The 109,907-nt window shown below is 65.7% G+C and carries 96 protein-coding genes (1 of these 96 cut by a window edge); 57 read left to right on the forward strand and 39 right to left on the reverse strand.

Annotation, left to right across the window (positions count from 1 at the left end):
- The 4 genes from FDY95_RS21540 to FDY95_RS21555 all read right to left on the reverse strand — a co-directional run.
- Positions 1 to 569 carry the 5' portion of a LytR/AlgR family response regulator transcription factor gene (locus FDY95_RS21540; RefSeq protein WP_138080882.1) on the reverse strand. The gene continues 220 nt to the left of window position 1, outside the view, so 569 of the gene's 789 nt are visible here — the first part of the coding sequence; its start codon is at positions 567 to 569; the stop codon falls past the left edge of the window.
- A gap of 109 nt (positions 570 to 678) precedes the next feature.
- Positions 679 to 1,749 (reverse strand): sensor histidine kinase, encoded by a 1,071-nt coding sequence (locus FDY95_RS21545; RefSeq protein WP_171025783.1) that lies wholly within the window; start codon positions 1,747 to 1,749, stop codon positions 679 to 681.
- A gap of 128 nt (positions 1,750 to 1,877) precedes the next feature.
- On the reverse strand, positions 1,878 to 2,588 hold the full coding sequence (locus FDY95_RS21550; protein WP_138080885.1) for a hypothetical protein: 711 nt from the start codon (positions 2,586 to 2,588) through the stop codon (positions 1,878 to 1,880).
- 388 nt (positions 2,589 to 2,976) lie between these two features.
- Positions 2,977 to 5,190, reverse strand: a complete 2,214-nt coding sequence (locus tag FDY95_RS21555; RefSeq protein WP_138080887.1) for a TonB-dependent receptor — start codon at positions 5,188 to 5,190, stop codon at positions 2,977 to 2,979.
- Positions 5,191 to 5,368: 178 nt separating this feature from the next.
- Here FDY95_RS21555 and FDY95_RS21560 point away from each other — a divergent pair, with 178 nt between their 5' ends.
- Positions 5,369 to 7,078 carry an RHS repeat domain-containing protein gene (locus FDY95_RS21560; protein ID WP_138080889.1) on the forward strand — a complete coding sequence of 570 codons (1,710 nt, stop codon included), beginning with the start codon at positions 5,369 to 5,371 and terminating at the stop codon, positions 7,076 to 7,078.
- 10 nt (positions 7,079 to 7,088) lie between these two features.
- Here the strand turns inward: FDY95_RS21560 and FDY95_RS21565 are convergent, their stop codons facing one another.
- Complete coding sequence (locus FDY95_RS21565) at positions 7,089 to 9,059, reverse strand: ATP-binding protein (RefSeq protein WP_138080891.1); 1,971 nt, start codon at positions 9,057 to 9,059, stop codon at positions 7,089 to 7,091.
- Positions 9,060 to 9,320: 261 nt separating this feature from the next.
- Between FDY95_RS21565 and FDY95_RS21570 the strand changes: the two genes are divergently transcribed.
- Both FDY95_RS21570 and FDY95_RS21575 read left to right on the forward strand, forming a co-directional pair.
- Positions 9,321 to 9,776: a hypothetical protein gene (locus tag FDY95_RS21570; RefSeq protein WP_138080893.1), complete on the forward strand. Its 456-nt coding sequence runs from the start codon at positions 9,321 to 9,323 to the stop codon at positions 9,774 to 9,776.
- Positions 9,773 to 10,120, forward strand: a complete 348-nt coding sequence (locus FDY95_RS21575) for a hypothetical protein (protein ID WP_138080895.1) — start codon at positions 9,773 to 9,775, stop codon at positions 10,118 to 10,120. The genes FDY95_RS21570 and FDY95_RS21575 overlap by 4 nt, the downstream gene beginning before the upstream one ends.
- Here FDY95_RS21575 and FDY95_RS21580 read toward each other — a convergent pair.
- The gene (locus FDY95_RS21580) at positions 10,117 to 10,665 is read right to left on the reverse strand and encodes a DUF4136 domain-containing protein (RefSeq protein WP_138080897.1); all 549 of its coding nucleotides are present in this window, start codon (positions 10,663 to 10,665) and stop codon (positions 10,117 to 10,119) included. The genes FDY95_RS21575 and FDY95_RS21580 overlap by 4 nt on opposite strands.
- A 107-nt stretch (positions 10,666 to 10,772) precedes the next feature.
- Here FDY95_RS21580 and FDY95_RS21585 point away from each other — a divergent pair, with 107 nt between their 5' ends.
- The 3 genes from FDY95_RS21585 to FDY95_RS21595 all read left to right on the forward strand — a co-directional run bounded on the left by FDY95_RS21585 (position 10,773) and on the right by FDY95_RS21595 (position 14,239).
- On the forward strand, positions 10,773 to 11,045 hold the full coding sequence (locus FDY95_RS21585; RefSeq protein WP_138080899.1) for a hypothetical protein: 273 nt from the start codon (positions 10,773 to 10,775) through the stop codon (positions 11,043 to 11,045).
- A gap of 129 nt (positions 11,046 to 11,174) precedes the next feature.
- Positions 11,175 to 12,485: a WG repeat-containing protein gene (locus tag FDY95_RS21590; RefSeq protein ID WP_138080901.1), complete on the forward strand. Its 1,311-nt coding sequence runs from the start codon at positions 11,175 to 11,177 to the stop codon at positions 12,483 to 12,485.
- A gap of 5 nt (positions 12,486 to 12,490) precedes the next feature.
- The gene (locus FDY95_RS21595; protein ID WP_138080903.1) at positions 12,491 to 14,239 is read left to right on the forward strand and encodes a tetratricopeptide repeat protein; all 1,749 of its coding nucleotides are present in this window, start codon (positions 12,491 to 12,493) and stop codon (positions 14,237 to 14,239) included.
- A gap of 77 nt (positions 14,240 to 14,316) precedes the next feature.
- Here FDY95_RS21595 and FDY95_RS21600 read toward each other — a convergent pair whose 3' ends face one another.
- Entirely contained in the window at positions 14,317 to 14,748 is a 432-nt protein-coding gene (locus tag FDY95_RS21600; protein WP_138080905.1) for an EamA family transporter, read from the reverse strand.
- A 222-nt stretch (positions 14,749 to 14,970) separates the two neighbouring features.
- Between FDY95_RS21600 and FDY95_RS21605 the strand changes: the two genes are divergently transcribed.
- Positions 14,971 to 15,921 (forward strand): 3-oxoacyl-ACP synthase III family protein, encoded by a 951-nt coding sequence (locus FDY95_RS21605; protein ID WP_138080907.1) that lies wholly within the window; start codon positions 14,971 to 14,973, stop codon positions 15,919 to 15,921.
- Between the two features lie 122 nt (positions 15,922 to 16,043).
- Here FDY95_RS21605 and FDY95_RS21610 read toward each other — a convergent pair whose 3' ends face one another.
- A complete protein-coding gene (locus tag FDY95_RS21610) occupies positions 16,044 to 16,580 on the reverse strand; it encodes a hypothetical protein (RefSeq protein WP_138080909.1) in 537 nt (178 codons plus the stop codon).
- A 150-nt stretch (positions 16,581 to 16,730) separates the two neighbouring features.
- On the opposite strand from FDY95_RS21610, the gene FDY95_RS21615 reads away from it, so the two are divergent.
- The 10 genes from FDY95_RS21615 to FDY95_RS21660 all read left to right on the forward strand — a co-directional run bounded on the left by FDY95_RS21615 (position 16,731) and on the right by FDY95_RS21660 (position 25,466).
- Complete coding sequence (locus FDY95_RS21615) at positions 16,731 to 17,180, forward strand: GNAT family N-acetyltransferase (protein WP_138080911.1); 450 nt, start codon at positions 16,731 to 16,733, stop codon at positions 17,178 to 17,180.
- Positions 17,181 to 17,314: 134 nt separating this feature from the next.
- The gene (locus FDY95_RS21620; RefSeq protein WP_138080913.1) at positions 17,315 to 17,830 is read left to right on the forward strand and encodes a hypothetical protein; all 516 of its coding nucleotides are present in this window, start codon (positions 17,315 to 17,317) and stop codon (positions 17,828 to 17,830) included.
- A 15-nt stretch (positions 17,831 to 17,845) separates the two neighbouring features.
- Positions 17,846 to 18,817 (forward strand): D-2-hydroxyacid dehydrogenase family protein, encoded by a 972-nt coding sequence (locus FDY95_RS21625; RefSeq protein WP_138080915.1) that lies wholly within the window; start codon positions 17,846 to 17,848, stop codon positions 18,815 to 18,817.
- A 130-nt stretch (positions 18,818 to 18,947) separates the two neighbouring features.
- Positions 18,948 to 19,226 carry a hypothetical protein gene (locus FDY95_RS21630; RefSeq protein WP_138080917.1) on the forward strand — a complete coding sequence of 93 codons (279 nt, stop codon included), beginning with the start codon at positions 18,948 to 18,950 and terminating at the stop codon, positions 19,224 to 19,226.
- Between the two features lie 377 nt (positions 19,227 to 19,603).
- On the forward strand, positions 19,604 to 20,506 hold the full coding sequence (locus FDY95_RS21635) for a fatty acid desaturase (protein WP_138080919.1): 903 nt from the start codon (positions 19,604 to 19,606) through the stop codon (positions 20,504 to 20,506).
- A gap of 111 nt (positions 20,507 to 20,617) precedes the next feature.
- Positions 20,618 to 21,064, forward strand: a complete 447-nt coding sequence (locus FDY95_RS21640; protein WP_138080921.1) for an SPOR domain-containing protein — start codon at positions 20,618 to 20,620, stop codon at positions 21,062 to 21,064.
- Between the two features lie 187 nt (positions 21,065 to 21,251).
- A complete protein-coding gene (locus tag FDY95_RS21645; RefSeq protein ID WP_171025784.1) occupies positions 21,252 to 22,559 on the forward strand; it encodes a PAS domain-containing protein in 1,308 nt (435 codons plus the stop codon).
- A 25-nt stretch (positions 22,560 to 22,584) separates the two neighbouring features.
- On the forward strand, positions 22,585 to 22,944 hold the full coding sequence (locus tag FDY95_RS21650; protein WP_138080925.1) for a hypothetical protein: 360 nt from the start codon (positions 22,585 to 22,587) through the stop codon (positions 22,942 to 22,944).
- Positions 22,945 to 23,065: 121 nt separating this feature from the next.
- Positions 23,066 to 23,680: a hypothetical protein gene (locus tag FDY95_RS21655; protein ID WP_138080927.1), complete on the forward strand. Its 615-nt coding sequence runs from the start codon at positions 23,066 to 23,068 to the stop codon at positions 23,678 to 23,680.
- A 124-nt stretch (positions 23,681 to 23,804) separates the two neighbouring features.
- Positions 23,805 to 25,466 (forward strand): M28 family peptidase, encoded by a 1,662-nt coding sequence (locus FDY95_RS21660; RefSeq protein ID WP_246074098.1) that lies wholly within the window; start codon positions 23,805 to 23,807, stop codon positions 25,464 to 25,466.
- Positions 25,467 to 25,537: 71 nt separating this feature from the next.
- Here the strand turns inward: FDY95_RS21660 and FDY95_RS21665 are convergent, their stop codons facing one another.
- The gene (locus FDY95_RS21665; RefSeq protein WP_138080929.1) at positions 25,538 to 26,275 is read right to left on the reverse strand and encodes a MarR family winged helix-turn-helix transcriptional regulator; all 738 of its coding nucleotides are present in this window, start codon (positions 26,273 to 26,275) and stop codon (positions 25,538 to 25,540) included.
- Positions 26,276 to 26,420: 145 nt separating this feature from the next.
- Here FDY95_RS21665 and FDY95_RS21670 point away from each other — a divergent pair, with 145 nt between their 5' ends.
- The 5 genes from FDY95_RS21670 to FDY95_RS21690 all read left to right on the forward strand — a co-directional run bounded on the left by FDY95_RS21670 (position 26,421) and on the right by FDY95_RS21690 (position 33,279).
- On the forward strand, positions 26,421 to 28,886 hold the full coding sequence (locus tag FDY95_RS21670; protein WP_138080931.1) for a TonB-dependent receptor: 2,466 nt from the start codon (positions 26,421 to 26,423) through the stop codon (positions 28,884 to 28,886).
- Between the two features lie 11 nt (positions 28,887 to 28,897).
- Positions 28,898 to 29,182, forward strand: coding sequence for a hypothetical protein (locus tag FDY95_RS21675; protein WP_138080933.1), 285 nt, complete (start codon positions 28,898 to 28,900; stop codon positions 29,180 to 29,182).
- A gap of 312 nt (positions 29,183 to 29,494) precedes the next feature.
- The gene (locus FDY95_RS21680) at positions 29,495 to 30,940 is read left to right on the forward strand and encodes an AMP-binding protein (protein WP_138080935.1); all 1,446 of its coding nucleotides are present in this window, start codon (positions 29,495 to 29,497) and stop codon (positions 30,938 to 30,940) included.
- 16 nt (positions 30,941 to 30,956) lie between these two features.
- A complete protein-coding gene (locus FDY95_RS21685; protein ID WP_246074107.1) occupies positions 30,957 to 32,087 on the forward strand; it encodes a DUF3419 family protein in 1,131 nt (376 codons plus the stop codon).
- A complete protein-coding gene (locus FDY95_RS21690) occupies positions 32,080 to 33,279 on the forward strand; it encodes an aminoglycoside phosphotransferase family protein (protein WP_138080939.1) in 1,200 nt (399 codons plus the stop codon). Before FDY95_RS21685 ends, FDY95_RS21690 begins: the two co-directional genes overlap by 8 nt.
- Positions 33,280 to 33,402: 123 nt before the next feature.
- Here the strand turns inward: FDY95_RS21690 and FDY95_RS21695 are convergent, their stop codons facing one another.
- Positions 33,403 to 34,305 carry a LysR family transcriptional regulator gene (locus tag FDY95_RS21695; RefSeq protein ID WP_171025785.1) on the reverse strand — a complete coding sequence of 301 codons (903 nt, stop codon included), beginning with the start codon at positions 34,303 to 34,305 and terminating at the stop codon, positions 33,403 to 33,405.
- 149 nt (positions 34,306 to 34,454) lie between these two features.
- Between FDY95_RS21695 and FDY95_RS21700 the strand changes: the two genes are divergently transcribed.
- Positions 34,455 to 34,904: a GNAT family N-acetyltransferase gene (locus FDY95_RS21700; protein WP_138080943.1), complete on the forward strand. Its 450-nt coding sequence runs from the start codon at positions 34,455 to 34,457 to the stop codon at positions 34,902 to 34,904.
- Between the two features lie 60 nt (positions 34,905 to 34,964).
- Here the strand turns inward: FDY95_RS21700 and FDY95_RS21705 are convergent, their stop codons facing one another.
- From FDY95_RS21705 to FDY95_RS21715, 3 genes are all read right to left on the reverse strand, one after another.
- Entirely contained in the window at positions 34,965 to 36,080 is a 1,116-nt protein-coding gene (locus FDY95_RS21705; RefSeq protein WP_138080945.1) for a hypothetical protein, read from the reverse strand.
- 141 nt (positions 36,081 to 36,221) lie between these two features.
- A complete protein-coding gene (locus FDY95_RS21710; RefSeq protein WP_138080947.1) occupies positions 36,222 to 38,816 on the reverse strand; it encodes a PEP/pyruvate-binding domain-containing protein in 2,595 nt (864 codons plus the stop codon).
- 4 nt (positions 38,817 to 38,820) lie between these two features.
- A complete protein-coding gene (locus tag FDY95_RS21715; RefSeq protein WP_138080949.1) occupies positions 38,821 to 39,672 on the reverse strand; it encodes a UbiA prenyltransferase family protein in 852 nt (283 codons plus the stop codon).
- A gap of 264 nt (positions 39,673 to 39,936) precedes the next feature.
- On the opposite strand from FDY95_RS21715, the gene FDY95_RS21720 reads away from it, so the two are divergent.
- Positions 39,937 to 42,177: an efflux RND transporter permease subunit gene (locus tag FDY95_RS21720; RefSeq protein ID WP_138080951.1), complete on the forward strand. Its 2,241-nt coding sequence runs from the start codon at positions 39,937 to 39,939 to the stop codon at positions 42,175 to 42,177.
- Between the two features lie 106 nt (positions 42,178 to 42,283).
- On the opposite strand, the gene FDY95_RS21725 is transcribed toward FDY95_RS21720, so the two are convergent.
- Positions 42,284 to 42,529 (reverse strand): hypothetical protein, encoded by a 246-nt coding sequence (locus FDY95_RS21725; RefSeq protein ID WP_138080953.1) that lies wholly within the window; start codon positions 42,527 to 42,529, stop codon positions 42,284 to 42,286.
- A 176-nt stretch (positions 42,530 to 42,705) separates the two neighbouring features.
- Here FDY95_RS21725 and FDY95_RS21730 point away from each other — a divergent pair, with 176 nt between their 5' ends.
- Entirely contained in the window at positions 42,706 to 44,067 is a 1,362-nt protein-coding gene (locus tag FDY95_RS21730) for a YfcC family protein (RefSeq protein WP_138080955.1), read from the forward strand.
- A gap of 106 nt (positions 44,068 to 44,173) precedes the next feature.
- Positions 44,174 to 44,599 carry a nucleoside deaminase gene (locus FDY95_RS21735; protein ID WP_138080957.1) on the forward strand — a complete coding sequence of 142 codons (426 nt, stop codon included), beginning with the start codon at positions 44,174 to 44,176 and terminating at the stop codon, positions 44,597 to 44,599.
- Positions 44,600 to 44,660: 61 nt separating this feature from the next.
- Here FDY95_RS21735 and FDY95_RS21740 read toward each other — a convergent pair whose 3' ends face one another.
- The 3 genes from FDY95_RS21740 to FDY95_RS21750 all read right to left on the reverse strand — a co-directional run bounded on the left by FDY95_RS21740 (position 44,661) and on the right by FDY95_RS21750 (position 48,230).
- Positions 44,661 to 45,458, reverse strand: coding sequence for a peptidoglycan recognition protein family protein (locus tag FDY95_RS21740; protein WP_138080959.1), 798 nt, complete (start codon positions 45,456 to 45,458; stop codon positions 44,661 to 44,663).
- Between the two features lie 72 nt (positions 45,459 to 45,530).
- Positions 45,531 to 47,177 carry a hypothetical protein gene (locus FDY95_RS21745; RefSeq protein ID WP_138080961.1) on the reverse strand — a complete coding sequence of 549 codons (1,647 nt, stop codon included), beginning with the start codon at positions 47,175 to 47,177 and terminating at the stop codon, positions 45,531 to 45,533.
- Positions 47,178 to 47,492: 315 nt separating this feature from the next.
- Positions 47,493 to 48,230 carry a hypothetical protein gene (locus FDY95_RS21750; protein WP_138080963.1) on the reverse strand — a complete coding sequence of 246 codons (738 nt, stop codon included), beginning with the start codon at positions 48,228 to 48,230 and terminating at the stop codon, positions 47,493 to 47,495.
- A 272-nt stretch (positions 48,231 to 48,502) separates the two neighbouring features.
- On the opposite strand from FDY95_RS21750, the gene FDY95_RS21755 reads away from it, so the two are divergent.
- On the forward strand, positions 48,503 to 49,198 hold the full coding sequence (locus tag FDY95_RS21755; RefSeq protein ID WP_138080965.1) for a glycoside hydrolase family 108 protein: 696 nt from the start codon (positions 48,503 to 48,505) through the stop codon (positions 49,196 to 49,198).
- Positions 49,199 to 49,348: 150 nt separating this feature from the next.
- On the opposite strand, the gene FDY95_RS21760 is transcribed toward FDY95_RS21755, so the two are convergent.
- The 5 genes from FDY95_RS21760 to FDY95_RS21780 all read right to left on the reverse strand — a co-directional run bounded on the left by FDY95_RS21760 (position 49,349) and on the right by FDY95_RS21780 (position 52,926).
- Positions 49,349 to 49,747, reverse strand: coding sequence for a DUF6960 family protein (locus FDY95_RS21760; RefSeq protein WP_138080967.1), 399 nt, complete (start codon positions 49,745 to 49,747; stop codon positions 49,349 to 49,351).
- A 123-nt stretch (positions 49,748 to 49,870) separates the two neighbouring features.
- The gene (locus FDY95_RS21765) at positions 49,871 to 50,359 is read right to left on the reverse strand and encodes a DUF6691 family protein (protein WP_138080969.1); all 489 of its coding nucleotides are present in this window, start codon (positions 50,357 to 50,359) and stop codon (positions 49,871 to 49,873) included.
- Complete coding sequence (locus FDY95_RS21770) at positions 50,356 to 50,922, reverse strand: YeeE/YedE family protein (RefSeq protein ID WP_138080971.1); 567 nt, start codon at positions 50,920 to 50,922, stop codon at positions 50,356 to 50,358. The genes FDY95_RS21765 and FDY95_RS21770 overlap by 4 nt, the downstream gene beginning before the upstream one ends.
- 67 nt (positions 50,923 to 50,989) lie before the next feature.
- Positions 50,990 to 51,670 carry a hypothetical protein gene (locus FDY95_RS21775; RefSeq protein WP_138080973.1) on the reverse strand — a complete coding sequence of 227 codons (681 nt, stop codon included), beginning with the start codon at positions 51,668 to 51,670 and terminating at the stop codon, positions 50,990 to 50,992.
- Between the two features lie 146 nt (positions 51,671 to 51,816).
- Positions 51,817 to 52,926: a class I SAM-dependent methyltransferase gene (locus FDY95_RS21780; protein ID WP_138080975.1), complete on the reverse strand. Its 1,110-nt coding sequence runs from the start codon at positions 52,924 to 52,926 to the stop codon at positions 51,817 to 51,819.
- A gap of 186 nt (positions 52,927 to 53,112) precedes the next feature.
- Here FDY95_RS21780 and FDY95_RS21785 point away from each other — a divergent pair, with 186 nt between their 5' ends.
- The 8 genes from FDY95_RS21785 (at position 53,113) to trpS (ending at position 61,891) form a co-directional block, all read left to right on the forward strand.
- Complete coding sequence (locus FDY95_RS21785; protein ID WP_246074099.1) at positions 53,113 to 54,966, forward strand: alpha-amylase family glycosyl hydrolase; 1,854 nt, start codon at positions 53,113 to 53,115, stop codon at positions 54,964 to 54,966.
- Between the two features lie 138 nt (positions 54,967 to 55,104).
- Entirely contained in the window at positions 55,105 to 56,949 is a 1,845-nt protein-coding gene (locus FDY95_RS21790; RefSeq protein WP_138080977.1) for a glycosyltransferase, read from the forward strand.
- 6 nt (positions 56,950 to 56,955) lie between these two features.
- Positions 56,956 to 57,783, forward strand: a complete 828-nt coding sequence (locus FDY95_RS21795; protein ID WP_138080979.1) for a DUF4198 domain-containing protein — start codon at positions 56,956 to 56,958, stop codon at positions 57,781 to 57,783.
- Positions 57,784 to 57,891: 108 nt separating this feature from the next.
- On the forward strand, positions 57,892 to 58,266 hold the full coding sequence (locus tag FDY95_RS21800; protein WP_078012567.1) for an STAS domain-containing protein: 375 nt from the start codon (positions 57,892 to 57,894) through the stop codon (positions 58,264 to 58,266).
- 121 nt (positions 58,267 to 58,387) lie between these two features.
- Positions 58,388 to 59,299: a ribonuclease Z gene (locus FDY95_RS21805; protein WP_138080980.1), complete on the forward strand. Its 912-nt coding sequence runs from the start codon at positions 58,388 to 58,390 to the stop codon at positions 59,297 to 59,299.
- A gap of 177 nt (positions 59,300 to 59,476) precedes the next feature.
- On the forward strand, positions 59,477 to 60,250 hold the full coding sequence (locus FDY95_RS21810) for a queuosine precursor transporter (protein ID WP_138080982.1): 774 nt from the start codon (positions 59,477 to 59,479) through the stop codon (positions 60,248 to 60,250).
- 34 nt (positions 60,251 to 60,284) lie between these two features.
- Complete coding sequence (locus FDY95_RS21815; RefSeq protein ID WP_138080984.1) at positions 60,285 to 60,905, forward strand: hypothetical protein; 621 nt, start codon at positions 60,285 to 60,287, stop codon at positions 60,903 to 60,905.
- 8 nt (positions 60,906 to 60,913) lie between these two features.
- Positions 60,914 to 61,891, forward strand: coding sequence for a tryptophan--tRNA ligase (gene trpS / locus FDY95_RS21820; RefSeq protein ID WP_138080986.1), 978 nt, complete (start codon positions 60,914 to 60,916; stop codon positions 61,889 to 61,891).
- A gap of 246 nt (positions 61,892 to 62,137) precedes the next feature.
- Here trpS and FDY95_RS21825 read toward each other — a convergent pair whose 3' ends face one another.
- Together FDY95_RS21825 and FDY95_RS21830 are read right to left on the reverse strand one after the other, a co-directional pair.
- Complete coding sequence (locus FDY95_RS21825; protein ID WP_246074100.1) at positions 62,138 to 63,058, reverse strand: hypothetical protein; 921 nt, start codon at positions 63,056 to 63,058, stop codon at positions 62,138 to 62,140.
- Positions 63,059 to 63,147: 89 nt separating this feature from the next.
- The gene (locus FDY95_RS21830; RefSeq protein ID WP_171025786.1) at positions 63,148 to 64,335 is read right to left on the reverse strand and encodes a CaiB/BaiF CoA transferase family protein; all 1,188 of its coding nucleotides are present in this window, start codon (positions 64,333 to 64,335) and stop codon (positions 63,148 to 63,150) included.
- Positions 64,336 to 64,582: 247 nt separating this feature from the next.
- Here FDY95_RS21830 and FDY95_RS21835 point away from each other — a divergent pair, with 247 nt between their 5' ends.
- Together FDY95_RS21835 and FDY95_RS21840 are read left to right on the forward strand one after the other, a co-directional pair.
- On the forward strand, positions 64,583 to 65,632 hold the full coding sequence (locus tag FDY95_RS21835; RefSeq protein WP_138080988.1) for a Gfo/Idh/MocA family oxidoreductase: 1,050 nt from the start codon (positions 64,583 to 64,585) through the stop codon (positions 65,630 to 65,632).
- Positions 65,633 to 65,671: 39 nt separating this feature from the next.
- Entirely contained in the window at positions 65,672 to 66,475 is an 804-nt protein-coding gene (locus FDY95_RS21840) for a hypothetical protein (protein ID WP_138080990.1), read from the forward strand.
- A 1-nt stretch (position 66,476) separates the two neighbouring features.
- Here the strand turns inward: FDY95_RS21840 and FDY95_RS21845 are convergent, their stop codons facing one another.
- Positions 66,477 to 67,142 (reverse strand): NAD-dependent epimerase/dehydratase family protein, encoded by a 666-nt coding sequence (locus FDY95_RS21845; RefSeq protein WP_138080993.1) that lies wholly within the window; start codon positions 67,140 to 67,142, stop codon positions 66,477 to 66,479.
- A gap of 300 nt (positions 67,143 to 67,442) precedes the next feature.
- On the opposite strand from FDY95_RS21845, the gene FDY95_RS21850 reads away from it, so the two are divergent.
- The 5 genes from FDY95_RS21850 to FDY95_RS21870 all read left to right on the forward strand — a co-directional run bounded on the left by FDY95_RS21850 (position 67,443) and on the right by FDY95_RS21870 (position 73,771).
- Entirely contained in the window at positions 67,443 to 68,975 is a 1,533-nt protein-coding gene (locus FDY95_RS21850; RefSeq protein ID WP_138081060.1) for a DEAD/DEAH box helicase, read from the forward strand.
- A gap of 345 nt (positions 68,976 to 69,320) precedes the next feature.
- Positions 69,321 to 69,884 (forward strand): biliverdin-producing heme oxygenase, encoded by a 564-nt coding sequence (locus tag FDY95_RS21855; protein WP_138080995.1) that lies wholly within the window; start codon positions 69,321 to 69,323, stop codon positions 69,882 to 69,884.
- Positions 69,866 to 72,181 carry an ATP-binding protein gene (locus FDY95_RS21860; RefSeq protein ID WP_171025787.1) on the forward strand — a complete coding sequence of 772 codons (2,316 nt, stop codon included), beginning with the start codon at positions 69,866 to 69,868 and terminating at the stop codon, positions 72,179 to 72,181. Before FDY95_RS21855 ends, FDY95_RS21860 begins: the two co-directional genes overlap by 19 nt.
- On the forward strand, positions 72,182 to 72,628 hold the full coding sequence (locus tag FDY95_RS21865; protein WP_138080999.1) for a response regulator: 447 nt from the start codon (positions 72,182 to 72,184) through the stop codon (positions 72,626 to 72,628).
- A gap of 15 nt (positions 72,629 to 72,643) precedes the next feature.
- Positions 72,644 to 73,771, forward strand: coding sequence for an ATP-binding response regulator (locus tag FDY95_RS21870; protein ID WP_138081001.1), 1,128 nt, complete (start codon positions 72,644 to 72,646; stop codon positions 73,769 to 73,771).
- 3 nt (positions 73,772 to 73,774) lie between these two features.
- Here the strand turns inward: FDY95_RS21870 and FDY95_RS21875 are convergent, their stop codons facing one another.
- From FDY95_RS21875 to argS, 5 genes are all read right to left on the reverse strand, one after another.
- Entirely contained in the window at positions 73,775 to 75,916 is a 2,142-nt protein-coding gene (locus FDY95_RS21875; protein ID WP_212744941.1) for a DUF2075 domain-containing protein, read from the reverse strand.
- A complete protein-coding gene (locus tag FDY95_RS21880; RefSeq protein WP_138081004.1) occupies positions 75,814 to 76,770 on the reverse strand; it encodes a 1,4-dihydroxy-2-naphthoate polyprenyltransferase in 957 nt (318 codons plus the stop codon). The genes FDY95_RS21875 and FDY95_RS21880 overlap by 103 nt, the downstream gene beginning before the upstream one ends.
- Before the next feature lie 202 nt (positions 76,771 to 76,972).
- Entirely contained in the window at positions 76,973 to 77,566 is a 594-nt protein-coding gene (locus FDY95_RS21885) for a glutathione peroxidase (RefSeq protein ID WP_138081006.1), read from the reverse strand.
- 82 nt (positions 77,567 to 77,648) lie between these two features.
- Entirely contained in the window at positions 77,649 to 78,230 is a 582-nt protein-coding gene (locus FDY95_RS21890; RefSeq protein WP_138081008.1) for an LOG family protein, read from the reverse strand.
- A gap of 133 nt (positions 78,231 to 78,363) precedes the next feature.
- Positions 78,364 to 80,154, reverse strand: coding sequence for an arginine--tRNA ligase (gene argS / locus FDY95_RS21895; RefSeq protein ID WP_138081010.1), 1,791 nt, complete (start codon positions 80,152 to 80,154; stop codon positions 78,364 to 78,366).
- 6 nt (positions 80,155 to 80,160) lie between these two features.
- Here argS and FDY95_RS21900 point away from each other — a divergent pair, with 6 nt between their 5' ends.
- Complete coding sequence (locus tag FDY95_RS21900) at positions 80,161 to 80,463, forward strand: hypothetical protein (protein WP_138081012.1); 303 nt, start codon at positions 80,161 to 80,163, stop codon at positions 80,461 to 80,463.
- Positions 80,464 to 80,594: 131 nt separating this feature from the next.
- Here FDY95_RS21900 and FDY95_RS21905 read toward each other — a convergent pair whose 3' ends face one another.
- Both FDY95_RS21905 and FDY95_RS21910 read right to left on the reverse strand, forming a co-directional pair.
- On the reverse strand, positions 80,595 to 81,008 hold the full coding sequence (locus FDY95_RS21905) for a YbaY family lipoprotein (protein ID WP_171025788.1): 414 nt from the start codon (positions 81,006 to 81,008) through the stop codon (positions 80,595 to 80,597).
- A gap of 149 nt (positions 81,009 to 81,157) precedes the next feature.
- Positions 81,158 to 82,132 (reverse strand): arginase, encoded by a 975-nt coding sequence (locus FDY95_RS21910; protein WP_138081016.1) that lies wholly within the window; start codon positions 82,130 to 82,132, stop codon positions 81,158 to 81,160.
- 294 nt (positions 82,133 to 82,426) lie between these two features.
- On the opposite strand from FDY95_RS21910, the gene FDY95_RS21915 reads away from it, so the two are divergent.
- From FDY95_RS21915 to FDY95_RS26445, 3 genes are all read left to right on the forward strand, one after another.
- The gene (locus tag FDY95_RS21915; RefSeq protein WP_138081018.1) at positions 82,427 to 83,827 is read left to right on the forward strand and encodes a type III PLP-dependent enzyme domain-containing protein; all 1,401 of its coding nucleotides are present in this window, start codon (positions 82,427 to 82,429) and stop codon (positions 83,825 to 83,827) included.
- A 274-nt stretch (positions 83,828 to 84,101) separates the two neighbouring features.
- Complete coding sequence (locus FDY95_RS26440; protein ID WP_171025789.1) at positions 84,102 to 84,248, forward strand: hypothetical protein; 147 nt, start codon at positions 84,102 to 84,104, stop codon at positions 84,246 to 84,248.
- Positions 84,249 to 84,471: 223 nt separating this feature from the next.
- Complete coding sequence (locus FDY95_RS26445) at positions 84,472 to 84,624, forward strand: hypothetical protein (protein ID WP_171025790.1); 153 nt, start codon at positions 84,472 to 84,474, stop codon at positions 84,622 to 84,624.
- A 133-nt stretch (positions 84,625 to 84,757) separates the two neighbouring features.
- On the opposite strand, the gene FDY95_RS21920 is transcribed toward FDY95_RS26445, so the two are convergent.
- Positions 84,758 to 85,291, reverse strand: a complete 534-nt coding sequence (locus FDY95_RS21920) for a D-glycero-alpha-D-manno-heptose-1,7-bisphosphate 7-phosphatase (RefSeq protein WP_138081020.1) — start codon at positions 85,289 to 85,291, stop codon at positions 84,758 to 84,760.
- Between the two features lie 229 nt (positions 85,292 to 85,520).
- Between FDY95_RS21920 and hemG the strand changes: the two genes are divergently transcribed.
- From hemG to FDY95_RS21945, 5 genes are all read left to right on the forward strand, one after another.
- Positions 85,521 to 86,852 (forward strand): protoporphyrinogen oxidase, encoded by a 1,332-nt coding sequence (hemG, locus tag FDY95_RS21925; protein WP_138081022.1) that lies wholly within the window; start codon positions 85,521 to 85,523, stop codon positions 86,850 to 86,852.
- A 97-nt stretch (positions 86,853 to 86,949) separates the two neighbouring features.
- A complete protein-coding gene (locus FDY95_RS21930) occupies positions 86,950 to 87,747 on the forward strand; it encodes a polyprenol monophosphomannose synthase (RefSeq protein WP_138081024.1) in 798 nt (265 codons plus the stop codon).
- Positions 87,748 to 87,793: 46 nt separating this feature from the next.
- The gene (locus FDY95_RS21935) at positions 87,794 to 88,738 is read left to right on the forward strand and encodes a TerC family protein (protein ID WP_138081026.1); all 945 of its coding nucleotides are present in this window, start codon (positions 87,794 to 87,796) and stop codon (positions 88,736 to 88,738) included.
- 166 nt (positions 88,739 to 88,904) lie between these two features.
- Entirely contained in the window at positions 88,905 to 89,663 is a 759-nt protein-coding gene (locus tag FDY95_RS21940) for a helix-turn-helix domain-containing protein (RefSeq protein WP_138081028.1), read from the forward strand.
- Positions 89,664 to 89,696: 33 nt separating this feature from the next.
- Positions 89,697 to 90,854: an FAD-dependent oxidoreductase gene (locus FDY95_RS21945; protein ID WP_138081030.1), complete on the forward strand. Its 1,158-nt coding sequence runs from the start codon at positions 89,697 to 89,699 to the stop codon at positions 90,852 to 90,854.
- 91 nt (positions 90,855 to 90,945) lie between these two features.
- Here FDY95_RS21945 and FDY95_RS21950 read toward each other — a convergent pair whose 3' ends face one another.
- Positions 90,946 to 93,126 (reverse strand): biosynthetic peptidoglycan transglycosylase, encoded by a 2,181-nt coding sequence (locus tag FDY95_RS21950; RefSeq protein ID WP_138081032.1) that lies wholly within the window; start codon positions 93,124 to 93,126, stop codon positions 90,946 to 90,948.
- Positions 93,127 to 93,363: 237 nt separating this feature from the next.
- On the opposite strand from FDY95_RS21950, the gene purB reads away from it, so the two are divergent.
- From purB to FDY95_RS21980, 6 genes are all read left to right on the forward strand, one after another.
- Positions 93,364 to 94,716: an adenylosuccinate lyase gene (gene purB, locus FDY95_RS21955; RefSeq protein WP_138081034.1), complete on the forward strand. Its 1,353-nt coding sequence runs from the start codon at positions 93,364 to 93,366 to the stop codon at positions 94,714 to 94,716.
- A gap of 301 nt (positions 94,717 to 95,017) precedes the next feature.
- On the forward strand, positions 95,018 to 95,689 hold the full coding sequence (locus tag FDY95_RS27085; RefSeq protein WP_317129508.1) for a LuxR C-terminal-related transcriptional regulator: 672 nt from the start codon (positions 95,018 to 95,020) through the stop codon (positions 95,687 to 95,689).
- A 54-nt stretch (positions 95,690 to 95,743) separates the two neighbouring features.
- Positions 95,744 to 96,478 (forward strand): helix-turn-helix transcriptional regulator, encoded by a 735-nt coding sequence (locus tag FDY95_RS21965; RefSeq protein WP_246074101.1) that lies wholly within the window; start codon positions 95,744 to 95,746, stop codon positions 96,476 to 96,478.
- Between the two features lie 577 nt (positions 96,479 to 97,055).
- Positions 97,056 to 101,951, forward strand: a complete 4,896-nt coding sequence (locus FDY95_RS21970) for an IPT/TIG domain-containing protein (protein WP_138081036.1) — start codon at positions 97,056 to 97,058, stop codon at positions 101,949 to 101,951.
- On the forward strand, positions 101,951 to 102,232 hold the full coding sequence (locus tag FDY95_RS21975; RefSeq protein WP_246074102.1) for a PID-CTERM protein-sorting domain-containing protein: 282 nt from the start codon (positions 101,951 to 101,953) through the stop codon (positions 102,230 to 102,232). The genes FDY95_RS21970 and FDY95_RS21975 overlap by 1 nt, the downstream gene beginning before the upstream one ends.
- Positions 102,233 to 102,738: 506 nt before the next feature.
- Entirely contained in the window at positions 102,739 to 103,839 is a 1,101-nt protein-coding gene (locus tag FDY95_RS21980; RefSeq protein ID WP_171025791.1) for a glycosyltransferase family 9 protein, read from the forward strand.
- 315 nt (positions 103,840 to 104,154) lie between these two features.
- On the opposite strand, the gene FDY95_RS21985 is transcribed toward FDY95_RS21980, so the two are convergent.
- The 5 genes from FDY95_RS21985 to FDY95_RS22005 all read right to left on the reverse strand — a co-directional run bounded on the left by FDY95_RS21985 (position 104,155) and on the right by FDY95_RS22005 (position 109,617).
- Positions 104,155 to 105,297 carry a glycosyltransferase gene (locus FDY95_RS21985; RefSeq protein WP_138081040.1) on the reverse strand — a complete coding sequence of 381 codons (1,143 nt, stop codon included), beginning with the start codon at positions 105,295 to 105,297 and terminating at the stop codon, positions 104,155 to 104,157.
- Between the two features lie 156 nt (positions 105,298 to 105,453).
- On the reverse strand, positions 105,454 to 106,398 hold the full coding sequence (locus FDY95_RS21990) for a glycosyltransferase family 2 protein (protein ID WP_246074103.1): 945 nt from the start codon (positions 106,396 to 106,398) through the stop codon (positions 105,454 to 105,456).
- A gap of 28 nt (positions 106,399 to 106,426) precedes the next feature.
- A complete protein-coding gene (locus FDY95_RS21995; RefSeq protein WP_138081044.1) occupies positions 106,427 to 106,960 on the reverse strand; it encodes a DUF4199 domain-containing protein in 534 nt (177 codons plus the stop codon).
- Positions 106,961 to 106,995: 35 nt separating this feature from the next.
- A complete protein-coding gene (locus FDY95_RS22000) occupies positions 106,996 to 107,463 on the reverse strand; it encodes a DUF4199 domain-containing protein (protein ID WP_171025792.1) in 468 nt (155 codons plus the stop codon).
- A 111-nt stretch (positions 107,464 to 107,574) separates the two neighbouring features.
- Positions 107,575 to 109,617: a BatA domain-containing protein gene (locus FDY95_RS22005; RefSeq protein ID WP_246074104.1), complete on the reverse strand. Its 2,043-nt coding sequence runs from the start codon at positions 109,615 to 109,617 to the stop codon at positions 107,575 to 107,577.
- Positions 109,618 to 109,907 lie beyond the last annotated feature (290 nt).

Consider the following 109,907-nt stretch of genomic DNA (forward strand, 5'->3'; position numbering starts at 1 on the left):
AAGCGGCGGTTTTCGCGGGTCTGCACGAAGGTGGCTTTTTCGAGGCTGAAGAAGTAGCTCACCTGCTCCACTGGCACCACTTTCAGGTGCTCCCCCACCTTCACCACAAACTGCTTTTTGTACTGGTGCTGCTGGGGCTGCAGCTGCTGCAGCATCTGGGCCAGCATGGCGGCATCGAAAGCGGGCGCCGGCGCGGGAGCCGGCGCCGCGGCGCGCACGGCCCGCAGCTTGTGCAGGGCCGCCGTCAGCTCGTCCTCGTCGATGGGCTTGAGCAGGTAGTCGATGCTGTTGACCTTAAAGGCGCGCAGGGCGTACTGGTCGTAGGCCGTGGTGAAGATGACCGGGCAGCGTACCGGCACGCGCTCGAACAGCTCGAAGCTCAGCCCGTCGGCCAGGTGAATGTCGAGGAAGAGCACGTCGGGCGGCGGGGCGGCGGCCTGCAGCAGGGCCACGGCCGCTTCCACCGAATCGGCAGTGGCCAGCACCTGCACGGGCGGCTGCTGGCGGCGCAGCAGGTCGGTGAGGCGGCGGGCAGCCAGCGGCTCGTCTTCGACTACAAAGGCGGTCATTTATCTAATGTGCTTATGTGGGGTGAATGTGCTGATGTGCTAATATGGGGTGAATGTGCTGATGGTGGTTCTGGGATTAGCACATCAGCACATTCTTCACATTAGCACATTAGCACATTAGCTCCAGCACGGGCAGCGTCACGCTGAATTCCGATTCGCCGCGCTCCACCTGCACCGGTTCCTGGGTGAGGTGACGGTAGCGCCCCTGCAGGTTGGGCAGCCCGATGCCGGCCGACTCGCCCGGGGCCACCCGGCGCGGGCGCAGCGTGTTCACCACGCGCAGCTGGCGGCCGTCCGGCGTCAGCTCGATGCGCAGCTGCAGGGGCTGAGCGGCGGTGGCTACGTTGTGCTTCAGCACGTTTTCGATGAGCAGCTGCAGGCTGAGCGGGGGCACCACGGCCTGGGGCGGCACCTCGGCGGCGGCGGGCATGGTCACCTGCAGGGCCTCGCCGTAGCGGATGCGCTGCAGAAACAGGTAGGACTCGGCAAAGGCCAGCTCGTCGTGCAGGGGCACTACCTCGCGGCCGCGGGCGTCGAGCACGTAGCGGTAGACCAGCGAGAGTTGGCGGATGAAGCGCACGGCCACTTTGGGCTCCTCCTCCACCAGCGAAGTCAGCGCGTTCAGGGCGTTGAACATGAAGTGCGGGTCGAGCTGCTGGCGCAGGGTTTCGGCCTCGGCCTGGGCCATTTCCTTCTGCAGCCGCTCGTTGCGCACCAGCGCCTCGCGCCAGCCCAGCAGGAAGGAGCGGCTGTGGAGCACCAGCGAAATGATGGAGGTGCAGATCAGCGGAAACAGGTAGCGGCCCGTCGACCCCGCGTCCCAGAGCGTGGCCACGGGGCGGCCCAGGTAGAGCACAATGAACGCGTAGTTGATGAGCACGATGACCAGCAGCGACCCGCCCAGCGACACCACGACGGTCAGCAGCAGGCGCCTGACGGGCTCGGTGCGCCAGCGGGCTACGCCGTCGAGCCAGTCGACGGAGTAGCCGTTGACCAGCCAGAGGCTCACGGTGTAGGCCAGGGTCAGCGTGAGGTTGATGCCCAGTTGCCGCGGGTCGGTCCAGCAGCTTGGGCAGGAAGCCAGGGCAATGCCCAGCGCCACTACCACAATGGTCAGGCCCGTGCGTAGCCAGCGTCGGCCTTGGCGCAGCGGGGGCATGGTCCGGTGGGAGCTGGGCATGGCAGGGCAATCGGAAACAGTGGGGGCATTCATCAGCGGGCGGGGCAAGATACGGCGGTAAGCCGGGCAACGGCGCGGCGGACTGGCGGGCGGCAGCTGGAGCAGTCCGCCCAGACCTCAGCAGGCACTTACTTGGTGGCGGCCTGCGGCTGCCCGGCCGGCTGCTGGTAGGCGGCCAGGCGGCCCAGCAGCTGCCGCTCGCCCCAGCTCGGGGCGTTGGGCGTGGCGGGCTTGAAGGCGGCGTAGCGGGCTTTGGCTTCGTCGTACACGGGCTTGGCCGCCTCGGTCCCGCCCCCGAACATCTTGGGCGTGAAGTAGAGGTTGTTGCCCTGCACCAGGTAGATGCGCGGGTTAGCCGGGTTCAGCTTTTTAGCTTCGGCCAGGGCCTCATCTACCTTACCCGAGTAGGTCATGGAGCGCGTCATGGGGGCCACGCCCAGGCGGGCCTGGTAGATGTAGGCCTGCAGCACCAGCAGCTCCGAGGCGTCGCCGCCGAGCTGGCGGGCCTGCTGCAGGGCGGCTTCGGCCTGGTCGAGCTGCTTGTCCTTCACGTCGCCGCTTTCCTTGCTCTGGAAGGTGGCGATGAGCAGGGCGTAGCTCTGGTAGTAGCGCGGCAGCCAGTCCTGCGGGGCCACGGTGGCGGCGCGCTCCAGCTTGCCGGCCAGCTCCTTCAGCAAGGCCGCGTCGCCGGTGCTCATGACTTCCTGAATGGTGGCGCCGAGCATTTCCTGGTAGCCGGCGGGCGCGGTTTGGGCTGCGGCCGGGGCCGGCTTGGTTTGGGCAGCGGCGGTAGTCAGCGAGGCAGCGGCCAGGGCGAGGATGAGCAGGGGCGTTTTCATGGTGATTGGGGGAGAAAGGTTGGTTTCGGATGAGGGTAGCGGGCTTTTGCCGCTCTGGTGATTCAAAGGTGGAGTGCCGGGCGTCGGGCTAAAACTTTCCGTTACCGAAGCGTCGAATCAGGCGGATGAGCTGCGACCGGGCGACGATAGGCGGATGGGCAGTTCCGGTAGAAGTACCATTATCAGAACCGGGGCAGCAGGAGGCTGAAGCGAGGAAAGTCTAGAGGCAGTATAGAGGCAGTATAGAAGCAGTGTAGAGGGAGGGCAGACGCACTATCTATGCGGAGTACAATCGGCAGGCCGGCTGTTCGGGACGGTTTAGCCCGCAGAGGGCGCGGAAGCTTGCGCAGAGGGCGCAGAGTCGTTCCGGTAAGCCGATAATAGCCGCTTACTCCGGCGCGGTTTCGGTGTCGGCGGGGCGCTTTTTGTTGATGGAGATGAGCAGGCCCACGAAGAGCATGCGCGGGGCCGAGGGCGTGACGGCCACGCCCTGGTAGCTGCCGGTGGCGTCGGGGGTGGCGGCGTAGCGGTAGCCGAACACGTTGTTGCGGCCCAGCACGTTAGAACAGGACAGGTGCACGATGGTGAGGTTTTTCCGGATGCTGGTGAGGTAGCTCAGGTTCAGGCTCAGGTCCTGAAAGCTGGGCGTGCGGCCCTGGTTGTAGCCGGCCCGGTTCGGGTCGTAGTAGCGGCGGGGCGAGCCGTAGCTGAAGGTGCCGCCGAGCAGCGTGTGCAGCCGGCTCACCCAGTATTTGCCTACCACCGCCAGGTTGTGGCGCGAGGCAAAGGTGGGCACGGCCGGCACCGGGTCCTGGCGCTGCTGCCGGCGCGTGTCCACCAGGCCGTAGCTCACCCAGTAGTCGAGGCCCTTCACCGTTTTTTTGTCGCGCCAGAACAGGTCCACCCCGCGGGCGTAGCCGCGGCCGGTGCTCTGGTAGCTGGCCGGGGCCAGGGGGAGCAGCACGTTGCCGGTCAGACCCAGCGGCACGTAGCGGGTGAGGTGGGCGTAGTCCTTGTAGTAGGCCTCCAGGCGCAGCGTCCGGTCGTTTTTGATGCGCTGGTAGCTGACGAGGTAGTGGGTGGCCCGCTCGAAGCGCAGGGCGGGGTTGTACTGCCCGAAGCGTAGCAAATCGTTGGCCGGCGTCTGGTAGAAATAGCCCCAGGCGCCCGAAAGCTGGGTGCCTTCGCCCAGCTGGTAGGCCAGGGCTAGGCGCGGGGCAACGTTCCAGCGGCCCAGCACCCGCGAGTACTCGGCGCGCCCTCCGGCCCGGGCCACCAGCTGGTTGGTGAAGGCCATATCCGACTCGGCAAAGGCGGCCACCCGGGTTTCGTCGAAGCCCGAGCGCAGCGTCAGCGCCTCCGCGGCATCGGGCTGGTACTGCTGCTGGTAGCGCTGCAGCAGCCCTTCGGCGCCCAGCTTGAGGTTCCAGTAGGTGCCGGCCGAGTCGTTGGTGAGCACCGCGCGGCCCACCAGGCTCTGCTCCAGCTCATGCACGCGCTGCACGTCGGGGCGGATGTCCTGCTCGTCGCGGGTGCCGGCCAGGCCGCTCTGCAGGCTCCAGCCCCGGCGCAGCGGGGTGCGGAAGGTGGCATTTAGGTACTCGTTGTTGTTGCGCAGGGCCACCGGCCGGCCGCCGTCGAAGGCCGGGTCGGGCTGGCGCAGGGCCAGGGCCGAGCGCGTGGCCGCGCCGTAGACCTTCACCATGCCCAGCGCCCCCACCTGCTGGCGCAGGGCCACCGAGCCGCCCGCCGCCTGCGGGGCCGCAGTCCAGCCAAAGCGCTGGGGCACCACGCCGTAGTAGGGCTGCAGGTTGGTGTAGTCACCCGTCAGGGCCACCGAGCTGCGCTCGAAGCGCTGCTGGTGCGAGAGGCTCAGCCCCACCGACAGCAGCGAAATGCCGGTCTGCGTTTCGGGCGCCAGGTCGTAGGAGTTCAGCCCCACCACCGCCGACAGCGCCTGCCCGTACTCGGCCGAATAGCCGCCGGTGCTGAAGACGGTGCCCTTGAAGAGGTTGGGCGAGAAGCGCCCGCGCGAGGGCACGCCGGCCACCGAGGCGTTGTAGGGGCTTTGCAGGGGCAGGCCGTCGAGGTACTGTTTGGTTTCGCCAGCCGCTCCGCCGCGCACGAACAGCTTGCCCTCCTCCCCCACCCGCGAGGTGCCCGGCAGCGTGTTCAGCGCCCCGTTGATGTCGGCCAGGGCCCCGGCGGTGGTTTGCACGTCGCGGGTGGTGAGCACGGTGCTGCGCTTCTCGTCGCTGGCCTCGAAGGCGCCGGCGGTGATGGTCACGTCGCCGAGCTGGTTGCGCACTTCCCTCAGGGTGAGCGTGAAGCGGTGCGGCTGGCCGTCGAGCACCACCGGCTGCTCCTGGGGCTGATAGCCCATCAGCGTAACCAGCAGCGGCAGGGTGCCCGTCTGGCGGGTGCTGAAGCGGAAGCGGCCCAGCGAGTCGGCCGTGGCCCCGTCGAAGGTGGTTTTCAGGAACACGTTGGCCCCGGGCAGGGGCTGGCCGGCGGCGTCGCGCACGGTGCCGCTGAGCGTGGTTTGGGCCAGCACGACGCTGGAAGTCAGCAGGGGCAGCAGGAGCAGGAGCGGGCGTTTCATAGCGCAGAAGGGCGAGGTTCTGCGTCAAAAGTGGCCGGGCGCAGGGCCTACGCGCCACTTGCTGCTACCGAAGCGTCGGATGAGGCGGATGAAGCGCCGTGGGGGCGGATGAAGCGCCGTGGGGGCGGATGAACTGCGGCGCGGGGCTGGTAACTTGGAGGCAGATACTGCTCGTGCTATGCGCCGCTTCGTTGTTTTATCCGCCTTCTGCCTATGGTGGCTCCTGGCCGTTCCAGCCGCTGCCCAGTACCGCGCCTACCAGGAGGTGTACCGGTCGTTGACCGCGTACGACCTGCCTACCGACTGGCCCGGCCCGTTTTACTGGGACGAGCCGGCCTACCCGTTTCACCTCACGGCCCAGCAGCTGCGACGCCACCGGGTCCGCCGCCTCACCATCAGCGGCCAGGGCTTCGCGCTGGAGGAAAAGCAAAAGGACAGCGGCGACTTCGGTCGGGAAATGCGGCTTATCGGCGAGATGCCTGAGCGCGGCCCGAAGGACTACGCGGAAGCCCGCGTGGGCTGGCGCAGCACCTACGAGTACGACCAGCAGGGCCGGCTGCTGCAAGCCGAGTGGCAGGATTCACTGCTGACGTGGCGCCACGTCCCCGACGTAGAAAATAATAGCCGCCGCGTGCAGCTGCGCTATGACGCGGCCGGCCGCCTGCAGGAAACCCGCCTGGACGTGGACTGTTACCGCTGCGAAGATTCGCGCCTCAGCGCCGACTACAGCAACCTGACGCCCCTGCACCAGCGCGACTACTACGACTACGCGCCCAACGGCCAGCTGCGCCGCCGGCTCACCAAAACATATAAAGTGCGCGAAGTGTACGATGCCCCCGGCTTTCGGCCCGATTCCAGCGTCAGACAGCCCGAAAAGCAGTATAACGAGCCGCGGGTGCTGTATTTTCCTTACTGGACCGAAGAGCGGTACCGCTACGACGCGGTCGGCCACCTCATCGGCAAAACCACCTACCTAACCGTCGGCGACTCGCTGTTTCGCGGGGCCAGCCGGCTGACCGGCAGCTGGCACGGTACTTACAACGCCCGTGGCCAGTTGGTACGCGCGGTGGAGGCCGAAGGCTCCTATCCGTTCAGCCAGTTCGGTTTTCTGGAACTGAATCCCGAGTACATGCCGTGGGATATCGTGATTCGGGACGTGGACTACCGGGGCCGCCGGCGCGTGGCCGAGCGGCAGCAGCGGCACGAGTGCAGCAACAGCCACACCACGTATCCGCTGGATACGACCCTGTTGCGACAAGGCGTGCTACGCCTCCCCGCGCACGATTCTACCGCCCGCATCCGCCCGTACCGCCACCGCATGCTCGACAGTCTGCGCTACGACCGGCGCGGCCAGCTGCAGACCCGCAGCCAGACCGATGGCCAGCAGCAGCGGCTGTCATTTGCCCGCTGGCAGTACCGGGGCCGCCGCGAGCAGCTGGACTACGAGGAGTCGGCGCCGGCGGTGTGCCGCCTGCGCCGCCGCGACTGGCGCGGGCAGGTGCGCGAGGAACTGCTGGTGAGCATCCGCCACAAGCCACTGTATCAGAAGCTACCGCCCGAACCCATTACGCCCGCTACGCCCGATTCGCTGCTGCCGCTGAACACCTTGCTATTCTGGCGCGGAAGCAGCGTGTTCCGCTGGCAGTTCAGCTACCAGGGCGGCCTGCTGCGCCGCGCCGAGCTGCGCACGGCCTACAACCGCTCAAACTACCGCCGCCAGCCCCAGGACACCGTTGACAACTGGGTGGCCCGGCAGCTGCTACTGGCCCCGGCCGGCCAGCTTAGCCGGCAGGTGCGGCAGGTGCGCCGCCGCTGGCCCGACTGGCCCGTGAATACGTATGCCAACCGCCTCTTCGACCGGTTCGAATACGAGTTCTATCCGCGCTGATAGTCGCCGCCTATGCCCCCGGCAGTGTGATGGTAAACGTGGTGCCCACGCCCTCTTCCGAATGCAGCGTGAGCGTGCCGCCGTGCCCGCTGGTCACGATGTCGTGGCTAAGGGCCAGGCCCAGGCCGGTGCCTTCGCCCACGGGCTTGGTGGTGAAGAAGGCCTCGAACACCTGCGCCTGCACCGCCGGGCTCATGCCCACGCCGTTGTCCTGCACCTGCACCTGCACCCCGCCGCCGGGTAGCGGACGGGTGCGCACGGTCACGGCAGGTCGGTAGTCGGGCGCGGCGCCGAGCTGGCGCTGGCGGGCGGCATAGAAGGCATTGGTGCCCAGGTTCAGCACGGCCCGGCCCAGGTCCTGGGAGGCCACGGGCAGCGGCGGGAGCTGGGGGTCCAGGTCGAGGTGGCGACGGGCCTCGAAGTCCGGAAACTGCTGCCGCAGCCCCTCGTAGGCCAGGCCGAGCTGCTCGGTGACCAGGGCGTTGAGGTCGGTGGGCTGACGCGGGGCGGGGCCGGTGCGGGCGTGGTCGAGCATGCCGCGGATGATGGCCGTGGCGCGCTGCCCGTGCTGGCTGATGCTGAGCAGATTGTCCTTCAGCCCGTCGAGGATTTCGCGGTCCAGGGCCCCGTCGCCGGTCAGGCGCTGCTGGCCGTTGATGGCGGCCAGCAGATCGGTACCAGCGGCGGCAAACTGCTTCACGAAGCCCAGCGGATTCTGCAGCTCGTGGGCCACGCCGGCCGTCAGCTCGCCCAGAAACGCCATTTTCTCGCGCTGCACCAGCTGGGCCTGGGTCTGCTTCAGCTCCACCAGGGAAGCCTGCAAGGCCGCATTGGTGCGCTGCTGCTGGTGCTGGTGCCAGCCCAGCAGGGCCACCAGCACCAGCAGCACCGCCAGGCCGCCCAGCAGGGCATAGTGCTGGTAGCGGGCCCGCAGCTCGTGCTGGGCCGCCGCAGCCTGCTGGGCGCGCTGCCGCTCCCGGTAGTCGAGGCTCTGCAGGCGCATTACCTGCTCCTGCCCGAAGAGCGTGTCCTTCATCACCAGCATCCGGCCCTGGTACTTGAAGGCGCTGTCGGTGGGGCCGCGCCGCGCAAATTCCTGGGTGAGCAGGGTGCTGGCGTTGAGCACCCCGCGCAGGAAGCCGTTGGTCTGGGCCGCCTGGTAGCCCAGGCGGGCGTAGTAGATGCTCGAATCGGGGCGGTGCTGCTGCTGGTAGAGCGCGGCCAGGCCCACGTAGGCGAAGTTGAGGCTGCGCAAATGGTGCAGGCGCCGCGACTCGGCGATGCTACGGCGGTAGTAGCTCAGCGCCTCGGCCGTGCGGCCCTGCTTGCGGGCTTCCTGGCCCAGCCCGTACAGAATGTAGTTGGTCGGCGTGTGCAGGCGCCGGGCCATGTCGTAGGCCTGCTGCTGGAAGTACTGGGCCGAATCAACCTGGTTGTACAGGTCGTAGGCCAGCCCGATGTTGCTCAGGTCCACCACCTGCCGCCGCTCGTCGCCGAGCTGCCGGCCGAGGCGCAGGGCCTGAAAGTAGTAGCTCAGGCCCACCTGCCGGTCGCGCAGATACACGTAGATAATGCCGATGCTGCGCAGGTTCTGGGCCTGCAGGGGAAGGTCATTGGTGGCCTGGGCCAGGCGCAGCGAGGTCTGAAACAGCTCCAGCGCCCGGGCCAGGTTGCTTTCGCGCAGGGCCGCGCCCTGGCGGTTCAGGGCCTCGCCCTCGCCGTGGCGGTAGCCGATGCGCCGGGCCAGCTCCAGGGCGCGGTCGGCGTAGGCGGCGGCCGAGTCGGTACTGCGCACCCAGTACTGGTCGCTGATGCGGCAGAGCAGCAGCACGCGGGCGGTATCGGGCAGCCGCGGCTCCCGCGCCTGGAGCAGCAGGCTGTCGAGCATCTGAGCACCGGGGGCCGCCCGCAGGGAACCGCTGGTCAGGCCCAGCAGGGCCGCCGCGCAGATCAAGCCGCGCAGCAGAAAGCGGCAAAACAAAGAAAGAGGCACAATAGGGCAGGTAGGGCAACGGCTGCAGGAAGCAGCCGCCAGGCATGGAAACACAAATATATCAGCTGGTTTAGTGGTTTATCATACCATTGTCAACTGCGCCCACGCGTCAGTAACTGCGCGGGCTGCCGGCCGGCAGCCCGTTACCAATCAGGCTGGCCCTCAAACCAATTCTCAGGGTTGCTTCGGCCGGTTTTCCCTCGAATTTTACCAGCAGCGCGGAACAACCGCCTTGCTTAGCTTTAGCTCATGCTTTGTCGCACTATTCCTGGCTTTCTGCTCAGCGGGCTGCTGGCCTGCCAGTCGTCGACCTCTGAAATACCGGCGGCAGCGGCGCCGGCTATGGCCACTGATTCAGTGACTACTCCAGCGGCGGCCCGGACTCAACCGGCCCCCAGCACGCGCCCCCCGGCCCGCCCGGGCGCTTATCCATACACCATTCTGCCCATCGACGAAACGCCGCGTGAACCAGCGCTACGGGCCTTTATCGAGCAGGTGCTGCGGGCCTGCGCCCGACAGGACCAGCGCGCATTGCTGGCGTTGGTCGACGCCAACGTAGCCGTGTCGATGGGCGGGGGCATCTACGGCAAGGCGGGCTTTGTTTCTGACTTTCTGAACAACCCCACCAAAGGCAGCGGCTACAAGCGGCTGCAGCAGATTCTCCGGCTGGCGGCACCATCAGGCGCGACTCGGCCGGCCGCTTGACGGCCACGTATCCGTACCTGCAGGATGCGGGCCGGTACAGCCAGCCGGTGCGGCAGCTGGATTTTGAACCGTTTGTGACCTTCGTGGGCACCACGCCTAGTGTAGTGGTACATGCGGCTCCCAGTAGCCGCAGCCCGGTGGTTCGGCGGCTGGCCTATCCGCTACTCATCACCCCCTACGACTCGGTCAGCCGGGCAGATTTCTGGCTCCCGGTGACAGCTGCCGACAGCAGCTTCCAGGGCTACGCCGACGCCCGGCAGCTCTACTGCCTGGCCGATGTCACACTGACCATCGAGCAGAAAAACGGCCGCTTGCGCATCACCAGCGTCATTCCCTACGACTAGCGCGCCGGCACCGGGTAGCGCCCGAACAGCTCCGTCACGGCCTCGTCGACCCGCCGGGCCGATTTGGCGGCGTCCTTGCTGAGCGGGCTGGCCGTTACGCCCTGCCACACCAGGTCGTTGCGCCGGGCATCCACCACGTCGACGGTGACGGTGCCCACCTGGTAGGTGCCCACGGGCACTTCGCCGGCCTGCCAGTGGTAGTTGCGCTGGCCAATGTAGTACGGGGCGCCGTCGGTGCGGAAATCGGTCTGGCGCGTCTGCACCTTTTCCTCGTTCACCACCCCGATGTTGACCCAGAGCTCCGGCCGCTCGGCGCGCTGGTAGCCGCGGCGCTCCATCTCGCGGGCCACGGCCTGCTTGACTTCCTCCACGCCCACCCCGGCCGTGCGAAACGCGGCTTCGTTGCGCGCCTCGCCGGGCAGAAAGTTGTAGGTACGGTAGGCCGTGAAGTCGATGCCCGGCGCCTGCTCCGTCGATTTGATTTCGGTGGTGGAGCAGGCCGTCAGCAGGGCGGCGGTGAGTAGCACTAGCAAAGACGTCTTCATGGCAGTGGCAGGTAAAATGGCTCCGGGCAGACACTTGGCGGCGGCCCGGGGCTATATGTTTACGGGCCGGGGCCATTACCGGCCTCCTTTCCCCCCCACTTCCGCGCATGAGCTGGCATTTCCTCGGCAGCTGCCTCGACGGCGAATCGTTCCTCATCAGCGGCCTCGACGTGTGGCAGCACCCCTGGCGCAGCCAGCCTGAATCGGCCACCGTCACCGACCCGATTTACGGCGTCAGCAAGGTATTTGGGGTGTACGCCATCGGGCCGGCCGAGGCACCGGTGCGGTTTGCCGCCGGCGAGTTTTCAAACTGCGTCTGGGGATTTTACCGGCCGACGGCTGAGCAACCAGCTGACCAGCACGAAAATAAGCCGATATGAATATTGTATGAAGAATGTTGTGCGGGCTATATTTGCAGGTTGCTGCGGCGGCTTCCATGGCTCCGCGGCGGCACCTGCCCTCTTTACCTACTGCCGGCGCTGCGCGGTGCCGGTTTCCCACCTACCTGCATGAGGTACGTTTTACTGTTGCTGCTGCTGGGCGTGAGTCTCAGCGGCTGGGCCCAGGGCCATACCAATACCTGGGGCTGCCAGAATTTCTACAAGACCAAAGCCTACGAGGACGCCACCGCCCGGCCCGAGCCTTGCTGCTGGCCCTGCCCGCCCTGCAAGGCCAAAGAAGACGCCGAGCTGGCCAAGAAAAAGGCCGAAGATGAGCGCATTCAGGCCGAAATCCTGGCCCGCATCAACAAGAAGAAGGCTGATGAGCAGGCCAAGCGCGACGCGGCGGCCAAGGACCTGGCCAACCGCCGCTCGGCCGCCCTCAGCCAGCTCACCGCCACCGAGGCCAACGCCCGCGAGTTTGACCGCCTGAACCAGGCCAACCAAGAGCGCCGCGCCGCCGTGCGCCGCCGGTACCAGCAGCAGGAAGACCAGGCCAACAAGGCTTACGCCGACTACCTGCGCCAGCTGCAGGACGCGCAGGGCGCCACCGCCTCGGTGGCCGCGCCCGAGGACTTCTGGAACGAGACCGTGCCGATGAGCAGCTTCGAGCCGGTGGAAGACCCCAAAACCCGCCTCTGGGGCTACCAGAACAAGCAGGGCAAGCCGGTGCTGGAAGCCCGGTACCAGCAGGCCCTGCCCTTCCACCAGGGCGTGGGCCTGGTGCTCTACCGCGACCCGAAAGGCACTTACACCCGCCAGCTCATCAACACCCGCGGCGAGGTGGTGCGCAGCTTCGACAAAAGCTACTTCGAGACGGTGGGCGGCGGCACGCTCACCGACTTTGCCCCGTCGTCGGACCACGGCAAGGCCTTTTCCGGCGGGCTGCTGGTGGTGGAGTTCAGCAAGAAGCCCTACGACCGGAACACCCGCGTGGGCTGCATCGACACCAAGGGCAACGTGGCCATTGCGCCGGCTTTCTATTACATCAAGCCCTTCCGCAACGGCACGGCCGAGGCCGCCCGCTTCGAGGACGAGGAGCGGTACAGCTTCAAGGACGAGTACCCCGGCACCTACGAGGCCAACTTCACCTACCTGCAGGTGGGCCTGATCGACCGCACGGGCAAGTGGGTGGCGGAGCCCCAGAAAAAGATGGTCTACAACTACGGGCTCTGGGGCGAGAACATGTACCTGACGGTGGAATCGGCCAACGCGCCGCGGCTGTCGGAGGAAGAGAAACGGGCGCAGAAGGCCCGCGCCGACCTGGAAAAGAAGAAGGCCCGCGCCGTGTCGCTGGCCAAGCTCGAAGCCGACGTGCAGCAGCGCGTCGACGCGGCCAAGGCCCGCGGCTACCTCACCGAAGGCGCCCAGCGCAACTAACCTCGATGGCACACCGCACCCCGCAAACCCTGCTGCTGACCGCCGCCCTCGGGCTGCTGAGCCTGGCCCCGGCGGCCGCCCAATCGGCCCGCAGCCACTACCAGCAGGCCGAGCTGGCCTACGAGGCTGGCAAGTACACCGAAGCCCTGTACTACCTGGGCGAAACCGAGCGCGCCCTGGGCGGCACCAACGCCCGCATCCAGTCGCTGCGCACCCACACCTACTACGCCCAGGGCGACAACGTGCACGCCCTGGTGGAGCTGACGCGCTACTTCCGCGCGGCCGGCGCCGCCGCCCAGGGCAGCGAGGCCTACCGCGACATGCAGGCCCTGCGCGAGGAGCTGACCAGCGGCAACAAGGCGTATTTCGAGCAGCAGAAGCAAACGGCCACCCAGGGCCAGGCCCAGGAGCTGAAAACCCTCGACGCCGAGCTGGCCCGGGAACAGGAGGAGCTGACCTACAAGGTGGTCAAGGAATCGGGCTCGAAGCAGGCCCTGCAGGATTTTCTGCGCCAGTACCCCAATTCCAGCCACGCCGGCGAGGCCACGGCCAGCATCGGGGCGGTGGAGCGGCAGGTGCAGTTCGAAACCCTGGTGGAGCAGGGCGAAGCCCACCACGCCGCCGGCCGCTGGCAGTCGGCCCTGCAGAGCTACGAAGCCGCCCTCAAGCTGCACGGCGACAGTGAGGTGCGCGGCAACGCGGCCGAAGTGCGCCGGCTCTACGCCAGCCAGCTCACGCGGCAGGGCGACGAGCACGCCGCCGCCGCCCGCTGGTCCGAGGCCGTGCGCGCCTACGAGCGGGCCGACGCCGTGCTCAGCAGCCCGGAGCTCAGCGCCGCCCTGCGCACCGCCCGCGACGAGGCCGCCTTCGCCGCCGCCGACCGCAGCCGCAGCGACGAGCAGTACGCCGCTTACCTAGCCGATTTTTCCAACGGCCGGCACGTGCCCGACGCCGTGGCCGCCCGCCTGAACCTGCAGCTGGCCCGCGCCGAACAGGCCCAGAAGCAAGGCCAGACCGAAGCGGTAGAAACCGCCTTAGCGGATGTGGCCAAGCTGGGCCAGAGCAGCGTGGTGTGGCCCGCCTACCGCGGCCGCTACTACGCGCTGCTGCGCCAGGAAGCCACCCGCCTGACTTCGGGCAAGAAGGCCGAGCGGGTCAAGCAGGTCGACCGCGCCATCGGCTATTACCAGCAGCTGGACCAGGCTCAGCCCAACCACCCCTACGCCGGCAAGCTGCGCCACCTGCAGGCCAAGCGCAAAGCCTGGTCGCACGAGGACTTCGGCTACTTCGCCTACCGCCGCGACCTGCGCAACGAAGTTGGCTTCGACCTGGGCTACAACACCAACCTGAGCTGGGGCGGCTTCTTCTCCCTGCGCGGCACGGCGCAGGCGCTGGCGGCCTCCATCCCCACGAACGGCTTTCCGCGCCGGGGCCGGCAGTATTCCCAAGGCTTTTTCAACTTCAACTTCACCAAGAAGGTCACCTACCCGTTGTGGGTGTACGCCGGCGGCGGCTACGCGCATTTCGTGCGCATTCAGGACGTACCGGGCTACCCTGCCAACGGCATCCTGCCCAACGACAATCCGCAGAAGGGCGGGGGCGTCAACACCGAGTTCGGGGCCATCGTGAAAATCCGCTGGGCCGCGCTGTCGGTGGGCGTGAGTGCCCCGCAGTTTTCAGCCGAAAAGCGGCAGATCCTGGGCCTGAATGGCAACCCGACGATTGTCAACGCGGCCATCGGCATCTATTATTGAGTTGTCCGTTGCGGGTTGTCAGTCGTCAGGGAGTAAGGCTTTCAGAACGAACTGACAACTCGCAACCGACAGCTCCCCTACCCTGCCTGCTTCTGCGACAGGGCAATGAGCACGGCCCCGCCCAGCATCAGCACGGCCCCGGCAACCAACTGCCAGTTGAGCTTGTCCTTCAGGAACACGACGGCCAGGATGACCACGAACACCAGCGAGACTTTGTCGAGCACGCCGGCGCGGGAGGCGTCCCCGAGCTTGAGGGCATGAAACGAAAACAGCGACGAGAGGCAGGTGATGACGCCGGCCGCGGCCAGGAACAGCAGGTCGCGGCGCGGAATGGCGGCCAGCTCCCCCAGCTTGCCCTGCCAGGCCACCACGCCCCACGACACGAGCAGGATCAGCACGGCCTGCACGGCGAAGGCCAGCGGGGGTGCCACATTTTTCACGCCGATTTTGGTGAGCGTAACGACCACGGCGGCCGACAACGCGGCCAATAGGGAAAAGACTATCCACATACCTGACTATCAGCCGGCAGCCTACGGGCGGGAGCAGCCCCGGCGGGTGGCCGCCGCGCCCCGGGAAGTACGGCGGCGCCCGGCCGGGGTTACCCGGGCGCTACCGGCCACAACGCCGCCGCGCTCCCGCCGTACGCAAAGGCTGCCTACCTTCGGCCCGGCCAGACGCTTTCCCCCGTTGCCCGCGCCGTTGTTTCTTGTCTGTCTACCCCATCGTTTTCCGTGTACCTTCACCACGTTGCGGCCTACCTGCCCGCTACCGTTGTTGCCAACGACCATTTTACCCGTCTCAACGGGCTGGCTTCCGACTGGATAATTGAGCGCACCGGCATCCGGGAGCGGCGCCGCGCCGGCGCGAAAGAAAACACCAATACCATGGCCATTGCGGCCGCCGAGCGGGTGCTGCGCGAAGCCCCCGGCATCGACACGGCCGACATCGACCTCATCATCGGGGCCACCTACACGCCCCACGACACCATCGTGACGCTGGCCCACGCCGTGCAGCACGCGCTGGGCGTGGCCGATATTCCGGTGGTCAGCATTTCCTCGGCCTGCTCTTCGCTGCTGAACGCGGTGGAAATCGTGGAGGGCTACTTCGCGCTGGGCAAGGCCCGCCGGGCGCTGGTCATCACCTCCGAGCACAACACGGCCTACAACAACGAGCACGACACCGTGGCCGGCCACCTCTGGGGCGACGGCGCGGCAGCCCTGCTCTTTACGGCCGACAAGCTGGCCGACACCGACCTGCGCGTCAACGAAGTCATTACGGCCGGGGCGGCCACCGTGGGCAAAGCCACCACGGCCGTCACCCTCCGGCCCCTGGACCGCGACATCGTGATGCCCCACGGCCGCGACGTGTTTCAGTACGCCTGCCAGTACATGACGCAGGTGACCGAGCAGGTGCTCAGCCGCAACGGCCTCACGGTGCAGGATTTGCGCTGGCTGATTCCGCACCAGGCCAACAAGCGCATCAGCGACGTGGTGCTGCGCAACACCGGCCTGCCCCCGGAGCGCCTCGTCTCGAACGTGGAAACGCTGGGCAACACCGGCTGCGCGGGCGCAGCCATCGGCCTGGCCGACACGCTGCCCGGCCTGCAGCCCGGCGACCGGGTGGTAGTGACGGTGTTCGGCGGCGGCTACTCCTACGGGGCCATGCTGCTCACGCGGGAGTAGATTCGGCTACCGTTGCCGGCTGCCCTTCAGCCCTTCTTTCGATCCAAAGCGCCCCAACGCACAAGCCCCGCCCCTTGCCAGTGCTGGCAGGCGGCGGGGCTTGGCGTTTTTGCGAATGGCGGCTAGTCGTTGTTGCCGGTGGCGCCTTCGTCGGTGAAGCCGCTGGCGGCTTTCGGGCTCGATTTGGTAGCCTGGGCCACTTCATCGGTCAGCGGCACGTCGACGGAGGCCTTGGCGTCCGACTTCGCGCTTTTCGCCTCGGCGCCGGCTTTGCCAGTGCTTTCCCGCAGGTCAGCCGCCACCTTGTCGACTTTCACTTTCAGGTCGGCGCTCAGGTGGTCGGCCTGCTCCTTGAGGTCGGCAGCTACCTTGCCGGCCTGGCCCTTCAGATCGGTGGCCACCTGCCCAGCCTGCTCTTTCAGATCGGCGGCCACCTGCCCGGCCTGCTCCTTCAGCTTGCCGGCCTGCTCCTTGATGGCGGGCCAGTTGCGGCGGCCGAGCACGTAGAGCGCGCCGGCCCCGGCGGCCAGTAGCGAGGCGCCGATGATGGTTTTCTTGCTGACGCCCTTGCGCTTGGACTTGCTGGCGTCGCCGTGCTCGGCGCTGGTGCTGGCACCGGCGGTCCGCTGGGCTTTGGCAAACTTGAGTTTCTTGTTCATGACGATTCGATGGGATGGAGTTGGAGTTAGCGCTTACGCAGCCCGTGCCGGCCACGTTTCCGCCGATTCATACAAATCCGCTCCACTCCTGCCATCAGTCGCCCACGACGGCCCCACGGCTACCTTTGCGCCCTCCCGTTTTTCCTTGCCATGACCCTGACCTGGACCCTCAAGCCCTTCGCCGACCTCACCACCGCCGAGCTATACGCCCTGCTGCAGCTGCGCAGCGAGGTGTTCGTGGTGGAGCAGCAGTGCCCGTTTCAGGACCTCGACGGGCTGGATCAGCAGGCCCACCACCTGTTGGGCCACACCCCGGACGGCGAGCTGGCCGCTTACGCCCGGCTGTTCGGGCCCGGCCGGAGCTACGCCGAGGTGAGCATCGGGCGGGTGGTGGCTTCGCCGCGCTTTCGGCGCTACGGCTTCGGGCGGGCGCTGATGCAGCGGGCCATCGAGGCGTGCGCGGACCTCTTCGGTGCGCAGCCCATCAAAATCGGGGCGCAGGAGTACCTGCGGGCGTTCTACGAAAGCTTCGGCTTCCAGCAGCAGGGCGCAGGATACCTGGAAGACGGCATTCCGCACATCTACATGCGGCGCGACTGAGCCGGTCGGCCCGGCGGCCTGTAAAGCCGGGCAGCCCGTTCAGCGGCCGCACCCGGGCATACGCCCGCCGCGCCCGGGTCTGGTTTCGCAGGGGAAGATTGCCGACTATTGCGCCTAATCATTCCCAGCCTGCTATGCTTCGCCTGCCGATTACCGCGCTGCTCCTGGCTTCCCTTGCTGCCCAAACGCCCGACTGCCCGCGCAGCGCCCCGGAGCCGGTGGTGCGCAAGGCCGTGTTTGCCAATTCTGAGTTCAAGCTGAACCGCGCGCGCACCGAAGCCAGCGAAACGGTGAAGCTCGGCAACGGCGACCAGCTAACCATTCACCATTCCGGTTGCGAGTATTACGGCCTGAGCTTCCGCTTCAACCTCGGCCGCCCGGCCGGCACGCCGCTGACGACCCGCTACTGGTACCCGCAAGCGGCGGCCCTGCTGCGCCGCATTGCCCCGGGCATCGACGCGCCCGTGCACCTGGCCCAGGCCGAAGCGGCCATCACGCGCGCCGCCAAAGCCAGCCCGCGCTTCGGACAGGAGCTGGATTATGGCGGACCAGACATCCGCGAGCTGGTGGTGGTAAACTCGGCCTACCCCAAAAAGACCTCTCCCGGCCGCTACACCCTGGCTGTCGACGTGTCCGTCGGTCCGCTCTGATTGTTTCCCTGCCCCATGCACATCGTCATTCCCGACGACTACCAGCACGTCATCCGCACCCTCGACTGCTTCCGCAAGCTCCAGGGCCACCAGGTCACCCTCTACCACGACGCCGCGTCGGACCTCGATACGCTGGCCGAACGGTTCCGCGACGCCGACGCGCTGGTGCTGACGCGCGAACGAACGACCATTGACGCCGCGCTGCTGGCCCGACTGCCGCGGCTGCGGCTCATCAGCCAGACCGGCAAAATTGCCCCGCACCTTGATCTGGCTGCCTGCACCGCCGCGGGCGTGGCCGTGGCCGAGGGCAGCGGCTCGCCGGTGGCCCCGGCCGAGCTGGCCTGGGCGCTGATGCTCAATGCCCGCCGCGAGCTGCCGGCCGCCATCGAAGCCCTGAAACAGGGGCGCTGGCAGGTGAATATGGGCCGCGCCCTGCAGGGCCAGACGCTGGGCATCTGGGGCTACGGCAAAATCGGGCGGCGCGTGGCCCGCTACGCCCAGGCCTTCGAGGTGCCGGTGCTGGTGTGGGGCAGCGAGGCCTCGCGCCGCGCCGCCGAGGCCGACGGCCACCGCGCCGCCGCCAGCCGCGCGGAGTTCTTCGCCACCGCCGACATCATCAGCCTGCACCTGCGCCTGACCGACACCACCCGCTACCTCATCGGCCCCGTCGACCTGGCCCGGATGAAGCCCGACGCGCTGCTGGTCAACATCAGCCGGGCCGAGCTGCTGCAGCCCGGCGCCCTGCTGGCGGCCCTGCAGGCCGGCCGTCCCGGCTTTGCCGCCCTCGACGTGTACGAGCAGGAGCCCATCTTCGACCCCGCCCACCCGCTGCTGCAATTGCCCAACGTGCTTTGCACCCCGCACCTGGGCTACGTGGAGCAAGGCGGCTACGAGCTGTACTTCGGCCAAGCATTCGACAACGTGGTGGCCTTTGCCGAAGGCCGCCCGCAGCAGCTGGCCAACCCGGCAGTGCTGGCGCGGCCGTAAAGCGGTGCGGACGCTAAGCCATTGACGGAAAAGCACAATCCGCCGCAGCCGGGCCTTTGCCCGCAGTAGAACCCGGTTTTCGGAAGGATTCTTGCGGTGGCGGCCCCGAACCTTCTAACCGCTAACTCCGATGAAAACCGACGCTTACACCAAGTCCGTGCTTACCGTTATTGCCTTCTGCTTGGTCGTGCTCGTGCTGCGCGGTGTCGATTTGCTGCCCCGCGCCACGGCCGGCGGCGTGGCGGCGGCGCCAGCCCAGACGCTGCAAACCAGCCGGCCCCTGCTCGTCAACAATGACGGCTCCATCAACGTGCGCGTGACCGGCCTCGAAGGGCCCCTGAACGTGAACGTGGCCGCCGTGGGCGGCAGCCTCGTGTACGGCAAGGTGCCGGTGGAATACAACAAGTAAAATACGCCCCGCCGCTACGCGCAACGGGCCGCTCCAGCACGCTGGGGCGGCCCGTTGGCCTGGTATCCAAACCGGATTTATTCGCTCCGGTCGCGCAGTTTTTTCTTTTCGTCCTTGGCCGCCTTCTTTTCCTTGGGCGACTTGGTAGGCTCTTTCTTTTTCTCCTTGCGGGCGTCTTGCGCTTTAGCCATGTTGGGGAAGGTTGAGGGTGAATGAACGGGATGTTACTAACGACAAACCGGCCGCCGCTGTTGTGCGCCCGCCGCGCCGTGGGTGCCGCGAAACGAACGGCCTCGCGGCCCCAAAAAAGCACATTATTTCCGGGTTTTCCGCCCGGCGGCGCGTATCTTCAGTAGGTATTTAACGCTCGTTCTATTATGCTTGCTGACCGTGTAATTGCCCCCGGCGACCGGCTCGTCGTGGGCTGGCCGAAAGTCTTCTGGCTGTATCTGATGCTGGTGCCCGCCCTGCTCTGGGCTCCGGCCGCCTTCACCTGGCCCCGCTTCGCGGCCTCGGCCCTGCTCACCTTCGTGACGGTGGGCGTGGGCCACTCCATCGGGCTGCACCGCGGGCTGATTCACAGGGCCTACCGCTGCTCCCGCCTTACCCGCGGCGTGCTGGCCTATCTGGCGGTGCAGGCGGGCATGGGCGCCCCGCTGGCCTGGATTCGCGTGCACCACTACCGCGACTATTGGCAGAACCAGCCCGACTGCCCGCGTTACTTCGCCTACCGCCACTCGGCCCTGCGCGACTATTTCTGGAACCTGCACCTGGCCTTTCACCCCGCCGACGACGCGCGCTACCCCCTGCCCGCCGCCGTGCTCCACGACCGGTGGCTGCGCTGGCTCGACAAGACCTGGTACTGGCACGTGCTCGGCTTTATCGCGCTGCTGGCCGTGGTGTTTGGGCCCGAGGTGGCGGTGGTCTGCGGATTTGCCCGCATCAGCACGGCCATTCTGGGCCACTGGTTTGTCAACTACATGGTGCACTCCTACGGCTACGCCCGCTACCGCATCGAGCAGGCCACCGAGAGCGGCTACAACGACTGGCTACTGGGTCTGCTGTCCTTCGGCGAAGGGTTTCATAATAACCACCACGCCCACCCCGCCTCGGCCAAGCTCAGCGCGGCCTGGTACGAGGTAGACCTGGGCTGGCCCGCCGTGCGCCTGCTGCAATGGCTGGGCCTGGTGTGGCGGGTGCAGGCCCTGGGCCACACGCCCACCCAGCGCCGCCGCGCCCGCACCGGTCCGCTGCGCTGGCGCTTCTGGTGGCAGAAGTAAGCCGCGCCGCCCGCCGGCCCAACCTGCCGCGCCGTTGCTGCGTTCAGCCTGAAAAATACCCGCCGGCCGTTCGGGCCGCGGCGCATCCTTCATTCCCAACTCCTTCCCCTCATGGTACACCCGCACACCGTCGTCGGCGCCTTTGGCACCGTCGAGGCGGCCCAGCGCGCCGCCGACCAGCTCACCCAACACGGCTTCGCCGCCGACAGCGTGGAAGTGACCGACCACGACACCACGACCACCGAAAACCCCACCGGGGAATTCCCCGAAAACGACGGGTTTCACCACCTGATCATGGCCATTTTCGGGCCGCCCGCCACGCACTCGGGTCCGCGCTACGACGCCCGCCGCCACGGCTTCGTGGCCGTGCACCTCGATACCTACGCCGAGGCCGAGCGAGCCCGCGACCTGCTCGACGCGGCCGGCGCCGTCGACGTGCACGAAATTGGCATTGGGCACCGCGGCGCCGTGGGCGACAGCGTGCTCGACACCGAATTGCGCCCCCAGCGCAGCCGCATCATCGAGCGCCGCCCGGGCGAGCCGCTGCGCCCGCTGTAGGCCTCGGCTCGAAACCAATTTCATCGGCGCGGGTTTTTAGGAACCCGCGCCGATTTTTTTGTATCGACCTACGGTCGAGCTTCGTACTAGCCCGCGTAGCGGCACTACCTTCGTGCCACGGCGGGCGCTGATGCGCCCGACTGCCGCGCTTCCGCTCGTTATCCTCCGATTCCCTCGCTGCCCGCTCATGGCCGACCAAGCCCCTTCCATCGATTACCAGCACCTGTTCCGCTCCCTGGCCGATAACTTCCTCGTCATTGCCCCGGACGCCGACGCGACCATCCTCGACGACACCGACCGGCACGCGGCCGTGGCCATGAAAAGCCGCGCCGAAGTGGTGGGCAAGCCCTTTTTCGAGGCCTATCCCGCCGCCAGCCAGAACGAGGCCGACATCATCCGTGAGTCGCACGAACACGTGCGCCGCCACAAGGAGCCGCACGCCATGCCGCTGATTCGCTACGACTTGGAGCGGCCCGCCGAGCAGGGCGGCGGCCTGGAAGAGCGGTACTGGCAGGCCACGCACTACCCCGTGCTCGACGCGGCCGGCAATCTGCAGTACATCGTGCAGCGCACCCAGGACGTGACCGAGCAGCACCTGGCCGAGCAGCACGCCCAGCGCATGCAGCAGGAGCTGGCCGAAAGCCAGGAGCGCGCCCGCTTCACCCTGGAAGCCCTGCCGGTGATGGTGTGGACCACCAACCCCGCCGGCGAGGTCGATTACTTCAACCAGCGCTGGCAGCAGTACACCGGCAAGAGCACGGAGCAGCTGCTCGGCCACGCCTGGACCGAGGACGTGCACCCCGACGACCGGCCGCGGGTCATTGAGAACTGGCGGCAGTCGGTGCAGTCGGGTGAGGAGTCGCAGCAGGAGTACCGCCTGCGCCGCCACGACGGCACTTACCGCTGGGTGCTGGCCCGCTCCCAGCCCCGCCGCAACGCCGACGGCCGGATTACCATGTGGGTGGGCGGCGCCATCGACATTCACAACCAGAAGCAGATGGTGCAGGAGTTGCTCGACGCCAACGAGCAGCAGGCCAGCCTCTCCGACCAGGCTTACCAGGCCTACCAGCTGGCCGAAAGCCAGCGCGAGACCTTTCACAACCTCTTCATGCAGGCGCCGGCGCTGATCTGCATTCTGCGCGGCGCCGAGCACCGTTTCGATTTCGTCAACCCGCCCTACCAGCAGCTGTTTGCGGGCCGTCAGCTGGTGGGCAAAACGGTGGTGGAGGCCCTGCCGGAAGTCATCGAGCAGGGCTTCGTGGATTTGCTCGACCGCGTGTACGATACCGGTGAAACGTTCTACGGCAACGAAATCATGATCATGGTGGAGCAGCCCGACGGGCAGGAAGCGCGCCCCATGTACATCAATTTCACCTACCAGCTGTTTTTCGAAGGCGGGCAGAAAGCCGGCATTGCCGTGTTTGCCTACGACGTGACCAGCCTGGTGCAGGCCCGCAAGGCCCTGGAGCGCCTCAACAATCCGTCCGGCAATTAATTCTTCGCGGCCTATTTCCTTTTCTATGAACCTCAGCAGCCTGGATTTCCAGCAAGCCAGGATCAAGCAGGTGCTCTTCAAGTCGCGGCTGCGCTCGGTGCTCTACGGGGTGCGCGAAGCCGACGATGCCCTGTTCTCGCTGCGCGACAACCCGCTGGGCCAGTGGTTCGAGGCGGTGATTCGCCCGGCCTACGGCTCCCGCCCCGAAGCCTACGAGCTGGAACGGGCCCTGCAGCGCCTGCTCGACACCGGGCAGGACTTGGTGAAGCAGTACCGCCGCGGCCAGATCGAGGAGGCCCGCGCCGGCCTCGACCGCGTCGACGCCCACGCCGCGCGCATCGAAAACCTGCTGCTGTCCTTGGAGCAGGCCGCCAACGCGGCCTGACGCCCGGACGCAGCCAACTGAAAATCACCGTTTCCGGTGGCCGCTTCGCCGCCGCCGCTTATCTTGCAGCCGACGCGGGACCCGGAGTCCGCGTCGGCTGTTTGGCGTAAGGCTACTTCGGATGATTGTCTACGGCTACCACTCCTCGCATCTGAGCACCACGGCGGTGCCCGCCCTGGCCTGCCCCGGCTGCGGCGCGCACGATGCGCTGCGCCTGAGCGTGTACGGGCGCTACGCCCACCTGCAGTGGCTGCCGCTGCTGCCGCTGGGCAAAACCGGCGGCGTGCAGTGCAGCCAGTGCCGGCTGGTGCTGCGCCCCAAAGAGCTGCCCCGGGCGCTCAAAGCTGAGTTTCGGGAGCTGCGGGCCCAGACACGCACGCCCCTGCGGCACTGCCTGGGGCTGCTGCTGGCCAGCGTGGCGGTGCTCGGTAGCTTCGCGGCCGGTACCTGGCACCAGGTGCAGTACCGCAACCGGCTGGCCCACCCCCACATCGGCGACATTTACCACATCCGCTCCGAGGCGCCCGGCTACTACACCCTGCTGAAGGTGACGGCCGTGAACGGCAACAGCGTACGCCTCAAGCAGAACAACTACGAAACCGACCGCGAAGGCGAAATCGAGCAACTGGACCTGCCCGAAAACTACGACGCCGAGCCCTTCGACCTCACGCAGCTGGATCTGCAGATCATGAAGCAGCAGCAGCAGCTGGTAGCGGTGGAGCGGCCGGAGGAGTAAGTTCCACACCAGCCGAAGTATAAGAACCTACGGTCGAGCTAGCCCGACGGCGGCATACGCATCGGCGCCCCCAACGCGCCCCGCCTGGCGCCGTATGTTTGTGCTTTCCGCGTACTTGCCCCCTATGATGCATTTCCGTTCCTGGCTTGCCCTGGCCAGCCTGTGCCTGCCGCTGACCGCGGCGGCCCAGTCCCTCGACCTCGATAAATCCGTCGCCGCGGCCCTGAAGAAGGTGAAGGCCGACGACGTGAAGGCCCACATTCAGTACCTGGCCGACGACAAGCTGCGCGGCCGGCAGCCCGGCACCGAGGGCTACCAGATGGCCGTCGACTACGTGACCAAGCAGCTGCAGTCGTTCGGCGTGAAGCCGGCCGGCGACGACGGCAGCTACGTGCAGAAGGTGCGCCTGCGCCGCGCTTTCGTGCAGCCCGAGCCGCTGCTGGCCCTCATCGAAGACAAGAAAGTGCCCACCCCGCTGCGCCCCGGCGAGGACTTCGTGTACTACCCCAACCCCGAGCAGCCCAAGGTATTCCAGGAGACGCCGCTGGTGTTTGCTGGCTACGGCATCTCAGCGCCCGAGCTGAAGTACGACGACTACCAGGGCCTCGACGTGCAGGGCAAAATCGTGCTGGTGGTGCGCGGGGCGCCCAAGTCGTTCCCTTCGACCATTGCCGCCGCCAGCCAGGATCTGCTGATGATTATGCAGAACGCGGCCCGGCACGGCGCGGTCGGGGTGCTGGTGGCCAGCACCAACCCCAAGGGCCAGCTGCCCAACCTGAAGCGCGGCGCGTACAGCGTGCTCGACGCCAAGGGCAAAGTGGCCGCTTCGCGCAGCTACGTGCCGGGTGTGGGGCTGCGCCTGGTGGGCGCCACCACGGCCGCCACGCTACAGCGCCTGTTCGCCTCGGCCCAGGCCGATACGGGCAAGGTGCTCAGCACCCTGCGCGGGGGCAAGCCGGCGTCGCTGCCGCTGCGCACCGTGGCGCGGGTGGATTTTGGCAACACCTACAAGGACATCGAGTCTTACAACGTGGTGGGCCAGCTGCCGGGCTCCGACAAGGTGCTCAGCAAGGAGTACGTGGTGCATTCGGCTCACCTCGACCACCTCGGCGTGGCCGCGGCCGTGAAGGGCGACTCCATCTACAACGGCGCCCACGACAACGCCTCGGGCGTGGCCTCGGTGCTGGAAATTGCCCGGCTGTACTCCCAGCTCAAGGACAAGCAGCGGCCCAAGCGCTCCGTGCTCTTCGTGCTGCAAACCGGCGAGGAGCTGGGCCTGCTCGGCTCGGCCTACTTCGCGGCCAATCCCACCGTGCCCAAGAGCAAGATTGTGGCCGACGTGAACACCGACATGCCCACCATCATTGCCCCGCTGCTCTCGGTGGTGCCGCTGGGCGCGCAGCATTCCTCTTTGATGGAGCCAGTGCAGCGCGCCGCCAAGTACCTCGATCTGAGCGTCGAAAATGACCCGGAGCCGGAGCAGAACCGCTTTATCCGCTCGGATCAGTACAGCTTCGTGATGCAGGGCATTCCGGCCCTGCACATCAAGTACGGCAACAAAACCGCCGACGGGAAGAACAACCTCAGCGAGCTGGTGCAGAAGTGGCGGGCCGACACCTACCACAAGCCCCAGGACGACATCAACGGCCTCTTCGACTTCGACGCGGGCGTGAAGTACGTGCAGCTGAACTTCCTCATCGGCTACCAGGTGGCCAACGACCCGCAGCGCCCCACCTGGAACAAGGGGGACTTTTTCGGCGGCCGTTTCGGCGGCGCGCGGCGCTAATATCGCCCCTAGCCTCACGATGCTGCCATCAACAAACGGGCCGCTGGTACAACACCAGCGGCCCGTTTGTATTAACGCCCAGCCTCGGAATCAGGCGCGGCCGGCGGACCACCGAAGCCTGCCGGGCGCCACTCCGGCGACACGTGCGGGAAGTGCTTCTGGCGCATTTCCTCCAGGCTGGCGGGGCGGGCGGCGGCGAAGACGGGGAAGTGAAACGCGTCGAGCTTGGTGAGCAGGTAGGCCAGCTGCTCCTGCTCGGCGGGGCTGAGGTTGCCGGCGGCCATGGCGGCCACCTGGCTCATGCTGGCAAACACCTCAAACAGCACCCGCTGCCCTTGGGCCGTCAAGCTCAGCAGCTTGCTACGGCGGTCGGTGGCGTGGGGCGCCTCCTGCACCAGCCCGGCGGCCAGCAGGCGGCGGATGATTTCCGAGCCGGTAGGCTTTTCGTGAATGTTGCGGGTGATTAACTCGCTTTTGCTCAACGGCCCCCGGCCGTACACCGTGGCCAGGTAGGTAAAGTCGTCGTAGCTGATGAGTGGAGTATTCAGCAGCGCCAGGCGCGAGTAGGTGCGCAGGTAGCGGTACATAAAGGTGACGAACTTCCCGATAACCGAGGCTGCCGTTTCCATCGGGTGACTGGGCTCCCGTTCCACCGTTTGGCGCGGCGGCGCGGCGGCCGCCCCGGTGCGGGCCTGCAGCCAGCGGCTGAAATCGGTCAGTTCGGCGGCGGGGTCGTTGCCGGCCGCGCCCGACTCGCGGTGAAACTCTTCAGCCAGGGCCACCAGCTGCTTGACAAGGCTGTAATCCATACAAAAGCACTGCGGGCTCCAGCAATTAAAACCGGCTGCGTCGCTGACTAAAGGTACAAAAACATTTAAAACAAATGATTCAATAGAACGTTTTTAGACCAAATCAGCTAACATTGCGGCCGGATAACGTCTAAAAACATTCCAGATGCGCCAGTTTCTACCCCACCTGCGGCCCACCAGCCTGGTCGCCGCGGCGCTGCTGAGCAGCACCGCCACGCTGGCCCAAACCACCGGCATCATCACCGGCACCGTGCGCGACCGGCGCACCCAGGAGCTGCTGCCGGGCGTGACGGTGGGGCTGGAAGGGGCCAACGTGGGTACGGTGACCGACGAGCAGGGCCGCTACCGGCTCACGGGTGTGCCGACGGGCAGCTACAACCTGCGTGCCTCCTTCGTGGGCTACGACGCGCTGCTGCGGGCCAACGTGGTGGTGACCAGCGGCAACGCCAACACCCTAAACCTGGAGCTGAGCCCGGCGGCCCAGCAGCTGGGCGAGGTGCAGGTGGTGGCCAACCGCGCCATCCGGGTGGCCACGGCCGAAACGCCCTTGTCGGTGCAGCGGCTGAGCGTGGAGGAAATCCGCTCCAACCCCGGCGGCAACTTCGACATCTCCAAGGTGGTGCAGAGCCTGCCGGGCGTGGGCGGGGGCGGCACCGGCGGCACGGCCGGCTTCCGCAACGACATCATCATTCGGGGCGGGGCGCCCAACGAAAACGTGTTTTACCTCGACGGCATCGAGGTGCCCGTCATCAACCACTTCCAGACTCAGGGCTCGGCCGGCGGGCCCACCGGCATCCTGAACGTGTCGTTTATCGAGGACGTGACCCTGAGCACCTCGGCCTTCGAGGCGCGCTACGACAACGTGCTGTCGTCGGTGTTTCAGTTTCGGCAGCGCGACGGCAACCCCGACCGCCTGCAGGGCAACGTGCGCCTGAGCGGCACCGAAGTGGCCGGCACGCTGGAAGGCCCGCTGGCCCCGAAAACGACGTTTCTGGCCTCAGCGCGGCGCTCCTACCTGCAGTACTTGTTCCGGCTGATTGACATTCCGATCCGGCCCAACTACTGGGACTTCCAGTTCAAGACTACCACCAAGCTCTCCGACAAAACCACCCTGACCACGCTGGGCATCGGGGCCATCGACAAGTTCCGGCTGGCCGTACCGCGCAATTCCTCGCCCGACAAAGAGTACGTGCTGCGCTCCAATCCCAGCATCGACCAGTGGAACTACACGGTGGGCGCCTCCCTGCGCCGGCTTATCGACAAGGGCTACGTGAACCTGGCCCTGAGCCGCACCCAGCTCCACAACCGCCTCGACCAGTTTCAGGACGGGCAGACGGGCGACGAAGCTAAGCGCGTGCTGCTGACCCGCTCGGGCGAGGCCGAAAACAAGCTGCGCCTCGACGTGAACAAGGCAGTGGGCAAGTGGCAGTGGGCCTACGGCGGCTCGGCGCAGTTCATCGAGTACGACAGCCGCTACTTCGCCCGCCTGCGCCGCGAAGTGCGCGACGCCAGCGGCAACGTGGTGTCGCCCAACGTGGACGTGCGCTTTCAGACCGACCTGAACTTCCTGCGCTACGGCCTGTTCGGGCAAGTCACGCGCACCCTGCTGCCCGACGACCGGCTGACCCTCTCGGCCGGCCTGCGCGCCGACGGCAACACCTTCACCGCCGACGGCAACAACCTGCTGCGCACCCTTTCGCCGCGCCTCTCGGCCTCCTTCGCCCTGGCCGATAAGTGGAACCTGAACGCCTCGGTGGGCCGCTACTACAAGATTCCGCCCAGCACCATCCTGGGCTTCCGCGACGAGGCCGGCAACCCGGTGAACAAGCCCAGCCGCTACATCCGCGCCGACCATTACGTGGCGGGCCTGGAGTGGCTGCCCGGCCCGGCCACGCGCGTCACGCTGGAGGGCTTCTACAAGCGCTACGCCCACTACCCCGTGTCGGTGCGCGACGGCATTTCCCTGGCCAACCTCGGCGGCGACTTCGCGGCCCTGGGCAACGAGGCGGTGAGCAGCACCGGCCGGGGCCGCACGTTCGGGGCGGAGCTGTTTTTCCAGCAGAAGCTCACCAAGCGGGTGTTTGCCGTGACCTCGCTGACGGCTTTCCGCTCGGAGTTCAGCGGCCTCAGCGGGCAGTACGTGCCCTCGGCCTGGGATTCGCGCCTGCTGGCCTCGGCCCTGCTGGGCTACAAGTTCGGGCGCGGCTGGGAAGCGGGCCTGAAGTACCGCTACGCCGGCGGCTCGCCCTACACGCCCTTCGACGAGGCCGTGTCGCGGGCCAGCTACCTGGCCGTGGGCCGCGGCGTGCTCGACTACTCCCGCCTGAACACCCTGCGCCTGGGCAGCTTCCAGCAGCTCGACTTCCGCCTCGACAAGAAAATCAACTGGCGCCGCACCACGCTGGACCTCTTCATCGATCTGCAGAACGCGCTGGCCCTCGTCAACCCCAGCCAGCCCAGCTACACCTTCCAGCGCCTCGCGGACAACTCCGACTTTGCCAGTACTGACGGCCAGCCGGTGCGACCCGACGGCTCGAACGCCGTGCCCATCCTGCTGACGGACGACGACGCGCTGACCACGCCCACCATCGGCTTCATCTTCGAATTCTGAGCCCGCGCCTGATGTCAAGCACTGGGTCCGCCGTCATCGAGCACACGCTCGGCCAGCTGCTGTACCGCGACCATTGGACGCCGACGCCCGTGGCACCGCTGTCGGCCACGTTTCGGGCCCTGGGCATGAGCGAGCTGGACCTGCACCTGCTGCTGTTCGAGCTGCAGATGAGCCACGGCGCGGTATACCCCATCGAATGCCTCGGCCTCGACGACGCGCTGCATTGCCTGGTGGTGCTGACGGTCATTCTGCTGCCAGTTGCCACGGCCCAGCCCCCCGATCAGCCCTGCCCCTGACCTGCCCCGGACCACGCGGGCTCACATATTCGGGGGATTTTGTTCTTTTCGGAGGTCATTCTGGCCAACACTAAAAGTCAGGAATACCGCGAAGATGACGGCCCGGCGCCCCACTTTCTGCCAGCTGCTTGCATATTACCAGGCTGGCCGTGCAACCTTCCAGACCGGCTTTTACTCCTGAAAGCAGCCGTGACGAACGGGCCGCAAGCTCGTTTCACTCCCTCGCTTTTAAAAGTCAGACAGAGCCAATCATTCGGGGTGCGCAAGTGCGGTTGATTTCCCAGCTTTGGAATACCAACTCGCCCCGCTGCCATGACCGCCCCCAATTTCTACCAACACGTCCACCGCACCCTCGGCCAGCAGGCCGACGCCGTGCTGCTGGAGTGGCCGGGCGCGGGGCCGCAGGGCCGCCCGGCCACCTACACCGGCCATGACCTGGCCGGCCGCATCGGGGCCTACCAGCAGTTGCTCGGGCAGCGCGGCGTGGTGGCCGGGCAGCCGGTGCTGCTGCTGCTGCCCGTGGGCACGGAGCTGATCTGCGGACTGCTGGCCGTGATGAGCCTGGGCGCCGTGCCGGTGCTGCCGCCCGCCGGCGTGTCGGCGCGGGGGCTGCTGGCCTTGCGGCGACACGCCGGCATTCGGGCGGCCCTGGCCCCGGCCCCGCTGGCCCGGCGCTTCGGCTGGCTGACGCGTGGCTTGGGCCTGCGCCTGCTGGGTGCTCCGGCTGCCGAGGCCAGCACCCAGCCGCTGGCGCCGCAGCCGGTAGCCGCCGAGTTGCCAGCGCTGGTATCGCACAGCTCGGGCTCGACGGGCCGGCCCAAGGCCATTCGGCGCAGCCACCGGGTGCTCACGGCCCAGCACGAGGTGCTCAAGCAAGTGTTTCCGCCCTGGCGCGGGCAGCGCGATTTTCCGCTGTTTCCGAATGTGCTGCTGCACAACCTGGCCGTGGGCGCCGTCACCGTACTGCCCGATGTGCCCTGGGGCCGCCTGGCCGGTTTCGACGCGGCCCGCGTAGTGGCGCAGCTGCGCGACACGGCCGTTGAAACGCTGACCGGCAACGTGTTCTATTTCAGCCGCCTGCTGGCGCACCTGCGTCATCAGCCCGCCGCCCTGCCGGCCGTGCGCGCCGTGGGCGTGGGCGGCTCGCCGGTGCCCGAATGGCTGCTGCGAGGGCTGCAGGATCAGCTGCCGCAGGCCGCCGTGTATGGCATCTACGGCTCCTCCGAAGCCGAGCCCATTGCCGTGCGCCGCTACGACGCCGCCCGGCCCGCCAATCCGCGCCACGGCTACTGCGTGGGCCCGGTGGTGGCCGGCCTGGAGTGCCGCCTGCAGGGCAACGGCGCCAGCGTCGAGCTGCCCGACGGGCGCCGCTTCGTGGTGGGCGAAATCACGGTGCAGGGCGCGCACGTAGCCGCCGAGCCCGGCGCCTGGCTGCGCACCGGCGACTTCGGCTACTTCGACGACGCGCAGTGCCTGTGGCTGACCGGCCGGCAGGGCAACGAGACGGTGCACCGCGGCGTGCAGCACTACCAGATCGAGCACGTGCTCCAGCAGCTGCCGGGCGTGGAGCGCGCCGCCGCCCGCGCCACGGCCACCGGCTTTGCCGTGTACGTGCAGGGCCCGGCCGAGCTGGAAACGGTGCGGGCCGCGCTGGCGGCGCAGTTTCCGCCCGGTCTTTGCAAGCAGCTGCACCGCCGCCCCGCGCTGCCCGTCGACGGCCGCCACCATTCCAAAATCCTCTACGACCAACTGCGCTAAGCGCCCCTACGCCGTGATGCATTCCGAATTCTATAACGTCGCCCTCGACCGCCTGCGCTACTCGCTGGTGTGGGAAAGCCGCCGCACCCTGGCCGCCGCGCTGGACGTGCAGCCCGCCGACGAGCTGCTCGTCATCTGCTCGGCCGGCTGCAACGCCCTCAACGCCCTGCTGCTCGGCGCCCGCCGCGTCACGGCCATCGACCTGAACCCGGTGCAGCTGCACCTGCTGGAGCTGAAGCGCTACCTCATTCTGCACCACGAGCACCAGGTGCTGCGCGCCCTGCTCGGCCTCGACGGGCCGGCGGCCGTGCTGCCCACCTGGCAGCAGCTGGAGCCCGCGCTGCCCCCGGCGCTGCGGGCCTACTGGGCACCCTTCTTCGAAAGCCACCCCAGCGGCATCTTGCCGGCCGGCAAGCTGGAAAGCTACCTGCTGGGCTTTCTGCCCACGCTCAGCCCGGCCCTGCAGCAGCGCGTGCGCCGCCTGGTCGAGTTCGACGACGTGACGGAGCAGTACCGCTGGTTTCGGGAGCAGCTGCACGGCACCGCGTTCGAGGCGCAGTTCGTGACGTATTTCGACGAGGCCAACCTCAGCCGCGGGCGCGACCCGAAACTGTTCAAGTACGCTGCGGAATCGGGCGGGCGGGCGTTTTACCAGCGCCTCGCCGGGCAGCTCAGCACCGAGTTGGTGCGCGACAATTTCTTTTTCCGCTTCTTCTTTTTCGGCCCCGCAGGCCTGCCCGAAGCGGTGCTGCCGCCCTGCTACCAGGCCCGCCACCACGCCCGGCTGCGCGCCAGCCTCCACCGCCTGAGCACCGTGCAGGGCGAGGCCAGCGCCTACCTGCTCAGCGACGCCGGCCGGAGCATCAGCAAAGCCAGCCTCTCCAACATCTTCGAGTACGTGAGCCCCGCCGACTTCGCCCAGGTGCGCGCGGCCCTGCTGGCCCGCCCCGCCGCAGCCCCGCTGCGCGCCGTGTACTGGAACCTGCTGCAGGCCCAGGGCGACGCCCCCGAACCGGCCGACCACGCCCCTACCCCGACCCGCCCCCAGCTGCCCGGCAGCTGCTTCTACTTCCGCGACGTGCGCGTGCTCGACGCCGCGCCCGCGCCTTCCCTCCCGCTTTCTTCCCCATCCCAAGCGTATGCATAGCCCCGCCTATTACTGCGCGCGCCCCTTCGTGGAAGGCCTGATGCGCGCCCACGCCCCGCAGCGCCAGCTGCGCGTGCTCGACGTGCAGCCCCTGCCCGTCGACAGCTCCGCCAGCATTCTGGCCGTGCTCACGGCCGGGCAAACCAGCCGGCCGGTGGGTCATTTCGGTTTGCAGGTCACCTTCGAAATGGATGGGCAGCCGGCCCGCACCGAGCGCATGGTGCTCAAGCTCAAGCCGCCCGGCCACGAGGTATCGGCCATGCTGGCGGGGCTGGCCCAGGCCTGCGAGGGCGAGCTGGCCCAGGCGTACCCGGCTTTTGCCACCCGCAGCGGCTTTCACCACACCCATCACCGCGAGCTGGCCCTCTACGCCCACCACGCCGACGCCGCGCTGATGCCGCGCATCTGGGGCCTGCACCAGGACGACGAAACCGCCGAGGTCTACGCCATTCTGATGGAATACCTGGGCGAGGAAGTGGAGCTGCTGAACACGGTGATGCAGCCTGAAACCTGGACCGACGCCCACCTGCGCGCCGCCCTCGATGAGCTGGCCGCCTGGCACGCCCGGCACCTGCTGCCCGCCGGCACCGACACCGCGCCCGTCACCTGGCCCGACCTGCCTTCCGCGGCCTACATGCAGCAGCTGACCCCGCTCTGGCAGGCCCTGCTCGCCAACGCCGCCCAGCACCACCCCGGCCTCTACGGCCCGGAGCGCGCCGAATTGCTGCGTGAGGCCATTGCCCGCATTCCGGAGTATTGGGCCGAGCTGGCCGCCGCCCCGCGCACCCTGATTCACAACGACCTGAACCCGCGCAACACCTGCTTCCGCCGCGCCGACGGCCGCCTGCAGCTCTGCGCCTACGACTGGGAGCTGGCCACCTACCACGTGCCGCAGTACGACGTGGTGGAGCTGCTCAGCTTCGTGCTCGACGCGGACCGCTACCACCTGCGCCCGCACTACCTGGAGTACTACCGCCAGCAGCTACACGCCCGCACCGGCCGCTTCGCCGATGCCGACGCCTTCCGCCGCGTAACCGGCCTCGCGGCTCTGGATTTTGGCCTGCACCGCCTGGGCATGTACCTGATGGCGCACACCGTGGGTCCCTACCCCTACCTGCCCCGCGTGGTCGACAGCTACTTCGACACGCTGGCGCAGCTGCAGCCCCTGCGCCCGGAGCCGGCCTACGCCTGATTTTCGGCTTCCATTATGGCCCTACGCCCCGTTCGCCTCACTGGCGGGCGGGGCGCAACGGTTTTGCGGGGATTGGAGACGCTGGAAACGGTATGACGTTCGGGGCCATTTTCCAATAACCACTTACACTGCCTGACGCGGTCCTGCTGCTTGGGCAGCCGCCAGCCGCGTGGCCTCGGCCCGCAGGTTTTCGACCACCACGGAGCGTTCATCCCGCCGCCAGGTCAGGTACACCGTCGAGTGGTGGGGCAGCGGCAGGTAGCGCAGACCGGGCGTCGGGCTGTCGGCGTAGGACATGGGCAGGACGGCTATGCCCAGTCCGGCCGCCACCAGGCTGAGAATGGTGGCGCCGAAATCGGAGGTGATGGTGCGCCGGGGCTGGTAGCCGTAGCCCTCGAACATCTGGCGCAGGTGCTGGGCGTAGGCGCCTTCGTCGCTGAGCGAGGGCAGAATGAAACGCTCGTCGCGCAGGGCGGCCAGGGAGGTAAACGTATCGGGGCGCACGGGGTGCGCGGCGGGCACGGCCAGGGCCAGAGGCTCGTCGAAAATCGGCACCGACACCAGGGCGGGGTTGCGGGCGGGCTCGCGCCAGAAGCCCACGTCGAGTTGGTAGGTGAGCAGCTGCGCCTCCGAATCGGCGGCCCCGATTTCGCGCAGCTCCAGCTGCACCAGCGGGTAGCGCGCGGTGAAGCCGGCCAGCAGCCGCGGCAGCCAGGCATAGGCCACCGAGCCCACGTGGCCCAGCCGCAGGCTGCCCACTTCGCCCGCGCTGACCTGCCGGGCGTGGCGCTGCACGGCCTCCAGCTCGGTGAGCAGGCGCGTCCACTCGGTTTGCAGCAGCTCGCCGGCGGCCGTCAGGCGCACCGTGCGCTGCCGACGCTCCAACAGCGGAAAGCCCAGCTCCTGCTCCAGCCCCTGCACGTAGCGGCTGAGCGAGGACTGCGTGATACCGAGCTGCTCGGCCGTCTGCCAGAAGTGCAGCCGCTCGGCCAGCTGCAGAAAGTAGCGCATGTGGTGCAGGTTCATCGATGCAATAACTGCATGAATAGCGGCAATATCAGCATTGCGGTGCATCAAAGCCCGCCCTAGTTTTGCCCCGGTCACCCCTCAGTTGCCCGGCATCCTGCGCGGATTTTGCTAGGCCGCTGCGCAGATTTACCCCTACTTTCCTCTCCATGTTGCACCTTGTTCGTACCGACTCCGATAACCCCGATTTCCGCGCCCTGGTACGCCTGCTCGACCAGGACCTGCAGGTGCGCGACGGCGCCGAGCACTCGTTCTACGCCCAGTTCAACAAGGTCGACGCCATCCGGCACGTGGTGGTGGCCTACCTCCACGACGAGCCCGTGGGCTGCGGCGCCTTCAAGCCCTACGACGAGGCCTCGGTGGAAATCAAGCGCATGTTCGTGCAGCCCGCGCACCGGGGCCGTGGCGTGGCCCAGGCCGTGCTGATGGAACTGGAACGCTGGGCCCAGGAGCTGGGCTACGCCGGCTGTGTGCTCGAAACTGGCAAAAAGCAGCCCGAGGCCATTCGCCTCTACCAGAAAAGCGGCTACCAGCTCATCCCGAACTACGGCCAGTACATCGGCGTCGACAACAGCGTGTGCATGCAAAAGACCGTGTAGAGCGGCGGTCAACGCGTAGCGGCGGCGGTCGGCGTGTTCAAGACCAGTGGTTCTACGACTTTAGCTTCGCTGAGCTTCGGTTGGAATCGTAGGGCTGCTGGCACCTTGCAAATCCTGGCCGAACAGCGCGTAGTGGGCGGTTTCGGCGGGCAGGCCGTCGGTGAAGTGCAGGGAGAAGTTGCCGGTGCGCATCAGGCAGAAGATGACGTCGTCGTACCGCTCGCGGAAGTGCACCATGCCGTAGGCACCCAAGTACGACATCAGCCCGCGCTGGCGGTAGTCGGGGTGCACGCCCACGGTTTTGGCCAGCAGCTGCCGGCGCTGCAGCCGCGCGAAGTCGCGCTCGAACACCGGCGGGCGGCTATCGGGCAGGTGCAGCTCGGTGTAGTTGGGGTGGCAGAAGCTGAGCGCGGCCAGCGCGCCCGTGGCCTGGTCGCGGAAGAGCACCGAGGTATGCGGGCACAGCTTGGCGGCGTACTGCAGGTTGTAGAGCAGCCGGAACTGCTCCAGCGACACGGGCCGGTAGCCGGGGTTGGCCCCGAAAATAGCCTGCACCAGCTCGAAAATGGCCGCTTCGTGCTCCTGCCAGGTTTGCGCGTTGAGCGGAATGAAGTCGAAGGGAATCTGGGCCAGCTCGCGCAGCAGCATGTCCTTTTCGGTGAAGACGGCGGGCACGTCCTGGGGCCGGATGCGGCGGCTCTCGAAGGTGCTGACGGGCGCCAGGCCCAGGCCGGCCAGCAGCGTGGGGTAGTAGTCGGGGTTGATGGGCTCCCGATCGAACTGACCCCAGCTGGGCGCGGGCGGCAGCCGCAGCCGGTAGCGGTGGTAGGTGTTGAAATCCAGCGGCCCGACGAGTCGGCGCCGGCCGCGCTGCCGCGCATCGGCCTGCAGCGCTTCGAAGGCAGCTTGGTTGACGGCGGGGTCATTGGTGGTTTCCCAGAAGCCGAAAAAGGCTTCGTCTGACTCCTGCGGAAAGATACCAACTAGGCGGAGCGTGTCCTCATCAGTGTAGACAATCAGCTCGTTGCGCCCGGCTTCCTGGGCGAATAGCTGCTCGGTCAGCGCCCGGTCTTCGGTGGGGCGCATTGGCTGGTCGGCGTACACGCGGGCCGGCACTGCCCAGAATGCTTCGGGCAGCTGATCGTGGTAAGGAAGGCGCAGAATGGGGCTAGTCATATTGAGTTCAGGCGGGCGGCGGGGTCGAAGCCGGAATGTAGCGCGAACTTTAGCTACATCGACCTCGGGCTCAAGTCGTGTATCGTTGCGGGCTGGCGGCGGCCTTTGCCCCGAACTGGGCGCGGGAGCACATCGGCTTCGCTACAGCAACTCGATTTCGCCGGTGGCGCCGTCCATATGCACCTGCTGGCCGCTTTGCAGGCGCCGCGTGAGGCCGGGCACGTTGATGATGGTGGGAATGCCCAGCTCGCGCAGCAAGATGACCGAGTGCGAGAGCGAGGAGCCTTTTTCAATGATGACGCCGCGGCAGACCGGAAACAGCGCGGCCCAGCCCGGGTCGGTGCGCAGGGCACACACGATTTTGCCAGCCACGGCCAGGTCGTCGTCGGGGCTGGTGACAACGATGATTTCGCCCGAAAGCTGGCCGGGGTAGCAGCCGGTGCCGCGCAGCGCGCCTTCGTCTTCGGCGGTGGATGCGGCGGCCAGCGGCGGCGAGGGCACCGTCACGCGGCTGGGCGCGTGCTGGCGGGCGTAGCTGGCAAACTCCTGCTGCCGCTCGGCCACCAGCGGCGGCAGCGCCTTTTCGGTTTCGGCCGCCGCAGCCGTTTCGCCGATCAGCCGGCGGGCCGTGGCTTCGATTTCGGCTTCCGTCAGGTAAAACACGTCGCGCGGGGCGGCCAGCTGCCCGGCGGCCGTCAGCTGCTCGCCCATCGCCAGGTACAGCCCGCGGTACATGCCAAACAGCCGGGTACGCTCCAGCCGCAGCGACTCGCGGTGCGCAATGGCGCGCTGCAGCTGGGCCAGCCGCTGCCGCAGCTGCCGCCGGCGCCAGGCCGCCTTGCCCCGCAGCAGCGCCTCTACTTCGGCCTGGGCGCCGCGCAGCACGGCGTGGTCGGCGGCCCCGAACTCGGCGGGCGCGGGGCCGACCAGGAAGTTGCGCAGGTACTGGTAGAAAATCTGCGGGCGGGTGCGCATGGTCTGGGTTTCGAGCTTCAGCTCCCCCACCGTCCGGTCGCCAAACTGGGCGATGAACGCGGCCACTTCGGCGGCAAAGGCGGGGAACTGCGCCTGCACCTGCGCGGGTAGGTCGTCGGGCTGCGCCACGATGAGTTGGCGCAACGGTTCCTGCGGGCGCACCTGGGCGGCCAGGGCCAGCAGGCGGCGGGTGGGCTGGGTGCTGGCCAGGTCCTGGTCGCCGGCGAGGTAGCGGCGCAGCAGCTCTTCGGGCTCGGCGGCGCCCAGCTGCCGCAGCTGGCGCAGGGCGCGGCCGTTGGTCATCATCACGTAGAAGTCGTTGACGATGGGCGTGGTCCACTGGCCCAGCAGCTCCCGGTCGAGGCGGGCTTTTTCGGCCAGCAGCTCGGCCGGGCTCAGCGCCGAGAGCGGCCGGGCGTAGAAGCGCTGGTAGTGCCCGGCGAAGTGGGCGTGGAAACGGCGCACCGATCCGTCGAGACGGGCGAAGGCCAACAGCAGGCGCGAGAGGTTCAGCAACAAGCGCGGCGCCAGGCGCAGCTTGTCGGCGAGGGTTTTCTCGCGGGTCTGCACGAAGTCGACGGGCTCTTCCAGGCCCATCATGCGCTCCATGTCGTCCTTGTTCTGGCGGAAGGCGGGCAGCAGCTGCAGGCCGCGGTACCAATTGTTGATGTTGTAGTAGATGCGGCCCTGCACGAGGCCGAGCAGGTTGGTCACCACCGGCTCCTGAGCGGCAATTTGCGCGGCGGGTAGGCCCAGCGCGTGCATGGTCTGGCGGTACACGGTGGCGTAGGCGCGGCGGGCAAAGCTGAAGGTCAGCGGCGTGGTCACCCCGCAGTAGCTTTCCTGGATGTTGCTGTTGTCGTAGACGACGACCTCCGGAATGGCCTGGGTAATGGGCCGGGCCTGCACCACCCACACCGCCCCGGCCGCATCGACCACAAATTCCACGTCCTGCGGCCCGCCAAAAGCCGCCTCCAGGCGCTGGCCGATATCGAACAGCTCGGCGAGCTGGGCCGCGCCCAGGCAGGGCGCGGCCTGCTGCCCGGCCTCGACGGCCTGGGTAATCAGGCCACCTGCGGGCCGGGCCACCAGCTGCTCTTCTTTCGGGGTAATAAGCTGCCGATGCAGCTGACCAGTTTTCTTCTCGAAGTAAAACTCATCGGGCTGCAGCTGCCCGCCGACCAGCCCTTCGCCGAAGCCCCAGACGGCGTGGATGGCCAGCTCCTGCGGGTACTCGGGAAAGGTCGTGAACATGACGCCGCTGGCCACGGGAGCCACCTGCCGCTGCACGATGACGGCCGGCCGGGCCGCCAGGTTCAGCCCCTTCTGCCGGCGGTAGGCCAGGGCCCGCTCGGAGTAGGCCGAGGCGGCGCAGCGGGCCACGGCCGTGAGCACCGCCGATTCCGAGGTCAGGTTCAGAAACGAATCCATCAGCCCGGCAAAGGCCGCGTGCTGCCCGTCTTCGTCGGCCACGGAGGAGCGCACCACCACGGGCTGGTGGGGGAAGCCCCAGCCGTGCAGCGCGGTGCGGAGCTGGTTCAGCAGCGTTTCGGGCAGCTCAAATTCCGTCAGCTGCTGCCGGCGGGCGGTCGGCTCCGCGTCGCCGGCAGCTGAGGTTGCCGGCAGCGCATCGAATTCCTCGGCGGGAATGACGACGAAATCGGGCACGCGCAGGCCGGCCGCCCGCAGGCGCTGCAATCCGGCCGCTTTGCCGCCGATGGTGTAGTCCGGACCCGCCGGTTGGTGCGTGGCAAGAACCATGAGCTTAGCGCACTTGCGCAACGATTTCCACGATGATGGCCACGTAGCTCGTGAGCATAAACAGCGACACCAGCAGCTCGGCCACTTTCAGCGGCCCCGCGGCGGGGCGGCGCCAGCTCAGCCCGTAGGCGGCCACGGTAGCCGCAAACAAGGCCGCCATCAGTCCGAACGGCCAACTGCGGGCGTGCAACAGGCGCAGCAGGTAGCCCTGCACCACCGTGCCGGCCAGCAGCACCAGCAGCACCGCCGCAATAGCGCCGGCGTAGCCTAGGGTGCGCGAGTAGGAGTCGACGCCGGGCCGCTCGTCGGGGGCGGGCTTGATTTTGCGGGCAATTTCGAAGGCCAGCCCGCCGAGCAGGCTCAGCAGTCCGAGCAGCAGCAACGGCCGGGTGAGCAGCGGCCGGGCCGCGTAGGCGGCCCACACCCAGCCGATAATCAGCGGCATGATGAGCAGGTGCGTGAGGGCGTAGAGCACCAGCCGGGCCCGCAGCCACTGCGGCGCAAAAAACTCGTAGCGCATCACCAGGCTGTAGCCCACGGCCAGGGCCCAGGCCAGCAGCACGGGCCAGCCCATCCAGGCCGACCAGACCGCTTCGAGCAGTAGCCCGGCCCCGGCCAGCCGCCGCAGCTGCCCCAGCGTCACGCGGCCCGATTGCAGCACCCGCTCGGGGAAGTTGACGGCGTCGGCGGCGTAGTCCTTGATTTCGTCGAAGACGCGCAGGCGGAAGAAAAAGGAAATGACGGCCACGATGCCCAGCGCCTCGCGGGCGCCGAAACCGGCCAGGGCGGCGGCGGCCGGCTGGGTGGCCCGCGCCACGGCGTACACCGTCAGAAACAGGATGGCAAACAGGGCCATGTTGACCGGTGGAAACCGCTCCCGCAGATAAGCCCACAACGCACGTAGATTCATACCGCCAAATTAGCTGCCGCGGGCCGGTGCTCCGCCTAATGACGAGTCGAATCAGACTTTATTCCGCAGCACCCCGAAGCATAAAAGCCGCCGCTTTGCCGTGTCAGCGGATTAGCGGCGCTGTTACCCGGGAGGCGGCCTGACTTTAGTATTTCTGCCCCAAGTGGGCCGGCAGCACTCAAAGCCGCCCCCGGCGCGCTACTTTACCGCATGATTGAAGGATTATACCGCTTCCGGTACTGGCTGCTGAGCCTTTTGCTGATTCTAGGTGTGGCGCTCTGGCCCGGGGTGCGCGCCGCCGTGCAGGTCGACAACAGCCTGGAGGCCTGGTTTCTGCAAAACGACCCGGCCCTGCGCGCCTACCACGACTTCCAGCAGCGCTTCGGCAACGACGAGGTGGTCATCGTGGTGGTGCACGACGACAAGACGCTGCTGACGCCCGCCTCCTTCCAGCGTTTCCGGGCCTTGAGCCGGGAGCTGGAAGCCTTGCCGAGCGTGGCCGCCGTTATCGGCCCCGGCAACGCCCTGGTGCCCGCCCGCGCCGGTCTGACGGGCAGCGCCGGCCCGCAGCCGCTGCTGCCGCCCGCGGCCCGGCCCGAGCAGGTGCGCCGCACGCTGGCCGCGCACCCTATGCTACAAGAGCAGCTGTTTTCGCCCGACCTGCGCACGGCCCGCTTCGTGGTGGTGCTGCGCCGGCTGCCCGGCTTCGACGAGCGGCGCGGCGCCATTCTGGATGAAGTCACGCGCACGGTGTACCGGCACGTGCCCCGCGAGCAGGCCTACCTGGGCGGCGTGGGCATCATCTTCGCCGGGCTGAATGCCCTCTCGCAGCACGATTTCGGGCTGTTCCTGGGCCTGGGCTACGCGCTGATGTTCGGCGTTTTTCTGCTGCTCTACCGCAACGGCTGGCTGCTGGTGTACGTGCTCGGCATCGTGGGCGGAGCTACCTACCTGACGCTGGGCGTGTACGGGCTGTTGGGCTACCGGCTGAACCTGATGACGGTGCTGCTGCCGGTGGTGCTCATCCTGCTCGGCATTATGGACGCCATGCATGTCATCAACGAGCGAAACCTACTGGCTGATCCAGGGGCCGCGCCGGGGCTGCCGCCGCGTACCTCGGCCCTGCAGGCGCTGCGCCACACGTTTTCGCCCTGCCTGGCCACCATGCTCACCACCGTGGCCGGCTTCCTGGCCCTGGTCACCAGCCCGATGGCCATTCTGCGCAACTTCGGCTTGTTCGCCGCCCTCGGCATTGCCCTGTGCCTGGTGCTGACCTTCGTGCTCGGCACCATCATCCTGCCGCTGACCACGCCCGCGCCCCGGGCCACGCGCTCCACCAGCCGGGGCCTGGCCCGCTTCTACACCTACCTGCTGGCCCGCCGGGGTCGGTTCACCGCCATTTCAGCGGCCCTTACCGTGCTGGCCGTAGCCGGCATGTTCCTCATCAAAGCCGACACCTACACCCTCGGCTACTTTCCGCAGAATCACCCGGTGGTGCAGGACCACCGCCGCATGGAAGCCACCTGGGGCCCCTACCTGCCGCTGGAGCTGCTGGTGGAGCCCCGCCCCGGCCACCAGCTCCACGACGCGGCCGTGGTGCAGGCGGCGGCCCGCTTCGCCGATTCGGTGCGCGGGCTGCCGGGCGTGGGGCGGGTATTCGGCTTTCACTCGCTCTACCAAGCCGGGCTGGAAACGCAGTTTCCGGGTCGGGGCCGGCGGGCCCTGGGCAGCCAGAGCCTGCTCAACGCCGTGGACCGGCAGCTCGCGGCCGATTACCCGCAGCTGGCGGCCGAGTTTATTCACCGCGGCAGCGGCACCGGGCGCATCACGGTGTCGGGCAAGATGCTGTCGGCGCGGCAGCTCACGGCCAAAACCGACACGCTGCTGCGCTTGGCCGCCCGCACGCTGGGGCCGGTGGCCCGGGTGCGCCCGGCCGGCTACCAGCCCATGTACGCCCGCATCACCGAGTACGTGACGACCTCGCAGACCCAGAGCCTGCTCCTGTCCATCGTCACCGTGTTCGGGCTGGTGTGGCTGTACGTGCGCAGCCTGCGCCTGGCCCTGCTCACGGTGCTGCCCAACCTGTTTCCGGTGCTGGTGCTGCTGGGCCTGATGGGCTGGTGCGGCATCCGGCTCGATACGGCCACGGCCAGCATTGCCGCCATTGTGCTCGGCCTCTGCGTCGACGATACGGTGCACTACATTCACCACTACCGCGAGGCCCGGCGCAGCATGGCGCCCGGGGCGGCGCGGCTGGCCACCATCACCCACGTCGGGCCCACCATCGTGCTCACCAGCCTGGTTCTGTTCGTGGGCTACGCCGTGATGGGCCTGGGCTCCTTGAAAACGGTGCAGCTGTTCGGGGTGCTCACGGCCGCCAGCATTGCCGCCGCGCTGTTCGGCGAAATCGTGATTTTCCCGCTGGTGCTGGCGCGGTTCGACCGGGAGTGAGTGGTCAGTTGCGAGTTGCGAGTTGCGAGTTGTCAGTAGCTACGCGGACCGGGGCCGGCGGAGTTGTCCTCACTGACAACTATCAACTCGCAACTGACAACTCTACTTACAGCTCCTCCGGCAGCTGCACCCCGTCGAGCCAGCACTGCAGCAGGGCGGGCTTCTGAAAGAGGTTGATGAACAACACCCGCTCCTCGCCGGCCAGCCGCCATACCTCGGCGTAAAAATCCTCCAGCGCCCACAGCTGCAGGCGGCAGCCGTGCTCGACGCGGTCGGCCAGGTGGTGGCCGGCGCAGCGGAGCACTTCGGCCTGCTGGCCCAGGGTAAGCGTGGTGAAGACGGCGAATTTCATGACAACACGGGGGACAACTGCGCGGCCGGCCGGGGCAAGATACGGGAAGAATTGAATCGGCCGCAAGGCTGGCGGCCGCCGGCGCGGGTTTAGCCGCGGGGGTAACCGCTGCCAGCTTACGGCGGGTTCCGCACTACCTTCGCGCTCCGTCCGACGCTCCATTTCCGCTGCGCCTTATGCCCACGTTCCGCTTCCCGCACCCGCTGGTGCTCCTCGTTGGTTTTATTCTACTGGCCGTGGGCCTGAGCTACGTGCTGCCCGCCGGCCGCTTCGAGCGGCGCCAGGACGAGGCCACCAAGCGCGAGGTGGTGGTGCCCGGCTCCTACCACCGCGTGGCCGCCACGCCCGTTTCGCCGCTGGATGCGCTGACGGCTATTCCGCGGGGCCTGCAGGATGCGGCCGACGTTATCTTCCTGGTGTTTCTAGCCGGCGGCGCCTTCACCGTGGTCGACCAGACCGGGGCCCTGCGCCGCGGCGTCGACTGGCTGCTGGATAAGCTGCGGGGCCGCGAGGCGTTGGTTATTCCGGTGGTAGCGCTGCTCTTCGCCACCATGGGCGCGCTGGAAAACATGCAGGAGGAAATCGTGCCGCTGGTGCCGGTGCTGCTGGTGCTCATGCGCCGCATGCGCTACCCCGTGCTGACGGCCGCCGCCGTGAGCATCGGCTCGGCCGCCGTGGGTGCGGCCTTTAGCCCGATGAACCCGTTTCAGGTGGGCATTGCGCAAAAGCTGGCCGGCCTGCCCCTACTCTCGGGCCTGGGCTTCCGCCTGGTGTTTCTGGCCCTGGCCCTGCTGATCTGGATCGGCGGCACCCTGCGCTACGCCCAGCGCCACCGCGAAACCGCCCCGCTGGCCGTGGACGACGCGCAAATCGAAGCCGAGCACTCGGCCCAGGAGGGCGGGCACCGCCACGGCCTGGTGCTGCTGCTCCTGCTCATCACCTTCGTTTTCTTCGCCTACGGGGTGCTGGAGCTGGGCTGGGACTTCGGGCAGATGTCGGCGCTGTTTTTCGCCCTGGGCGTCTCGGCCGGCCTGGTGGGCGGCCTGGGCCTGACGGGCACCGCCGAGGGCTTCATTGCCGGCTTCAAGGACATTGCCTTTTCGGGGATGCTCATCGGCTTTGCCCGGGCCATTTTCGTGGTGCTGGAGCAGGGCCAGATTGTCGACACCATCGTCAACGGCCTTTCGGCGCCGCTGGCCCACCTGCCGGTGGCGGCTTCGGCGCTGGGTATGCTGGGTCTGCACACGGCCCTGCACCTGCCGGTGCCGAGCGTCAGCGGGCAGGCCGTGCTGACCATGCCCATTCTCACGCCGCTGTCGGATCTGCTGGGCCTTTCGCGCCAGGTCACGGTGCTGGCCTACCAATATGGCGCCGGCCTCTGCGAAATCATCACGCCCACCAACGGCGCGCTCATGGCCATCGTGGCCGCCTGCGGGGTGCGCTTCGACCAGTGGTGGAAGTTCGTGTTTCCGCTCTACCTGCTGCTGATCGGGCTGGCCGTGGTAGCCATCATCATCGGCATTGCCGTGGGCGTGTAAGCGGTCCATAACCCCTCAGCGGTGGTATTAATCGTTGGTCAGCAGTTGCTATTTGTCCTACCCAATCAGCGTCAGGTACCGTTCTTCCACCTTCTACGCCGCTACCATGCCCGAAGCCGCCGACGCGTTGTTTATGGCCCGCTGCCACCAACTGGCGGCTGAAGCCGCGGCCCACGGGGAAAGTCCGGTGGGGGCGCTGGTGGTGCGTGCCGGGGCCGTGGTAGCCGCGGCCGCCGAAGCCACCCGGCGCCAGGCCGACGTCACCGCCCACGCCGAGTTGCGGGCCCTGCAACAGGCCCGCCAGCAGCTCGGTAGCGCCGATTTATCGGACTGCACGCTGTATTCCACCCACGAGCCCTGCGTCATGTGTGCCTACGTCATCCGATACCACCGCATCGGGCGCGTGGTCTACGGCCAGGCCAGCGCGTACCTGGGCGGCGTCAGCTCGGCCTTTGCCCTGCTCACGACCCAGGAGGTGCCCCCGCACTGGACCGCCCCGCCCCTAGTGGAGCAGTGGCTGACCCAAGCTTAGCGTCCGGCATCTGCCAGGCCTGCCTATTGGCTAATGGCTAGGTCTTGCCGCTGGCGCCCCGCTACAGTACTGCCCCGCTCCAGCAGAATTCGTTGTTGGGCAAGGCGTACCAGTCGGCGTTTTCGTTCACGCTTTCGCCCTGCACCCGCCCCACGAAGGCCAGCTCGTGGCCGGCGGGCACTAGGCGGGCGGGGGCGCGGCGGTACGGCTCGCCCTGCCGGATGTTGACGCGCGAACGGGTGCGCACCACGCCGGTAGCCGCTTCGCTCGTCCAGTCGGCGGGGCCGGGCTGGCCGGTGCAGCGGGCGTACACGGCGGGCACGTCGCGCAGCAGCTGCTCGTAGCTGCGGTTGCTCTGCGCCAGCCCCGATTTGGGGTCGGTTTTGCGGTGCGGGTCGAGGATGCAGTGGCCGACGATGGCGCGGGCCGGGTCGAGGTTGAACTTCCAGCAGATGTAAGCCAGCACCCACACGTAGCGGCGGTAGGCCTCGTCGGCGTTGATGTTGGGCCCGAAGCAGTACTCCACTCCGATGGCCGCGTCGTTGGCGTTGGCGCCGTAGCGGCGGTTGTCCTCGGTGGCGCTGTAGAGCACGTGCCAGGCCTTTTCGGGCGGGGCGGTGAGGGCCGGCACGCACTCCAGGATATGCCGGTCGTCGACGAACAGGTGGGCCGAGGCGCTGATCTGGTTGCGCGACTGTTCGTAGTAGTTCACGTTGCCGACGGCCGTGGAGCCGCGGTTGCCAGTGTCGTGGGCCACCACGAAGCGGATGGGCGCGGCCGGCAACCCGGAGCGGCGCTTGGTGTGCGGCGTCAGCCAGCTCTGGGTGATGGGGTATTCGAGGTCGGGAAACTGGCGCATAACTCAGTCAGGTTGCGGGGGGCCGCCTACTCAGCAGTGGCAGCCGTTCTCAGGTCGAATTTTCGGTCGAAATCAGCCCGGAATCTGCTCGGCGCCCAGCGGCGGCACCTCGTCCCCGGGCTGGGCCGCGTCAGGCCCCATGTCATCCTCCTCGCGGTGCAGCACCGCCCCCGTCGTCGGGTCCGCCACCGATTCGCCCGTAGCGGCAGCAGCGGTAACGACCGGCGCCAGCACGGGCGCGGCCGGCGTGGTCGTCGTTACGGTTACACTGGATGCGGCGGGACTGGCCACCGGCGTATAGGCACCCGTCGAGGCATCAGGCGTGGGGGGCACCGGGGCCGTGTAGGTCGTCACTACCGGCCCGGGCGCCGCGGGCAGAGCCGGCGAAGTAGTAACCGTGGTCGTGCTCAGCAGCGCGCCGCCGGCCGTCGTCAGCACACCCGTTGGGGCGGCGCTGGCGGAGCCGTCGGGGCCTTTGTTTTCCTGCCACTTCAGCCCCAGATAGGTGGCGCTGCTGATGGCCAGCAGCAGGGTTTCGTTGTTGTTCCACTCGGGCAGGGCCACCGTTTTGTACACCGTGCGCACGAAAAAGTAGCCCAGCAGCACCGTGATGACCACCTTCTGCAGCCGGTTGATGCTCACCCCGTTGCTATCAGAAAGAATGTCGGTCAGCCAGCCACGGCTGGTTTCGGGGCCCTCGGGCAGGGCCTTGCCCACGTCGCCGCTCATGCCGATAAGCCCGCTCAGTCCCGCCGTGCCCGCGCTGATGCCCAGCAGCGACAGGGTGGTCATGCTGATGTTGGTCATTTCGCCCGTCACGCAGTAGATGACCAGGTAGCAGCTCATGATGATAAACGTCCACCAGGCCAGTTGGGTCTTGGCCAGGCTGAAGGGCCGCAGCGTCGAGTCCAGCGGCACGCCGGCGCTAGTCAGCTCGCCCTCCTTGCCGCTGCGCAGCAGGGCCGAGCGGTGCGCCAGCGCAATGATGCCCAGGGCCAGGAAGAACACGCCCACGCCCGCAATCCACAGCGCGCTGGGCTGCACCAGCTGAAAATGCACGCTGCGCTCGGGGCCCGGGTAAAGCTCCGTAAACACCTGGTCGTCGTAGCCCAGGCCGATTTTGCCGGGGTGCGTAAACTTCCACGGCGAGCCGTACACGATGTCCCAGTACTGCAGGTTGGCGGGCGTACGGTCGAGCTTGAAGAGGACTTTGTCGTACACCGCGTTCAGGTCGCTGAGCACGGTATCCTCGCTCACGGCCCGGCCCACCAGGTCGGGGGCGGCCACGGTGCTCAGCGTATCGTCGTCGGTGAGGTAGGCGGCGGCGCGGTCCCGCGAGCCGGCCACTTTGCTGTCGGTGCCGGCCAGGTACACGGCCAGCGGGGGCATGTTACGCAGCGGCGTGTCGTCGATGTAGAGCACCATTTGCCGGGTCTTGGCGTGGGCGCGCTCCGGGCTCATCCCCATTTTCACCATGGCGGCCTCCTCGTCGTGCAGCCAGCGCCCCAGCCCGTCGACTTCCAGCGTGATGGTACTGCCCAGCTTAAACAGCGAATCCTGCCCGGCATCGGCCGTGGCGTGGATGTTCTTGATGACGGGCCGGAATACCTGCGGCTGCTGCGCCCGCGCCATGGGCAGCAGGCCGCCAACGAGGAGCCACGTTAGCAGCAGCGCCCGGTGCAGCGTGGGCCCGGTGGTACGCGGGGAGAAATTCAGCATGAACGACGAACAGAAGAGGAAAATGACCAGGGGCTCAGGAAGCGGTTTTAAACTAAGCAACAGCAGCCATGAAACTGTAATTATTCCGCAATCAAAAGTCAATTATATAACCGATTAAACTACCAAGTATAATTACCTGAATGGACACAACAAAAACCCCGTATTTCTACGGGTAAATAATAATCTAGGCAATAGGTGTGGGGCAGGAAAGGTGCTAATTACACCGACTGACATTTCCTGACAGCAGCCGGTTCTGCAAACCTAGCCAAATATCCAATTATCACAATACTGGCATCCGGCCGCGCGGCCCCACCGTTAGGCCGGCTGACCGGTCGGCGTCAGGTTGGCCAGGACCTGTTCCCGCTCCGCGTCGCGCACGATGATGCTGAGCGTGGAGGCCACGTAACGGTTTTCCTGCTGGTGCGGGGTTTTGCCAAGGGTGTCGAAGTCGCCGTTGATGTCGGTGAAGCTGACGACCTGCGTGAAGAGCGTCTTGTCCTCCACGTCGGTCAGGGCCGAGCCGATGACGTTGCCCAGCTGCAGAATCAGGCCCACCGTCTGCGTCGGGGCTTTCACGATGGCGGCCGTTACCTGCTGCAGCAGGCTTTTATAGGTATCGTTGCTCTGGGCGGCGGCCAGCACCTGCCCGGTGTCGCGCAGGTCCTTCTTGCTCTTGAGCACCGACACGAGCACGTGCACCTGGCAGGGCGGCTTCTGGTCGGGCTGCTCCTGCTTCCAGTAGTACACGGTACGGTCGACGGGCAGGTCCTCGTTGTCGTCGACGCGCGGGAAGCTGTTGAGTGTGAGCGTGCGCGGCTCCTGCATCTGGTCGTCGATGACCACCACGAGCAAGTAGAGGTTGGCGTAGCCGGGGAAGGGCGGAACGCGCGGGGTGTGGTTGTCCTTGATGTGCAGCTGCGAGAGGCGTACCTCCAGGCCGCTGACGTTGCCCGAATCGGGAATGGCCCCGCGCACCGCGTCGAGGCGGCCGGGCTGGGCCGCAGGCAGCGAAACGGTGGAGATAATGGCGTCGTCTTGTAAGCTCAGGGCCATGATCGGGAAAAATGAGGAGGTGAGAAAATAGCGGGAGGTGCGGCCTTTAGCTGGCTTTCAGCTTAATATCTGCTTGCATAATCGGCAGGCAATTGCTGCGGCGGATATTCAGCGTGAAAATCAAACTATTATTGACAGTCGAGGCTTGCATCTGCATAATTAAAATAATTCCTCGTCAAGCCCAATAATTAATTATATTTTTTTACTAATATCGACCTTTCGGTGGCCGCCGCAGCGCCCACCCATTATCCGCTTCCCGTACTTTTTTCGCTATGGCTGCTTTTGCGCACTACTACCCCACCCTGCTCGCCAACGAAGGCGGCTACTGCCACGACCCGCTCGACCCGGGCGGAGAAACCTACCGCGGCATTGCCCGGGCCGCCAACCCGCACTGGGCTGGCTGGCCCACCGTCGACGCCATCAAGGCCCACCTGGGTTTGCCCCACCCCGTACCTCAGGTCGACTGGCACCAGCTGAACGTAGCGCTGGCCGCCGACGCGCCCCTGGCCGCCGCCATCGAAGCGTTTTACAAAGCTGCCTACTGGAACCCGCTGCACCTCGACGCGGTGAACTCGCAGCCCATTGCCGATCAGCTGGCCGACCACGGCGTGAATGCCGGCACCGGGCGCGCCGCCAAGATGTGGCAGTACCTGCTCAACACCGAGTTTGGCGCCCACCTCGTTCTCGACGGCCAGATCGGCCCGCAGAGCGTAGCCGCGCTCAACGCCGTCGACGCCGCGCACTTCTACCAGCGGCTGATTGCCATGCGCCAGGCCTTCTACAAGTACCGCGCGGGCAGCTTCACGCCGGCCGAAGCCACGGCGCTGGCGGCCTGGCACCAGTTCTTCGCCCAGCAGCTGAACCTGCACACCGACGCGCGCATGGAAAAGTACCTGGCCAGCTGGCTGGGCCGCACCCACGAAGCCTTCACACCCACGTCGGCTACGGTCACGTCGGCCACGGCGTAAAGTCGCGTAGACTTATATACGGTAAAACGTCATGCTGAGCCCCGCGAAGCATCTCTACCGCACGATTCAACGAAGCGGTAGAGATGCTTCGCGGGGCTCAGCATGACGTTCCTGTTTAGCAGAACTTTAAGCTTTGTGCGCAGTGCAGCCTTAGCGAGCCGGGCGCAGTTCGTCGGCTTCGAACACGCGCGGCACTTTCTTCTTGCGCACCACAATCTGGTAGCGGGGCCGGTCCTGCCGCTCGTCCCACATGATGTCGGACACGACGCCGCGCAGGCGGGGCTGGCCGGGCTCCAGGTCCACGGCTTCCACCGCGTCGCCGAAGCCGAAGGGCGGGCGCATCACCGGGCGGAACAACTCGGGGCGCACGAGGTAGTTGCGCTCATCGTAGCGCAGAGTTATCCAGTCCTCGTCTTCGCTGATTTTCTCGAAGAGCTTGTCCAGCGGGTCCACCCACTCGAAGGAGCGGCGGTTGGCCGGGTGTAAGTAAGAGTAACCGTAGGCGGGCGACCAGCCATACAGGCCGTATTCGAGCATCGGACGGGGCACAGAAACGCGGAATTGGCGGTGAGACGTAGACCAGTAAAACACCGCAGCCGAGCCGCGGGTTCGGCGGGCGGCAAAAGTATAACCGATAAGCCGGGCGGTACCCGAGGGCCCGCGTCGCGCCCCCTAGTGCGGCAGGCGCGGGCGCAACCAGCCGTAGGCCCAGGTGCCGAGCATGGCGCTGACGATGGCCACGCCGATGACGCCTACGCCGCTGCCCCACAAGGCAAACAACGGCCCGGGGCAGGCACCCGTCAGGGCCCAGCCCAGGCCGAAGAGCGTGCCGCCGACGGCGTAGCGAATGCCGCGGCCCATAGTTTTGGGCGGCAGCTGAATCGGCTCCCCGCCGAGGGTGCGGGCGTGGCTGCGCTTGAGCAGCTGCGTGGTGAGAATGGCCACGGGCAGGGCCGTCAGGAAAATACCGTACATGTGGAAGCCCTGGAAGCGAAACATTTCCTGAATCCGAAACCAGGAAATCAACTCGCCCTTGGTGATGACCACCCCGAAGGCCACGCCTACCGCGAAATACAGCAGCAAGCTGCGCCAGCTTCCGGCCGAAGCTTCCCGCGCGGCCGGTACCACCGGCGGCGCGTCCGAAATCAGCGGCGCGCTCATGCCAGAATCAGTGGTAAGAGCACCCAGGTGCCGATGATGCCGCCCACGAAAAAGGCCGCCATAGCCGGCATGGAGGGCTTTTGCAGGTCGGCCACGCCCGTCAGCGCGTGGCCCGAGGTGCAGCCGCCCGCGTAAGCCGTGCCGAAGCCCACCAGAAAGCCGCCGCCCACCAACAGCGCCAGCCCGCGCCCGCTCAGCAATGCGGACCAGTTGAACAGCTCAGCCGGCACCAGGCCGCGGAAGTCGTGGAGGCCGAGGCGCTGCAAATCGGCCACGGTGGCGGCGGATATGGCCACCGGCTGCGGGTTGCGCAGCGCGGTGCCGGCTAGCAGCCCGCCCCCGATGATGCCCAGCGCCAGGGCCAGGTTCCAGCCGCCTTCCCGGCGCCAGTCGTAGCGGAAGTAGGCGAGGCCGCGGGTGGGCAGCACGGCGGCGCAGGCGTGGCGCAGGTTGCTGGATATGCCGAAGAGCTTGTTGCCGAGCACCAGCAGCAGGGGCACCATCAGGCCCACCAGCGGGCCGGCCACGTACCAGGGCCAGGGGCGCGAGAGAAATTCCATCATGCCTTCGCGTACGTTTTTTGGGCCGATTCGGGTCCGCCCAGCCGGGCAGTCGTTACCTCAGGCGGTACTACGCCGGTGCTTCGTTTTCGTCGTGCAGGGGGCCGCCGGTGGCGTGCTGTAGCAGCTGCTCGCGCAGGGCGCCGCCCTCGTGCAGGGGCGCAAACGACAGCCGGTCTTCCTGTCCGTCGCGGCGGCGAATGAGCAGCTCATCCGCGCCCACGGGCACCAGCATATCGATATCGGCCCAATGCCAGCGGCGCAGCAGCCCCAGCGGGTGCATGCGCAGGCTGAAGCCGTCGGGTAGCAGGTGCAGGTGGCGGCGGGCGTCGAGGTGCTGCATGCTGAAGGCCAGACCGACGTAAAACAGCGCCAACGCCCCGTACAGCCAGGGCAGCACGTGGATGCGGTGCGGGGCCCCGGCCAGCTCAGCCTCGTGGTGGCGGTGCCAGATGTGGTAGCCCTCCAGCGCCAGAATGCCCGCCCCGGCAATTTCCAGCCAGGCCACGGCTTCGCGGTGGTGCGGGTGGTGGCGCAGGTGCAGGATTTCGCGCACCAGCAGGGCTACGTACGCCGCCCCCACCACGATTTCGGCCAGCATCACCCCGCTCAGCGCCTCGCCCTGCACCAGATTCAGCCCGCTGCTCAGCAGCACCAGCGCGGGCACCAGGTGCATGAGGCCCTTGGCGCGCTGGCGCCGGGCGTGCTGACGGTGGTAGAGGGTGATGCGGGCGGAGGCGGGCTGATTCACGGCTGCCAAGCACGGCAAAAAACCGGCAATGAGCAATGAGCAATGAGCAATGAGCAATGAGCAATGAGCAATGAGCAATGAGCAATGAGCAATGAGGCTACGCCTGCCTACTGGCGCGGTTACGCCAATTGTTCTTTCTTCATTGTTCATTGATGAAGCCGGTAGAAGCGGAAGAACGGGTGCTCGATGGGCAGTATTTCGGTGCGGGCGAAGCCGGCGCCGCGGGCGTAGCGGGCCAGGGTGCCGGGGCGCATCACAGTGCCGGTTTCGGCGGAAGGCTCCTCTGCCTTGCCCACCGGCAGGCAGTGCAGAATGCTGAAGCCGTACATCAGCCGCTCGATGGGGTCGGCGCTGACCGAGAACTGCTCGGCCACCCGCTCGTCCATCACCAGCACGGCGCCGCCGGGGCCGGCCAGGCGGCGCATGGCGCGCAGCACCGCCACCGGCTGGGCCATGTCGTGCAGGCACTCGAAGGCCGTGACCAGGTCGTAGTGCCCGGCGGTGAGCGGGGCATCGGCGGCGTCCTGCACCCGGATGCGCACCCGGTCGGCGAGGCCTGCGGCGGCCACGTTGGCCTGGGCCAGCGCCACCGATTCCTCGTCCAGGTCGAAGCCGTCGACCACCACGTGCGGGTAGCTCTGCGCCAGCCCGATGGCCGACCAGCCGGCGCCGCAGCCGATGTCGGCCACGCGGGCGGGCGGCGCGGTCTGCCGCAGGCGGGCGTCGATATCGGGCAGGCCGGGCAGCCACTCCTGGCCGAGCTGCTGCAGAAACATGGTGCGGTTCTGCCCGGCCTGGCCCTCGCGCATGTCGGGGCCGTAGGCACCGAAGCTCAGGCCGCCGCCGCTGCGGTACGAGGCCACCACGGCCGGCAGCGGGTGCACGATGCCGGCCATCAATTGGGCCAGCGGAGCGAGGTACTGCTGACTGTTTTCGTCGGCCAGCACCTCGGCCGGGCCGGGCGGCAGGGCAAAGCGCCGCTCCTCGGCCGGGGCCAGCTCGTCGTCGACGGTGAGAATGGCCGACACGGCCTGCTGCTCCAGCCACTCGCGGGCGTAGCGGGCATCGGTGCCGCTGCGGCGGGCCAGCTGGGCGGCGGTGAGCGGGCCGCTACGGGCCAGCACCTGGTAGTAGCCCAGGCGCACGCCCAGGTACACGCCGAACACGTCGAGCGTGCCCAGCAAGGATTGCACGAACCGGTCGGCAAAGGCTTCGGCGCTGACCTCGGCGGCCGCGGCGCTTGTGGTGGTTTCCATAACGCTCCGGGGTTAGGTTGACGACACCGCCGGCGGACGACTTCCGCCGGGCTTATCGTCAAGGTAATCAATATCAACCACTACCGCCCCGGGCCGCTTCCCCGGCTGTAACCGCCATCGGCACAACCTAAACTCAGTAAATCCAGTTACTGCCTACTGATTTTGCCGCACCCCTTGCTTACCTACATGCCTAGCACCTCAACTCCGAATCAACCGCGCCCCGCTGCTCAGCCGGCCGCTCCCGTGGCCACCCTGCCCACTGGCATGGGCGCCATTCTGCACGACAAGGGCGTGGCCTTCCGCGTGTGGGCCCCGCACGCCCAGGCCGTGGCCGTGGTCGGGCCCTTCAACGACTGGAACCCCGAAGCCCACCCGCTGCAGCACGAAGCCGACGGCTACTGGGCCGCTGACGTGCCCGGCCTGCAAGCCGGCACCGAATACAAATTCTGGCTCAAGGGCGAAAACGGCCAGGAGCTGACCCGCCACGACCCCTACGCCCGCGAAGTCACCCACTCGGCCGGCAACTCGGTGGTGCACGACCCCAACTTCGACTGGGGCGACGACCATTTCGAGATGCCCGCCTGGAACGAGCTGGTCGTCTACGAGCTGCACGTGGGCACTTTCTACGCCCCCGACCCCGCCCGCCCCGGCAACTTCCGCGACGCCATCGAGAAGCTGGGCTACCTGAAGAACCTCGGCGTGAATGCCGTGGAAATCATGCCGGCCACGGAGTTTCCGGGCTCGATGTCCTGGGGCTACAACCCGGCCCACCCCTACGCCATCGAAACCGACTACGGCGGACCGCTGGCTTTCAAGGAGTTTATCCGGGCCGCCCACCAGCACGGCATTGCGGTGATTCTGGACGTGGTCTACAACCACTTCGGCCCCGGCGACCTGGACCTCTGGCAGTTCGACGGCTGGAGCGAAAACGACGGCGGCGGCATCTATTTCTACAACGACTGGCGCGCCGAGACGCCCTGGGGCCACAACCGCCCCGACTACGGCCGCCCGGAAGTGCGCCAGTACATCCGCGACAACGCCCTGCTCTGGCTCGAAGAATACCGCGTCGACGGCCTCCGGGCCGACGCCATTGCCCACATCCGCAACGTGGACGGCACCAACGACCCCGCCCGCGACCTGCCCGACGGCTGGAGCCTGATGAAGTGGGTGAACGAGGAAGTGCACGCCCGCATGCCGTGGAAAATCACCATCGCGGAGGATTTGCTCGGCAACGAGTACATCACCAAAACACCCGGCGAAGGCGGCCAGGGCTTCTCCACGCAGTGGGATTCGGCCTTCGTGTACCCGGTGCGCGAGGCGCTGGTGACGCCCAACGACCAGGACCGCAGCATGCCGGCCGTGGCCGCGGCGCTGACGAAAGTGTACAACGGCGACGCGTTTCAGCGCGTCATCTACACCGAGTCGCACGACGAGGTGGCCAACGGCAAGGCCCGCGTGACCGAGGAAATCATGCCCGGCGACGCGGCTTCGTGGTTTCCGAAGAAACGCTCCACCCTGGGCGCGGCGCTGGTTTTCACCGCCCCCGGCATCCCGATGATTTTCCAGGGCCAGCCCATGCTCGCCGACGGCTCGTTTTCGGACGACCAGCCCCTGGACTGGGCCCGCGAAGAGCAGTTCGGCGGCCTAGTGCACCTGTACCGTGACCTGATAGCGCTGCGCCGCAACTACCACGGCACCACCCGCGGCCTGCTGGGCCAGCACATCGAGGTGTTTCACGTGAATGACGACGAGAAGGTGCTGGCCTTCCGCCGCTGGGATGCCGGCGGCCCCGCCGACGACACCATCGTGCTCTGCAACTTCGCCGACCGCGGCCACGACGCCTACACCATCGGCCTGCCGACGGGCGGTCAGTGGCACGTGCGCTTCAACTCCGACTGGGCCGGCTACGACCAGGAATTCGGCAACTTCGAGAGCGTAGGCGCCGGGGCCGAGGCGGGCGAGTACGACGGGCTGCCGTTTGCCGGCACCTTCGGGCTGGCGCCGTACTCGGTGCTGATTATTTCGCAGGACGCGGAGTAGGCCCAACAGCAACTCTGGGCGGCGGGCGGCGGTGGTTTTGAAAAAAACTGCGCCGCCCGCCTTTTTGCTGATGTTTTGCCCGCAAAACCACCGGGCAGCTTCTATCTTGCCGCAAGTCCTCCAACGCGCCCTTACCGAATGCAATTTCCCGCCTCCGCCCCCGAAACCGTTGTGCCCAGTGCCCTGCTCCTGGAAGTCGCCTGGGAAGTCTGCAACCAGGTTGGTGGCATCTACACCGTTATCCGCTCCAAGGTCCCGGCCACCGTCGACGTGTGGAACGACCGGTACTGCCTGCTCGGGCCCTACTTTCCGCAGCAGGCCCAGGCCGAGTTCGAGCCGCTGTCGGACACCCAGCTGGCCGCCGCCTACCACGACCCGGTGGCCCGCGCCGTGCGCCGCCTGCGCCAGCAGGGCCTGGAGGTGCACTACGGCCACTGGCTGGTGACGGGCAAGCCCCGGGTGGTGCTGATTTCGCCGTTTCAGGCCTACAACCAGCTCGGGCAGCTCAAATCCGACCTGTGGCAGCACCACCACATTCCCTCGCAGGAGCACGACGATTTGCTGCACCAGGTCACGGCCTTCGGGCACCTGGCTACGCGCTTCGTGCAGACGCTGGAGGCCGAAGCCGAAGCCGCCGAGTACCGCATCATTGCCCACTTCCACGAGTGGATGACGGGCACCGCCATTCCGGCCCTGCGCCGCGAGCAGACCAAGGCCAAGCTGGTCTTCACCACCCACGCCACCCTGCTCGGCCGCTACCTGGCCATGAACGACCCGAACTTCTACGACCACCTGCTGTACGTGGACTGGGAGCGGGAAGCCAAGCACTTCAACATCGACACGGCCGTGCGCATGGAGCGGGCGGCGGCGCACGGCGCGCACGTGTTCACCACCGTATCGGAGCTAACGGTGCGGGAATGCATCTATTTGCTCGACCGGATTCCGGACGCGGTGCTGCCCAACGGGCTGAACATCGAGCGGTTCGTGGCCCTGCACGAGTTTCAGAACCTGCACCAGCAGTACAAGTCGAAGATTCACGAATTCGTGATGGCGCACTTCTTCCAGTCGTATTCCTTCGACCTGGACAAGACGCTGTACTTCTTCACCTCCGGCCGCTACGAGTACCACAACAAGGGCTTCGACCTCACGCTGGAGGCCTGCGCCCGCCTGAACTACCGCATTCAGCAGAGCGGCCTGGAGGGCCAGGTGGTGTTGTTCATGATTACCAAGCGACCCTACCACAGCATCAACGCAGAGGTGCTGCAGAGCCGGGCCATGCTCGACGAAGTGCAGAGCACCTGCGAGGCCATCGAGCAGCAGGTGGGCGAAAAGCTGTTTTACCAGGCCGCCAGCAGCGCCGATTACCAGCTGCCCAACCTCAACGACCTCGTCGACGACTACTGGAAGCTGCGCTACCGCCGCGCCCTGCAAAGCTGGAAAACCTCCCGCCTGCCCCCGGTCATCACCCACAACCTGGTGGACGACGGCAAGGACGAAATCCTGAACTTCGTGCGCCGCGCTAACCTGGTAAACAACCGCCACGACCGGGTCAAGGTGGTCTACCACCCCGATTTCGTGTCGACGACTTCGCCGCTGTTCGGCATGGACTACGGGCAGTTCGTGCGCGGCTGCCACCTGGGCATTTTCCCCAGCTACTACGAGCCCTGGGGCTACACCCCGCTGGAGTGCATTGCCAGCGGCGTGCCGGCCGTCACCTCCGACCTCTCCGGCTTCGGCGACTACGTGCAGCAGCACGTGCCCGACCACGAGCAGAAGGGCATCTTCGTGGTGCGCCGCAAGGAGCGCAGCTTCGACGAGGCCGCCGAGGAGCTGACCGACATGCTCTGGCGCTTCGTGATGCTCAACCGCCGGGAGCGGATCATGCAGCGCAATCAGGTGGAAAGCTCCTCCGGGCAGTTCGACTGGCACCAGCTGCGCCAGCACTACGACCGCGCCTACGAGCTGGCCCTGGAACGGGAGTAAGCGGCCATGAAACGTCTGCTCCTGCCCGGCCTGCTGCTGGCCGTCACCTCGGCCCTGGCCCACGAGTTCTGGCTGCAGCCCACGCGTTTCGCGGTGGCCGCGGGCAGCCGCGTGCACCTGGGCCGCTGGGTCGGCGCCGACTTCCAAGGCACGCGCTGGACCGGCCGGAGCGCCCGGCTGGAGCAGCTGCTGCACCTGCCGCCCGGCACCGCCGAGCCCACTGACCTGACCACCCCGGCCCGGCAGGCCGACACGCTCAGCACCACCGTGGAATTGCGGCAGCCCGGCGTGCACCTGCTGGCCCTGCGCACCAACGACGCCTTTATCACCCTGCCCGCGGCTGAGTTTGAGGCCTACCTGAAGGAAGAAGGCCTGAGCGACATCAGCTGGCAGCGGCAGCGGCGCAAGCAGCAGGACCAGCCCGGCCGCGAGGCCTACCGCCGCTGCGCCAAAACCCTGGTGCTGGCCGGTTCCGCCGCGGCCGTAGCAGCGGCCGACACCACCTACCGGCGCCGCGTGGGCCATCCGCTCGAAATCATTCCCGAGCAAAACCCCTACACGCTGGCACCGGGCGCCTCGCTCACCGTGCGCGTGCTGGCCGACGGCCGCCCCGCCGTGGCCCAGGCCGTGCAGGTGTGGTTGCGGCCTTTGGGCGGGCAGCCGGCCAAACATTTTACGTTGCACACCAACCAAAACGGCCGGGCGCTGTTTCAGCTGCAGGCCCCGGCCGAGGTGCTGCTGGCCGCCGTGCGCATGGTGCCCCTGGCCAAGCACCCGCAGGCCGATTGGCAAAGCACCTGGGCCTCGCTCACTTTTGGGGCGGCTGCGCGCTGAAATTGGCGGAAAACCTATAACTTCGTAGGGTTCCGCCTCTATCCGACACCCGGCTTTTTTTCTTACCTTCGCAACCTACCCCCTCTTCGCACAACCCTCCTTCCTGGTATGAAGTACTCCATCGATAAAAAAGAGAACTACACGATCATCACGATTGACGAGAAAAAGCTCGACACCACCGTCGCGCCGGATCTGAAGTCGGAGTTCGTGAAGCTCAACGCCGAGGGCATCAACAACCTGATCCTCGACCTGCAGAACGTGAAGTACACTGATTCGTCGGGTCTGAGCTCCATTCTGATTGCCAACCGCCTCTGCAACTCCACCGGCGGCCTGCTCGTGCTGACGGGCCTGCAGGACCACGTGATGAAGCTCATCACCATTTCCAAACTGGAATCGGTGCTGCACATCCTGCCCACGGTGGAAGAAGGCATCGACCGCATTTTCCTGCACGCCATCGAGCGCGACCTGACCAGCAAGGAGTAGTTTTCGCTTAGGTGTCAGTTGCGAGGTTGTCAGTTGTCAGTTCGAGAAGCTGACAACTGACAACCTCGCTCCTTTTGTAGCCGCCCCCGCGGCACCTGGCAACTAACAACTGACCACTGTTTTGGAGTTTGAGCTTACGATACTCGGCAGCGCTTCCGCCACGCCCATGCTCGGGCGCCACCACACGGCGCAGGTGCTCACCGTGGGCCGCGAGCCGTACCTGATTGACTGCGGCGAGGCCACCCAGGAACGCCTGATCGAGCAGCGCATCCGCTTCGGGCGCATCAACTGCGTCTTCATCTCGCACCTGCACGGCGACCATTTTTTCGGCCTGTTCGGCCTGCTGGGCACCCTGCACCTGCAGGGCCGCACCGAGCCGCTGCGCATCTTCGGCCCCGCCGGCCTCGACGAAATCCTGACCACCCAGCTGCGCTGCTCCGGCACCCCGCTAAACTACGACGTGGACTTTGTGGCGGTGGATACCGAGCGGCACCAGCTCATCTACGCCGACCAGCTGGTGCAGGTGTATACCCTGCCCATGCGCCACCGCATTCCGTGCTGCGGCTATTTGTTTCGGGAGCAGCCCCGGCGGCGGCGCCTGCTCAAGGAAGCCCTGCCCGACTCGCTCACGCCCGAGCAATTGCAGGCCCTCACGCGCGGCGAAGACCTCCGCGACGAGGCCGGCCACGTGTGGCTGCGTCACCACGACGTGACCACCGAGCCCCCCGCGCCCCGCAGCTACGCCTACTGCTCCGACACGGTGTACCAGGAAAGCCTGGCGGAGCTGGTGCGCGGCGTCGACCTGCTCTACCACGAGTGCACTTTTCTGCACGAAATGCTCGACCGGGCGCAGCAAACCGGCCACTCCACCGCCCGGCAGGCCGGGCAGCTGGCGCGCCTGGCCGAGGTGAAGCAGCTGCTCATCGGCCACTTCTCCTCCCGCTACCGCGACCTGCAGCCCCTGCTCAGCGAAGCCCGCCGCGAGTTCGAACCGACCCAGCTAGCCGTGGAAGGCCTCACCGTGACGCTGTAGCAGTTGGCAGTTATGAGGGCTAATAGGCCGTCATTCCGAGCGAAGCCGAGGAATCTCGCTGAATAGTAATTCTTTCGTCGAACGATGATTTTACTATCAGGCATCAGCACGCGAGATTCCTCGACTTCACTCGGAATGACGGCCTGATTGCCTTCCTAAACGATTTACTTTGCCTTCATGTCTACCCCGGCCAACTCCCTGTTTGCCCACAAGAAGCAGCAGCTGTACCTGCTGCTCAGCGCCATTTTCATTGTCAACGCCCTGCTGGCCGAAATCATCGGGGTGAAGATTTTCCACGTCAACGGGCTGATCGGGCTGCCCGAAACGGTGCCGGGCGACCTGACGGCGGGCGTGCTGATCTGGCCGGCGGTGTTCGTGACCACGGACATTCTCAACGAGTACTTCGGGCCCAAGGGCGTGCTGCGGGTGAGCCTGCTCACGGCCGGGCTGATCCTGTACGCTTTTGCCGTCATCTACGCCACCACGCGGCTGCAGCCGGCCGCGTTCTGGCTCGACGTCAACAAAACCGACGCCCAGGGCCGGCCCTTCAACATCGACTACGCCTACCAAAGCATTTTCCGGCAGGGCGGCAACATCATCATCGGCTCCATCGCGGCCTTCATCATCGGGCAGCTGCTCGACGCGACGGTGTTCCAGCGCCTGCGCCGCATCACCGGCAGCCGCCTGATCTGGCTGCGGGCCACCGGCTCCACGCTCGTCTCGCAGCTGGTCGACTCGTTCGTGGTCCTGTTCGTGGCCTTCTACGTGTTCGGCAACTGGTCCTTCGAGCAGGTGCTGCAGGTGGCCAACACCAACTACTGGTATAAATTCGCGGCGGCCGTGCTGCTCACGCCCGTGCTCTACCTGGCCCACAACCTCATCGACCGGTACCTGGGCCGGGAGGAAACCGCCGAGCTGCAGCAGGAAGCTGAAGCCAACGTGGGCGTATAGCCGAACCCTGTATCAACCTTAACCCGCTTAGCACATGATCAACCCGTTGCCCTACGCGCTGTTGCTAGCCAGCTTTATTCCAGCCCTGGCCCAGGCCCAGGATACTTACCAGCTTCCGGACGGTAGTACCGGCCAGGGTAAGCTATTCTACATCTTCGGCAGCGGCGAGCTGCAAGTACGCCAGCCCAAGAAAGACAAGCTTTTTCTAAGACCAGCGGCCGTCAAGAGCTTCACCTGGCACGGACAACGCTTCGAGCCAGTATTCAATTTCACCGTTCCACGCAAAGAGGGAGGTACTAAGCAAGTCAGCGCTGACTTTGCCATGGTCGTCGATACCGGCCGCGTCTGCCTGCTGAACTATATCTACTCGTACGACGCACTGGCAATGGCTTCCAACAACGCCATAACCACGCGCCGGGTACACATGCAAACCTACTTGCTGAACCCACGCAACGGCCAGCCAATGCTGGCTGTACGCGACAAGAGTGGCCCCCTCATCGACGAGTCCTTCAACGCCGAGGACTACCAGCTCCTGCTCAAGGTCTTCAACAACGACCCCGAATTGGAGCAGCTGATTGCCCAACACCGCCTCAACGGCAAAACTTTACCCGACTACGTACGCGCCTACAACCAACGGGCCCGTCAGAAGTCCTAACCTTTCCCATGTCCCGCATCCTGACCGGCATTCAGAGCACCGGCCGCCCGCACCTGGGCAACCTGCTCGGCGCCATCCTACCCGCCATTGAGCTGTCCAAGAGCTCGGCCAATACGTCCCTGCTCTTCATTGCCGACCTGCACTCGCTCACTACTGTGCGCGACGCGGAGCTGCTGCGCCACAACACCTACTCAGTAGCCGCCGCCTGGCTGGCCTGCGGGTTCGATACGGAGAAGAACCTGTTCTACCGGCAGTCCGACGTGCCACAGGTGACCGAACTGGCCTGGTACCTTTCCTGCTTCACGCCCTACCCGATGCTGGCTAATGCCGTGTCGTTCAAGGACAAGGCCAGCCGGCTATCGGACGTAAATACGGGCCTGTTTACCTATCCCGTACTCATGGCGGCCGACATTCTGCTCTACGACGCGGACTTTGTGCCGGTGGGCAAGGACCAGGTGCAGCACCTGGAAATCACCCGCGACATTGCCTCGGCCTTCAACAGCCGCTACGGCGAAACCTTCGTGCTGCCCCAGGCTCGCACCGACGAGCAGGTGATGATTGTGCCCGGCCTCGACGGGCAGAAGATGAGCAAGTCCTACGGCAACATCATCGACATCTTCCTCGACGACAAGGCCCTGCTGAAGAACATCAAGCAGATTGTGTCGGACAGCACCCCGCTGGAGGCGCCCAAGAACCCCGATACCGACAACACCTTCAAGCTGTTCGCCCTGCTGGCCTCGCCCGCCGAGGTGGAGGACATGCGCCAGAACTACCTGCGCGGCGGCTACGGCTACGGCCACGCCAAGCAGGCCCTGTTCGAGGTCATCCGCACGCGCTTCGTCCAGGAGCGGGAGCAGTTCAACTACTACATGCAGAACCTGCCCGAAGTCGACAAGAAACTGGCCGAAGGCGCCCGCAAAGCCCAGGATTACGGCGCTACGGTGCTCAACAAAGTGCGCGAGAAAGTGGGCTACCAGCCGCGCTAGCCCACGGCAGCACCGGCCGTCATTGCGAGGAGGAACGACGAAGCAATCTTTCCTCCAGTAGCACCGCCGATACAATTCCTACAGACCGAAAACGGTACCGCCCGAAGACGTTCGAACGACGTTTTCGGGCGGTGCTGTTTTTAGTTGGTACGTATTAGGCCGTCGTGCCGCGAGAGGAAAGATTGCTTCGCTTCGCTCGCAATGACTGCAAGGTGAACCGCCGGCGGGGCAGCGGCTGTCGGCTGCCTAGTACGTGAGCCCGTCGTAGCCCTGGTGGCGGGTCTGCTCGCTGCGGAAGTTGAAGCCGACTTTGCTACCGCGGCTGACCTGCTGGTTTTCCAGCTTCTGCTTGACGCTGATTTTCTGGATATCCTGGATGGGCGGGGCCATCAGGTCGTTGTTGACGGCCGCAATCATGGCGCTTTCCACGTACAGGCGCATGGCGTCCTCGTTCACGACGTTGTGCTCCATGTCGTTGTCGGGCATGTCCAGCTGCTTGGCGCCTTCGATGTAGTAGTGGTTGTCGATGTTGATCAGCAGGCGGCCCACCAGGTAGCCCGGGTCGTTCAGGCGCTGGTACTTGATGCTGTCGGCCATGAAGTTGTAGGCCATGATGTGGCCGAAGAAGCGGCGGCGGAAGTCTTCGCTCACGTAGCGCGAGCCGAACAGCGGGAAGTCGTCGGGGAAGGTGATGATGTTGGAGTGCATCACAAAGACCAGCAGGTCGCCCGAGAAGCGAATGTGAAACTCCAGCTCGTTGACCGGCCGGTACTCGATAATCACGCTGGAATCGACGGAGGTAACGCGGCGCGTGAGGTCGAGCACCAGCTCCTGCGTGACGGTGCGCAGGCACTCGAAAGCCGCCTGCGCGTTGCGGAAAATGGCCTGCTTAGCGGCCGATTTCTGCCGCAGGCCCTCGAAGATGATGTCCAGCTTGTCCTCGACTTCCTCGTGCGGGGTTTCGGCGGCCGGCTCGGCCGCTTTGGCGGCGGTTTTTTTGCGGCCGGCGGGCTTATCGGCTTTGGCCGGTTTATCGGTGCTGGCCGGCTTGTCGGCCTTCGTCGCTTTGGCGGGCTTGGCCGGTTTATCGGCCGGCCGCGGGTCCAGCTCGGCGGGAGCTTCGGTGAACTCAGCGGACGGGGTCGGGCGGTTGTTTTCCTCGGGCATAGGTGAGCAGGCAGAGCCTTTTGGGAGTCAGCGGCAGAAAGGGCGTGGGCCCTTCCCGCTGGAGAAAGGACGCTTAATGCTACGAATCTTTAGCGTGGGGGGATGGAATTTTCGCCCGAAAGCTGGTCGGCCCCGTCCAACGACGCCGAATGCGCCCCCAGCCCGGGTGGCGCGGCCAGTGCTGCCGCTACGGGCCACTGCGGGCTGCGAAACGCCACCGTACGCAGCCCCGGGTGCGGAAATTCGGCCGTGGCCGGCAAGAGCATGGCCGCCGCGCTGGCCTGGCTCAGCGCCTGCCCGACGCTGCGCACGGCCCCGGCGGGTACGGCCGCCGCTGCCAGCCGCGCCAGCAGTTCGGCCCCGCTGATTTCGGCGATGCGCCCGGCCAGCAAGGCCTCCAGCGCGGCGCGGTGCCGCACCCGGGCGCCGTTGGTCCGGAACCGCTCGTCTTCGGCCCACTGCGGGCGCTCCAGCGCGGCGCACAGGTCCAGGAACTGCCGGTCGGAGCCCACGGCCAGGATCAGGCGCACCTCGTCGGCGCCCTGGTACACGGTGCCGTAGGGTACGATGCTGGGGTGGCCCGAGCCCAGGGGCTGCGGGTCGTGGCCGGTGACGAGGTAGGTGCTGGCCTGATTGGCCAATGAGGCCAGCCCGGCTTCCCACAGCGACACCTGCACCAGGGCCCCGCGGCCCGTCCGCTCGCGGCGGTAGAGGGCCGTGAGCAGGCCTTCCTTGAGCTGGTGGGCGGCCAGCAAGTCCATCAGGGCCACCGGCATCTTCAGCGGGGGCTGGCCGGGCTCGCCGTTGAGGTGCATGAAGCCCGCCTCGGCCTGCACCACCGCGTCGTAGCCGGCGCGGGGCACCTCGGGGCCGTAGCCGCTGATCTGCCCGTAGATCAGGCGCGGATTCCACGCGCTCAGGGTGGCGTAGTCGACCTGCAGCTTTTCCGCGTCGCCGGGCTTGTAGCTGGCCAGCACGATGTCGGCGCGGGCGGCCAGCTGGTGCACCCGGTCGCGGCCGGCCGGGCGGCGCAGATCCAGCACCACCGACTGCTTGCCCCAGTTGGCGCAGGCGAAGTAGGCCGACACGTCGGTGTCGGCCGGCTCGGCGGGCGTTTTCCAGGTGCGCGTCACGTCGCCGGCCGGCGGCTCGATTTTGAGCACCTCGGCGCCCAGCTCGGCCAGGAACTGCCCAACCTGCGGGCCGGCCAGCACGGCGGCCAGCTCCAGCACGCGCAGGCCGGCGAGGGGTAATTCAGAGGCGCCGGGGGAATCCATAGGCACTAGATGAGGTGGAAAAACGGCCGCTAAGTAAGCGGCTGGCGCGCGGCCGAGGGCCGGAGCTATTTTTTTGCGCATCCCGAAAAATTATGTCCTACCCAATTGCCGGGAGGCCGGGACATAATTTTTCAAGGGCCTGAAATTTTATGTCCAGGACTCAAAGCGGGCCGGAAATAAAGCGTTTAAGCGGCTTGCTTCAACGTCAGCAGCGGCCTCGCCCGGCTTCTTCGCGTATTTTGCCGCCATGACCAACCGCATCCAAACCGGCCTGCTCGCCTACGGCATGTCGGGCCAGCTCTTTCAGGCGCCCTTCGTGGCCGCGCACCCCGCCTTCGAGTTCCGCGCCGTGGTAGAGCGCAGCCGCAAGCAGGCCCGGCAGCGCTACCCCGACGTCATCAGCTACGACGCGGTGGCCGAGCTGCTGGCCGACGAGGCCATTGAGCTGGTCATCGTCAACACGCCCAACGACTCGCACGTGCCGCTGGCCCGGCAGGCCCTGCAGGCCGGCAAGCACGTGCTGCTGGAAAAGCCCGTGGCTACCTCGGTAGCCGAAGTGCGGGAGCTGTTTCAGCTGGCCCGGCAGGTAAACCGCCAGCTTTTTGCCTATCAGAACCGCCGCTGGGACTCCGATTTCCAGTCGGTGCGGCAGGTGGTGGCCAGTGGGCAACTCGGGCAGCTGGCGGAAGTCACGTTTCGCTTCGACCGCCACAAGCTGGCCCTGCACCACAAGCTGTTCAAGGAGGAGCCCGAAACGCCCGGCAGCGGCCTGCTCTTCGACCTTGGCCCCCACGTGCTCGACCAGGCCCTGAGCCTCTTCGGCCAGCCGGCGCACGTGCGCCGCACCCAGGGCCAGTTCCGCCCCGGCTCCCAGGTCACCGACTACTTCCAGCTGCAGCTGCACTACCCCCAGGGCCCGCTCGTGACGGTGGTCGGCGGCCTGGTGATTCCGCAGCCGCTGCCCAGCTACGTGCTGCACGGCACCCACGGCAGCTACCTCAAGCCCCGCGCCGACGTGCAGGAAGCCCAGCTCAACGAGGCCCTCTCCCCGCTCGATGCGGCCTACGGCCTGGAGCCCGCCGAGCTGGCCGGACAGCTCACGGTGGTTAGTGCCGACGGCCAGCGCCAGACCACCACCGTGCCCGCGCCCAAGGGCGACTACCTGGGCTTGTTCGAAGCCGTGTACCAGAGCCTGCGCCACGCGGCCCCCTACCCCATCACCGAGGAGCAACTGCTGTGGCAGCTGCAGGCCCTCACGGCGCCCGACGACGCCTGGGAGCTGCGCCGGGCGGAGTAGCTGGTTGTACTGATTCGGTTACTTTCAGCTACCTGCCCTATGTCCGCCACGCAGACGTATCCGCTTGACTGCGGCAAGCAGCAGATTCTTTCGCTGGATGCGGATGAGCACGGCCAGTTTGTAGCGCTGCTGGACGGTGGCGAGGTGTGGGCCAACCACTGGCGGTTGCCGCTGAAACGGCCGTTTCAGTTTCCGCTTATTCGCCGAGTCGACGCCGGGCATTTTTTGATTGTGGAAGCACGGCGCAACCAGCAGGACAACGCGTTTCTTTTCTCGGCTGCTGGCGACCTGCTGCTTTCCTTCGACGCCGGTGACGCGGTGGAAGAAGTAGTCGTGCAAGCCAACTACATCGTCATTTCTTATTTCGATGAGGCCGCAGGTGAACCGCCGCCCGCCGGCGACGGGCTGGCAGTATTTGACCTGAATGGCCGGCAGCTCTTCGGATTCAATTCCAGTCAGGCAGAATTCATCTTGGACTGCTACGCCTTATGCCCCGAAGGCGCCGATAGTGTGCTGTTTTATCCCAATCCCGAATTCAATCTGTGCGAGCTACGGCTGACGGATTTTCGCCTGCAACAGTGGCCTACACCCGTTGATTTTCAAGGCTCGATGGCTCTTACTAACAGCCGCGGCAACGTCGTATTCTGGGGCTCATACAAGGACAAAACCAGCTTTTACTGGTGGAACCGCCACGACCGGGTTACGCGCTTCGGCAACGTGCCGGTGGATCGGGCGCGTGGTATCGGCAACGGTAAATTTCTGACGCACGACGCCCGCAGCTTCACCATTATCGACGCAATGGCGCTAATGCGCGCGGAGGCCCAGAAGCGCCGCGCCGGTTGATTCAATACCGCCCGGCCAGCTCCACGATGTCGCGCACTTCCAGCACGCGCTTCTCGTAGCCGTGCCGCGTCACGTTGATCATAGCCCGGCCCACCTCGGCCAATGTCGACACGAAGCCGGGCGTGAAGCGGCGCAGCGCGGGGTACAGCCAGGCAATGTACTTGTACATGGGCAGTACGTTTTGCTGGCCCTCGGTGGCCTTCATGAAGCCGGGCCGGAACATGTAGGCGGCCCGGAACGGCAGGCGTAGCAGCTCGTTTTCGGTGCGGCCCTTCACGCGGGCCCACATCTGCCGGCCTTTTTCGGTGCTGTCGGTGCCCGCGCCCGAGACGTAGCAGAAGGTCATCTGCGGATTCAGCCGGGCCAGCGGGCGGGCAAAGCCCAGCGTGAGGTCGTAGGTCAGGCGGGTGTATTCGGGCTCCTTCAGGCCCACCGACGACACGCCCAGGCAGAAGTAGCAGGCGTCGTAGCCCGTCAGCTCGCTTTCGATGGCTTCGGGGTGCTCGAAATCCGGCAGCAGCACTTCCCGCAGCTTGGGGTGCTGCCGGCCGGTGGGTTTGCGCGTGACGACAAGGACGCGCGTGATGCCGGGGTCCTGCAGGCATTCGAGCAGCACGCCTTCGCCCACCATGCCGGTGGCGCCGGTTACGATTACATTCATGGCAATGGCCGGAAGTTGGTTGTTCTCATACGTCGGGCGGCGGCGCCGAATACTTTATGGCGACCGGCAGAAATATGGTTCGTTGCCAAGACGCCGGGCCGCTGGCGTCAATGTATCAGACTGTTGCCAAACCCGGCGCGAACCATCCCGCCGCCGCTGCGGTTGTTTTCGCGTATCTTTAGCCAGAATACACTGCTACTAGCTGACCAGGAACCCAAGGTCAGCCATCTTTCAACCCATTTTGCTGAACCCTTGACGTTCGACGATTTTCAACTGCACCCCGACGTAGCCGACGGGGTGCACGGCATGGGCTACTCCAAGCCCTCCCCCATTCAGGAACAGGCCATTCCGGCCGTCCTCGCTGGCAAAGACCTCATTGCCTGCGCCCAAACCGGTACTGGTAAAACCGCCGCCTACCTCCTCCCCGTCCTCGACTTTATTGCCTACGAGCGGCCCGCCCACACCACTGCCCTCATCCTCTGCCCCACGCGCGAGCTGGCCAAGCAGATCGACGAGCAGGTGGAAGGCTTCGGCTACCACGTCGGGGCCAGCAGCATTGCCATCTACGGCGGCGGCAAAAGCGAGAACTGGGAGCAGCAGAAACGCGCCCTGACGCAAGGCGCCGATATCATCATCGCCACGCCGGGCCGCCTGATTGCCCACATGCAGCTGGGCTACGTGAAGCTCGACCAGATTGACTTCCTGATCCTGGACGAGGCCGACAAGATGCTCGACATGGGCTTCTCCGACGACATAATCCAGATTGTCGCCCAGCTGCCCGTCAAGCGCCAGACGCTGCTTTTCTCGGCCACCATGCCGAACAAGATCCGCGACTTCTCGAAGAAGATTCTGCACGAGCCGGAGGAAATCCGCCTAGCGGTGTCGAAGCCGGCCGAAAACATCAACCAGCAGCTCTACATGGTGTACGACACCATGAAGCTGGCCTTGCTGGAGCACCTCATCGGCGAGCTGGACGTGCAGAGCATGATCCTGTTTACCTCACGCAAGATGAACGTGGGCCCCATTGAGCGGGCCCTGCGCAAGAAAGGCCTGAACGTGCGCGGCATCACCTCCGACCGCACCCAGGAGGAGCGCGAGCAGGTGCTGCGCGAGTTCAAGAACAAGCAGTTCCAGATCCTGGTCGCCACCGACGTGATGAGCCGGGGCATCGACGTGAGCGAGCTGAGCCACGTGGTGAACTTCGACCTGCCGCGCGACGCGGAGGACTACGTGCACCGCATCGGGCGCACGGCCCGCGCCGGCACCTCGGGCATGGCCATTACGTTCGTCTCCGACCACGACCAGGACGCGGTGGTGAAAATCGAGAAGCTCATCGAGCGGGAGCTGGTGAAAAACCCCACGCCCGAGGAAATCGGCCCCTCGCCCGAGTTCGACCCCAAGAAATACCGCGGCCGCGGTGCTGCCGGTCCCGGCGGCCGCGGCAAGTCGCCCTACGCCAGCAGCGGCTCGGGTGGCCGCAGCGGCGGCAGCCGTTCGGAGCGCCCGGCCCACAGTACGCCTAGACCGGCCGCCCCGGTGGCCGCCGTAGCCGAAGGCGCCGAAGCGCCTGCCATAGCCGGTGAAACCGCCGAGCAGGCCAAGCGCCGTAAGAAGCGCCGCCGTGGTCCCAAGCCCGAAGGTGCCCTGACTGCCTCCGCTGAAGCCACGGGCGCGGCTGAGGCTACCTCGCTGGCCGCCGCCGACGGTGGCGACGCCGGCAACGGCGAAGCCGCCAAGCGCCGCCGCAAGCGCGGCGGGCGCAACCGCAGCGGGCGCGGACCGAAGCCGGAAGGCGTGGTCGAGTCGGCGCCGGTAGCCACGGCCGCTTCTGCCGACTAAGCTGCCAGTTGATTTTCTGAGCATGAGCCCCGCAGTGCAGACTGTGGGGCTCATTGCTTACCCACTAGGCCTGCACCGGTTGGACCGGACTTTTTGTGCGAGGCTTTCGATGCAGGCCGGGTTTGCTTTATTCGTTCAGCAGGCCGCGGGCTGGGCCGTCATACATCCGTATTACATTTTATCTGAAAAACAGAGAAAACAGCGGCTATTACCATTGTAAATCAAGCAGATAACCTTATACAGGTCTTGTACAGACCGATCTAACCAGAGTAGCAGGAAAAGCAACCTTCCGGGAGCTTGTTCTATATTTACCTTGCGCCTACTTTCTGCCTTCGCGTCCGCTCCATGTCCACCACCCTCGAACGTCCCGTTATTCTGCAGCGCCTGCGCCGCGAAACGCACCCGTACCACGAGGCGCTGGAGCAAAACGAGTTCAACCAGGCGCTGACGGCCGGCACCCTCACGTCGGCAGCCACCGAGCGGTTTCTGGGCAAGCTCTACGGCTTCCTCGTGCCCTACGAAGCCGCGCTGCGCCAGCACGACTTCGGCCCGGAGTGGCAGCTGGAGCTGCGCCAGCGCGCCCACCTGATCCGGGAAGATTTACCGACAGCCGACGCGCTGCCGCTGTGCCCGGTCATGCCCCGGCTCGACACCCGCGCCCGGCTGCTGGGCGCCCTGTACGTGCTGGAAGGCTCTACCCTGGGCGGGCAGGTCATCACGCGGCAACTGGCCCAGGCCGGCATCGGGATGCGCCGCTACTTCAGCGGCCACGCCGAGCGCACCGGGCCGCTGTGGAAAAGCTTCTGCCAGCTGCTGGCTGCCGAAGCCACCGACGACAACGAAGCGGACATCGTCGCCGCCGCCATTCAGACTTTTCAATTGCTACACGCGTGGATCGAGCAACGGTAGTCACTACGGACGAAGCCCTGATAAATGCGCCGGTCACGCTGACGAACTGCGACCGGGAGCCGATTCACATCCCCGGCTCGGTGCAGCCCTACGGCTTTCTGCTCTGCCTCGACGAGCGCCGCCGCCGCGTGGTGCACGCCTCCGCCAACGCGGCCGAGCAGGTGGGCATCGAAGCCGAGGACCTGCTCGGCCTGGGGCTGGAGCGCCTGTTTGGCCCGGCCACCCAGGCCGAGGTCGAGCGGCTGCTCGACGCGGCAACCGAAGAGCCCAAGCTGCTCACCATCCAGCTCGACGCGGTGGCTGGCCAGCCGGCTTACCGCCTCATCGTACACCGCCACGACGCGCTGCTCTGGCTGGAATTTGAGCCCGTGGCCGAGGGTGAGCGGAACGTACTGGACCTGGCCACGCTCAACCAGACCCTGGGCCAGATGCTGAGCGCGGGCTCGGTGCCGGAATTCTGCCAGTTCGCCGTCGACCAGCTGCGCGACCTGACGGGCTTCGACCGGGTGCTGATGTACCGCTTCGCCGAGGACGCCAGCGGCGAAGTGGTGGCCGAAGCCAAGCGCGCCGACCTGGAGCCCTTCTTCGGCCTGCACTACCCCGCCACCGACATTCCGCAGCAGGCGCGGGCCATGTACCTGAAGAGCTGGCTGCGCTTCATCCCCGACGTGGACTACCGGCCCGCGCCGCTGGTGCCGGTGCTCCACCCCGGTCAGCAGCGCCCGCCCGACATGACGTACTCGGTGCTGCGCAGCGTGTCGCCCATCCATTTGCAGTACCTGCGCAACATGGGCGTGGCGGCCACCATGACCATTTCCGTCATTCAGGAAGGCCGGCTGTGGGGGCTCATCACCTGCCACCACCTCACGCCGCTGCTGCTGCGCTACGAGCTGCGCGAGCTGTGCCTGTTCATCGGCAAGACGTTTTCGGCCCTGCTCAAGACCAAGCAGCAGCAGGACGAATTTGCCTATCAGCTGCACATCCGCGAAACGCAGGCCCAGCTGTTTGAGCAGGTCGGTCGCCACGCCAACTTCCTCGACGGCCTCTACCAGCGCCGCCCCACGGTTACCGACGTGTTCGACTGCGGCGGGGCGGCCATCTGCTTCGAGGGCAGCATCATCACCCTGGGCAGCACGCCCAGCAAGCCGCAGATTGCAGAGCTGACCGAGTGGCTGCAGCGGCACGCCCCGCAGAACCTGTTCTACACCAATTCCTACGTACAGCACAACCCGGCGGGCCTGGCCATCCGGGGCACGGCCAGCGGCATTATGGCCGTATCATTGTCGGAGGAGCCGCGCGACTACCTGATTTGGTTCCGGCCCGAGGTGATTCAGACGGTGACCTGGGCCGGCCGCGAGCAGAAGGTGGAGCGCCTGGAAAACGGCGTGTTGCACCTCTCGCCCCGCCAGTCGTTCGAGGCCTGGAAGCAGACCGTCGACAGCACCGCCGTAGCCTGGCGCCCGATGGAAATCAAGGCGGCCGAGGAAATCCGGCTGCACCTCTCCGACGTGCGCCTGAAAATCTTCAACGAGCTGCAGGTGCGCGCCGCCGCGCTCAGCAAGCTGAACTCGGAGCTGGAGCGCAGCAACGATGAGCTGGACTCCTTCGCCTACGTGGCCTCGCACGATTTGAAGGAACCCCTGCGCGGCATCCACAACTACTCCATCTTCCTGCTCGAAGACTACGCCGACAAGCTCGACGCCGACGGCACCCAGAAACTGCAAACGCTGGTGCGCCTGAGCCAGCGCATGGAGTCCCTGATCGAGTCCTTGCTGCAGCTCTCGCGCGTGGGCCGGCAGGAGCTGACCGTCACCGAAACCGACCTGGATGCGGTGGTGGCCGACGTGCTCGATGTGCTGCAACTCAGCTATCAACGCATCGACCAGCTGGTGACGGTGCACGGCCCGCTGCCTACCTTGCGCTGTGACGCAGTCCGGTTGCGGGAAATTTTTAATAATCTGCTTACCAACGCCCTCAAATACAACGACAAACCCACGCCCCACGTAGAAGTGGGCCTGGCCTCAGCCAAGGTCCGCGGCCCGCGCGGCACCGGCCGGCCCGACGACTACTACGTGTTCTACGTACGCGACAACGGCATCGGCATTGATGCCCGGCACCACGAAGCTGTATTCAAAATCTTCAAGCGCCTGCACGCGCAGGACAAGTACGGCGGCGGCACGGGCGCCGGCCTGCCCATTGCCCGCAAAATGGTGGAACGCCACGAGGGGGAATTGTGGTTAGAGTCGGTACCCGGTCAGGGCACAACGTTTTTCTTTTCTCTTTCAAAGCACTTGTAAGTGATACCCTCGGCTCACAAACCCATCCTGGTGGTGGAAGACAGCGCGGAAGACTTCACGGCCCTCGGCCGGGCCTTCCGCAAGCAAGCGCTGCCCAACCCCGTGCTGCGCTGCGAAGACGGTGACCAGGCCCTGGAATACCTGCAGGGCTACGGCAAGCACGCCAACTGGCCCGCCCAGATGCCGGCCTTCGTCCTGCTCGACCTGAACCTGCCCGGCACCGATGGCCGCGCCGTGCTCAGCAAGCTCAAGCAAGACCCGCACCTGCAATCCATTCCGGTCATCATCTTCAGCACGTCCACCAACTCGCGCGACATCGAGGACTGCTACCGCCTCGGCGCCAACAGCTACCTCACCAAACCCATCGAATTCTCGGTGCTGGAGGAGAAGGCCGCCTCGCTGGTCCGTTACTGGCTCGCCACGTCCGAGCTGCCGTCTGTAAGCTAGCCCCGCCTGTTCTGCGTGAAGAAAATCCTCCTTGTCGACGACAACGAGCACGACCGGATGCTGTACCGCCGGCTGCTGCGCAAGCAGGCCGAGCACCAAGAGTTTCAAATATTCGAGGCTGACTCGGGCGACGCGGCCCGGGCCCAGTTCACTGCGCACTGCCCCGACTGCGTACTGCTCGACTATAACCTGCCCGACACCGACGGGCTGGAGCTGCTGGCCGAGTTGAAGCTGCTGGCCCCCACCGATACGCTGTGCGTGGTGATGATAACCGGCGGCGGCAGCGAAGCCCTGGCCGTGAAGGCGCTCAACAACGGTGCCCTGGATTACCTGGTGAAGCAGCATTTCGACCACGAATTGCTGTTCAAGACGGTCATGCACGCCATCGAGAAAAACGAGTGGCGCCAGCACGTGGCCCAGCACCACCGCCAGCTACAGGCCGTGAACCAGCAGCTGGCCCGCACCAACCGCGACCTGGACAACTTCGTGTACGCGGCCTCGCACGACCTGCGCCAGCCCGTCAACAACCTGCGCGGCCTCTTCGACGAACTGCAGCGCAGCGCCACCTTCGACGACCCGGAGCAGGCCACTATCCTGCGCATGGTCGATGCCTCGCTGCACGCGCTGTCGACCACCATTTCCGACCTGGCATCGGTAGTGCAGGTGGCCCGGCCCAGCGGCGAGCAAACCACCGAGCCCGTGGCCCTGGCCGACCTCACGGCCGACGTGCTGCAGACTTTGCACCCGCAGCTACAAGCCGTGCAGGCGGATATTCAGACGGATTTCGCCGACCTGCCCGAGCTGGAATACGTGCGCGGCAACCTGCGCACCATCCTGCTGAACCTGCTCACCAACGCCGTGAAGTACCGCCACCCGGAGCGCGCGCCCCAGGTGGCCCTGCGCACCCGCCTGGTAGCCAACCAGCCGGTGCTGGAGGTGCAGGACAACGGCCTGGGCATGGACCTGGAACGCCACGGTCCGGAGCTGTTTCAGCTGTTCCGCCGCTTTCACCCGCACGCGGGCGAGGGCACCGGCGTCGGCTTGTTCCTGGTCAACCGACTGGTGCAGGCCCACGGGGGCCGCATCGAAGTGGAAAGCGAGGAAGGCCAGGGCACCACGTTCCGGGTGCATCTGCGGGGGTAGCGGCTACGCCAATGCCTCCACGCCGATGCGCTGGAAAAAGCGGTACACCCCGTCGTAATACGTGGGCGGCCGCGTGGCATCGGCGGCGCAGCCCTCCGGGATGAACAACACCATGCCCTGCCGCGCGCGCGTCAGCAGCACCCGGTAGGCATTGAGCAGGTAGCGGCGGCTGTCGGCAGCGTTGCACTGTTGCCACTTGGTGCCCTTGAACTTGCGAAACTGCCAGCCGTCGGCGTGCAGCGACAAATCGGCGTCCCAGGCCACCCCAACCCAATCGAGTTCCAGCCCTTGAATATCAAATTCGGTGGCGACGTCCTCCAAGTAAAAGGAAGAGCGCACGTCCGCTTTGTCATTTAAAAACCACTCGGAGGCGTCTATTTTATCTTTGATGTTCAGCCCCAGCGGCTTGAGACGGTGCGCCCCCGAGGATGCCACCAGTCCATACCGCTCGTTGCCGCGGGCCTGCGCTTGAAGCCACTGCTTGGCAGCTGCCAAGTTCCGGGTGACGCGCAAGGGATACACGGCGCGCAGCTCCGTTTCGTAGAGCTGCCGCGCGACTTCGGGCTGCACGTCCAGCACGGCCTGCACGAAGGCCGCGAGTTTCTCGGCTCGAAACGAGCGCACCGATACGGCCAGATGCAGCGCCGGGAGCGGCTCGGCGCGGAGCGCGTCGAGTTGCGCCAGCGCGGCGGCGTTCGGCAGGTAGTTCCGGTCGTCGCGGATGCGCTGCGAGTAGTAGATGCGCCAGTCCTGAAAACGGGTCTGAAACGCGCGCAGCCATTCTTCCAGCCCAGCCTCGCCGGTGTTGATTTCTTGCCCGCCGCCCACTAGGCAGACGATGGTGCACCAGTCGGGGTGGCGGTCCATGACTTCAACCAAAAACGCGGGCTCCGACTGGTTGAAGTCGGCCAGGCCTCGTTTCTGTTGCATGAATTTGCTGGCCTGCGCCGCCGACCACGCGCGCTGGGCTTCGTCGAACACCGTCACCTTCTCGATGGGCGGCCCGGCGGTGCGCAGGGCTTCATCGCGGAAGTGGTGGATGTTTTGAATAAACGAGCGGACCTGCGACAGGGCCTGCTTTTTGTCGAGTCGCCGCCCCTTTGTTTTGGCAGTGCGCATTTGGTCGCGCGCCAGGGCTTCGCGCAGCACCTCCACCAAAGGCCCGTTGCCGGACAAGAACACGGCGTGTTCTTGCTCGTCGGCTTGGGTACGTTCATTGGCAATGTTCAGCCCAGCCAGTGTTTTGCCCGCGCCGGGCACTCCCGTAACAAAACAGATGGCCTTGTGGCCTTCACGCTTGGCTCGGTCGATGATGGCGGCAATACAGGCGCCGGTGACAGTCAGGTTTTCGGCGCCCGCGTCGGAGCGAGAAATATCCACTACTTGGTGGCCTTGGTACAGAGCCTGCGCCGCTTCGATGATGGTGGGCGTGGGATGATACCCAGCGTGCAGCCAAGCCGCGGGCTCGATGGCGGCAGCTGTGGGTTGGACGGGCAAATTCAGCTGTAGCAACTCGGCCAATTGGTGCTCGTTGCCACGCTGCGGGTGATATACCAAATCCAGAAAGGCGCGCGCCTCATTCACATGCCGACCCGCTTTGGTAGCCAGCAGTACCGGCACGATGCGCGCGTGGTGGCTGCCGGCGTGGAAGTTTTTCAGGTCCAGCGCATAGTCCAGCACCTGGTCGAGGGCCGCTGGGTCGTAGAAGGTGCTGCCAACCTTGAACTCCAGCACAAACACCACGTCGTCAAGCAGCAACACGGCATCGGCGCGCTTGCCCATGCGCGGAATCACCAGTTCCAGCAGCAAATACCCTCGCTCAAACGCTCGCAATTCCCGCTTGAGCAGATGAATTTGGTCGCGCCAAGCATTTTTCTGCAGGTCTTCCAGCGCGTGCGTGTGCGCCAAGGTGAGTTGGCCGATAATATGGGCCTCGTCGTGGGCTAAGAATACGTCGACGGGAGCGTGATAATACGCGCGTTGCACCGGCAATTCGTTGATCAGGTAGATAACACTTGCTATTCGGGCTAATCCGACTGCTTTTACAGCAGTTGCCCCACCCCGAACAGCAGCACGAACAGCAGGGTGCTCATGGCCATCTGCTTCAGCAGCGGGTCGAGCTGCATGGACTCTTGCCGCTTCCACACCTGCACGCCGTTGAAGAGCAGCAGCGGGGCGGCCCCGAGGAACAGCCACTGCCAGGGCGAGCGGTAATTCTGCAGCACGTACACCACGGCCGCGCCTAGGCCCAACAGCAGCAGCAGCCAGTGGTAGAGGCGGGCGCGCTGCGGGCCCAGGCGCACCGGCACCGTGATTTTGCCGGCCAGCGCGTCGGAGCGGATGTCGCGGATGTTGTTCACGTTCAGCACGGCGGCCGAGAAGCAACCCAGGCTCACGGCGGGCAGCAGCACGGCCAAGGGCAGGGCCTCGGCCCATTCGGCGGCGGCGCGGTAAGCCTGCAGGAAGTACGTGCCGCACACGCCCACCAAGCCGAAAAACAGGAACACCGACACGTCGCCGAGGCCGGAGTAGCCGTAGGGCCGGGAGCCGGCGGTGTAGTTGATGGCCGCCCAGATGGCGCAGAGGCCGATAACGAGAAACGCCCCAAACACCCACAGCCCGGCAAAGCCCAGCGCCACCCACAGCAGCGCCACGCCGCTCACCAGCGAAGCCCCGCCGAACCACAGCATGGCCCGCTTCATCTGCTCCGGGCTGATGGCTCCGCTCTGCACAGCCCGCTGCGGCCCCTCGCGGTGCACGCTGTCAGCCCCGTTCTGCGAGTCGCCGTAGTCGTTGGCGAGGTTGGAGAGAATCTGCAGCAGCACGGTAGTGAGGGCGGCCAAAGCTACTACGGCGCCGTTGAAGCGGCCCCGGCTGGCGGCCAGGAAGGCGCCCATCAGGATGCTGGCCAGGGCCAGCGGCAGGGTGCGCGGCCGGAAGGCCGAAATCCAGGCGGCGGCGCGGCTGGACGTAGCGGGCGGGAGGGCGGAAGTTGTCAAAACGAAAGGAAGCGGGAAAAGCAGCGCGGCCGGGCCGGGCGGCCGCCGTCAGACAGGGGCAAGACGTAGGTATGGCCGGGGAAAACCTACCTACGGTTTTCAAAGACATAGTTATGTTTTACCCCAGACATAACTATGTCTTGCCAGAGGCATCGGCCGCCGTCAGCCGCGCCGACAACCTGCCGAAGCACCAGGCACCGTATTACTTCATGATGGCAGCCACCAGCTCCTCGCTCATGGGCTTCACCTTCGAGGGGTAATAGCCGACCACCTGGCCCTGCTCGTTCACGAGGTACTTGCAGAAGTTCCAGGTCGGCTTCTCGTCAGTAGCGCCGTTTTGGGCCTTGCTGCCGAGAAATTGGTAGAGCGGGGCCGTGTCGGCGCCCTGCACCGATACCTTCTCGAACAGCGGGAAGCTTACGCCGTAGTTTTTCTCGCAGAAAGCGGCAATCTGCTGGTTGGTGCCCGGCTCCTGCCCGCCGAAGTTGTTGGCCGGAAAGCCCAGCACCATCACCCGGTCGCCGTGCTTGCGGTAGAGCTCCTCCAGCTCCTTGTACTGCGGGGTGTAGCCGCACTCCGAGGCCGTGTTGACGATGAGCAGCTTCTTGCCGGCAAACTGGCTCAGCTTGACGGGCTTGCCGGTGATGTCGTTGACGGTGAAGTCGTAAACGGAGCCGCGGGTGGCGGGGGCGGTAGCAGCGGTTTCGGGCATGGCGGGGTTGTTGGGGCCGGAGGCCGAGCGCGCGCCGCAGGCGGCCAGCGCCGCAGCCGCGGCGTAGAGTACGAGTGTTTTCATGACGGACGGTGGTAAGGTTGAGGGGCCGGCCGCCAACCGACAGCTAACCCGGAGCAGGTACGATTTGTTGGCCGCGGCGGACTTAGGTGCGGCGCGGGGTAAGCCACTTTTCGACGTTGGCGGGCTGCCAGGCCTGCATCAGCGCCAGCAGCTCGGTTACATTGTCGGCCACCAGCAGCTGGCCGCGATTTTCGGCCCGTAGCAGGCCCTGCGCAGTCATGTGGTCGAGCAGGGTGATGAGCGCGTCGTAGAAACCGGCCACGTTGAGCAAGCCCACCGGCTTGCGGTGCAGGCCCAGCTGGCCCCAGGTGAGCACCTCGAAGAGCTCTTCCAAGGTACCGAATCCGCCGGGCATGGCAATGAAGCCCTCGGCCAGTTCGGCCATGCGCAGCTTGCGCTGGTGCATGTTCTCCACGACTTCCAGCGTGGTCAGGCCCAGGTGGGCCACTTCCTTGTCCTTCAGAAAGCCGGGAATCACGCCGATGGCCTGGCCGCCGCCGAGCATGGTGGCATCGGCCACGGCGCCCATCAGGCCCACGTTGCCGCCGCCGTACACCAGCGTGATGTGGCGCTGGGCAAACAGCTGCCCTACTTCGGTGGCGTGCTGACGGAACCGCTCGTCGGTGCCGGCGCTGGAGCCGCAGTATACTGCAATGGAGTTCATATCTGGAACGCAATGGTGCGACGGATCAGCGTCGTGGCACCGCTATGGTTTACTCAGCGCGGGCTGAGTCTGAGGACTAGCACGGGCTTAAAAGTAGTGGTGCCACGGCTTTGAGCCGTGGCACCACCGTGGTTTACATGCGCTCCGGGGCCTGAATGCCGAGCAGCTTCAGGCTCTGGCGCAGGGTGGCGGCCACCTGGGCCGAGAGGGCCACGCGCAGGCCGCGCTTGGCCGCGTCGGGCTCGGGCAGCACCTTCACGTCGTTGTAGAAGCGGTTGTAGAGCTTGGCCAGGTCGTAGGCGTACTGCCCGATGACGGCCGGCGAGTAGGCCTTGGCGGCTTCGGTCACGGCCGTGGCGTAGCCGGCCAGGGCCTGCACCAGGTCGCGCTCGGCCGGGTGCAGCTCGGCCACCTCGGCCGTAGCGCCGACTTCGATGCCCATTTCGGCCGCCTTGCGCAGCAGCTGCGAAATGCGGGCGTGGGTGTACTGAATGAAGGGGCCGGTGTCGCCGTCCAGCTTCACCGATTCCTCGGGGTTGAAGAGCATGCGCTTTTTCGGGTCCACCTTCAGCAGGTAGTACTTCAGCGCGCCCAGGCCCAGCTGGTGGTAGAGCTGGTCCAGCTCCGCCTCGCTCAGGCCCTCGGTTTTGCCCTTGGCCAGGGTGGCTTCCTTGGCCGCGTCCTTCACTTCCTCCACCAGCTCATCGGCGTCCACCACGGTGCCTTCGCGCGACTTCATCTTGCCCGAGGGCAGGTCCACCATGCCGTACGAGAGGTGGTAGATGGCGTCGGCGTAGGGCTTGCCCAGCTTTTTGAGCACGAGCTTGAGCACCTGCATGTGGTAGTTCTGCTCGTCGGCAATGACGTAGACCGAGGAATCGTAGCCGAAATCCTGGTACTTCAGCTCGGCCGTGCCCAGGTCCTGGGTCATGTACACGGAGGTGCCGTCGGCGCGCAGCAGCAGCTTCTGGTCGAGGCCGTCGTCGGTCAGGTCCACCCACACCGAGCCGTCGTCCTTGCGGAAGAACACGCCCTTCTGCAGGCCCTCTTCCACCCGCTCCTTGCCCAGCAGGTAGGTTTCCGACTCGTAGTAGAACTTGTCGAAATCCACCCCGATGCGCTGGTAGGTGTCGTTGAAGCCCTCGTACACCCAGCCGTTCATCTGCCGCCACAGGCTTACTACCGCCTCGTCGCCGGCTTCCCACTGCTGCAGCATTTCCTGGGCGTGGCGCATCAGCGGAGCCTCGCGCTTGGCCACGTCGGTAGCCACGCCTTCGGCTTCCAGCTGCTTGATCTGCTCGCGGTAGTGCTTCTCAAACAGCACGTAGTACTTGCCGATCAGGTGGTCACCCTTGATGCCAGCCGAGGCGGGCGTTTCGCCGTGGCCGTACTCCTGGTAGGCCAGCATCGACTTGCAGATGTGGATGCCCCGGTCGTTCACCAGGTTGGCCTTGGTCACCTCGGCGCCGGTGGCTTTCAGGATTTCGGCCACCGAGTAACCCAGGAAGTTGTTGCGCAAGTGGCCCAGGTGCAGGGGCTTGTTGGTGTTGGGCGAGGAGTACTCCACCACCACGCGCTGCGGCCCGCCGGTCTTGACGGGCGCGGCTACGTCCTGGGCGCGCATCTCGCGCAGCAGCCGCAGCCACTCGGCGTCGGCAATTTCCAGGTTCAGGAAGCCCTTCACCACGTTGAAGCCGCTCACGCGCGGCTCGTTGGCCGTCAGCCACTCCCCCAGCGCCTGGCCGATCTGCTCGGGGCCTTTGCCCAGGGCTTTGGTCAGCGGGAAGGTGACGAGGGTAAAGGTGCCCGCGAAGTCCTTGCGGGTGGGCTGAATGGTCAGCTGCTCGGCCGGCATCAGGGCGCCGAATACTTGCTGAATGGCCGCGCCTAGGGCGGTTTTGAGGTCTTGTTCGAGTTGTTGCACAGGAAGGTGCTGATTTTAGAACGACGCGCCAGCCCGGGGCTGGCGTCGCTGAAACACAATGGGTTTAGAAGACAACAAGCGGACTATGGCGTAAACCTCGCCCGCGGCAACACCCGTTGCTGCGGCGGCGGCAGGCTTACGCTACATTCGTCGCTCGTTGCGGCTCCGAAACGACCGCACCACCGGCATCAAAACGAAGAAAGGCAGCGGTTTCACGGCCGCAAAGCTAATCACGGATTAGCTACGCTGAACTTCGTTTCGCCGGATTCGACGGATTTTGTGACCCATCAGGCCGAGCGGGTGCTGTAGCCCACGCCAAAGGCCGGCGTAGCGCACAGCGCACTTCGCGTCTTGTTAAACGAATATCATCCGCGCGGTAATCGTGCAAACGGCAGCTACGACCCGCAAAGCGGGACTGCGCGTTCTGGCCGTTCCGCTTGCTATTCCGCCGTCCGCCGCAGCATCATCTGCACCCGCTTGGCGTTGCCGCGCGTGATGACCGGATATGCCGCCGCGTTGGCCAGCAGCCGCTGGCCCTCGGATTCAATGCTGGCCTGCACGGCGTAGGTATTCGTCGGGTCGATGCGCAGCGTGTCGTAGGCCAGGGCGAAGGTCAGCGGTACCGGCCGGCCCTGGGCGGCCACGGTGGTTTCGGCCACCACGGTGGCCGGGGCGCCCTGCTTCGAGACGTCCTGCAGCTGCACGCGCAGCACCGCGCCGGGCGGCAGGGCCAGCCGCTCGCGGTACGTCACGGTGCCGACAATGGAGTCCTGCACGGCGGCCACGGCGCGGGCGGCGGCGCTGGTGCGGGCGGTGGGCTTGGCGCAGGCGGCCAGCAGTACGGATAGCAACACAGCAGGCAGAACGGTGGTTTTCATAGCAACAGCGGCAAAACCGGGCTCAAACGTGACTGATACTCACGAATGTAGCCGATTTCGCCGCTGTTGCACTATTTAAACCGCCGATTATTCTTTTTCAGTGAAGCAGCCTCCGCCTGCGCGGGTCAGCGGCCGGTCACGGTGTCGAGCCGCAGCCGCTCCTGAATGGCGTCGGTGGCCACTTCCAGGATGTCGAAGGCGTTCGAGGCCATGGTGTTTTCCGAGTCGAGCGTGGGGTTGATTTCCACCATTTCGAAGCACACCACCCGGTCGTTTTCGAGCAGGTAGCGGCACAGGCTCATGGCTTCGCCCACGTCGAGGCCCAGCTCCACGGGCGTGCCGGTGCCCTTGCTGAAGCGCGAATCGAGCGAGTCGACGTCGAACGAGATGTACACCAGGTCGCAGAAGCGCAGCTGCTCGTAAATCTCGCGGGCCACCTGCCGGGCGCCCTTGGCCCGGAACTCGTCGAGCTTGAAGTTACGGATGTGCTGCTGCTCGATGATGGCGTCTTCCTCCGGCTCGGTGTCGCGCACGACCACGTAGACGAGGTGCTCGGGGGTTATTTTGGCGCCCTCTTCGCCCAGATTCTTGATTTTGCGCCAGAAAAACTCGGTTTCCGGCTCCACCTGGTTGTGCTGCAGCTCGCGGTGGTCGGCGCCCAGGGCCATGGCCAGCGGCATGCCGTGCACGTTGCCCGAGGGCGTGGTGTAGGGCGAGTGAATGTCGGCGTGGGCATCGATCCAGACCACGCCGAGCGTCTTGTGCGGGTAGGCGGCCTTGATGCCCGCGATGGTGCCCGCGGCGTTGCTGTGGTCGCCGGCCAGCACCAGCGGAAACTCCCCGAAGCGCAGCGTCTGCTCCACCGTGCTGCTGATGCCCTTCAGCACGTTGTAGATGCTGTCGATGTGCTTGGCGTAGGGGAAGTGGTTTTTGTCGAACAGCACCTGGTTTTGGTCGGGCACTGCCACGGAGTTGAAGCGGCGGAAGTAGTCGGAGCCTTTGTTGAGGCAGGCCACTTTGAGGGCGTCGATGCCGAGGCTGGCGCCGCGGGTGCCCGCGCCGAGTTCGGACCGAACTTCGATCAGTTTGATGCGTCGCATACAGTCTTACATGGGCAGAAGGGTTAGAAGGTGTTGTTTGCCGATTGGTGGGTGGGAACGGACACTCAACCAGGCTCGGAGCGAGCGGACCCTCCGCTCGGGTATTCTCCGACGTACAATCAACAACCAAAACACCCCCGAGAGGGTATCTTTGCGGACCCCAAGTTCGGGGTTTTAGCGCGTAGTGCCTAGTGCATGGTGCTTAGGGTTTGGGCCCTAATACCTTATCTGGCATTACCCACTTCACGTCCTTCCTAAACCAAGCACTGGGCACTAAGCACCAAGCACTAACGCATGGACACGTACCACGACCTGATCAGCCAGACCTTCGATTTTCCTTCCCAGGAGTTTACCGTGGAGGGCAACGAGCTGTATTTCCACGGCTTTCCGCTGATGCCGCTCATCGAGAAGCACGGCACGCCGCTGCGCCTCACCTACCTGCCCAAAATCAGCTCTCAGATTCAGCGGGCCAAGCAGTGGTTCAGCCAGGGCATCGAAAAGCTGAACTACCAGGGCTCGTACACCTACTGCTACTGCACCAAGGCCTCGCACTTCGCCTTCGTGGTGGAGGAAGCGCTGAAAAACGACATCCACATCGAGACGTCGTCGGGCTACGACATGCACATCATCCGGGCTTTGCACGCCAAGGGCAAGATTCAGAAGGACACCTACATCATTGCCAACGGCTTCAAGCGGGAGCGGTACAAGCGCTACCTGACCGAGTTCATGAACGACGGCTTCGTGAACTGCATGCCGATTCTCGACAACCTCAACGAAATCGACTACTATAAGGAGCACGTGCGCGAGGACGTGCGCGCCAACCTGGGCATCCGCCTGGCCTCCGACGAAGAGCCGCGCTTCCAGTTCTACACCTCGCGCCTGGGCGTGCGCTACGCCGACGCCATTCCGCTCTACGAGGAGAAGATCAAGGAGGACCCGCGCTTCGAGCTGACGATGCTCCACTACTTCATCAACACGGGCATCAAGGACACCAGCTACTACTGGTCGGAGCTGCGCCGCTTCGTGCACAAGTACTGCGAGCTGCGCAAGGTGTGCCCCACCCTGCACACCATCGACATCGGCGGCGGCCTGCCCATCCAGACCAGCATCCAGCCCGAGTACGACTACCCGTACATGATTGAGGAAGTGCTGCGCACGATTCAGCGCATCTGCCGCGAAGAGGGCGTGCCCGAGCCGCACATCTTCACCGAGTTTGGCATTTTCACGGTGGGCGAATCGGGGGCGCACGTCTACAGCATCCTCGACGAGAAGCTGCAGAACGACAAGGAGCTGTGGTACATGATTGACGGCTCCTTCATCACCAACCTGCCCGACACCTGGGCCCTGAACCAGCGCTTCATCATGCTGGCCCTCAACGGCTGGGAACGGAGCTACAAGAAGATTCAGCTCGGCGGCATGACCTGCGACTCGCAGGACTACTACAACGCCGAGAAGCACATCTACCAGGTGTTCCTGCCCGAGCAAAGCCCCCAGAAACCGCTGTACGTGGGCTTTTTCCACACCGGCGCCTACCAGGAGCAGCTTTCCGGCTACGGCGGCATCAAGCACTGCCTGATTCCGGCACCCAAGCACATCATCATCGACCGCGAGGAAGACGGCTCGGTGCGCGACTGGGAATTTGCCCCGGAGCAGGACCCCGAGTCGATGATGCGCATTCTGGGCTACACGGAGTAAGCTGGTTTGCCTGACAAACCTTGAACGTCATGTCGAGCTTGCCGAGACATCTCGCGTGCTGACGGCAGGTAAGTAACCTCAACGAGGGAGTTACTATCCGGCTAAACACGCGAGATGTCTCGGCTGCGCTCTGAATGACGTTCTGCTTTCCGGCACTAGCCCACAAGCCCCGCTATATCTGATTGTTGCCGTGAAATTTGCCCACTTGGTTGGACCATAGCCGGACGAAGTCGTAAGTTTGTAAAGCTCACATTCAACTAGCATCTCCCCCACCATGAAAAAAGCTGTACTTCTGCTGACGGCCGCCGCTTCGCTGGCCCTGGGCGCCTGCAACAAGACCACTTGCCCGGCCTACTCGAAAGCCGACAACAAAACGGCTGAGCCGGTAGCTTCGGCTGAGGCCCCGCAGGCTCGTCAGTAACCCATACCGGCTTTGCCGCAAGCCCGCCGGGCGCCTCGCAAGGGGCGCCCGGCGGGCTTTTTTCAGGGCCACGTAGTACCGCTTCAGCTGGGAAGTCAATTTGATTATCCAATAATTACAAATAAAAAAATTACAAGAGCGACGCAGAATAAAAAACAACCCTACCCCGTTCTAATGAGGCAATTGCACGCACCGTTCCGCTTACCCTCATTTGAACTTTTGCATGAAAAAGCTTGCACCTCTGGCCTTCGTAGCGCTGGTTGCCGGGCTTGGCTCCTGCCAGACCAAGTGCCCCGCCTACACCCAAAAGGCCCCGAACCGGCACGCCGAAGCCGTGACGGCCAGCGCGGCCCAGCCCGCCGCCGAACGGCAGTAGAAATCACCTTTAAGGTTGCGTTAGGGGCGCAGCCTTGGCGTCCCGGCAGGCAGCACTTCGCTACGGAAGCTGCCCGGCCGGGACGCCACCTTTTGGGGGTAATCGGTAGCGAAAATTTGGTAATTGACCGATGCTACGCGGCCGGCCCGGCGGCCAGAATCAGGTCGGCGGCGGTGGCCAGATTGGTGGTGCGCGGCTCGTAGGCCAGCAGTTCCTCGTGGCCGACCAGGATGGCGCGCACGCCCACGCGGTGGGCCGCTTCCAGGTCGCGGGCCCGGTCGCCGACCAGCCAGCAGCGGGCGGGGTCGAGGTGGAAGCGGGCCATGGCCTTTTCCAGCATCAATGAACCGGGCTTGCGCGACAACGACTCTGACACCGAGGGGTGGCCGGGGGCGAAGTAAAAGGCATCAATCAGCCCGCCGCAGGCATCCTGCAGCTTTTGGTGGCAGGCGTTCATGTCGGCGCGCGTGTAGAGGCCCCGGGCAATGCCGGCCTGGTTGGTGACGACGATGAGGCGGTAGCCGGCCGCGTGCAGGCGCCGCAGGGCGGCGGGCACTTCGGGCAGCACTTCAAATTCATCCAGGCGCCACACGTAGTGGCCGATTTCGGCGTTGAGCACACCGTCGCGGTCGAGGAACACGGCCTTGGCCGCGGCTGGGGTTGTCATGGGGCAAAAATAGCCGCGCGGCGGCAGTACCGGGCGAAACCATGCTCCGGGCAGCACCGGGCGGGGCTACTGCTGGCTCCGTCAGGCAGCGGCAATGCCCTCTGTTACAGCCGGCTCTGCCGGCGCCTTCCGTTATCTGCTTCGCCGCTGACGCACATCAGCCGCTAGGGTGCCGCTTTACCGCCGGCCATGGGTTATTTTTGCGGTTTCGGGCAGATTTCGCACTAGCATGAACATAGCAGTTATCGGCGGGGGCATTACGGGACTGGTCACGGCCTGGCACCTGCAGCAGCGCGGGGCCACGGCGCACGTGTACGAGGCGGGCGAAGCCGGCGGCAACATGCGCAGCCGCCACCTGCCCGGCGGCTACGTGGTGGAGCTGGGCCCCAACTCCCTGCAGCTCAGCCCCGAGCTGGAGGCCCTGATCAAGGACTTGGGCCTGGAAAGCCAGATTCAGGAGCCCGCCGCCGTGAGCAGCCGCCGCTACGTGGTGCGCGACGGACGGGTGCGTGAGCTGCCCGCCAAGCCCCAGCAACTGCTGTTCAGCAGCTTCTTTTCGCTCGGCGCCAAGCTCAGCGTGCTACGCGAGCTGCGCCGCCCGGCCCAGCCCGCCGATCCGCAGGAAACCATTACCCACTTTTTCCAGCGCCGCTTCGGCCAGGAAATCGTCGACTACGCCGTCAATCCGTTCGTTTCGGGCATCTACGCCGGCGACCCGGCCCGGCTGCTGGTGCACAAGACGTTTCCGCAGCTGCCGGCCCTGGAGCAGGCGCACGGCTCGGTGCTGCGCGGCTTTGCCAAGACGATGAAGGGCGCGGCCCGGCGGCGCATCATTTCCTTGCGCGGCGGCCTGCAGGCCTTCCCCGACGCGCTGGTGAAGCAATTGCGCCACGTGCACGCCCACACCCGCGTGGAGGCCCTGCTGCCCCAGCCCGACGGCCGCTACCGCTTGCGCCTCGCGGGCCAGCCCGCCCTGGCCGAAATCTTCGATGCGGTAGTGCTGGCCCTGCCCGCCTACGCCGCCGCCCCGCTGCTGGCCCCCCTCGACGCCGACGCGGGCGCGGCGCTGGCGGCCGTGCACTACCCGCCCATGACGGCCGTGCACACCGCCTACGACCGCGCCGCCGTGCAGCACCCGCTCAACGGCTTCGGGGCGCTGAGCCCGAAAACCGAGCAGCCGGTGGCCGCGGGCACCTTGTGGAGCAGCTCGCTGTTTCCGGATCGGGCGCCGGCCGGGCAGGTGCTGCTCACCTCCTTCGTGGGCGGGGCGCAGTACGAGGCCCTGGCCCAGCTGCCCGACGAGCCGCTGCTGGCGGCCGTGCGCGCCGAGCAGGAGCGGCTGTACGGGCTGCAACCGGGGGCGCCGGCGCGGCTGCAGCACATTTTTCGCTGGCCCCGAAGCATCCCTCAGTTCGATTCGGGCATCTTACCGGCACACGCGGCGGCCGACCGGCTGGAAGCCCGCGGCATCTGGACGGTAGCCAACTGGCGCGCCGGCGTGGGCATCCCCGACTGCCTGCGCCGGGCCGAGCAGGTGGCCAACGCCCTGACGGCCGTTTAGCGCCGGTTTCGGCCGCCCGAAATCTTTTTTCTCCGCCGTGCCCCCGGCCCGGCGGCTTACTTGGCTACGCGTTGGCCGAATGCTTACCTTTGACCTAATGAACGATTCGCTCGTCATCATACCGACCTACAACGAACGGGAAAACGCCGAGCTGATCATCCGCAAGGTGTTTTCGCTGCCGAAGCTATTCGATGTACTCATCATCGATGACGGCTCGCCCGATGGCACCGCCGACGTGGTGCGCGGCCTGCAGCACGAGTTTCAGGGGCGCCTGCACCTGGAGGAGCGCCGCGGCAAGCTGGGCCTGGGCACGGCATACATTCACGGCTTTCGGTGGGCGCTGCGCCACGGCTACGGCTACATCTTCGAGATGGACGCCGACTTCTCGCACAACCCCGACGATTTGATCCGCCTCTACGAGGCCTGCGCCGTAGAAGGCCACGACATGGCCATCGGCTCGCGCTACATCACCGGCGTGAACGTGGTGAACTGGCCCATGGACCGCGTGCTGATGTCGTGGTTTGCCTCGGCCTACGTGCGCTTCGTCACCGGCATGCCCATCATGGACGCCACCGCGGGCTTCAAGTGCTACACGGCCCGCGTGCTCAGCGCCATCCTCGAGAACAAGATTCGCTTCGTGGGCTACGCCTTCCAGATCGAGATGAAATGGCTGGCGTTCAAGTACGGGTTCCTGATCAAGGAAGTGCCGATTATCTTCACCGACCGCACCCGCGGCGCCTCCAAAATGTCGAAGGGCATTTTCAAGGAAGCCCTGCTGGGCGTGGTGCAGATGAAGGTCGACAGCTGGTTCCGCCGCTTCCCGCAGCGGGGCGAAATCGTCGCCGCCGCGGCGCCGGCCTCTACGGCCGCAACCCCGGCCCGGGAAACGCGGTAAGGGTGGGCAACGGGCCGCATCGGCGGCCGTTTTACGGGCGCGCAGCATGACGATTTCTCCCTGGTTCTGGGTTGGCTTCAACCTCTTCGTGCTGGCCATGCTGCTGCTGGACCTGCTGGTGTTCAACCGCCAGGCCCACGTGGTGCGCATGCGCGAAGCCCTGAGCTGGAGCGCCTTCTGGATTGCCCTGTCGCTGGCCTTCAACTACCTGATTTACCGGCAAATGGGCCGCGAACCGGCCATCAATTTCCTGACGGGCTACCTGCTGGAAAAGGCACTGAGCGTGGACAACCTGTTCGTGTTCCTGCTCATTTTCACCTACTTCAAGGTGCCGCCGCAGTACCAGCACCGCATCCTGTTCTGGGGCGTGCTCGGGGCCTTGGTGCTGCGCGCCGCGTTTATCGTGCTCGGGGCGGCGCTCATCAGCAAGTTCAGCTGGACGCTCTACCTGCTCGGGGCCTTCCTGGTGTATACCGGCGTGAAAATGGCCACCAGCAGCGGCGACCCGAACATCGACCCGGAAAACAACCCGGTGGTGAAGTTTCTGAGCCGGCACCTGCCCATCACGGCCCGCTACGAGGGCGGGCGGTTTTTCGTGCGGCGCGAAAAGCTGCTGTTTGCCACGCCGCTGTTCGTGGTGCTGGTGATGGTGGAAACCACCGACGTGGTCTTCGCCGCCGACTCGATTCCGGCCATTCTGGCCGTTACGCAGGACAAGTTTATCGTCTACACCTCCAACGTGTTTGCCCTGCTGGGCCTGCGCGCCCTCTACTTCGCCTTGGCCGGGCTGATGACGCTGTTTCACTACCTGCACTACGGCCTCGCGCTCATCCTCGTCTTCATCGGCGGCAAGCTGCTGCTGCACGACTTCTTCGTGGTACCCACGGAATGGGCCCTGGGCGTCGTCGCGGCGCTGCTGGCCCTGTCGGTGGTCTTCTCGCTACTGTTTCCGCGCAAGGAAGTGCCGGTCGACACGCCCGACGGGCCGTAGCGCCCTGGCTTTGTCCGTGACGGCAGCGCCGGTTGTTGCCCGGTCCTGACCACTGCCCGCCTGAACCGCAGCGGGGAAAATCCAGCCGTGGTAAAGTATACGCGGCCCATTACGCGTCAGCCGGTGCGGGCTGCCGGGTGTGGTGGTCGTTATTTCTGCTTTGAGCATGAACGCCGACCTGCTTTACCATTCTGCGCCACCCGAGGCCGCGCTGGCCGGGGTGGTCGAAAGCTTCTGGCAGCTAAAGACCGGCGCCGAGGCGGCCGCCAAGCCCATCTGGCTGCTGCCCGACGGCCGCATCGACGTGCTGTTTTCGTACTCCGCCACCGAGCCCTACCACGTCATGCTCATGGGCCTGGGCAGCACGGCCGAGCCCGCCACCCTGGCGGCCGGCACGGTACTGGGCGGCGTGAGCCTGCACCTGCCGGCCGCCGAGTACCTGCTCGGCGGCAGCGTGGCCGATATCCTGAACGGGGCCCGGCCACTGCCCGCCGATTTCTGGGGTGTGACACCGGCCGACCTGGCTGATTTCGGGCAGTTCTGTGCCCGGCTCAGCGCCGCGCTGCGCGCCCGGCTGCGCCCCATTGATGATGCGCGCAAGCGGCGGCTGTTCGAACTGCTCTACGCCTCCGACGGCGCGCTGCCGGTGCACGAGCTGGCCGACCGCGCGGGCTGGAGCAGCCGGCAGATCAACCGCTACTTCCAGCAGTATTTCGGCCTCTCGCTTAAGGCCTACTGCGCCATTCTGCGGTTTCGGGCGGCGTTTCCGCAGCTCAAGGCCGGGCGGCTGTTTCCCGAGCAGCACTTCGCCGATCAGGCCCACTTCATCCGCGAGGTGCGCCGGCTGGCGGGCGTGCGGCCCAAAGACCTGGTCCGCAACGAGAATGACCGATTTATTCAATTTTCGGCCTGGACTGAGAAATAGCTTTGTCTTCGTAATCATCACTGAACGAAGACCATGCTTCTTACCGATAAGCAAACGGCCATCATCGGCGGCGGGCCCGGCGGCCTCACGCTGGCCCGCCTGCTGCAGCTGCGGGGAGCCCGCGTGACCGTATATGAGCGCGACCCGGACCGCTCGGCCCGGCAGCAGGGCGCCACCCTCGATCTGCACGACGAATCAGGCCTGCGCGCCCTCACCAAGGCCGGTCTGCTCGACGCCTTCCGCCAGCACTACCGCCCCGGCGCCGACCGCCTGCGCCTCGTCGACGGCCAAGGCCGCATCCTATTTGACCAGCACGCGCAGTCCGAGGAGCCCACGTTCGGCCACGAGCATTTTCGCCCCGAAATTGACCGGGGGCCGCTCCGCGAATTGCTTCTCGACTCGCTCGCGCCGGATACCATCGTGTGGAACAGTCAGCTGCGCGGCCTGGAGCCCGAGGGCGCGGGTTGGCGCCTGCATTTCCCGGACGGCCGCACGGCCTACGCCGACCTCGTCATCGGGGCCGACGGGACTGGCTCCAAGGTGCGCCCGTTGGTGACGCCGCTGCCGCCGTTCTTCACCGGCTACACCGTGGTGGAGGGCAACATTTACGAGGCCGCCCGGAATGCGCCCGCGCTGTGGGCGCTGACCAAGGGCGGCAAGGTCTTCGCCCTGGCCCACAACCAAAGCATCATTCTCAGTGCCAAGGGTGACGGCAGCCTCTCGTTCTACACCTGCCAGCGCAGCGCGGAGGACTGGGTACACCGCAGCGGCATCGACTTCCAGAGCCTGCCGCAGGTAGCCGCTTGGTTTGCCCGCGACTTCGCGGCCTGGAGCCCGGCCTGGCAGGAGCTGTTTGCCACCGAGCACCTGTACGTGGTACCGCGCCCGCAATACTGCATGCCGCTGGATCAGACCTGGGCGCCGCAAGCCAGCATCACCCTGCTCGGCGACGCGGCCCACCTGATGCCGCCCTACGCCGGTGAAGGCGTAAATATGGCCATGCTCGACGCGCTGGAGCTGAGCTACTGCCTCACCGACGGCCGCTTCGCCGACCTGCGCCCGGCCATCGGCCACTACGAAACCGAAATGCGTCGCCGTGGCAGCGCGGTAGCCGCCGTTTCCATCGAGTCGATGGAGCAGCTGCATTCGCCGGGCGCCCTGGCCTGGATGAGCCGGATAACCGAAGCGTGACCCGCCCTTGCGCAGCCAAGCCCGCGCTACCAGCAACAAGGCCGCCCGGGAAGGAAACCGGGCGGCCTTGTTGCTGGGTAATGCCGTCAGATTAGTTTTTCGGCGGGGTGGCGGGGGCAGCTGCCGGCTGGGTGGCGTTGACGCCCGCGTCGGGGGCGGCGCCGCCGGTATTGAGCAGGTCGATGAGGTTGATGGGGTCGAACTGGCTGCTGTCGGCGGCCTGCACGCGGGTGGTGTCGGGGCGGGCGGAGAAGCTCATGTAGCCGCGGGCCGGGCCGGTCAGGTTCACGGAGCGGCTCAGGCCGTCGGCTTCGGACTCCGGAATGTAGCCGCGAGCGGCCATGATGTCGGCAATCAGGCGGAAGAAGTAGCGCGTGCTGCGGCGCAGGTCGCCGTAAGCATCGAACGACTGGCGGGCGTACTTGGGCTTGGGAATGATGCTGGCCAGGTACAGGCTTTCCTGCAGGTTGAGGTCGGCGGGCTGCTTGCCGTAGTAGAACTTGGCCGCTTCGGCCACGCCGTACACGCCCCGCTCGCCGCCGGGCCAGCGGTACTTGCTCGGGCCCCACTCGATGATGTTCAGGTAGACCTCCATCATGCGCTGCTTGCTCACCAGGCGGGTATTTTCGATCAGCCACACCATCAGCGCTTCCTCGGCCTTGCGGGCAATGGTCTTCTGGCGGGTCAGAAACACGTTCTTGACCAGCTGCATCGAGAGCGTACTGCCGCCGCGGGCGAAGCGCTTTTCCTTGAGGTTCTGGATGGCCGACTTCACGAAGGCCTTTTCCATGAAGCCCTTGTGGGTGAAAAAGCGCGGGTCCTCGGCGGTGATGATGGCGTACTTCAGGTAGTTCGACACCTGGTCGAAAGGCACGAACTCGGGGTTGGAGGGGCCCACCAGGAAGGTCTTGAGCGAGTCGCCCTTGTCGTTGTAGGCCGTGTAGGGGAATTCCTGGTTGAGCAGGCGCAGGTCCGTCTTGCCGAAGCGCGTGATGCGGAAGTCGTTGCTCTTCTTCAGCGCGGAATCGAACTTCAGGCTGTCGACCCGCTGCATGTCCAGGGCCAGATTCATGCGGTACTGCAGCTTGCCGGTGCCCTGCATGCCCTGCACGGCCTCGAACACGCCCTGCGGCAGCGAGGCGAAGAAATCGGTGGCCGGCGTTTCGGCCGATTCCACGTTGGCCGCCAGCAGCAGGCCGCGCATGCGCGGGCTGTAGTTGAGTGTATTCTCGTCGTAGCGGCCCTTCAGGTCGGCGGCGGTGCGCAGGCGGATGCTCACCTGCGGGTAGGCCTCGATTTTGTTGAGGCGTACCTTGGTACCCTTGTCCAGGGCCAGGTAGTTCTGGCCCAGCGTGGCCACGAAGTCGATGCCGCCGCGGCGCACCACCACGTCCGAGTCCGAAATCTTGGGGTGGTTCAGGCGGAAGTTGCTGGCGGCGGCGGCCCCGCGCACGGTCAGCTGCTCGTCGTCGTAGTCCTTGCCGGCCAGGCTCAGGTGCAGGGTATCGAACTGCACGCGGGCCCCGTAGCGGCGCTGCAGCAGCGGCAGAATCACGGGCTGCCGGTTCTGGCCGAACACCTGCACGTCGAGGTTTTCGTCGCCCTGCTCCACGTGGCCGGTCAGGCCGATGCGGTTGGTAACGGAGTCGAGCACCACCGTCAGCTGCCCGGTCAGGTCGCCGTCTTCGATGGCCAGCTGGGGCATGGTGAGCGTGGCGGCGTGGCGCGGGCTGCGGTAGGTGACGAGGAAGTCGCGAAAATCGGCCTGGCCGGGAATGTTGTCGAGGCCCGCGTCGAGCAGCTGGTTGAGCACGGCGCCGTAGTTGGTGCCCTTGGTCGTGTCGCGCTTGACGGCGGTGGCGGCCCCGCGCTTCTTGAGCAGGAAGCCGTAGTTGTCGTCGCCGGCGGCCGTTTTCAGAGCGCGCAGCCGAGCCTGGTGGATCTGCAGGTCGCTGAACACCGGGCGGCGGGCAAACAAGGAGCGCAGCGAAATGCTGGCGGTGATGCGCTGGGCGGTGAGCAGCGTGTCGCGCAGGCCCTCCGTCGGCACCAGGCTCACCCCGTTGATCTGCACCGTGTTCAAATCGGTGAAGGCCGCCGGGCCCAGACCCAGGGTCACGGGGTATTTGCGCTCCATCTTGGTTTTGACTTCGCCCAGGGCGTAGCGCAGCAGCTCTTCGCGCTTGAGCAGAAAGATTCCCAGCCCGATGAGCAGCAGAGCCGCCACCGAGCCCAGGCTCCAGTACAATATTTTCTTGGTCTTTGGCTTCACGCGGAGGTTGAGAGAGGGTATTGGGCGGCGGTTCGGGCCATTTTCGGGCCGGTCGGGCGCTGCCTCTGGAACAAAAGTACCATAAACTGCCCCTACGCGCCGCGCTTCTTTGCGTTGCCGGGGCCGCCCGGCCTCGCTACCTTCGCCCCCGAATCAAGCCGGAGTGCCGCCGCGGGCAGGCAGGAGCCAGTGCTTCAGCGTCTGAAACCCCGGTGGCGGGCTCCGCAGTTCCGCCCTATGCTGCACGACGCGCTGACGCCCCTCACCGCCCTCTCGCCCCTCGACGGCCGCTACCGCCGCCAGACCGCCCCGCTCGCCCCGTATTTCTCCGAGCTGGCCCTGATCCGCTACCGCGTGCTGGTGGAAGTGGAGTACTTCATTGCCCTCTGCGAGCTGCCGCTGCCCCAGCTCATTGGCGTCGACAAGGCCGCGTACGAGCCGCTGCGCCGCCTCTACCTGGACTTCACCGAAGCCGACGCGGAGGCCATCAAGGCCCACGAGCGGGTAACCAACCACGACGTGAAAGCCGTGGAATACTGGCTGCGCGACCAGTTCACCGGCCTGGGCCTGGACGAGTACCTGGAGTTCATCCACTTCGGGCTGACCTCGCAGGATGTGAACAACACCGCCGTGCCGCTCAGCCTGCGCGAGGCCTTGCAGCGCGAAATCCTGCCCGCCTACGAGCAGCTGGCTGATCAGCTCCGCTCGTTCGTGGCCCAGTGGGCCGCCGTGCCCATGCTGGCCCGCACCCACGGCCAGCCCGCCTCCCCCACGCGCCTGGGCAAGGAGCTGGACGTGTTTGTGGCGCGCCTGGAGGCTCAGCTGCACCTCTTGAAGCAGGTGCCGTTCGGCGCCAAGTTCGGCGGGGCCACCGGCAACTTCAACGCCCACTACGTCGCCTACCCCGACGTGGACTGGCACCAGTTCGGCACGCGGTTCGTGAACGAGCAGCTGGGCTTGTCGCGCTCCTACCCCACCACCCAGATCGAGCACTACGACCACCTGGCGGCCACCTGCGACGGGCTCAAGCGACTCAACACCATCCTCATCGACCTGGCGCGCGACGTGTGGCAGTACATTTCGCTGGGCTACTTCCGCCAGCAGGTGAAAGCCGGCGAAGTGGGCTCCTCGGCCATGCCGCACAAGGTCAACCCCATCGACTTCGAAAACGCAGAGGGCAACCTGGGCCTGGCCAACGCCGTGCTGGAGCACCTGGCGGCCAAGCTGCCGATTTCGCGCCTGCAGCGGGACCTGACCGACAGCACCGTGCTGCGCAACCTGGGCGTGCCGCTGGGCCACATCCTGATTTCGCTCACCGCCCTGCAGCGCGGCCTGGGCAAGCTGGCCCTCGACGAAACCGCCCTGCGCCGCGACCTGGAAGCCAACTGGGCCGTGGTGGCCGAAGCCATTCAGACCATTCTGCGCCGCGAGCGTTACCCCGACCCCTACAACGCCCTCAAGGCCCTGACCCGCACCGGCGGAGCCATTTCGGCGGATACCATCAGCGCGTTTGTGGATGAGCTGGACGTGAGCGACGCCGTGAAAACCGAGCTGCGCGGCATCACGCCGTGGAACTACGTGGGCGCCTAAGCCTTTGGCATTCCTTCGACCCGTAAAGCCCCGCCACACCGGCGGGGCTTTTTGCGTTGCGGGCGCCGGTCCTGCCGCGCGTAGTGATACCGCTGATTATTAACGGGTTCGAAGGACAAGGCTGGCGCTATCTAAAAAATAGACAAGATTTTTGTTATATATATGAATTAATGATGAAGATTGGGCACCATCTAAACGAATGATCTGTGGCGTATGCCGCTAGCGCAGGATTTTTTCGGCTGGATTTTCCGTCCTCGGACACTGCTTTCCGGCAGTCGTCTCGCTCCTTTCCGCGCCTATTATGACCACCGAACAGCAGCGCATGCAAGACTGCATTGCCGCTATTGCCTCCACCGCCGACCTACACCCGGGAATTTTAATCGTCCACCACATTCCGAGCACTTCGGTGGCCTACATGTCGCGCCGGGGGCTGGAGCTACTGGGCGTCAGCGTCGAGGAGCTGCGGGCCCTGGGAGCCGACTACCACCAGCGTTTTTTCAACCCGGAGGATGCGGCCGAATATGCGCCCAAAATATGGGCGCTGCTGGAGCAAAACGACTTCGAGCAGGTAACCTCGTTTTTTCAGCAGGTCCGCACCATCGAAAGCTCCGACTGGAGCCTCTACCTCAGCGCCGTGCGCCTGCTGCTGCGCGACGACGACGGCCTGCCGTTGCTGATGCTCTCCTACTCCTGCGCCATCGACCCGACCAGTCACATTCCGCTGAAAGTGCAGCGCCTGGTCGATGAAAACAACTTCCTGCGCCAGCACGCCGCGACGTTTGCCAGCCTCACCGGGCGCGAGCGGGAAGTGCTGCGCCTGCTGGCACTGGGCCACAGCGCCCCCGAAATTGCCGCCACGCTGTTCATCTCGGCGCAAACCGCCGAAACGCACCGCCGCAACATCCGCCAGAAGCTCGGGGCCGAGTCGGCCTTCGAGCTGGGCCAGTTTGCCCGGGCCTTCGATTTGATTTAACCCGCTCCCCGAACGGCGAATTACGCCGTGCCTCCTTGCTCCAACCACACCGTTATGCTACACCAGGACGCTTCTATTCCCTTGCTCGTGCCGCCCGCCGAGCAGCACCCGGCTACCGCCCAACAACAGGCCCGCATGGCCGCCGCCGTGGCCGAAATTGCTGCTTCCGCCGATCTGTATCCGGGCGTCATCATCATTGCGAACCTGCTCGTCGACCGCGTCGAGTACATGTCGCGGCGCGGGCTGCTGGAGCTGCGTACCACCTTGCCCGAACTACAGGCGCTGGGCCCGCGCTACTGGGAAACGTACTTCAATCCCGACGACTCCGCCGACCTGTTGCCCAAAGTGTACGCGATGATCCAGAACCCCGACCCCTGGGCGGTGGTAAGCATCTTTCAGCAGGTACGCATTGCCGAAGACCTGAGCTTTGTGTGGCACCTGAGTACCACCCGGGTGCTGCTGCGCGACGAGGACACCGGCCAGCCCCTGCTGCTGGTCACCTCGTCGGTGCCCATCGACCCGCTGCACCACGTCACGCACAAAGTGAGCCGGCTGCTGGAAGAAAACAACTTTCTGCGCCTGAATGCCCCGCGCTTTGCCACGCTTACCGGGCGCGAGCGGGAGGTGTTGCGCCTGCTGGTGCTGGGCCACAGCGCCCCCGAAATTGCGGCGGCGCTGTTCATTTCTCCTCAAACGGCTGAAACGCACCGGCGCAACATTCGGCAGAAGCTGGGCGCCGAGTCGGTTTTCGAGCTCAGCCAGTATGCCCGTGCCTTCGACCTGATCTGATAGCGGCTCGGGCTTTCATCAGCAGCTCAACATCCGACAGGATGCGGCGGCAATCCGGCTTGCCGCATCCTGTCGGCTAGCCTCATGTAGCGGTTCGGGCATCCGCCGAAACGGCCTGCTACACCGGTCGGCCCCTTCACGGGCGTTTATATTATTTCTAATAAAGATGAAAAATACCCGGAAGTGGGTATTGGATGCGCGCGGGCTTGCCTGCCAATTTTGCTGTGCTTATCTGACCCCGAATTGTGGGGTTGGTCGGCCTGTCAGCTTGTTGCTCTGCTGATGTGCTGGGTGTCTTTATTTCCTCCGCGCGTATTGTAGCGGCAGCCAATTGGCTGCTTTCACCACGTTCGACCCATCGCTGCCTGCCCGGCCAGGCAGCGATGGTGTTTCCGGCAGTTGAGTCCGCCTGCTAGGCGCTTGGTCCTGCTTCTGCTCCGCCGCCTTCCTGCTATTAGGCAAACTGTTTTTGCCCCTGCGCGCCTGTGGCCTTGCCGTGGGCTGCCGGGCATTGGCTTGTCTGGCCCCCGGGCCCGCTTTGAATGACACACCTCCACTATTTCCTTTTGAGTTGCTTATGATAAACCTCAACCCCATTCGCTCCGCGCTTTGCGGAGCCCTTGCCGCCCTGGGGCTGGCGGCCGTGGCCAGTCCGGCGACGGCGCAAAGCTTCAACTACCGCCCGCAGAACGCGCAGGTACTCGGCACTACGTACCAGAGTCTGGACACGGTGGGAACGGTCATTGCCACCGCCAATTTCGACGACGCCGACTCGGCGCCGCAGAACATCGGTTTCTCGTTTCCCTACAACGGCAGCACCTTCAGCAGCTTCATTCTGAGCAGCAACGGCTTCATCAAGCTGGGCAGCTCGCCGCTGTCGGACCCGTACCTGTACCTGGAATACGCCCAGACGGAGACGGTAGGCGGGCAGCTGGTGTACCCGGGCGGGCCGATAGCCAGCAGCGACTCGCGCAGCAACAACATCATCGCGCCGCTGGCCGTGGACCTGGCCGGCGCCCTGAGCGGCGGCACCGAGTACCGCGTGGCCACCACCGGCGTAGCCCCCAACCGGGTGTGCACCATTCAGTGGAAGAACGTGCGCGACAAGCCCAAACAGGCGTCGTCGTCCAACACCGCTACCATTGGCACGCAGTACGCCAGCATCTCGTTCCAAGTAAAGCTGTACGAAACCTCCGGCCAGGTTGACTTCGTGTACGGCCCCAACACGGCCGGGCCGGGTCCCGATGCGTTCCGGAGCGTAGCTGTGGGCCTGAAGGGCAACTACAACGCCCAGGGCCTGGCCGGCGACGTGGTGATGGTGGACAAAGCCTCGGCCACCGCGTGGAGCAGCGCCGTCTTTTACGACAACTACTACGTCGGCACCGACCCGTTCAACATCCGCAGCTCGGTGCGCCCCGTAGCGGGCACCACCTACCGTTTCCGGGCCAATGCCGCCAACGACGCGGATGTAATGGCGGTGTATACCCTGGGCCAGGTGCCCGTGGGCCGCGCCCTGGCCGTGCAGGCCGTGGTGCGCAACGCCGGCACCCAGACGCTGACCAACCTGCCCGTGACGCTCACCGTGTCGGGGGTGAATACGTTTAGCAACACCCAACTCGTGGGTAGCCTGGCTCCCGGCGCCAGCGCCACGGTGACGTTTGCCTCCTACACGACCTCCACCCAGCGCGGCAACAACACCGTGCTGGTGACCGTCCCCGCCGATGCGTACCCGGTCAAAAACGCGCTGTCGGCCACTCAATTGGTGACGGCCAGCACGCTCAACTACGTGCAGCCGATTGCCGGCTCGGGCATCACGCCTTCTTATTATGGCTTCGACACCCGCGAAGGCATTACGGCCGTGAAGTTCAACGCGCCTTCGGCTACCACCGTGCTGTCGGTTACCGACTTCATCCCGTCGGCCAGCAACTCGGTGGGCCAGATCATCTACGGCGTGCTGCTCGATGCGGCCGGCACTCAGCTGGCCCGCACCCCGAACTACACCGTGCGCGCGGCCGATATCGGCACCAACGTCACGTTCTCCTTTGCCGCGCCGGTGGCCATTCCGGCCGGCGACTTCCTGGTCGGCATTGCTCAGCCTGCCAGCGCCGTGGCGCACTATCCCATCGGCCTGCTGTTCGAAACCCCGGTTCGGCCGGGTGCCTTCTACGACCGCGGCTCCCTCACCACCGGCAGCTTCTCCGACCGTTCCCTGGTGAGCTTCGGACCCTTCCTGATCGGGGCGGTGCTGCGCCCCTCGCCGGTCATCAGCAGCTTCACCCCGGCCAGCGGCCCGGTGGGCACCAGCGTCCGCATCAGCGGGGCCAACTTTGCCGGCACGACGGCCGTGACCTTCAACGGCACGACGGCCCCGGGCTTCGCGGTGGATACCGCCGGTACCTCCCTCACCGTACTGGTTCCGGCCGGCGCCAGCACCGGTCCCATTGCCGTGGCTACGGCCGGGGGCACGGCGGTGTCGCCCACCAGCTTCACGGTGACGACCCCGCCCACGATTACGTCGTTTACGCCGACCACCGGCCCGGCCGGCACCAACGTTACCGTTACGGGCACCAACCTGAACAACATCAGCGGGGTAACCGTCAACGGCACGCCCGTTACCAGTCCTATTGGCGGCAGCAGCACGTCGGTTTCGTTTGCAGTGCCCAGCGGCGCCACCACCGGCCCCATCAGCATCACCACGGCCTCCGGTACGGTTACGTCGACAAGCAACTTCACCGTCACGGCCTCGCCCGCATCCAGCTCGCCGGTGCTCAGCAACAGCAGCTTCCCCGAAAACGCCCCGATAGGCCGCTTTATCGGCAAATTCACCACCCCGGCCGCCGGAGCGGTGGCACCGTTCAGCTACGGCCCGGTCTTCGGCACGGGTGACGTCGACAACAACGCCTTCTACTTCAGCAACGACTCGCTGTTCACGGGTAGCCGGTTTGACTTCGAAACCCGCAGCAGCTACAGCATCCGCGTGCGCAGCACCGATGCCAATGGGCAGCAATACGAGCGGGCCATTGCGCTGACGGTAACCGATGTGAACGACGTGCCCACCATTGCCTCGTTCACGCCGACCAGCGGCCCAACCGGCACCCGCGTAACGGTGACCGGTAGCAATTTCTTCGACGTGACGGGCGTTTTCGTCAATAACGTGGCCGTAACCGGCATCATCGACATCGACCAGATTGGTGGCACCACGGTGCAGTTCCCGGTGCCCAGCGGTGCCACCACGGGCCCGATCAGCATCACCACCACGGCGGGCACGGCCACCTCGACGAGCAACTTCACCGTCACGGCATCCACGCGGGTAACCATCAGCAGCATCTCGCCGACGAGCGGGCCGGTAGGCACGGTGGTAACCATCACCGGCACCAACCTCAACAACACGACCAACGCGCTGTTTATCCCGGGCACCTCGGCCACGTTTACCGTGGTTTCGCCCACGGAGCTGCGGGTGACGGTGCCGGCCTCGCTCACGCCGGGCAACAAGCAGCTGACCATCATCGGCGGGGGCGGCTCGGCCAACGCGCCGGGCGGCTTCACCGTCACCGCAGGCAGCAATGACCTGACCGTCAGCAGCGCGCAGAGCATCAGTGGCGCCTACACCAACGTGACCATTACCGGCACCGGCGTGGCGACCCTGACGGGCCAGCTGAAGGTATCGGGCACGCTTACGGTGCAAACCGGCGGCGCGCTGCTCACCAACTGCCAGCCCGTGCGCGGCACCGGCAGCCTCACGCTGCAGGCCGGCGCCACGCTCGGCATCTGCGACGCGGCCGGCATCCGCGCCAGCAGCGCCGACACCACCGGCGCTATTCGTCTCACGGGCACCCGCTCGTTCAGCACCGATGCCAGCTACCGCTACAACGGCAGCCAGGCCCAGGTAACGGGCTCGGGCCTGCCCGCGCAGGTGCGCAACCTGGAACTCAGCAACGCCTCGGGCCTGCGCCTCTCGCAACCCGTAGCCGTGGCCCAGGTACTGCTGCTTAACAACGGCGACCTGAACACCAACGGCCAGATGCTCACGCTGCTCTCGTCGGCGACGGGAACGGCCCTGGTGGACAACACTGGCGGCGTCGTCAACGGCACGACCACCGTGCAGCGCTACATCAGTCCGGCGCTGAATGCTGGCCTGGGCTACCGCCACCTGGCCACCCCGGTCACCTTCGACCCGGTATCGGATCTGGCTACCAGCGGCTTTACGCCGGTGGTGAACCCGGCCTACAACAGCTCGGCCACCCCCAACCTGGTGACGCCCTTCCCCACCGTGTTCGGCTACGACCAGAGCCGCCTTGCCACCACGACCAGCAACCAATCGGCCTTTGACAAGGGCTGGTTCTCGCCCGCGGCGCTGACCAGTCAGCTGAACGCCGGCCAGGGCTACACCGTCAACATGGCCGCTGGCCAGACGGTGGACTTCGTTGGGGGGCTGATCAACGGCAACTACTTCTACAACTTTGTCCGGGGCACGGATGCCGCCGCCGGCTGGCAGTTGCTAGGCAACCCCTACCCTGCCCCGCTCGACTGGAGTCGGGTGGCCGCCGCTGACCGGGCGGGCCTGAACGCCGCCATCTACGTCTTCGAAAGCACCGGCCCCTACGCCGGCCGCTACCGCAGCTACGCCAACGGTATCGGGGTCAACCCCATCGTGCCACTGGGTCAGGGCTTCTTCGTGCGGGTGGCCGATGGCCAGACCAGCGCCGCTCTCACGCTGCGCAACAGCCACCGCCTGACCTCGCCCGACGCAACGCCGCTGCTGCGCGGCACCGCCGATGTGCGGCCGCAGGTGCAGCTGGCGCTGCAAGGCGCCGGTTTGGCCGATGCCGCGTACGTGTACTTCGAGGCCGGGGCTACTACCGGCGCCGATGCGGAGTATGACGCCCGCAAGCTGCCCAACACCAACGGGCTGAACCTGGCCGCGCTAGCCGGTACCGATGCCCTGGCCGTGAACGGCCTGCCCGCGCTGACCACCACCACGGTGGTACCGCTGCAGGTGGCCGTACCGGCCGCCGGTTCGTACACCCTGCGCGCCGAGCAGCTGCTGAATTTCGTGGTCGGCACCCAGGTGCTGCTGCACGATGACTTCACCGGCCAGGACATCGACCTGCAGCGCCAGGCCAGCTACAGCTTCACGCACAACGGCGCCGCCACGGGCCGCTTCAGCCTGGTGTTCCGCCCCAGCGGCGTGACGGCTACGGCCAGCGCCCGCCTGGCCGATCAGCTGACGGTATTCCCGAACCCCACGGCCGGCTCGTTTACGGTTCGCCTGAGCGGGGTAGCCAGTGGCCAGCCCGCCCACGCCGTGCTCTACAACGCCCTGGGCCAGGCCGTGCTGCACCGCACGCTGCCTTCGTCCAGCACCGGCCTGCAAGCCGAATTTGACGTGACCCGGCTGCCGGCCGGCGTGTATACCCTGCGCCTGGTCCTGACCGACGGCACGCAGCTCACCAAACGCGTGGTAAAACAATAATGCTGCTCTCGCAACCTACTTCCACTTTCCCGGCCCAGCCGGTTAACCGCCAGCCGCTCGGCGCCACGCGCACCTTGTCGGCCTGGCTTGGCGGCGCAGCTGTTCTGCTGCTGCTCCTGCTGGCCGGGCCCAGCGCCCGGGCCCAGGACCCGGGGTCGGGTGGGCCCACGCCCGGCGCGCCCGAGCCCACCGCCGTACCCATCGATGGGGGTGCCTCGCTGCTGCTGCTGGCGGGCACGGGCATCGCGCTGCGCAAGCTGCGTCGCCGCCGTCAAGCCTGATCCTGCCTTACCCGCTCCGTAAACAATTTGGAAAAGCCGCTTCCCCCGGGAGGCGGCTTTTTTCATGCTCCCAGCCCGAGCCATTCACCGCAGCCGGGGGCTGTTCGGCACCTTGTATCGAATCGACAGAGCATGTCTTACTCGTCTTTCGATCAAGCCTTTGCTCCATAAAATATACCCGGAAGTGGGTATTGCAATACTTCGTTGACTGATGAAACTTTGGATACACCCCAGATGCAATTCTATGCCGGCTGCTTCCTCTTTGCCCGCGCCGACCGCAGCGCTGGTTCACGCGGCCTTACCGGTCGCCACGCAGTTTATCGATCTGGCCTACCTGGGTCATGGCCGGCCCGCTCCCGGCCCTGCGCAACCAGAGCCCGCTACCCCGATCCGGCTTTCCTCGGCCTCGTGACGCGTGGCCCGGCGGGAAGTTAACCGCCGGCATTGATTCGCCCGGCAGCCCCCGGAAGCCCTATCTTCGTGGCTTCTTCCCAGCTGCCTGCTTCATGCCCGACCTCCACGGCATCACCGTTCGCCCCGACTGCCGCCACTTCCGCGGCGACCTGCCCTGCCGCCCCAACAAAGAGCACGGCTACCAGTGCGGCTCCTGCCCGGTATATGCTCCGGTGCAGCAGCGCATCCTCATCATCAAGCTCGGCGCCATCGGCGACGTGATTCGGACCACGCCGCTGCTGCGCCGCCTGCGCCAGGAGCACCCGCAGGCCTACATCACCTGGCTCACGCACACGCCCGCCATCCTGCCCGCCCACGACGGCCCCGACGAGGTGCTGAAGTTCGAGCTCAGCAGCCTCGTGCAGCTGCAGGGCCGCGAGTTTGACATCGTCTACAACCTCGACAAGGACAAGGAAGCCGGCGCCCTGCTCAACGGCATCAAGGCCGGCCGGAAGTTCGGCTACGCCCTGCGCCCCTACGACGGCGTAGTGTGGCCCGTCAGCGAGCTGGCCGAGCACAAGTACCTCACCGGGGTGTTCGACGAACTGAGTTTGCGGAACCAGAAGCCCTACGTGCAGGAAATCTTCGAGCTCTGCGGCTTCGAGTTCCGGGGCGAGGAATACGTGTTCGACACCCACGCCGACAAGGGCTACCAGTGGCCCATGCTGCCTGCGGCCGGCCGCCGCGTGGGCCTCAACACCGGCTGCGGCGACCGGTGGACCACCCGCCTCTGGTCCGACGAGAAGTGGATCAGCCTGATTGGGCAGTTGCAGCAGCAAGGCTACCAGCCGGTGCTGCTGGGCGGCGAGGCCGAAGACGCCCGCAACCAGCGCCTGCACGCGGCCACCGGCGCCGTGTACCCCGGCACCTTCCCGCTGCCGCAGTTCATCAACCTGCTCGATCAGATGGACCTCATCGTGACGCAGGTGACCATGGCCATGCACATCAGCATCGCGCTGCGCAAGCCCACGGTGCTGATGAACAACATCTTCAATCCCTACGAATTCGACCTCTACGGCCGCGGCCAGATCGTGCAGCCCGACCGCGCCTGCGTGTGCTTCTATCGCGGCAGCTGCCGCCTGGGCACCAGCTGCATGGAGGAGCTGCCAGCCGAGAAGGTCTTCGCCGCCGTGCAGCAAAGCCTGCCGGCGTAAGCCGTTGCGGCCAGGCCGCCCGCACTGGGGGTCGTCATCAATGATTTTGCCCGCATGCGAAGTCCCATGTGCCCGGAATTAATGGTTTTCGGGCACATGGGACTTCGCACGTCGATGGAAACCATGGTATTCGAGCCGATAGGACTTCCTACGTGGGCACAAACAATGGTTTCGGAGCACATAGGACTTCCTATCAGGCCAGCACTGATGGTTTTCGAGCACATGGGAAGTCCTACTGGCTTCCCGACAATGGTTTCCGGGCAGGTGGGACTTCCAAGTGGTCTTGTACTGACGCGGACTGGCCTGCCGGGCAACTCAGTTCCTGCTCTCCGGCTGGGCCACCGCCTTGAGCGCCTTCACCATCTCGCTCCACGAAAACTGCTGCTTGTAGTGCCGGGCGCCGGCTACGAACGTCGCCTCCTTTTCGGGGTTCGTGGCGAAGTCCACCAGCGCGTCGGCAATGGCCTGGGGCGTGGGTGGCACCACGTAGCCCACTTCGCCGTTGGGAATCAGTTCGGCCAGGCCGCCCACGTCGGTTACCAGCATGGGCCGCTCGAAGTGGTAGGCAATCTGCGAGACGCCGCTCTGGGTGGCGTTTTTGTAGGGCTGCACCACCAGGTCGGCGGCCGAGAAATAGTCGGCCACCCGCTCGTTCGGAATGAAGTCGGTGGCGCGCACCAGGCGGCCTTCCAGCTGATGCACGCGGATCAGCTCCTCGTAGGGCGCGGCGTCCTCGTAAAACTCGCCGGCCACGATGAGCTTCAGGGGCAGCTGGCGCAGCCGCTCGTCGGCAAAGGCCTGCAGCAGCAGATCGAGGCCCTTGTAGGCGCGGATGAAGCCGAAGAACAGCAGGTAACGGTACTGCGGATCGAGCCCGAGGCGGCGCAGGGCCTCCGGCTTGGGCACGATGGGGCCGAAGTTGTCGTAGAGCGGGTGCGGCTGGTAGCGGGCGGGCTGCTTCAGTCCCAGCCGGCGCAGGTCGGCCAGCACGGCCCGGCTCATGGTCACGAAGCCGTGGTTCTGGGGCAGAAAGTAGCGCGTCAGCGGCCGGTCACCCGGGCGCGGCTCGTGCGGAATGGCATTGTCGGTGATGGTCACGAGGCGGGTGTGCCGGTTGCCGCGCACGAGGCGGGCAATGGTGCCCAGCGCCGGCCCCATGAAGGGCAGCCAGAAGCGGAAAATCACCAGATCGGGCCGCTCGCGCCGCAGCTTGCGCCCCACCCGCCACCAGCTCAGCGGATTCACCGAGTTGATGCTGACTTCGATGTCCAGGTCCTGGGGGCCGGCCTCGGTGCTATACTGCGTGGTGCCCGGAAACAGAAACTCCGGGTACTGCAGGCTGAAGGTGACGATGCGCGCCTCGTCGCCAGCCTCGCGGAAGGCCCGCGCCAGCCGCTCGTTGTACGTGGCCAGCCCGCCCCGCAGCGGGTACGCCGGCCCGATGATGACTACGCGCATGGAAGTTGTTTGGGGTGAAAACAGAACGTCATCCTGAGCGCCGCGAAGGACCTTCCTCCTTGCCTGCACTGCCGATCGAGTCTTGACTAAGACTGTGGCGTTGGTGCGGGGTGTGAGGAAGGTCCTTCGCGGCGCTCAGGATGACAAATAAAGTGGTTAATCTACATTCAGCTTCTCGCGCACCAGGTACTCGCGGTGCCCGTTCAGCTGCACCATTTCAGCCAGAAACCCGACCAGAAACAGCTGTACGCCCACAATCACGGCCACCAGAGCGAAGAAGAACAGCGGCTGATCCGTCACCGAGCGGGCCCGCAGGTTGTGCATCGACAGCCAGAACTTTTCGCCCGTCAGCCACAGGGCAATGATGGCCCCGACGAAGAAAGCCAGCACGCCCATGGCGCCGAAAAAGTGCATGGGCCGCCGCCGGAAGCGGCTCACGAAGGTGATGCTGAGCAGATCCAGGAAGCCGTAGACGAAGCGTTCCAGGCCAAACTTGGTCACGCCGTACTTCCGCTCCTGGTGCTGCACCACCTTCTCGCCGATGCGCCGGAAACCAGCCCACTTGGCAATAACCGGGATGTAGCGGTGCATCTCGCCGTACACCTCGATGCTCTTCACCACGCGGTGGTTGTAGGCCTTGAGCCCACAGTTGAAATCGTGCAGCTGAATGCCCGAAATCCAGCGCGTCACGCCGTTGAACAGCTTGGTCGGAATGGTCTTCGACAGCGGGTCGAAGCGTTTTTTCTTCCAGCCGCTGATCAAATCGTACTGCTCCTCGGTGATGAGGCGGTACAGCTCGGGCAGTTCCTCGGGCGAGTCCTGCAGGTCGGCGTCCATGGTGCACACCACCCGGCCGCGCGTGGCCCGGAAGCCCGTGTCCAGCGCCGCCGACTTGCCGTAGTTGCGGTTGAAGCGGATGCCGCGCAGGGTCGCATCCGTCGCCGCCAGCTCTTCGATTACTTCCCAGGAATTGTCCGTCGAGCCGTCATCGATCAGGATGACCTCGTACGTGAGCCCGTGGGCCTGCAGCACGCGACGAATCCACTGCGTCAGCTCCGGCAACGATTCAGCCTCGTTGAGCAGCGGAATGACGATAGACAACTCAACAGGAAAAGATTTCGAAGCAGAATTACTCAAACTCGGGGCGGTTACGCTTGGTAATGGCGGAAACAATCAGGGAAAGTAGAAAAGCGAAAAACGCCGTGCCCAGCACCGCAAACAAAATGCCTACCGGTCCGGTGCCGCTGAACTTCTGCGTCATCTGCACGGCCTGGTCGATTTGCTCGTCGCTCATCTTGCCGTCAGCCTCAAACTTGGCGCGCAGGGCGTTCATGGCGTTTTCCACGTACTGCGGATCGATGAACGTGATGTAGATGTAGCGAAAGATGCCGCTCAACAAGCCGATAACGGCGCCTTCAATGGTGGCAATGCCCAGGCCCTGGCCGTAGGACATAAAGCCGGCGTTGTGCTCCTTGAAATAACGGTGGGCCAACACGATACCCCCAATCAGGATGATAAACGTGATGATGCCCATGGCGGAATTCTGCTCCATCCCGGTCATCATCAGGATGAAGGAGTAGATGATGGTGACAATGCCCGTAATGACCCCGAAACGCAGGCCGGCGGCAGTGGTAGTAACGGTGGAGGTAGTCGTGTTTTCCATGAAAAAGGTGTTGGGGGTTGTGAGAGAAGAAGGTGTTACCGCCGTAAGAAAATAGCTCCCGGCACAGCAAGCAACAGCCCTAAGATTAGCTTTTTGCTGAATTCATCCATAGCCAGCCCCTGCGGCGTGGCCGCAATGCTGGCCAGCGTCCGCTCGTACTGCTCTTCCCCCCCCTTTTCCTTCATGAAATTGGCCCGCTCTGCCCGCACCACCTGCTCCATCTCGCGGCGGTTCTGCTCGATAAGTTTCGGCCCGGTCATGCGCGCCAGCCCGTACATACCCGTGGCGGCCAGCAAGGCCGTCAGGACCACCGTCAATACTCCTACCAACAGTTGCCGCCCCAGCGTGGCCAACTCACGGTGCCGCTTACGCAGCTGCCATTCAGCCAGCACTGCCGCCAGTGGCGCTACGAAGATGCTCATCAGCCGCTTCGGCCCGAAAGGATTTTGCCCGGTGGCGTACAGCAGCACGGTCCACGCAATGCAGATGATGCCGGCTACCATGCCCACCCGCAGCGCCGTGCGGATTACCGCTTGATTATTCATGCTTACAGCCGGTCTACTAGCCGACCGAAGCGGCAAGTTAGGCCTCTTTTCATCAATATTCGTCCCACGTTATGCCGCCTGCGCCGTCGGCCGCTCCCGCCGCTGACCGAAGCGCAAGACCAATGCTTCGCCCAGCAGACACAGCAGCGCCCCAATCAGGCAGTACCGCCACAGCGGCGTGCCATTGTGCTCTTCGGCCAGCTGCGCCGCCGCGCTCCGCTCCCCGCCGGCTTCGTACACGTGCACGTTCGGGTAGGCGGCCGTCAGTTGGCGCAGCTCCTCGGCCGAGTACTGCGCCAGCTCTGATTCCTTTTTGTCCACGTTGAAGGCCAGCGTCGTGAGCACCTTGTCGTTCAGGATGAGCTGGTAGTAGCCCGGCTGCCGCATGGGCGCCGGCAGTTGTAAGTACAGCCGGCCATTCCGCACCTGCTGCGTCGGTACGTAGGAGTTGCTGTCGTTACGCAGCCTGTATACCTGTTCTGCCCCCGCCGTGCCGGCCGCTGGCTGCCGCAGCACCACGGCGCGGTCGGTCAGGCGGTAGGCTGGCAGCTGCTCACTGGCTTTGCTCAGCGTCGCCAGCCGGTACATTACCGGCACAAACAACGGGTGCTCGGCAAAAGTCGAAAACCCGGCCTGCAGCGGCGACGCGAACAGGTACACCATTCCCTCTCCGCTTCGAAAACCCGAGAGGAACGGCTGTCCGTCCCGGAACTGCAGCACGTCAGTCGTCGAGCGGCCCCAGCTTAGCACTGGTGTTGCCACGGGCATATCCGGCTGCCGGGTCTGCTCCGCAAATACATCCTTGAAAAACGGGTTTTGCTGATTCAGCACGGCCAGCTCCTGCGCCGTATTACCAGTAGTCCAGCGCACCGATGTCAGCCCCAGTACCGCCCATAGCTGCTCATATCCCGCCCGCAAGCTGGCTGTCGTCGGTGGTACAACCACTAGGGTGCCACCCTGTCGCACAAATTCTGCCACCGATACCTGCCAGGCTGCACTCAATTGACTGTTGCCCTGGATCAGCAGTAAATCAGCATTACTTACAGCCCGCGCGTTGTTGTCCGGGCGTAGTTGAGTATAAGCAAATACCGTTTCGTTAGGGTACAGCTTTTGGGTAGCGGTGCCGCCCCCACTCACATCCACCACCCGAATGCGCCCCGTTGGTTTCAGCGTGAAGTAGTAGGTGTTATCATAAGTCACCGGCTGCTCCTCAATTTCAACCCGGCAATACTGCGTTGTCGCTCCGTTCAGGCGCACACGCGCAATGTTCTCCACCATTCCGCCTGCAGCCACCGTACTCGTATAAGCCGCTACTTGCCCCGGACCGATAAATACACGCACCTGCACATCCAGGGCCTCACGGCTGCCACCGTTACGCAAGCGCACGTGCAATGGCAAGTCCACGCCGCTACGCACAAATTCTTCCGGCGAAAACACGCTATCTACGTACACATTAGCCGTGGACCGCAACGTCAGAGGTAGCAGATACACTTCTCCGGCAGCGCGCAAGCCGCGCACGTCAGCAAGGTCAAAATCGGTCTTCTGAAAGTCAGAAGCTACAAACGTGGTCTGTTTAGCTCCAGCCAGATGGTTCTTCAACTGTCGTAGTTGCATTCCTATCCTATTACTGGCGGCAGAGGGATTCAGCTGATTCAAAACCTCGCTCATATTATCCGCAGGTATACTCGCTTGCGGAGCTTGTCCAGTCCACATCCGGTACTGTGTAGTCCTCGGAAAGGCTTGGGTTATGCCCTGTATTTCCTCTACGGCCTGTTCAAACGCAGACTTACCCTTGCCGGCTTCTGCCGTCATACTTGGCGAATTATCGATCAGAATGTTCGTATTCGCCTCTAGTGTCGCTTTCTGTTGAGCCGCGGGAATAAATGGCTGGCAAAACAACAATACCAGCAAAGCCAGAAAGCCCAAACGCAGACCAAGTACCAGCAAGTGTTGTAGCCGCCGTTGCTTCGCACTGAGTAGCTTGACCTCGCGGATAAACTCAACATTGGTAAATAATACTCGCTGAGGCCGGCGGAGCTCATACAAGTGCAAGAATACAGGAACGCCCAAGGCCAGCAAGCCGAGCAAAAACCATGGATGAGTAAGCGTCATGTATCTGTTTTAGGATTTCACCTGATACTTCAAAGAACGCGAAATCAACCGAAAAGACGCCTAACAGCACCTATCAGCTACAACTCAGTATAATCTTAATAGCCAACCGTAGCCCCCATCTTTTCAACGGCAGCTTAAGCGACATTGCATGGCGCTTAACTACTTCGCCCGGCCATCTAATGCGCGTGCAGGTCCTTGGTACCCTTTGCCCAGACGTGCTCGGCGCGTGGGGGCAGGCCGGGGGGCGGCGGGGGCCCATAAACGGGCACAGCCCCCGCGGCCGAAGAGGC

Origin of the sequence: Hymenobacter jeollabukensis, from assembly GCF_005771675.1 — a bacterium.
GTDB lineage: Bacteria > Bacteroidota > Bacteroidia > Cytophagales > Hymenobacteraceae > Solirubrum > Solirubrum jeollabukense.

What these genes read in the sequence shown, in the direction of transcription:
- FDY95_RS21545 (WP_171025783.1), bottom strand. Translation starts at nt 1,749, where the DNA reads ATGCCCAGCTCCCACCGGACCATGCCCCCGCTGCGCCAAGGCCGACGC.
- FDY95_RS21550 (WP_138080885.1), bottom strand. Translation starts at nt 2,588, where the DNA reads ATGAAAACGCCCCTGCTCATCCTCGCCCTGGCCGCTGCCTCGCTGACT.
- FDY95_RS21555 (WP_138080887.1), bottom strand. Translation starts at nt 5,190, where the DNA reads ATGAAACGCCCGCTCCTGCTCCTGCTGCCCCTGCTGACTTCCAGCGTC.
- FDY95_RS21560 (WP_138080889.1), top strand. Translation starts at nt 5,369, where the DNA reads ATGCGCCGCTTCGTTGTTTTATCCGCCTTCTGCCTATGGTGGCTCCTG.
- FDY95_RS21570 (WP_138080893.1), top strand. Translation starts at nt 9,321, where the DNA reads ATGCTTTGTCGCACTATTCCTGGCTTTCTGCTCAGCGGGCTGCTGGCC.
- FDY95_RS21580 (WP_138080897.1), bottom strand. Translation starts at nt 10,665, where the DNA reads ATGAAGACGTCTTTGCTAGTGCTACTCACCGCCGCCCTGCTGACGGCC.
- FDY95_RS21585 (WP_138080899.1), top strand. Translation starts at nt 10,773, where the DNA reads ATGAGCTGGCATTTCCTCGGCAGCTGCCTCGACGGCGAATCGTTCCTC.
- FDY95_RS21590 (WP_138080901.1), top strand. Translation starts at nt 11,175, where the DNA reads ATGAGGTACGTTTTACTGTTGCTGCTGCTGGGCGTGAGTCTCAGCGGC.
- FDY95_RS21595 (WP_138080903.1), top strand. Translation starts at nt 12,491, where the DNA reads ATGGCACACCGCACCCCGCAAACCCTGCTGCTGACCGCCGCCCTCGGG.
- FDY95_RS21600 (WP_138080905.1), bottom strand. Translation starts at nt 14,748, where the DNA reads ATGTGGATAGTCTTTTCCCTATTGGCCGCGTTGTCGGCCGCCGTGGTC.
- FDY95_RS21610 (WP_138080909.1), bottom strand. Translation starts at nt 16,580, where the DNA reads ATGAACAAGAAACTCAAGTTTGCCAAAGCCCAGCGGACCGCCGGTGCC.
- FDY95_RS21615 (WP_138080911.1), top strand. Translation starts at nt 16,731, where the DNA reads ATGACCCTGACCTGGACCCTCAAGCCCTTCGCCGACCTCACCACCGCC.
- FDY95_RS21620 (WP_138080913.1), top strand. Translation starts at nt 17,315, where the DNA reads ATGCTTCGCCTGCCGATTACCGCGCTGCTCCTGGCTTCCCTTGCTGCC.
- FDY95_RS21625 (WP_138080915.1), top strand. Translation starts at nt 17,846, where the DNA reads ATGCACATCGTCATTCCCGACGACTACCAGCACGTCATCCGCACCCTC.
- FDY95_RS21630 (WP_138080917.1), top strand. Translation starts at nt 18,948, where the DNA reads ATGAAAACCGACGCTTACACCAAGTCCGTGCTTACCGTTATTGCCTTC.
- FDY95_RS21635 (WP_138080919.1), top strand. Translation starts at nt 19,604, where the DNA reads ATGCTTGCTGACCGTGTAATTGCCCCCGGCGACCGGCTCGTCGTGGGC.
- FDY95_RS21640 (WP_138080921.1), top strand. Translation starts at nt 20,618, where the DNA reads ATGGTACACCCGCACACCGTCGTCGGCGCCTTTGGCACCGTCGAGGCG.
- FDY95_RS21645 (WP_171025784.1), top strand. Translation starts at nt 21,252, where the DNA reads ATGGCCGACCAAGCCCCTTCCATCGATTACCAGCACCTGTTCCGCTCC.
- FDY95_RS21650 (WP_138080925.1), top strand. Translation starts at nt 22,585, where the DNA reads ATGAACCTCAGCAGCCTGGATTTCCAGCAAGCCAGGATCAAGCAGGTG.
- FDY95_RS21655 (WP_138080927.1), top strand. Translation starts at nt 23,066, where the DNA reads ATGATTGTCTACGGCTACCACTCCTCGCATCTGAGCACCACGGCGGTG.
- FDY95_RS21660 (WP_246074098.1), top strand. Translation starts at nt 23,805, where the DNA reads ATGATGCATTTCCGTTCCTGGCTTGCCCTGGCCAGCCTGTGCCTGCCG.
- FDY95_RS21665 (WP_138080929.1), bottom strand. Translation starts at nt 26,275, where the DNA reads ATGGATTACAGCCTTGTCAAGCAGCTGGTGGCCCTGGCTGAAGAGTTT.
- FDY95_RS21670 (WP_138080931.1), top strand. Translation starts at nt 26,421, where the DNA reads ATGCGCCAGTTTCTACCCCACCTGCGGCCCACCAGCCTGGTCGCCGCG.
- FDY95_RS21675 (WP_138080933.1), top strand. Translation starts at nt 28,898, where the DNA reads ATGTCAAGCACTGGGTCCGCCGTCATCGAGCACACGCTCGGCCAGCTG.
- FDY95_RS21680 (WP_138080935.1), top strand. Translation starts at nt 29,495, where the DNA reads ATGACCGCCCCCAATTTCTACCAACACGTCCACCGCACCCTCGGCCAG.
- FDY95_RS21685 (WP_246074107.1), top strand. Translation starts at nt 30,957, where the DNA reads ATGCATTCCGAATTCTATAACGTCGCCCTCGACCGCCTGCGCTACTCG.
- FDY95_RS21690 (WP_138080939.1), top strand. Translation starts at nt 32,080, where the DNA reads ATGCATAGCCCCGCCTATTACTGCGCGCGCCCCTTCGTGGAAGGCCTG.
- FDY95_RS21695 (WP_171025785.1), bottom strand. Translation starts at nt 34,305, where the DNA reads ATGAACCTGCACCACATGCGCTACTTTCTGCAGCTGGCCGAGCGGCTG.
- FDY95_RS21700 (WP_138080943.1), top strand. Translation starts at nt 34,455, where the DNA reads ATGTTGCACCTTGTTCGTACCGACTCCGATAACCCCGATTTCCGCGCC.
- FDY95_RS21705 (WP_138080945.1), bottom strand. Translation starts at nt 36,080, where the DNA reads ATGACTAGCCCCATTCTGCGCCTTCCTTACCACGATCAGCTGCCCGAA.
- FDY95_RS21710 (WP_138080947.1), bottom strand. Translation starts at nt 38,816, where the DNA reads ATGGTTCTTGCCACGCACCAACCGGCGGGTCCGGACTACACCATCGGC.
- FDY95_RS21715 (WP_138080949.1), bottom strand. Translation starts at nt 39,672, where the DNA reads ATGGCCCTGTTTGCCATCCTGTTTCTGACGGTGTACGCCGTGGCGCGG.
- FDY95_RS21720 (WP_138080951.1), top strand. Translation starts at nt 39,937, where the DNA reads ATGATTGAAGGATTATACCGCTTCCGGTACTGGCTGCTGAGCCTTTTG.
- FDY95_RS21725 (WP_138080953.1), bottom strand. Translation starts at nt 42,529, where the DNA reads ATGAAATTCGCCGTCTTCACCACGCTTACCCTGGGCCAGCAGGCCGAA.
- FDY95_RS21730 (WP_138080955.1), top strand. Translation starts at nt 42,706, where the DNA reads ATGCCCACGTTCCGCTTCCCGCACCCGCTGGTGCTCCTCGTTGGTTTT.
- FDY95_RS21735 (WP_138080957.1), top strand. Translation starts at nt 44,174, where the DNA reads ATGCCCGAAGCCGCCGACGCGTTGTTTATGGCCCGCTGCCACCAACTG.
- FDY95_RS21740 (WP_138080959.1), bottom strand. Translation starts at nt 45,458, where the DNA reads ATGCGCCAGTTTCCCGACCTCGAATACCCCATCACCCAGAGCTGGCTG.
- FDY95_RS21745 (WP_138080961.1), bottom strand. Translation starts at nt 47,177, where the DNA reads ATGCTGAATTTCTCCCCGCGTACCACCGGGCCCACGCTGCACCGGGCG.
- FDY95_RS21750 (WP_138080963.1), bottom strand. Translation starts at nt 48,230, where the DNA reads ATGGCCCTGAGCTTACAAGACGACGCCATTATCTCCACCGTTTCGCTG.
- FDY95_RS21755 (WP_138080965.1), top strand. Translation starts at nt 48,503, where the DNA reads ATGGCTGCTTTTGCGCACTACTACCCCACCCTGCTCGCCAACGAAGGC.
- FDY95_RS21765 (WP_138080969.1), bottom strand. Translation starts at nt 50,359, where the DNA reads ATGAGCGCGCCGCTGATTTCGGACGCGCCGCCGGTGGTACCGGCCGCG.
- FDY95_RS21770 (WP_138080971.1), bottom strand. Translation starts at nt 50,922, where the DNA reads ATGATGGAATTTCTCTCGCGCCCCTGGCCCTGGTACGTGGCCGGCCCG.
- FDY95_RS21780 (WP_138080975.1), bottom strand. Translation starts at nt 52,926, where the DNA reads ATGGAAACCACCACAAGCGCCGCGGCCGCCGAGGTCAGCGCCGAAGCC.
- FDY95_RS21785 (WP_246074099.1), top strand. Translation starts at nt 53,113, where the DNA reads ATGCCTAGCACCTCAACTCCGAATCAACCGCGCCCCGCTGCTCAGCCG.
- FDY95_RS21790 (WP_138080977.1), top strand. Translation starts at nt 55,105, where the DNA reads ATGCAATTTCCCGCCTCCGCCCCCGAAACCGTTGTGCCCAGTGCCCTG.
- FDY95_RS21795 (WP_138080979.1), top strand. Translation starts at nt 56,956, where the DNA reads ATGAAACGTCTGCTCCTGCCCGGCCTGCTGCTGGCCGTCACCTCGGCC.
- FDY95_RS21800 (WP_078012567.1), top strand. Translation starts at nt 57,892, where the DNA reads ATGAAGTACTCCATCGATAAAAAAGAGAACTACACGATCATCACGATT.
- FDY95_RS21810 (WP_138080982.1), top strand. Translation starts at nt 59,477, where the DNA reads ATGTCTACCCCGGCCAACTCCCTGTTTGCCCACAAGAAGCAGCAGCTG.
- FDY95_RS21815 (WP_138080984.1), top strand. Translation starts at nt 60,285, where the DNA reads ATGATCAACCCGTTGCCCTACGCGCTGTTGCTAGCCAGCTTTATTCCA.
- trpS (WP_138080986.1), top strand. Translation starts at nt 60,914, where the DNA reads ATGTCCCGCATCCTGACCGGCATTCAGAGCACCGGCCGCCCGCACCTG.
- FDY95_RS21825 (WP_246074100.1), bottom strand. Translation starts at nt 63,058, where the DNA reads ATGCCCGAGGAAAACAACCGCCCGACCCCGTCCGCTGAGTTCACCGAA.
- FDY95_RS21830 (WP_171025786.1), bottom strand. Translation starts at nt 64,335, where the DNA reads ATGGATTCCCCCGGCGCCTCTGAATTACCCCTCGCCGGCCTGCGCGTG.
- FDY95_RS21835 (WP_138080988.1), top strand. Translation starts at nt 64,583, where the DNA reads ATGACCAACCGCATCCAAACCGGCCTGCTCGCCTACGGCATGTCGGGC.
- FDY95_RS21840 (WP_138080990.1), top strand. Translation starts at nt 65,672, where the DNA reads ATGTCCGCCACGCAGACGTATCCGCTTGACTGCGGCAAGCAGCAGATT.
- FDY95_RS21850 (WP_138081060.1), top strand. Translation starts at nt 67,443, where the DNA reads ATGGGCTACTCCAAGCCCTCCCCCATTCAGGAACAGGCCATTCCGGCC.
- FDY95_RS21855 (WP_138080995.1), top strand. Translation starts at nt 69,321, where the DNA reads ATGTCCACCACCCTCGAACGTCCCGTTATTCTGCAGCGCCTGCGCCGC.
- FDY95_RS21885 (WP_138081006.1), bottom strand. Translation starts at nt 77,566, where the DNA reads ATGAAAACACTCGTACTCTACGCCGCGGCTGCGGCGCTGGCCGCCTGC.
- FDY95_RS21890 (WP_138081008.1), bottom strand. Translation starts at nt 78,230, where the DNA reads ATGAACTCCATTGCAGTATACTGCGGCTCCAGCGCCGGCACCGACGAG.
- FDY95_RS21910 (WP_138081016.1), bottom strand. Translation starts at nt 82,132, where the DNA reads ATGCGACGCATCAAACTGATCGAAGTTCGGTCCGAACTCGGCGCGGGC.
- FDY95_RS21915 (WP_138081018.1), top strand. Translation starts at nt 82,427, where the DNA reads ATGGACACGTACCACGACCTGATCAGCCAGACCTTCGATTTTCCTTCC.
- FDY95_RS26440 (WP_171025789.1), top strand. Translation starts at nt 84,102, where the DNA reads ATGAAAAAAGCTGTACTTCTGCTGACGGCCGCCGCTTCGCTGGCCCTG.
- FDY95_RS26445 (WP_171025790.1), top strand. Translation starts at nt 84,472, where the DNA reads ATGAAAAAGCTTGCACCTCTGGCCTTCGTAGCGCTGGTTGCCGGGCTT.
- FDY95_RS21920 (WP_138081020.1), bottom strand. Translation starts at nt 85,291, where the DNA reads ATGACAACCCCAGCCGCGGCCAAGGCCGTGTTCCTCGACCGCGACGGT.
- hemG (WP_138081022.1), top strand. Translation starts at nt 85,521, where the DNA reads ATGAACATAGCAGTTATCGGCGGGGGCATTACGGGACTGGTCACGGCC.
- FDY95_RS21930 (WP_138081024.1), top strand. Translation starts at nt 86,950, where the DNA reads ATGAACGATTCGCTCGTCATCATACCGACCTACAACGAACGGGAAAAC.
- FDY95_RS21935 (WP_138081026.1), top strand. Translation starts at nt 87,794, where the DNA reads ATGACGATTTCTCCCTGGTTCTGGGTTGGCTTCAACCTCTTCGTGCTG.
- FDY95_RS21940 (WP_138081028.1), top strand. Translation starts at nt 88,905, where the DNA reads ATGAACGCCGACCTGCTTTACCATTCTGCGCCACCCGAGGCCGCGCTG.
- FDY95_RS21945 (WP_138081030.1), top strand. Translation starts at nt 89,697, where the DNA reads ATGCTTCTTACCGATAAGCAAACGGCCATCATCGGCGGCGGGCCCGGC.
- purB (WP_138081034.1), top strand. Translation starts at nt 93,364, where the DNA reads ATGCTGCACGACGCGCTGACGCCCCTCACCGCCCTCTCGCCCCTCGAC.
- FDY95_RS27085 (WP_317129508.1), top strand. Translation starts at nt 95,018, where the DNA reads ATGACCACCGAACAGCAGCGCATGCAAGACTGCATTGCCGCTATTGCC.
- FDY95_RS21965 (WP_246074101.1), top strand. Translation starts at nt 95,744, where the DNA reads ATGCTACACCAGGACGCTTCTATTCCCTTGCTCGTGCCGCCCGCCGAG.
- FDY95_RS21970 (WP_138081036.1), top strand. Translation starts at nt 97,056, where the DNA reads ATGATAAACCTCAACCCCATTCGCTCCGCGCTTTGCGGAGCCCTTGCC.
- FDY95_RS21975 (WP_246074102.1), top strand. Translation starts at nt 101,951, where the DNA reads ATGCTGCTCTCGCAACCTACTTCCACTTTCCCGGCCCAGCCGGTTAAC.
- FDY95_RS21980 (WP_171025791.1), top strand. Translation starts at nt 102,739, where the DNA reads ATGCCCGACCTCCACGGCATCACCGTTCGCCCCGACTGCCGCCACTTC.
- FDY95_RS21985 (WP_138081040.1), bottom strand. Translation starts at nt 105,297, where the DNA reads ATGCGCGTAGTCATCATCGGGCCGGCGTACCCGCTGCGGGGCGGGCTG.
- FDY95_RS21995 (WP_138081044.1), bottom strand. Translation starts at nt 106,960, where the DNA reads ATGGAAAACACGACTACCTCCACCGTTACTACCACTGCCGCCGGCCTG.
- FDY95_RS22000 (WP_171025792.1), bottom strand. Translation starts at nt 107,463, where the DNA reads ATGGTAGCCGGCATCATCTGCATTGCGTGGACCGTGCTGCTGTACGCC.
- FDY95_RS22005 (WP_246074104.1), bottom strand. Translation starts at nt 109,617, where the DNA reads ATGACGCTTACTCATCCATGGTTTTTGCTCGGCTTGCTGGCCTTGGGC.